Origin of the sequence: Neoroseomonas eburnea, assembly GCF_018129005.1 — a bacterium.
In the GTDB taxonomy this organism is placed as follows: Bacteria; Pseudomonadota; Alphaproteobacteria; order Acetobacterales; family Acetobacteraceae; genus Neoroseomonas; species Neoroseomonas eburnea.
In genome coordinates, this window is sequence record NZ_JAAEDL010000002.1 from 221,053 (window position 1) to 324,018 (window position 102,966).

Below are 102,966 nucleotides of genomic sequence, written 5' to 3' on the forward strand. Positions count from 1 at the left end.
AAGGCGGCATCGCCGCCGCCGATCTGCGCCATCAGCGCATCCACCGTGTCCCCGGGGGCAAATTGCAGCAGCAGGAACACGCCAACCAGGATCAGCAGCAGCGTCGGCAGCGAGGCGGCAAGCCGCCGCCCCGCGAGGCGCAGGACCCTCAAGACGCCAGCCAGGTGTCGTGCCAGGTCGAGGACGCCCAGCGCAGGTTGTTGCCGGCGTTGCGGATGCGCCTGTTGAACACCGAGACGAAGATCTGCTCGATCGGCATCCAGAGCGGCAGCTCGGTCTGCACCGCCTGGACGAAATCGGCATAGAGCCCCTTGCGCTTCACGGGATCGACCTCGGTCGCCGCGGCGTCGATGATCCCGTCGATCCGGTCGTCCTTCCAGCCCCACTGGTTGGTCCAGGGCGCGCCGACCGGGCTGCCGGAGCGATACCAGACCGTCGTGCTGACCGCCGGATCGGACCGGTACTGGTGCCAGCCGGTCGCGAGGTCGAAGGCGTGGTCGCGATAGACGCTGCGCAGGAAGCCGGCGGCGTCGTTGCGCACGATCTCGACACGGATGCCGACCTGCTGCAGCGACTGCTGGATGAAGGTGGACCACAGGGCGATGTCCTCGCCCCAGGGCGCGGGCAGCAGGCGGAGGCCGAAGCGCACGCCACCGGCGCCGCGGCGCTGCCCGGCCTCGTCCAGCAGGCGGTTCGCCGCCGCCACGTCGTAGCCATACTGCGGCATCGGCGCCGTCGGGTAGTAGTCGGTCGAGACGGACGGGATCGGCCCCGTGCCGGGCTTGGCGAAGGGGCCGAGGAAGTTCTCGATGAAGAAGGGCACGTTGATCGCGTGCGCGATCGCGCGGCGCACGCGGATGTCGGCGAGCACCGGATTGCGGAAGTTGAATTCCAGCGTGTTGGTGCGGACATTGCCCTCATTGCCGCGCGTCGTCGCCTCGAAGCGCGGGTCGCGGCCGAGCCGCTGCATGTCGGCGATGGTCAGCGAGGAATACGGGCTGAACAGGATCTGCCCCGCTTCCATCTGCGCGGCGGCGGCCGCGCGGTCGCTCACCACCCGCCAGACCACGCGGTCGAGATAGGGCATGTTGTTGCGCCAGTAGTCGGGGTTGCGCTCGGCGATGATGTGCTGCCCGCGCTCGTACTGGACGAACTTGAAGGGGCCCGTGCCGACCGGCGCCGTGTTGGCCGGGTTCTGGCGGATGTCGCCAGTCTCGAAGACGTGCTTCGGCGAGATGTAGCCGAGATCCGGCAGCGCGCGCAGCAGCAGCCCCTGGGGCATCGGCCGCTCGTACTTGAAGATGGCGGTGTGCGGATCGGGCGTCTGAACCTCGGTCAGGAACTGCTGCAGCGTGGTCCCGTAGTTGAGGATCTTCTTCCACATCTCCATGGCGGTGAACTGCACGTCGGCCGAGGTGAAGGGCTTGCCGTCATGCCAGGTCACGCCGCGGCGCAGACGGAAGACATGGGTCTTGCCGTCCGGCGCGCTTTCCCAGGATTCCGCGAGCACGCCGACCGGATTGCCCTGCGCGTCGAGGTCGAGCAGCGCCTCCTGGATCTTGCCGCCGACGATGTAGACGCCGGTCGAGGCCTGCAGGGACGGGTTGAGGATGCGCTGCTCGGTGGCGAAATGCACCGTCAGCACGCCACCACGGCGCGGCGCCTCCTGCGCGATCGCGCTGGCCGGGATCAGGGCGGCGGCACCGAGGAGGAAGGTCTCGCGGCGCGTGGGTCCGTTCATCGTATCGTCTCCTGCCGATCGGATCAGGGGGCTTCGAAGATCACGGCGACGCCGGTGGCGAAGCCGGTGGGACGGGGCTTGGGGGTGCCGAGGACCATGGCCGCGCCGCCTTCCCGCGGCAGCGCATCCTCGGCGCAGCCGGCCAGGCGGGCGATCGCCGCGCGCGGCGCGAAAGCGATCTCGCCGCGCCCGGCACCGGTCGCGACGATGCGGAACTCGCCTTCCTGCCGCACGGCGGCCTCGATCGCGGCGGCCAGGCCGGCGGCGGAGCCCTCCGGATCATCGCTCGCCACCAGCAGGCGCTTGATGCGCGTCACGCCATTGGCATGCGCCTGCAGCGAGGGCACCCACACCGCATCCCGCGTGTGGTGCTGGCAGGCGAAGATGCCGAGCCCGCCCACCCGCGCGGAGGTCGGCCAGCGGAAGACGGTGAAGCGCGCCTCGGTCTCGGTGCCGTCCGGCAGCGCCACGGGGCGGCCGAAATCGACCGGGCCGACGGCGTCCACGCCGCGCGCACGCAACGCCTCCGCGCCCGCCGCGGCGTCCGTGGTGGTGAAGGCGGCGCGGTCGAGCCCTTCGCGCATCGCCACGAAGTCACGCAGCGCCTGGTTGTGCGGCGTCGGCGTCACGACACCGAGGAGCTCGAGGTAGTCCTCACCGAACATCATCGTGTAGTTGGCGCTGCCGATATGCGCGCTGTGCAGCCCCGGCGGCGACAGCGTGAAGCCGAGCGCACCCCACGCCTCCGCCGCGGCATCGAGGTCGCGCACGGCGACAACGAGATGATCCAGTCCAACCAGCGTCGGCAGCATGCGTCACCCCTCACCAAACTGGGATACTCGCATCCCACTTGACGCACCGCAACATCGCCCGGTGCGGAAGGGGCGGCCGGGCGCCGCCCCACCCTGCGGCCTCAGGTCAGGAAGACGCCGCCGTTCACATGGATGGTCTGGCCGGTGACATAGCCGCCCTCCGGCCCCGCCAGCATGCGGACCACGGCGGCGATCTCCTCGACGCTCGCCTTGCGGCGCAGCGGGATGCCCTCCCCCCGGCCGAGGCTCGTCGGCATGGCGCCAGCGCTTGCGCCGCGTGCCGTGTCCACCGCGCCGGGCGCGACGCAGTTGGCGCGGATGCCATGCGGCGCCAGTTCCACCGCCAGCGCGCGCATCAGGCCTTCGAGCCCCGCCTTGGACGCCGAGACATGCGCCCGGTTCGGCGTGCCGACATGCGTCGAGATGCCGGACAACCCGATGATCGAGCCGCCGCCGCGCGCGATCATCAGCGGCGCCGCCGCCCGGGTCAGGATGAAGGCGCCGTCGAGCGCGACCGAGAGGATCTCCCGCCATTCCGCCAGGCTCATCTCCAGGAAGGGCGTCTGGCGCCGCAGGCCGGCATTGCTCACCAGAATGTCGAGGCCGCCGAGGCCGCCGCGGATGCCCTCCATCATGCCGGCCACCGCCTGCGGATCCGAAACATCGGCAAGCGCCGCCTGTGCCTGCCCGCCCATGGCCCGGATCTCCTGCGCCACGGCTTCGATCGCCGCGGCGTCGGAACGGCCGTTCACCACCACGGTCGCGCCGTCCCGCGCGAGGGAGAAGGCGATCGCCCGCCCGATGTTCTTCCCCGCGCCCGTCACCAGCGCGATCTTTCCTGCGAGTGTCCCACCCATCCCGTTCGTTCCTGTCACGGATTTGTGCCTGAGGCGGCCGATAGCACGCCGCGCAGGATGCCGGCAGGGGCGGACGCGCTTGACGCCGCCCGCGCGGCGCGCTGTTGACAGCCGATGACGAACAGGGGTTGCGCATGACCGAAGGCAGGACAGGACAGCGGCGGCGCATCGTCATCCTCGGGGCGGCGGGGCGCGACTTCCATGTCTTCAACACCGCCTTCCGCGACGATGCCGCGCATCAGGTCGTCGCCTTCACCGCGGCGCAGATCCCGAACATCGCCGGCCGCGCCTATCCGGCATCGCTCGCCGGCGCGCTCTACCCCGCCGGCATCCCGATCCGCGAGGAGGCGGACCTGCCCCGCCTGCTCCGTGAGGAGGCGATCGACGAGGTGGTCTTCGCGTACAGCGATGTCACGCACGCGCATGTGATGCACCTTGCCTCCATCGCCTTGGCGGGCGGCGCGGATTTCGCGCTGCTCGGACCGAAGCGCACCATGCTGGCCGCGGCGAAGCCGGTCATCGCGGTCTGCGCCGTGCGTACCGGCTGCGGCAAGTCCCAGGTGACGCGCTGGATCGCGGCGCGCCTGCGCGCGCGGGGCCTGCGCGTCGGCGTGCTGCGGCACCCGATGCCCTATGGCGACCTCGCGCGGCAGGCCGTGCAGCGCTTCGCCTCCCGCGAGGACCTCGACGCCGCCGACTGCACGATCGAGGAGCGCGAGGAATACGAGCCGCACATCGCCGCCGGCCAGGTGGTCTACGCAGGCGTCGACTACGCGGCCATCCTCGCCAGCGCGCAGGCGGAGTCCGACATCCTGCTGTGGGAGGGCGGCAACAACGACTTCCCCTTCCTGCGTCCGGATCTGCTGATCACGCTCGTCGACCCGCTGCGCCCCGGCCATGAATCCGCCTACCACCCGGGCGAGGGAGTGCTGCGCATGGCGGATGTCGTGCTCGTGGCGAAATCGAACGCGGCGCTGGAGGACGACATCGCCAGCGTCATCGCGGCGACGCGCAGGATGAACCCGGACGCCGTGCTGGTGCGCGGCGCGTCGCGTGTCACCCTCGACGATCCCGGTGCCGTGCGCGGCAAGCGCGTGCTGGTGGTCGAGGACGGGCCGACGCTGACGCATGGCGGCATGGCGACCGGCGCCGGCCACGCCGCCGCGCTCGCAGCAGGCGTCGCGGAGATCGTCGATCCGCGCCGCTCGGCCAGCCCGGCGATCGCGGCGGTCTTCGCGGCCTTCCCGCATCTCGGCCGGGTGCTGCCGGCGATGGGCTACGACGCGGCACAGCGCGCGGCGCTCGCCGAGACCATCGCGCGATCGGAAGCGGAACTGGTCGTCTCCGGTACGCCCGCCGCGCTGGAGGGGCTGACGAAGCCCGTCATCCGAGCGCGCTACGCCTATGAGGAAGCGGAGGAGCCCGGCCTTGGCGCGGTGGTGGACGGCTTCGTCGCAGCGGCGCCTGGCTGACGCGTCAGGGTCCGAGCGCCGCGAGATGCGCCTCGAGCTCCGCCACCGGAACGGGTGAGTCCGACGGGACCAGCGCAGGCCAGGTCTCGACTTCCGGCAGGCGGCCGGGATTGCGCCGGGCGAGCTCGGTCTTGATGAAGGGACAGCCGGCCGGTCCGGCGAGCACGCGCCAGAGATGCTGCGAGGGGTTGAGCGGCCTCTGCATCAGCACTTCGCGCAGCGCGGCGGGGTCATCGCCCTCGAGCAGGCCGGGCAGCGCACGGTCGAGATAGGCACGCTCGGCCGGGTCGCGCAGCGCGATCTCCACCAGCCCGGCATAGGAGAACACGGCGGCGACGCGGTTGCCGGCTTCCCGCATCGCGCGCGCGAGGCGAAGCTCGCCGCGCTGCACGATGGTCCATTTCGACCGGCTCAGCCGCATGGCGTCGAGGAAGGCGGCGAGGTCGCCCACGGCTTTCGTACCCTGCGCCAGCAGGAACCAGGACTGCATGTGCGGACCGCCCTGGATGCTCTCGAGCATGCCGTAGAAGCCCGGTCCGCCGGCCCGCATGGCGGCGAGAACGGGTTCCAGCGGCCGGATCGGGCCCATGACACTGTCATTGACCAGCAGCAGTTCGGTCATCGCCGGCCACCGCGCGCGGGCTTCCGGCACCAGATCCTTCCAGGCGCCGAAATCCAGCCCGCGATTGCGCCGGTGCACCACCAGCGCGGCGGTGCGGCGCGCCTCCTGCCAGGAGTGCTCGGGAAAGGCCGGGCTGTTGGAGACGACCACCACCGCGAAGCCAAGCTGGCGAAAGGTCGCGAGTTGCCGCCGCACCATGGCGGTGAGTGCGCCATCTCGGCTGAACTGCACATAGACCGCAACGGAGCGGGCTCCCGGCACGGGATCCTCGCCCTCCTCCATGCGCAGGATCGGGTCCGGCTGCGGCCGCCGCGCATCGAGCCGGTCCAGCACGAAGGCCTGCGCCTGGTCGACCGCCAGATCGCAGGCGCGGCGCGCGAAGCGGCCCCATCCCGCGAGCGTCGCCCCCAGCCGTCGCCCGGCCGCCATGCCATGGCGCCAGCGCGCAAGGCCGGGATCCCGGAAGTCGAGATCGGTGAGTGGCGGAACGGTCACCATCGCGGAACGCGCGGCGGCTCCGCAAGGTCCGGCCAGCCGGTAAGCAGCGAGAGATTCGGATTCCAGCACGGATCCTGGTCCAGCGCCTCGCCCCAGCGGGCGCGCATGACCGCCGTCTCGCTCCGGAAACGCGCCGCCTTCGCGCCGCGCTGGTCGTCGCCGCGCGACGCGGACTCCTTGTGATAGAGCAGCGCGAACGGCGTCCAGAGGTTGCGGTACCCCCGCGCGCGCAGGCGCAGGCAGAAATCGACATCGTTGTAGGCGACCTTCAGATCCTCCTCGTCCAGTCCGCCGACCTCCTCGTAGAGCGCGCGCCGCACGGCGAGGCAGGCGCCTGTCACCGCGGAGACGGTGCGCGTCACGGCGAGCAGGCCAAAGGGCCCCGGGTCGTCACGACGCGCATGCGGATAGCAATACCCCGCCACGCCTCCGGGCCATCCGGTGCCGAGCAGCACGCCGGCGTGCTGCACGGTATCGTCGGGGTAGAGCAGCTTTGCGCCCACCGCCCCGATCTCCGGACGCATCGCCTGGGAGACCATCTCGCGCAGCCAGCCCGGCTCGATCACCTCGATGTCGTTGTTGAGCAGCAGCAGGACCTCGCCCCGCGCCTCGGTCACGGCGAGATTGTTCAGACGCGAGTAGTTGAAGGCACCCGGCACGCCGAGGATGCGTACCCGCGGATCCTCGCGCAGCCGGTCGAGCAGCGCGAGCGTCTGCGGCTCCGTGCTTTCATTGTCGAGGATGATGACCTCGATCCGCGGGTAGTCGGTCCGGTGCAGCAGGCCGTCCAGGCACGCCCCGAGCAACTCGCCACGATCCCGCGTCGGCACGATCACGCTGACCAGGGGGGGGGGATCGGGCAGCGGGTACATGATGCGGTGGCAGACGCGGAGCAACGGATTCGGCACGACCTGCGCCGGCGATCCGGCGGCCGCGAGCGCGTCGGTGATGGCGCGCCGCGCCGCATTCGCGCAGCGCTCCACCCGGCACTCCGAGGAGGAGGAAGCGGCAGCGCCCTGGCGCCAATGGTACAGCACGCGGGGGATGTGCCGCACCGCCTTCGTTCCGGCAGCGCCCACGGCCCGCAATGCCAGGTCGTGGTCCTGGCTGCCCTCGAAACCCAGGCGGAAGCCGCCGATGCGCTCCAGCAACTCGCGCCGGTAGGCGCCGAGGTGGCCGACCATGTTCTGCACCAGCAGCAGGTCGGGGTCGAAATCCGCCTTGAAGTACGGATCCGAGCGCCGGCCGCGCTCATCGACCTTGTCCTCGTCGGAGTAGATGACCGCTGCCTCCGGGTGGCGCCGGATTTCCGCGGCGACGCGGAACAGCGCCGTTTCCGGCAGCAGGTCGTCATGGTCCATCAGAACCACCCACTCCCCCTTCGCGAGGGCAAGCGCGGTGTTGCTCGCGGCGCTGATGTTGCCGTTGACGTCCCGCCGCACCCAGCGGATGCGCGGATCGGCCGCGGCGAGTTCGGCCAGCGTACGGGCGACATGCGGTGACGGGGAGGCATCGTCGGCGATGCAGAGTTCCCAATGCGGGTAGAGCTGCGCCTGAACGGAGGCGATGGCGGCGCGCAACAGCGCATCGGCCGTATCGTAGGCAGGCATGACGACCGAAAGCAGCGGTGGTGCATCCCAGGTGGCGATCTCGGCCCGGAGGCGGGCGCGGTCGCGCTCGCTCGGCGCGTCATGCGCGGCGATCCAGTCGCCGTATCCGATCCTCGGCAATGCGCTGCCGAAGCCACGCAGCGCCGGCAGCGCCGGCCCCAGCGCCGCGCGCAGCCACGGCGCGCGCCGCAGCGCCGCCCGCGCACCCGCAGCGATGCGCCTCAGCCCGGCCACGGGCCAGCGCCACATGCGCATCACCGCATCCCGGATCCCCATGACCGGTCCGAGGCCTCAGCCCTGAACGGCTGTCGGCACGACGAAGCCGGTGCGGCCAGCGACATCGCGCAGCGCGTCGAGCAGCGTGGCGCGGAAACGCTCGGGGCTGCAATCCTCGGCGACGGCGGCCAGGCCCGCCTCGCGCAGCCGGATCCAGAGCGCGTCGTCGCGCCACAGGCGCTCGCAGGCGGCAGCGAACTCTTCCGGCGAATCGGCCGCGAGAAGCTGCGCTTCGTTGCTCCATCCAAGCTGCCCCGCAAGCAGGTTCGTCGCCACCACCGGAATGCCGACCGAGGCGGCCTCGTGAACCTTCATCGGTATGCCGGCGGCGTAGCGCGTCGGTGCGACGAACAGGCGGCATTCAGAATAGAGGCGGGTCAGGTCCTCGACGCGGCCGAGCAGTTGCACCCGCGGCGAGGCCAGCATGCGCACGCGCGCCGCGCCGCTGCGTCCGACCACCTTCAGCACCCAGTCGGTCCCGATCCGCGCGTCGAGCCGCGGCATCACCTCCTGCACGAACCATACGAGCGAATCCGTGTTGGGCGAATCATCCTCGTCGAGCGCGCCGACGAAAAGGATGTCGTGGCGGCCTTCCGGCCCGCCGTCGACGGGGTTCGGCATCAGCGCATGGCCGAGCACCCGCGAATCCGAGCGCCCGCCGGCGCGGAACTTGCGCGCCTCCGTCTCGGTCACCGCGAGCACGATCCGCGCCCCTGCGGACAACGCGATCTCCCTGGCCATGGCCCTGGAGGCCGCGCCCGCCGGCTGGCCGCCGAGCGCCGCGCGCATCGCGTCGCGGCCGGCGAAGATCGCCTCGGCGTCGTAGAGCAGCGGCGTGCGCGCGGCGAAGTCCGGCGCCTCCCGGATGGCGCGCGCATAGGCCGCCATGTTGTGGGGGCGGCTGACGAAGACGGCATCGTAACATCCCGTGCGGGCGCGCAGGAAGGACGCGAGCCCCGTGGCGCCAGCGCCCACGGCGATCTCGATGGTGGGCGGCAGCACCTCATAGGCGGCCTCGCAGGAGAAGGTCGGCACCACCATCGGATAGAGCGTGGCCGACCACCCGCCGCCGGCCATCTCGCGCAGGATGCGTGCGGCCCGCGGATAGCCGGCGCCGAGTGCCGGAAAGGGGACGCGGTCGTCGATCACGAGAACGCGGCCCGCCCCGCCGGGGCGCAGCCGCGCCGCCACCGCCGGCGCGGTCGGCGGCAGGTGCCCCGCCTCCAGCGCGGCGCGATGGCGTTGCACGAAGATGTCCCGGTGTCGCGCCTGCAGCGCCAGCGCGGTCTGCGAGGAGGCGGAGCTGCCGAATTCGACATGGGTGATGCGCGCCTTCGGCTCGTAGCCGACGCGGAAGCCCGCGGCGCGGATGCGCATGCAGAGGTCGGTCTCCTCGTAGTAAGCCGGCGCGAAGGCCTCGTCGAAGCCGCCGAGGCGCTCGAACAGCGATCGCCGCACCATGAGGAAGGCGCCGGAGCAATAGTCCACATCGCGTCGGAACTGGAATTCGGCCTCGCCGGGATCGCGCCCGCGCCCGTAGCCCATGCAGGCGCCGTCGCGGAAGATGATGCTGCCCGCTTCCTGCAGCGTGCCGTCGAGCAGCACGATCGGGCCGCCGACAGCGCCGAGGTCGGGCTCCGCATCAAGCCGTGCCACGGCGGCGGCGATGGCGCCCGGTGCGACGCGCGTGTCGTTGTTGAGCAGCAGGATGTGCTCGCCCTGCGCATCCTGGGCGGCACGGTTCACGCCGCGCAGGAAGTGCAGGTTCTCGGGGCTGCGGATGACGCGCACGCCGTCCAGCCGGTCGAGCAGTGCGCCGGTCGCGTCGGTCGAGCCATTGTCGAGGATGATGACCTCGATGCCGGCCTCCGCCTCGCGCAGCAGGGATTGCAGGCAGTGGAAGGTGAACTCCGCCTGGTTGAACAGCACCAGGATGACGCTGACGCGCGGCGCGGCCCGCGTGGGAAACACGAGGCGGGAACCGTCCACCAGGAAGGCGGAGAGATCGGCCGCGCATTGCGTGCGGAAGGCCTGCTTCAGCGCCTCCTCCTTCCCGGCCAGCGCGTCCGGGGTCGGGCGCGGCCGCCGCCCCGGCAGGAGCAGCGCGGGCATCTGGTCGGAAACCGCCCATTCGAGATCGGCCTGCGTCGCCACATGAAGGGCCCGTTCGGGCGGCGCGATCGCCTTGTCCGATCCGGCATGCACCCAGCGGAAGCCGGCCTTCTCGCAAGCGTAGAAGTACAGCCGCTCGACCGCATGGGCGAGCGTGCCGTCGGTCTGCGCCCCTTCCTCGGCGAAGTCCTCGACGGTGAGGCCGGCCTCGAGCAGTGGCGCCAGCGCCGCGCTGCGCGCCCAGAACATCGACCCCGCCGGGAAGTCGAGCGGACTGTCAGGCGCCAGCGCGATCCCCATGCGCGCCGCAAGCCTGCGCGCGGGCAGGAAGTTCACGTCCCAGCCCATGTAGGGACGTATGACGGGGAAGTTGCGCGGCGCCACCATGCCGAGCCGCGGCAGGCGCGCGAAGGCCTCCAGGATCGAGCCGACCGACGCGGTGGAGCCGAGCAGGCCATCGAGGATGAAGCCCCGCCACGGAGCAAGGCGCGGGTCATGGGTCGAGGCCTTGGTGTGCAGGTGCAGCACCAGGTCGTGTTCCGCGTGCACGTCGTGGAAGCCGACGATCTTCGGCGCGATGTCGCGGCCGCGGTTCGGCATCACCCGCACATCGAGCCGCGCCGCCGGGCCGGAGGCGAAGTGCCGCCGCAGGGCTTCCGCCTTCTCCTCGGTGTCGGTCGAGATGCAGAGCGAGAAGGGCACGGGAATGGCCCCGAGGCGCCGGCTGAACTCCTCGGCCTGGTCGAGGTGGAATGCGTGCAGCAGGACAGCGATGCGGAATTGCGGCGTCGCGATCTCCGGCTGCACGCTGAACGGCAGCAGGAGGACAGGCTCCCGTGCGCTTTCCACCTCACCGACGACGGCGGCCGCACGCGCCTGAATGGCACGGCGTTCACGCAGGCGGGCCGGCAACTGGCCGGTGGCGGTCCACCAGCCCAGGCGCGCAGCGCGGCGGAACAGGGTGCGCAGGGCCGGCACGTGCCCGATCGCACGGCGCAGCGGCGCCGTCACCCGCCAAATCGTGCTGGCCTCGATGACGCTGAGGCGGAAGGCGACCGCGTTGCGCTCCGTCAGCGCGGCGTCGCGCTCCGCCCGCGCGGCATCGCGTTCCGCCGCTGCCGCATCACGCTCCACCGCCGCGGCATCGCGCGCCGCCTCTGCCACCTCACGCTCCACTTCCGCGGCATGGAGCGCCATCACCGCCGTCTCACGCTCCGCCTCCGCGGCATCGCGCTGGGCCTGCACGGCGTCGCGCTCGGCCTGCATCCGGCGCAACTCGTCCTGCGTGCCCTCGGGCCCGGGAGCGCAGCAGCTCTGGTCGATGCCCGTGACCTTGGCCGACGCGGCCGAGGGCAGCACTTCCGTCTGATGGCCGGGCACCGGCGACGCGAAGGGCTTTGCGGGCTCCGCGCCGCCTGCGGCGTGGTCGCTGAACGCCCGGCGGTGGGGCGCCTCCTTCGAAGCCGGCAGGCGCTCGATCGCCGCGACGGAATCGTAGAAAGCGATGCGCGCGATCCCTCCGTTCATGGACCGCAGGAAGGACAGCGTGTCCGGATCCGGTGCCGCACCCGCCTCGAGGTGATCGGCATGCACCGCGTCGACCAGCCCCTTGAGCCACTCCAGCGCGGCTCCGGGCGCCCGGAGGCCTGTGCCGTAGGCACTCCGATGGCTCGCGTGGAGGTCCTCGATCAGATAGAGCCCGCCGGGCGCAACGCGGGAGAAGCAGGCGCGAAAGGTCGCGCTGATGTCGCGGGACCGATGCGAACCGTCGTCGATCACGATGTCGAACTGGCGGTCGCCAAGCAGGCGGTCGAGCTCCGCGGGGTCGGTCGCGTCGCCGGTAAGGATCTCGACATTGCCTTCGAAGGTGAGCTTCGCGCACTCAGGATCGACGTCGATGCCAAGAATGGTGGAGCCCGGCGGCAGGAACTTCGCCCAGAGCTCGAGCGAGCCGCCGTTCTGCACGCCGATCTCGACCAATCGCGCAGGCTCCTCCGCTTCGCGGAACCCGGCAAGCTCATGGTCATAGATCGACAGGTACTGCTCCCACTTGTTGGAGATGCGACCTTCGTGCGCCAGGAACAACTCAGTCAGAGTCGGTCGCAAAATGCTACTCCTCACCCGGCTCAGTCCACGCCGTCCGACGCCGGCGCCTCCCCCAAGATCTCCGCGACCGTCCCGTCCGCCGTGATGCGGCCACCCTCGAGTCGAATCGCCCTCGTGCACCATTTCCGTACGATAGCGTTATCGTGCGTCGCAATCAGCAGAATCTCGGCATCCGTCACCAGGCGCGCGAGCCTCTCCTCGGCCTTCGTCATGAATTCGGCGTCGCCGGCGAGGAACCACTCGTCCATCAGCAGGATCTCGGGCGTCATCGCCGTCGCCATGGCGAAGGCGAGGCGGACGTTCATGCCAGCCGAATAGCCGCGGATCGGCATGTCGAGGAAGTCGCCTAGCCCGGCGAAACCCGCCACCTCCTCGGCCAGGGCGCGGCCCGCGGCCTCGGTCATGCCGCGGTAGAGCGCGCGCAGGACGACGTTCTCCCGCCCCGTCAGCAGGCTGTCCATGCCAGCGGCCGGGTCGATCAGGGAGCCGATCTCCCCCGTGACGGAAAGCTGCCCGGCGACGGGCTCGTAGATTCCGGCGACGGTGCGCAGCAGGGTGGTCTTGCCGGCGCCGTTCGGGCCGACCAGCGCGACGCGCTCCCCGCTGCGGATGGTGAAGGAGAGGTCGCGCAGCGCCGCGACGACGATGCGGTTGTCCTCGTCCTTGCGCAGCCTGAGCGGCGACGAGGCGAGGATGCGCTGCTTCAGCGAGCGCGCATTGTGGTGGTAGAGCGGGAACTCGATGGCGAGGCCCGCCGCCTCGATCAGCGCCATGGCGTCAGACCCAGAATGCGATACGGCCGCGGAAGCGCACGAAGAGCGCCCAGGACACGGCGACCAGCAGTGCGGTCCAGATCACGGCCATGACCCAGACGAGCAGGCTTCCGGCCCCGCCCATCAGCGGACCGCGCACGGTCTCCATCACCGCGAAGAATGGGTTGAGCGGCATCAGCGGCGCCCATTCGCCGACCATGTCGGGCTTCCACATCACCGGGGAGACGAAAAAGGCGAGTTGCATCACCGAGCCGACGATCGGCGGGATATCGCGGAACCGCGCGCAGAGCATGCCGAGAAGGAAGGAGGAGGCGAACCCCCCCACCGCGATGATGAGCAGGCCGGGCAGCGCGAGCAGAACGCCCCAGCCCGGCGCGACGCCGTAGATCGCGAAGACCACGGCGATGAGCGGGAGATTGTGCGCCGCGATCACCGCATTGCGGAACACCACCCGCAGCGCGTGCACCGTATAAGGCAGCGGCATCTGGCGGATGACGCCCTCGACCGAGGTCAGGCAGGCCGTCGCGTCGGTGGTGACCTGCGCGATCATGCCCCAGATGATCAGGCTGGCCGCGAGCCAGGGCAGGTAGTCGCCCACCTCCATGCCGAACAGCTTGGCATAGAGGAAGCCGAGCGAGGCGAGCATCACCGCGGTCGAGATCGTCAGCCAAAGGGGCCCGAGCACGGAGCCCCGGTAGCGGTGGGTGATGTCGCCGCGCGCCAGCGCCCAGGCCAAGCGCCAGCGCGCGAATCCGGTCGCGAGGTCCTCCAGCGCGCGCTCTCGCCGGCGCGGATTGCTGGCATCGTAAGCGCGGACGGGGCTTGGGGGGTGCAGCATAGGCGCGGGCTTCTACACGCCTCCTGGCCCGGCCGGAAGGGCGCGGGGCTACTTCCCGCCGCGCGCGTCCACCGGGCCGCCGCCGTAGCCGCCGCCATAGGCGGCCCCGTAGCCGACCGGCGCGGCGCCGCCCGCGGCGCGGGACAGGCGCACGCGGTCGCCCTGGGTGATGGTCACACGGTCGCCCACCGTCAGGCCGAGTTCGTTGGTCTGGATGACCGAACGGGTGGCTCCGCTGTCGTCGCGAATGATGAATTCCATGGCATCGCCGCGCGTAACACCTTCCTCGATTGCCGCGCCGGCCACGCCGCCGGCGAGCGCGCCGATGACGCCGCCCACCGCCCGCGCACGCCAGTCGCCGCCGATCGTGCTGCCGAGGACGCCGCCCGCGACCGCGCCCGTGCCGGCGCCGATACCGCTGCGCGTGCCCTGCACCGCGACCGGCCGCATGCCGACGATGGTCCCATGGGAGACATAGCCGGAGGTGCCCAACGCATACCGGTCCACCGTGCTGTTGCCGGCCGGGGCACAGGCGGAAAGCCCCGCGCCGAGCGCAAGGACAGCGCAGATCGGCGCGAAGCGACGGACGTCGAGCATGCTACCAGTCTCCCCAGGTTCGCCCGCGGCAGAACGGGCTGTCGGCGCATCAGCGTGCCGCGCCATGGCCACAATAGGATGCGACACGGCTAGCCGTGGAGCCGGTCGCGTTGCAAGAACCCCACATGCTGTGGGCTTCGCGCAAGACTTGACCCGGCGCCTCCGCCTAGCCTACGCAACATTTCAGTTTATTGCTCGACACGCCTGTGGGTCGGGGCAGCCTGGGTGGGACGGAAGGGGATCCGGACCACCGCTTAGGGGGGCAGGCTCCGGGACGGGCCCGATGGAGACCAGGGGGAATGACCGGATCTCGCAAGGGCGGTGCCAGGGCCATCATGGCTGCCGGCTTGATGGCGCTGCTGGCGGCCTGCTCGCAGAGCGCGCAGCGCACGGCCGGCAACGGCCCCTATTACAACAGGCCGGACAGCACCTCTCCGCCAGGCCCGCCGAGCGATCCATGGGGTCCATGGATTCGCGACGCCTCCCGCCGCTTCGACATTCCGGAGCGCTGGATCCGCGAGGTGATGCGCCAGGAAAGCGGCGGGCGCGCCAATGCGACGTCGCATGCCGGAGCCATGGGCCTGATGCAGGTGATGCCCGGGACCTACCGGGAACTTCAGGCGCGCTACAATCTCGGCCCCGATCCGTACCACCCCTACGACAGCATCCAGGCCGGCGCGGCCTACCTGCGGGAGATGTACGAGCTCTACGGCTCGCCCGCCTTCCTCGCTGCCTACAATGCCGGCCCGCGCCGCCTCGAGGACTACCTCTGGGGTGGCCGCGGCCTGCCCAATGAGACGCGCAACTACGTCGCGCGCATCGGGCCGCGCATCGAGGGCACCCATCCGACCCGGCGCGCCCCGGCGGAAGTCTATGCCGCGGCGGATATCGGCACCTACATCCCGGCCGGCCCGCGCCAGATCACCGGCACCACCGCGCTCGCGCTGCGCGAACAGCGCCAGGCGCAGGCCGCCGTCCAGATCGCCTCGGCGGCCCCACCCCCGCCGCCGCCCGCCGCGCCGCGCGTCCAGGTGGCGAGCCTCGCCCCGGTCGCGATCCCGGCCCCGCCGCCGGCCGCGACCCCGGTCCACATGCAGGGCATCGAGAACCCGACCCTGACGGCGAGCGCCCGCGCCGCCCTGGCCGAGGCCGCGCGGCAATCGGAGATCGAGCGCGCCCAGCAGGAGGCCGAGGAGGCGCCGCCCAGCCGCGCGCCGGCCGTGGTCGCAAGCGCCCTCGCCGCGCCGGAACGTCGCGCCCCGTCCGCCTCGCCCTTCCGTGGCTTCGGCCTGGTCGGCACTGCGCAGGCCGGCACGCTGCCGCGCGGCATGCCGATCCCGCCGCCCCAGCCCCAGGCGGCGCCCGCCGCGGCGCCGGCTGCCGCCCCCCCAACCCAGTCGGGCGGCAATCGCTGGTCGGTGCAGGTCGGCGCCTTCGCCTCGGAAAACCTGGCCCGCACCACGGCCAACCAGGCGCGCGACACCGTTGCCTCCATGGGCACCCGCACCTCCGTGACGCCGGTACGGCAGGGCGGGACGACGCTCTACCGCGCGCGGGTGACCGGGCTGACGCGCTCGGCCGCCGAGCAGGCCTGCAATCGCCTGCGCACGCGCGGCGCCTGCACGGTGGTCGCACCAGACGCCTGAATTCGCTGATCGGTTGATTTTTCGGAGGGCCGCGGCCGCAGGGTCGCGGCCCTTCCCATGTCCGCGTGCCACGCAGGGGCCCATGTGCATTTGCGCGGGACTGCCCCTCTTGCCGGCCTGTCCTCCGGCGGCCACCCTGCGGCCCAACTTAGCGGAGGAAAGTCCATGCCCATCGATGGCAGTCCGGTACGACCATCATTGTCCGAGTCGAGATTCGCTGCCCTCGATGCCATGGTCCGGCCACGTTCCGTCGCCGTCGTCGGTGCCTCGGATGACGCGACGCGCATCGGCGGACGGCCGATCGCCTACATGATGGACCAGGGGTTCGCCGGCACGATCCTGCCGGTGAACCCGAATCGGCCGAAGGTGCAGGGGCTGCCGGCCTTCGCCTCCGTCTCCGCCCTGCCCTCGGTGCCGGACGTCGCCATCGTGGCGGTGCCGGGGGAAGCGGCGGTGCAGGCCGTGGCCGACCTCGGCGCCAAGGGCTGCCGCGCGGCGATCGTCTTCACCGCCGGCTTCGCCGAGGTGGATGAGGCCGGCGCCGCCATGCAGGACCGGCTGGTCGCCGCGGCGCGCGGGCATGGCATGCGCATCCTGGGGCCGAACTGCCTCGGCCTGTTCAACGCCGCGGTCGGCTTCTACCCGATGTTCTCGACCTCCTTCGAGCAGGGCTGGCCGATCAGGGGGAATATCGGCATCGCCTCGCAGTCTGGGGCCTATGGCACGCATGTCTTCGCGGTCTCCCGCGCGCGCGGGCTCGGCACCACGGTCTGCGTCACCACCGGCAATGAGAGCGACGTCTCGCTCGGCGAGGTCATCGGCTGGATGGCCCAGGCGCCGGAGGTCGAGGTGATCTGCGCCTATGCGGAAGGCATCCGCGAGAGCGATCGCTTCATCGCCGCGCTCGACCTGGCGCGGCGCAACCGCAAGCCGGTGGTGATGATGAAGGTCGGGCGCTCCGAGCTCGGCGGCCATGCGGCGAAGTCGCATACCGCCTCGATCGCCGGCGACGACACCATCACCCAGGCGGTGCTGGACGAGTTCGGCGTGGTGCGCGCGGGCACGACGGAACAGATGCTCGACATCGCCTATGCGGCGTCACGGCGAATCTACCCCGCGAGGAACAGCCTCGGCGTCATCACCGTCAGCGGCGGCGCGGGCGTGCTGATCTCGGATGCGGCGGAAGCCGCCGGCATCCCGATGCCGCCGATGCCGGACGATGCGCAGGCGAAGCTGAAGTCGCTGATCTCCTTCTCCGCGCCACGCAACCCGGTGGACTGCACCGCCCAGGCGGTGAACCAGACCGAGATGTTCGAGCACTTCCTCGAGACCACCGCCGAGGCCGGCGGCTACGCTTCGATGATGGTGTTCCTGACCCAGACGGGCGGGTCCACCACCATGGCGCCGAAGCTGCGGCCGTACCTGAAGAAGGCGCGCGAGAAGTTCTCCGACCGGCTCTGGGTGCTCTCCGTCATCGCCTCGGCCGACAAGGTGAAGGGCTACGAGGAGGACGGGTATCTCGTGTTCGAGGACCCGACGCGCGCCGTCGCGGCGATCGAGGCGATGGGCCGCTTCGGCGCCGCCTTCGCCGCGCCGCCGGCGGAGGAGATCCCGGTGCCGGAGGTCACGTTGCCGGCGACGACGCCGACCGAGGCCGAGGGCAAGCGCATCCTGGCGCAGGCCGGCGTGCCGGCAGTGCCGGAGAAGGCCTGCGCATCCGTCGCGGAAGCCGTCGCCGCGGCGGATTCCTTCGGCTACCCGGTGGTGGGGAAGATCCTCTCGCCCGACATCCTGCACAAGAGCGAGATCGGCGGTGTCATCCTCGACCTCGCCAATGCGGATGCGGTGCGCGAGGCGCATGCGACGCTGCTGGCGCGCGCCGCCGAACGCGCGCCCGGGGCGCGCATCGAGGGCGTGCTGATCGCGAAGCAGATCAAGGGCGCGGTGGAGATGGCGCTCGGCGTCGCGCGCGATCCGGTCTTCGGGCCGGTGGCGATGGTCGGCCTCGGCGGCGTCTTCATCGAGATCCTGAAGGACGTCTCCTTCCGCCGCTGCCCGTTCAGCGAGGCGGAGGCGGAGAAGATGGTCCGCTCGCTGAAGGGCTTCCCGCTGCTCGATGGCGCGCGCGGGCGGCCGAAGGCGGATGTGAAGGCGCTGGCGGGTGCGCTCGCCGCGCTGTCGCGCTTCGCCGCCGGTGCGGGCGACCGCCTGCTGTCGGTGGACGTGAACCCGCTGCTCGTGCTGCCGGAAGGCCAGGGCGCCTTCGCCGCCGACGCCGTGATCGAGGTGGAGGAAACGCACTGATGGCCATCAACTACGAGCACCTGCTCAACTACCCGATCCCGGAGATCCGCCAGACCATCCGCTGGCAGGACACGGCGCTGTACAATTTCTCCATCGGCCTCGGGCAGGACCCGATGGATCAGAAGCAGCTCGACTTCCTGTATGAGCCGCGGCTGAAGGCCATGCCGTCGATGGCCAATGTGCTCGGCTATCCCGGCTTCTGGCTGCGCAACCCCGACACGGGCGTGGACTGGACGCAGGTGCTGCACGGCGAGCAATCCGTCATCCTGCACAAGCCGCTGCCGGTGGACGGGGAGATCATTGGCAGGTCGCGCATCAGCGAGATCATCGATCGCGGCCCGAGCAAGGGCGCGCTGCTCTACAACGAGCGCGTCGTGCTGGACGCGAGGACGGGCGAGAAGCTCGCCACACTGGAAGGCACCACCTTCGCCCGCGGCGATGGCGGCTTCGGTGGCCCGGAAGGCCCTGTGAAGAAGCCGCACCCGGAGCCGGGCGGCACCCCCGACCTGACGGTGGACCTGCTGACGCGGCCGGAGCAGGCGATCGTCTATCGCCTGAACGGCGACCACAACCCTCTGCATATCGATCCCGAGGTCGCCGCCAAGGCCGGCTTCAAGCAGCCGATCCTGCATGGGCTGTGCACCTTCGGCGTGGTCTGCCACGCGCTGATGAAGGCGTTGTGCGGGTATGATCCCGCGCGCTTCGGACGCATGGATCTGCGCTTCTCATCCCCGGTGTTTCCCGGCGAGACGATCCGCACGGAGATCTGGCACGAGGAAGGCGGTGCGGCCTTCCGCGCGCGCGTGGTGGAGCGCGACAAGGTGGTGGTGAGCAACGGGCTGTTCCGCCATGCGGGGGTGCCATGAGCGCCGCCGAACGGGCGGCGCGCTTCGCGGCCCTGCATGAGGGCGGCTGCTTCGCGCTGCCGAATGCCTGGGATGCCGGCAGCGCGCGCATCATGGAACATGCGGGCGCGGTCGCCATCGCGACGACCTCTGCCGGCATCGCCTGGCAGTTGGGGCGCCGGGATTATGCGGTGAGCCTCGCGGAATCGCTCGACAATGCGCGGGTGCTGATCGCCGCGACGGCGTTGCCGGTCTCGGCGGACCTGGAGGACGGCTTCGGCCCGTCGCCCGAGGATTGCGCGCGGACGGTGCGCGCGGCGGGCGAGGCGGGGCTCGCCGGCTGCACCATCGAGGACACGACCCGCGACGCGTCCAACCCGATCCACGAATTCGACCATGCCGTGGCGCGCATCCGTGCCGCGGTGCAGGCGGCGCGCGCGCTCGGCCGGCCCTTCATCCTGACCGCGCGGGCGGAGAACTTCCTGAACGGCCGGCCGGACCTGGACGACACGATCCGCCGTCTGGTGGCGTTCGCCGAGGTCGGGGCGGATTGCCTCTATGCGCCCTTCCTGCCGGACATGGATGCCATCGCGAAGGCGGTGGCGGCGGTCGCGCCGAAGCCGGTGAACGTGCTGGCGGGGCCGCGTGCGGGCTTCGTGCCGATGGATGCGCTGGCTGCCATCGGCGTGCGGCGTGTCAGTGCTGGTGGGCTGCTGGCGCGCGCCGCCTATGCGCATACCATCGAGATGACGCGGGCGATGCTGGCCGGCGACCTGCCGCGCCTCGCCGCCGTGCCGCCCGGGGCTGAACTGAATGCCGCCATGCGCGGCAAGGGAGACTGAGCCACGTGATCAACAAGATCGTTCAATCCATGGCCGACGCCATGGCAGGCATCAGGGACGGCTCGACCGTGCTGATCGGCGGCTTCGGCGCCGTCGGCCAGCCGGACCAGCTGATCGAGGCGCTGATCGAGCAGGGGGCGAAGGACCTCACCTGCGTCGCCAACAACGCCGGCACGGGCCGCGTGGGCCTGGCGAAGCTGATGGAACTCGGCCGCGTCAGGAAGATCATCTGCTCCTTCCCGCGCAGCGCCGGTTCGGTGGTGTTCGAGGACCTCTACCGCGCCGGCAAGCTCGAGCTCGAGATCGTGCCGCAGGGCACCATGGCGGAGCGCATGCGCGCCGCCGGCGCCGGCGTGCCGGCCTTCTTCACCGCGACCTCGGTCGGCACGATCCTCGCGCACGGCAAGGAGGAGCGGGAGTTCAACGGCCGCCGCTACGTGATGGAGCACGCGCTGAAGGGCGACGTCGCGCTGGTCGAAGCCTGGGAAGGCGACCGCTGGGGCAACCTGACCTACCGGGCCTCCGGCCGGAACTTCAACCCGGTCATGGCCATGGCGGCGGATCTGACCATTGCGCAGGTCTCGCACCTGCGCGAGCTGGGCGAACTGGTGCCGGAGAACGTGCACACGCCGGGCATCTTCGTGCACCGCGTGATCCAGGTGGATCGCGGGCCCGACTGGGCGTAAGCGTCGAGCAAGAGGATGGGCATCCAATTGCCGGAGGATGGAGGGCTGCAGGCCCGAGCATCCGGAGGCGTGGCTCGGATGCCCGGGACACAGGAGGGACACATGCAAGGCTTCGACCGCAAGGGCATGGCCGCGCGCCTGGCGCAGGACATCCCGGAAGGCTGGTACGTCAATCTCGGCATCGGCATCCCGACCATGGTCGGCGACTACGTGCCGCTGGACCGCGAGGTGATCTTCCATTCCGAGAACGGCATCCTCGGCATGGGTCCCGCGCCGGCGAAGGACAAGATCGACCCCTGGCTGGTGAATGCCGGCAAGCAGCCGGTGACGCTGCGGCCCGGCGGGTCCTACTGCCACCATGCGGACAGCTTCGCGATGATCCGCGGCGGGCATATCGACCTCTGCGTGCTCGGCGCCTTCGAGGTCGCGCAGAACGGCGACATCGCAAACTGGGCGACAAGCGAGAACGACACCGCGCCGGCGGTGGGCGGCGCGATGGACCTCGGCGCCGGGGCGAAGCGCCTGTGGGTGATCATGGAACACACGACCAAGGACGGCCGCCCGAAGCTGGTCGAGGCCTGCGCCTATCCACTGACGACGCCGCGCGCCGTGAAGCGCGTCTACACCAATCTCGGCGTCTTCGAGATCGTGCCGGAGAAGGGCTTCGTGGTGGTGGACCTCGCGCCCGGCGTGACGCTGGAGCAGGCGCAGGCCGCCAGCGGCGCGGTGCTGCACACGCAGTGAAGGAAGGCGGGGGGCGGTCACTCCCCCGACCTTCGCGAAGTTCCGCGGCTCGCCGCAGGCGAGGCGCCCAGCCAGAAAAGGGAGGGGGTTCGGGGGAGGTTCCCCTCCCCCGACCTTGCTTGAGGAAGCGATGAGCCAAGCACTCGACGACCGATCCGAATCCATCCGCATGATCCGCGACAGCGCGGGCGCGGTCGCGCCGCGCGGCGGTGATACCAAGCGCGTGCGCGCCCTGCGCTTCACCGATCCCGGCTTCGACAAGGGCGTCTTCGCCCAGATGGGCGAGCTCGGCTGGATCGGCCTTGCGGTTGCCGAGGATGCCGGCGGCGCCGGCCTCGGCATGTCCGAGGCGGTCGCGCTGACCGAGGAGATCGGCGCCGGCCTGGCGCCCGAGCCGCTGATCCCGGCGATGCTCTCCGCGCGCCTGCTGGCGGCGGTGGAGGACAAGGCGCTGCTCGCCCCGCTGCTCGAAGGCGGGAAGGTCCTTTTGACCGCCTGGCAGGAGAAGGCGGACACGCTCGCGGTCCACGGCACCTCCGATGCGCCGCGCGTCTTCATCCCGATGGCGGCGGGGGCGGATGCCTTCCTGCTGCCGGTTCGGGAGGGCAACCGCATTGCGCTGCATGCGCTGGATGCGGCCGGCGCGGACGTCGTGCTCGAAAGGACCATGGACGGCGGCAATGTCGGCACGCTGCGCGCCGATCTGTCGCGGGCGTCCCGCGTCGCCGACGACGTCGGCGCGGTGCTTGAGCAGGCGCTGGACGAAGCCGCTCTGGCCACCGCCGGCCACATGCTGGGCCTGATGGAGAAGGCCTTCGAGATGACGCTGGCCTACCTCAAGACGCGCCAGCAGTTCGGCCGCATCATCGGCACCTTCCAGTCGCTGCAGCACCGCGCGGCGGACCTGAAGATCCATATCGCGCTGACGCGCGCGGCGGTGGAAAGCGCGGCCGCGGTGCTGGATTCCGGCGCGACCGGCGCCGTGCGCCAGGCCGCCGTCTCCAAGGCCAAGGCGCGCGCGGCCGAAAGCGGATTGCTCGTGCTGCGCCAATGCATCCAGTTGCACGGCGGCATCGGCTACACCGACGAATACGATGTCGGCATGTACCTGCGCCGCGGCATGGTGATCGCGAACCAGTACGGATCGGCGACCCTGCATCGCCGCCGCTTCATGGCCCTGGCGCCGGAGGACGTGGAATGAGCGAGGCCGCGCGTGTCCGCGAGGAGATGGACGGCAACGTCCTGATCCTCACCATCGACTATCCTCAGCGCAAGAACGCCATCGCCCTCGGCGTGCGCCAGGCGCTGGAGGATGCGATCGAGCGCGCCCATGCCGATGCCGGGGTGCGCGCCATCGTCATCACCGGCGCTGGTGGGACCTTCTGCGCCGGCGGCGACATCTCCGCCATGGATGTCGGCGATGCGCTGGCCGGCCGCGAGCGCATGCGCCGCACGCACCGGCTGGTGCGGCTGATGGCCAAGGGCGCGAAGCCACTCGTCGCCGCGGTGGAAGGCTGGGCCGCCGGCGCCGGCATGGCGGTCGCCTGCGCCTGCGACACCATCGTCGCGGCGGAGGATGCACGCTTCGTCGCAGGCTTCCACAAGATCGGGCTGATGTCCGACATGGGCCTGCCCTACTTCCTGCCGCGCCGCGTCGGCATCGGCCGGGCGCGCCGCATCCTCTTCTATCATGAGGTCATCGGCGCGGCGGACGGCGAGCGCATCGGGCTGGTCGACTTCGTCGCCCCGCCGGGCAAGGCGCTGGAGATGGCGCTCGAGAAGGCGCGCTTCCTCGCCGCCGAGGCCGCCGGCCCGATCGAGCTGACGAAGAAGATCCTGGCCGAAGGCCTCGACGAGGCGCTGGCCGACGAGCAGACCTTCCAGGGCCTGCTGTTCACCACATCCGACTTCCGGGAAGGCCGCGCGGCCTTCCTCGAGAAGCGCAAGCCGAATTTCGGAGGCTGAGTCGATGGTCAGCATCGCACCGAAGGAGACCCAGGACCTCAACCAGATGGAGGACGAGGCCTTCCGCCTGCATGTCCGCCAGTGGATCGAGGCCAACTACCCCGCCGATCTGCGCAACCCGCCCAAGCGGCTGCACTGGGACGAGAACAAGCCCTGGTACTTCAAGCTGGCGGAGAAGGGCTGGCTCTGCCCCGGCTGGCCGCGCCAGTTCGGCGGCCTCGGCCTCGCGCCGGCCAAGCAGATCATCTTCACCGAGGAGGTGGAGCGCTACGGCTGCGCGCGCACCAACGACCACGGCATCGTCATGGTCGGCCCGCTGCTGATCAACCACGGCACGCCGGAACAGCAGGAGTACTTCCTGCCGAAGATCCTCTCGGGCGAGCACATCTGGTGCCAGGGCTACTCCGAGCCGAATGCGGGCTCGGACCTCGCCGCGCTGCGCACGGAAGCGGTGCTGGATGGCGACCACTACATCGTCAACGGCCAGAAGATCTGGACCACGCTGGCGATGGACGCCAACTGGTGCTTCCTGCTGGTGCGCACCGACAAGAACGCGAAGAAGCAGGAGGGCATCTCCTTCCTGCTGGTGGACATGGCGACGCCGGGCATCACGGTGAAGCCGATCATCAACCTCGAATACCATGACGAGTTCTGCGAGGTGTTCTTCGACAACGTCCGCGTGCCGGCGAAGAACCTGGTGGGCACGCCGAACCGCGGCTGGGACATGGCGAAGGCGCTGCTGTCCTTCGAACGCATCTACCTCGGCTCGCCGCGCCTGTCGGCCTACGCCTTCACGCGGCTGCGCCAGCTCGCCGAACGCATGGGCGTGTGGGAGGATGCGGCCTTCCAGGAGACCTACGGGCGGCTGCGTCTGGATCTGGAAGACCTGAAGTCGCTCTACGGCGTCTTCGTGGACAAGCTGCGCCGCGGGGAGACGCTCGGCGCCGACGTCTCCATGCTGAAGGTCTTCCAGACGGAGCTCTTCCAGCGGATCACCGACACCATGCTGGAGATCGCCGGCGAGAACGCCGGTCTGCTGGAGCCGATGGAAGGCAACCGCAACCTCAATCCGACCGGCCTCTACATCCAGGCGCGGCCGGCGACGATCTATGGCGGGTCGAACGAGATCCAGCGCAACATCCTGTCGAAGAACGTGCTCGGCCTTCCCGGCTGAGCACGCAGACGTCACCGGCCGGCGATTGACAGCGCCGGCCGGCAGGCGTTGCTGGGGCCATGCCCCGGCTACCCCTGGAATCCATCGTCGATCCGGTCGCCGCGCCCGGCACGGCGGCCAGCCGCCTGCTCGGCACGGACGTTCCCGCCGCACCGCCGCCCTCCGGGCTGATCGCCTTCTACTGGTACTTCATCCGCCAGGCGAAGGCGCTGTTCGTGCTGCTGTTCCTGCTCGGGATGGCGGTGGCCGTCCTCGACGCGCTCATCCCGATCTTCATCGGCGCCGTCATCGGGCTGCTCAGCACGCATGGTCCCGACCGGCTGCTGGCGGAAGCCTGGCCGCAACTTCTCGGCATGGCGGCGGTGCTGCTGGTCGGCCGGCCGCTGATGATCACCGCGCAGAACCTGGTCGCGCAGCAGGGCATCAGCGCGAACGTCACCAGCCTGATCCGCTGGCAGAGCCATTTCCACGTCGTCCGCCAGGGCTGGGCCTTCTTCCAGGAGGACTTCGCCGGCCGCATCGCCACCCGCGTCATGCAGGCCGGCCCGGCGTTGCGCGAGAGCGTGGTGCAGGGCGTGACCGCCGTCTGGTACATCATCGTCTATGGCAGCACGGCGGTGATCTGGCTGGCCCAGGCGGACGTGCAGCTCGCGCTTCCCGTCCTGGTGTGGTTCGCCGCCTACATCGCCCTGCTGCGCTTCCTGGTGCCGCGCATGCGCGACCGGTCGAAGGCCGCGTCGGAAGCGCGATCCCTGCTGACGGGCCGGATCGTCGACAGCTACACCAATATCCTCACGGTGAAGCTCTTCGCCCGCGCGGAGGACGAGGATTCCTTCGTCCGCGACGGCATCGCCCGGCTGACCGCCGCCTTCCAGCGCCAGATGCGCCTGGTGACGCTGAACGGCCTGGTGCTCAGCACGCTGAACGCGCTGCTGCTGACCGCGCTCGGCACCGTCTCCATCTGGCTGTGGCAGAAGGGCGAGATCGGCATCGGCACGGTTGCCGCCGCGCTGCCGATGGGCTGGCAGATCGCCAACATCTCCGGCTGGGTCGCCTTCAACGTCACCGGCATCTTCGAGAATGTCGGCGTGGTGCAGGAAGCGACCGGCAGCATCGCCGTGCCGCCCACCGCGCCCGACCCGCCGGGTGCGAAGCCGCTGATCGTGACGCGAGGCGAGATCCGCTTCGAGGACGTGCATTTCGGCTACGGCCAGGAACGCGGCGTGCTCAACGGCTTCGACCTCGCCATCGCGCCCGGTGAGCGGGTCGGCCTGGTCGGTCATTCCGGCGCAGGCAAGACCACGGCGATGAACCTGCTGCTGCGCTTCTTCGCCCCGGAGGCAGGGCGCATCACCATCGACGGGCAGGACATCGCGACCGTCGAGCAGGAAAGCCTTCGCGCCGCGATCGGCGTCGTCACGCAGGACACGGCGCTGCTGCACCGCTCCATCCGCGACAACATCCGCTACGGCCGCCCCTCCGCCACCGAAGCCGAGATCATCGCCGCAGCCCGACGCGCCGCCGCGCACGACTTCATCGCCGAACTCGCCGACTGGCGCGGCCGCGCCGGCTACGACGCCCATGTCGGCGAGCGTGGCGTGAAGCTTTCCGGCGGCCAGCGCCAGCGCATCGCGATCGCCCGCGTGCTGCTGAAGGATGCGCCGATCCTGGTGCTGGACGAAGCCACCAGCGCGCTCGATTCCGAGGTGGAAGCGGCGATCCAGGAACAGCTCGCCGGGCTGATGGAAGGCAAGACGGTGATCGCCATCGCGCATCGCCTGTCCACGCTCGCCAGCATGGACCGGCTGGTGGTGCTGGAACACGGCCGCGTCGTCGAACAGGGCAGCCACGCCGCGCTGCTGCAGCGCGACGGCACCTATGCGCAGCTGTGGAAGCGGCAGTCAGGCGGGTTTCTCTGATACCGGCCAGCCTTTCGGCTGACCCGGCATCGGAGTCCTGGTTTCGCGCGCGGCCGCCCCTCCGCCCGTCGCGACGTTGACCGCACCGCCCCCGCGCGGGACCATCGATGCCTGTCGCACCGGAACCCGCTGATGACCGACCTCTGGCGCCTGCCCGCCACCGACCTTGCCGTCCGCATCCGCACGAAGCAGATCTCCGCCACCGAGGCCGCGAAGGATGCCCTCATCCGCCTCGATGCGGTGAATCCGCGCATCAACGCCGTGGTGGACCACCGGCCGGAGGACGTTCTCGCCCAGGCCGCCGCGGTGGACGCAGCCCTCGCGCGCGGGGAGGATCCCGGCCCGCTTGCCGGCGTGCCCGTCACCATCAAGGTCAACGCGGACCAGGCCGGCTACGCCACCACCAACGGGCTGCGCCTCCAGCAGGACCTGATGGCGACGGTGGACAATCCGGTCGTCGCGAACCTGCGCCGCGCCGGCGCGGTGCTGCTCGGGCGGACCAACACGCCGGCCTTCTCGCTGCGCTGGTTCACGCGCAATTCCCTGCACGGGCACACGAAGAATCCGCGCGATCCGTCGATCACGCCAGGCGGCTCCTCGGGCGGCGCCGCGGCGGCGGTGGCGGCGGGCATCGGTGCGATCGGTCACGGCACCGATATCGGCGGGTCCATCCGCTACCCCGCCTATGCCTGCGGCGTGCACGGGCTGCGGCCGACGCTCGGGCGCATTCCGGCCTGGAATCCCTCCGGCGCCGAACGCCATGTGGGCGGGCAGGTCATGGCTGTCTCCGGCCCGATCGCGCGCACCATCGCCGATGTCGGCCTCGCCTTCGCCGCGATGGCGGCGCGCGACATCCGCGACCCCTGGTGGGCCGGCGTGCCGCTGGAAGGCCCGCCGATGCCGAAGCGCGCCGCGCTCTGCATCCGCCCCGACGGCATGGAGGTGCAGCCCGCCATCGAGGCCGCGCTGCGCGATGCGGCGAAGCGCCTGGAGGCCGCCGGCTGGACCATCGAGGAAGCCGACACCCCGCCGCTGCGCGAGCCGGCGGCGCTGCAGGCGATGCTGTGGCTCGCGGAATCCCGCCGCGGGCTGAACGCGGCGCTGCACCGGGAAGCCGACCCCGATGCGACCTTCGTTTTCGCGCAGATGGAGGCGCTCTGCCCCGCCCCCGACCTCAACGCCTTCATGGACGGGCTGCAGAAGCGCGCCTATTTCGTGCGGCTCTGGATGGAGTTCTTCGAGCGCTTCCCCATCGCCATCACGCCGGTCTCGGGCGAGTTGCCCTTCCGCGACCAGGAGGATGTCGAAAGCCCCGAAGCCTTTCGCCGCATCATGGACGCACAGCTCACCCAGGTCGGATTGCCGCTGATGGGCCTGCCGGGGCTGGCGGTGACGACCGGGCTGGTGGGCCGCACGCCGGTCGGCGTGCAACTTCTTGCCGGGCGCTACCGCGAGGACCTGCTGCTGCAGGCCGGCGCGGTCATCGAGGCCGCCGGCGTGCCGGCGGCGCCGGTGGATCCGGCCTGACGGCACCGGCGCGGCCGCCCCTCTGAACGGCGGAGAGCAGGCGGATCCCTGCCGGTCCCGTGCACGACGCGTTCCGGGCCAAGCCCCGGCGCCCAGCGGCATGGCGGGCAGGGCCGGCGGGGCGAGCCCTCGCGGCACCAGCACTTCGATCCCTAATCACGGATGAAACGCTGGCCGGGAATCAGTCCCGCCGAACCGGCGGCACGCTGCCGCCCTGCCCCGGCCCGCCCCATTGGCCCGGAGGCGGCTGCGGCGGCTGGCCGTAACCCGGCGGCGGCTGCCCGTAGCCCGGCGGCGGCGCGCCGTACCCCTGCTGCGGCGGTGGATACCCCTGCTGCGGCGGCGGATAGCCCTGCTGGGGCGGCGGCTGCCATCCCTGCGGCGGGTAGCCGCCCTGCCCCTGCGGCGGCGTCCATTGCGGCTGCTGCCACTGTTGCGGCTGCTGCTGCCAGCCCGGGGCCGGCTGCTGCTGCCACTGCGCCATCCCCTGCCCGCCGAGCGGATCCGGCCCGAAGCGGTTCGGGCCCGCCGTGCCGCGCAGGAAGCCGGTCTCGACCAGCAGCCACAGCGCGAAGCCGAGCACCAGCAGGCCGCCCACGATGAGCGGCACGGCCATCGCCTCGGGCGAATAGGGCATGGTCGCCGCCATCACGCCGGCGACCGCCCCGACCACGATGGCCAGCAGATAGAAGGCCCCGATCCACCAGCCGGACCGGTCGCGGTCATGCAGCCGCTTGATCGTGCCCGCGAGGGACGGCCAGATCGAGAGCAGCGACACGACGGCGCTGAACGGCCCCATCGTCGCGGCATCGACCGGCATGGCATCGCCGGTGGGTGCCAGGCCGATCGCCGCATCCAGCACGGCCGCCACCAGGCTGGCGAGGAACAGCGGCAGCACGTAGCCGAGCCAGAAGACCTTGCGGCCGATCCGGCCGCGGAAGCTGAACCACTGGCCGAAGGTCATGTGTCGGATCTCCGCGTCGGAAACGGTTCAGAGCACCACGTGACGGCGGCATTCCGCAAGCCCGTGCAATCTTGCACCTGTCCCTTTCCCTCAATACCGTCGCGTTATCGAAACGCGGGCGGGCCGGGGGCGCGCCTCATGCTTCCGGGAGACCGCTCGAGATGTTCCGTCGCAAGTTGCTCGCCCTCTCTGCCCTGGCCGGCGCCACTGCTGTCGCGGCCTGCGCGCCGCAGACGGTCTACGTGCCGCAGCCGACCTATGTCGCCCCGGCGCCGGTCGCCTGCGATACGCGCTTCCAGGTGGTGAACAACTCCTCGCTGACGGTGATGCAGCTCTTCTTCAGCCATTCCAGCATCAACAACTGGGGCCCTGACCAGCTCGGCCAGAACGTGCTGCCGCCCGGCCGCGTGTGGAACTACCGGGCCGCCAATGCGGGCGCCTACGATTTCCGCGTCGTCTACGCGAACGGCCGCGCCGCGGAACTCCGCCGCGTCGACATCTGCCGCGCCAGCCGCATCATCGTGACGAATTCGGGTCTCTACGCGCAGTAGTCCGCTCGCCGCACCGGCAGCCGCGCGATAGGCTCCCCGGCGTCACCGACGTCGGGGGAGTTGCTGTCATGGCCGAGGACCGCCTGGGCATCCTGGAGCAGCGGCGCATCGAGGCCGCCTTCGCCAGGGGAATCTACGAGGAGATGAAGGCCGAACTCGGCGAGGCGCGGGCGAAGGCCATCCTTTCGCGCGCCGTGGTCAAGCTGGCGAAGCAGACTGCGGCCGAGATGGCGAAGGAAGGCCCCGGCGGCCAGCCCAGTCTCGAACACTTCATCGCCCTGCAACCGCTCTGGACCAAGGGCGACGCGCTGCGCATCGAGACCCTGCGCAAGGACGCGACGCATTACGACTTCAACGTCACCCGCTGCCGCTACGCCGAGATGTACCGGGAGATGGGCCTCGCCGAGCTTGGCGCCGTGCTCTCCTGCAACCGCGACGGCGCCTTCTGCGAAGGCTACGACCCGAAGCTCAAGCTTGAACGCACCCAGACCATCATGGGCGGCGCCACCCACTGCGACTTCCGCTACCGGATGGAAGGCTAGGCGTCGCCCATGGCGGCCTACGTCGCTACCAGCGCCGAAGCCTATGAGCGCAGCATGGGGCGCTGGAGCCGCAAGCTCGCCGACGCGGTGCTCGACGCGCTGGCGCTGCCGCGCGGCGCGGCGGTGCTGGACGCCGGTTGCGGCACCGGCGCGCTCGCCGAGGCGATCGCGGCGCGCGACCCGGCCGCACGCATCACCGGCATCGACCTCAGCGAGCCCTTCCTCGCCGAAGCCCGCCGCCGCGTGCCGGTTGCCACCTTCCGCGCCGGCGACGTCACGGCGCTTGAATTTCCGGCCGCGACCTACGACGTCGCGCTCTCCCACCTCGTGCTGCAATTCGTGCCGGACCGCGCCGCGGCGGTCGCCGAGATGGCGCGGGTGGTGAAGCCCGGCGGCCTGGTCGCCGCGGCGATGTGGGACTTCACCGGCGGCTTCCCCTTCCTGCGCGCCTTCGCCGACAGCATCGCCGCGACCGAGCCCGACGGAGAGGCATTCCGCGCCCGCTATTGGTCCGATCCGGTCGGCACGCCGGGGCGGCTCTCGGCGCTGCTCGCCGGCACGGGGCTCAACGACGTCGCCGAGCGCGACATCGCCATCCGGCAGGAATTTTCATCCTTCGCCGATTGGTGGGGCCCCTGGGCGGAAGGCGGCCAGGGCATCGCCGGCGCCTATGTGGCAACGCTGCCGGTGGAGCGCGCCCCGCGCGTCGAGGCGCTCGCCCGCCGTGCCTATCTGGCGGGCGCGCCGGACGGCCCGCGGTCCTTCGTCGCGGTGGCGCGGCTCGCCACTGGCCGCACCGGGGCGTGACGGCACCGCGCAGACGCGCGATAAGCGCGCCAACCATCGGAGGGATCCCCATGATCGTCCTTTCACGCCGCGCTGCGCTGGCGCTGCCCGTCGCCGTCCCCGCCGCGGCCCACGCCCAGGGCTGGCGCCCCGGCCAGCAGAGCCGCATCGTCGTGCCCGCCGCGCCGGGCGGCACCACCGACATCATGGCGCGCCTGCTGGCGCAGCACCTGCAGACGAAGTGGGGCACGCCGGTGGTGGTCGAGAACCGCTCCGGCGGCGGCGGCACCATCGGCACCATGGAAATCGTCCGCGCCGCCGCCGATGGCCGCCACATGCTGATGGGCAACATCGGCCCGCAGGCCATCGGCTATTCCTTGTTCCGCAACCTGCAGTACCGGCCGGACAGCCTGGCGCCCGTCGCCAACGTCATCCGCGGCCCGAACGTGTTGGTGGTGCACCCGTCGGTGCCGGCGCGGACGGTGCCCGAGTTCGTCGCCTGGCTGAAGGGCGAAGGGTCGCGCGCCTCCTACGGCACCTCGGGCATGGGGCAGTCGCCGCACCTGTCCGGCGTGTGGTTCAACCAGCTCGCCGGCACCCAGGCGGAGGCGGTGCATTTCCGCGGCGCCGGCCCGCTGCTGATCGACCTGGTCGCCGGCAATGTGCAATTCGCCTTCGACAACCTGACCACCTCGATCGACCACATCCGCTCCGGGCGGCTGCGCGGCCTCGGCGTCACCAGCGCCGACCGCAGCCCGCAGCTTCCGGACCTGCCCGCCATCCGGGAGACCATGCCCGAGCTCGCCGCCTATGACGTCTCGACCTGGTTCGGCCTGTTCATGCCGGCGGGCGCGTCGGCCGAGATCATCCGCAGCGTGAATGCCGAGGTGCAGGCGCTGCTCGCCATGCCCGACACCCAGGCGCGCTTCGCCCAGATGGGCGGCGTCCCCGCCCCCGGCAGCGCCGAGGACTTCGCGGCCTTCGTCCGTGCGGAGATCGCCAAATGGGGTGGCGTCATCCGGCGCGAGGGCCTGCAGATGGACGCCACCTGACGCATACCGCGCCCGGCACCTTTCCCGCCGGGCACCGCCGCGCCATGCTCGCCCCCGGGGAAACGATACCTGGGAGGAAATGAGATGGTCGCGTTCACGCGCCGTGCGGCAATCGCCGCGCCGCTGATTGCCGTGTCGTCGCCCGGACGGGCGCAAGCCTGGCGGCCCGCCGGGCAGGTCCGCATCATCGTCCCCGCCGCGGCGGGCGGCACGACCGACATCATGGCGCGATTGCTCGCGCAGCACCTGCAGGCGAAATGGGGCACGCCGGTCGTGGTCGAGAACCGCGCCGGCGCCGGCGGCACCATCGGCACGCTCGAGATGGTGCGCGCGCGGCCGGATGGCACGACGCTGATGCTCGGCAATATCGGGCCGCAATCCATCGCCTACTCGCTGTTCCGCAACCTGCCCTACCGCGCCGACCAGATCGCGCCCATCGCAGGCACCATCCGCGGGCCGAACGTGCTGGTGGTGAACCCCTCCGTGCCGGCGCGCACAGTGGCGGAACTCGCGGCGCTGCTGCGCGCCCAGCCGGGGCGCATCCCCTATGCCTCGACCGGCGTCGGGCAGTCGACGCACCTCTCGCCGGTGCTGATGCTGCAGATGCTGGGGGCGGAGGCGATCCACGTGCCGCTGCGCGGGTCCGCCCCGGCGCAGATCGAGATCCTGGCCGGCAATGTCGCCTTCCTGATCGACAACCTGACCGGCATCATCGGCCACATCCAGGCCGGTCGCGTGCGGGCGCTCGCGGTCACCAGCGCGGAGCGCCACGCGCTGCTGCCCGAGGTGCCGGCGATGCGGGAGACCATGCCCGAACTCGCGGCCTACGACGTCAACACCTGGTTCGGCCTGTTCGGCCCGGCCGCGCTGCCGTCCGAGATCGTGAACAGCCTGAACGCCGAGGTGATGGCCCTGCTCGCCCTGCCCGACACCCGGCGCCGCTTCGCCGAACTCGGCGGCGTCGGCATGCCCGGCAATCCGGACGCCTTCGCCGTCTTCGTGCGCAGCGAGATCGCGAAGTGGGGGGAGGTCATCCGCAAGGAAGGCCTGCAGCTCGACGCCGGTTGAGGGCACGGCGGCGCGATCCCGATGCGCGCGCGCGGCGTCCTCTCCAACGAGGACGCCGCGACGCGCAGGAACGCGATCCACGGCAGCGGGGCCATGCCCGCGCAATCCGGCATGGCAGCCATGACCGCACAGGACCCTGGCGAGGGCCGCACCTGCCGTTGATGCCGGCGCGGCTTCGGGCCACGCTGCGGCGCCTCCGGAGGAGCCCGCCATGCACAACCGCCGCACCCTGATCGCGGCCGCGGCCGCCGCTTGCGCCATGCGACCCGCCTTCGCGCAGGCGCCCTGGCCAACGCGACCGGTGCGCCTCATCCTTCCCGACGCCGCCGGCGCCGGGAACGACACCACGGCGCGGCTGATCGCACCGCTGCTCGAAGCCAGCCTCGGCCAGCCCTTCGTCGTCGACAACCGCGCCGGCGCCGGCGGGCGCATCGGCGTGGAAGCAGCATTCCGTTCGGCGCCGGACGGCACCACCTTCCTGCTCGGCAATGCCGGCTCCAACGGCATCAACGCGGCGATCTACCGCGACCTGCCCTACGACCTCGCCACCGCCTTCGATCCCATCGCGCTGCTGGTGGTCGGGCCGAATGCGCTGATCGTGAATCCGCGCGCGCTGCCGGTGACAAGCGTGGCGGAGCTGATCGCCGCAGCGCGCGCACGGCCCGGCGGGCTGAACTACGCCTCGGCCGGCGTCGGCTCCTCCGCGCACATGAACATGGAGCTGTTCAAGAACCAGGCGGGGCTCGACATCATCCACGTGCCCTATCGCGGCGCCTCGGCCCTGGTGCAGGCGGTGGTCGCGGGGGAAGCGCCGCTCGCCTTCGCCAATCTGGTGAACGTCATGCCGCAGGTCCGCAGCGGGGAGGTGAAGCTGCTGGCCGTGAGCTCGCTGACCCGCATGGCGGAGCTGCCCGAGACACCGACCGTGCATGAGAGCGGGTTGCCGAACTTCGAGACCGTCGCCTGGAATGGGCTGTTGGCGCCCAAGGGCACGCCGGCGCCGATCCTCGACCGGCTGCATGCGGAGCTGGTGAAGCTGCGCGACAACACCGCGCTGCGGGACCGCATCCGGCTGATCGGCGGCACGCTGGTCGTCTCCTCCCCGGCCGAATTCCAGAGCCGCATCGAGCGCGACATCGCGCAGTGGAAGCGCCTGGCCCAGGCCGCGAACATCACGGCGCAGTAGATGAAGATCGCATCGGTCGAATTCCTTGGCGTCAACGTCACGCCCAAGACCAACTGGTCCTTCCTGCTGGTGCGCACGGAGTGCGGCCGCACCGGCACGGGCGAGTGCACGCTCGCCAACCAGGAAGCGTTGCTGGAAGCGGAGGCGGCGCGGCTCGCCGCGAACCTCGTCGGCGAGGATGCCCGCCTGCGCAACCGGATCGCGCGGCTGATCCCGCATGCGCCGGGCGGGCTGGTCGCACACGCGGTGCTCTCGGCCTTCGAACAGGCGCTGTGGGACCTGGCGGGGCAGGAGGCCGGGCGGCCGGTCCATGCGCTGCTCGGCGGCGCGCTGCGCGATGCGGTGCCGCTCTACGCCAACATCAACCGCGGCGCGAACCCGCGCACGCCGGAAGGCTTCGCCGCCGCGGCGCAACGCGCGGTGGCGGAGGGCTTCCGCGCCGTGAAGCTCGCGCCCTTCGAGCCCTTCGTGTGGGAGGACGCCGCCGATGCTGCCCTGCGCGCCGCCTATGCCGAAGGCCTCGCCCGCATCGCCGCGGTGCGCGACGCGGTCGGGCGCGACATCGACATCATGGTCGATGCGCATTGGCGCTTCTCCCCCGGCGGTGCCGCGCGGCTGGTGCAGGACGTCGCACCGCTCGCGCTGTTCTGGCTGGAATGCCCGGTCAGCGAGGCCAACCACGCCGGGATCCGTCGCCTGCGCTCCATGGCCAATGACCGCGGCATGCGGCTGGCGGGCGCGGAGACGCTTGCCGGCCTCGGCGCCTACCGCAGCATCATCGAGGCAGGCTGCTACGACGTGCTGATGCCCGACATCAAATACGCCGGCGGGCATGAGGAGATCCGCCGCATCGCCGCCCTCGCCCAGACCGCCGGGGTGGAGATCGCGCCGCACAACCCGACGGGCCCGGTCTGCCACGCACATTCCGTGCATCTCTGCGCGACCATCCCGAACCTGCTGCCGCTCGAGGTGCAGTTCGGCGAGACCGACCGCTTCTTCACCCTGGTCACCGGCCACGACCTGCGCTTCGCGCGCGGCAGGGCGACGCTGACGGCGGCGCCCGGCCTCGGCAACGCGCTGGAGGAAGCCGCCGCGCGGCTGACGCCCTGGCAGCCCATGCCGCAGCCCTGGCTCGACCCGAGGCTTGGCTGATGCCGATCTGGGTCGGGGCGACTCTCCTCGCCGGACTGTTCCAGACCTGGCGCACGGCGCTGCAGCAGAAGCTGCGCGGGCAGCTTTCGGTCAATGCGGCCGCGGTGGTGCGCTACCTCTACGGCGTGCCGGTCGGCATGCTGCTGGTCACGCTCTATCTGACACTGTTCGGCGGGGCGCTGTCCTCGCCATCCTGGATCTATGCGCTCTACTGCGCGCTCGGCGGCTTCGGGCAGATCATCGGCACCAACCTGCTGATCATGTCCTTCGGCCATCGCGGCTTCGCGGTCGGCACCGCCTATTCCAAGACGGAGGCGGTGCAGGCGGCGTTCATCGCGCTGATCTTCCTGGGCGAATCCTTCGCGCCGCTCGCCTGGCTCGGCATCGCCGTGTCGGTGGGCGGGACGCTGTATCTCTCGCTGGCCGGGCGCGTGTCGTCCTTCCGCGAGGTGCTCGCCGCCACGGTACAGCCGGCGGCGATCTACGGCCTCGGCGCGGGCCTTGCGTTCGCGCTCTGCGCGCTCGCGATCCGTGCGGCGACGCAGACGCTGGACGGGCCGGATGCGACGCTGCGCGCGCTGGAAACCCTCGTCGTCATCAACCTGATGCAGACTGCGATGCAGGGTGGCTGGCTGCTGGCGACGGAGCGGTCCTCGATCCCCGCCCTGTTCCGTACCTGGCGGTCCTCGGCACAGGTCGGCGCGCTCTCAGCGATGGGATCGGCCTGCTGGTTCACCGGCTTCGCCTACGCGCCGGTCGCGCTGGTGCGCGCGGTGGGGCAGGTCGAGATCCTGTTCACGCTGCTGTTCAGCCGCTTCTTCCTGAAGGAGAGGATGAGGCGCAGCGACGTGATCGGGGCGCTGGCGGTGGTGGCCGGGGTCGTGCTGGTGCTGGTCGGAAGGTGAAGGTCGGGGGAGGAGTTCCCTTCTCCCCCCGCCTTTCACCTCTTCAACGCCGCAAAGAACGGCGCCGGCTTCACGATGCGGTTCTCCATCTTGATGAGGATCCCCCGCTTCGCGACTTCCGCCAGGTACGCGCCCCAGCCCGGGTCCGCGGCCATCGCGGCGCGGCGCCGCTCACGGTCCGCCTGGTCCTCGTAGCCCCACATGTGGACGATGGTGTTCAGCGAGCCCTCGATGGTGGTGTACCAGCCGACGCAGTTGCCGAGGTGCTTCTGCTGCAAAGGCCAGCCCATCTTCTCGTAGAGCTCGACGAATTCCGCCACGCGGTTCGGCAGGCAGGTGTAGATGCGCAGGTCGACGATCATCGGCGGTGTCTCCTCTGAGGATGTGCGGAGGATGTCCCGCTCTGCACCTCAGGGGAAGGAGGCCGATCCCACCTCACCCATCTGCACATGCGGCCCGCGGCACAGCCTCGGGCCGGGGGCGCGACGCGCGACCGCGTACTCCGCGCGGGCGCACCGACCGATGGCGCCTATGCCAGGCGCCCGGATGCGTGCGCCGGCGCCAAGGGCCTACTGAAGATTCACCGGCACCAGGTCCTGGAACCAGGACTGCACCGAGGTGAAGCCGGTCACCCGCCGGCTCATCGCGCGCGGGTTCAGGTCGTGCACGATGAAGAGCCAGGGCGGGTTGTCCACCACGCGCGCATGCGCCTCGGCGTAGGCGGCTGCCGCCTCGGCCGGGGTGCGCGCGACCTCGAGCCTCGAGAAGGCCGCCTCGAAGGCGTCGTCGCTGAAGCCCGCCCAGTTGAAGCCGTTGGGCGGGGCGAAGGCGCGCAGGAAGTACCGCGCCATCACCGAAGGGTCGGAGGACGGCGAGGACGGATTCAGCGACTGCACATTCGCCACCACCGGCGAATTAGCCGCGCTGCGCGTCGCCACCAGCAGGTTCGACCAGTCCGTCACTTCGAAATCGACCTGCACGCCGCAGGCCTCCCGGAGGTTCTGCTGAAGATACTCGTTCATCGGCAGCGGCAGCATCTGGCCGGAGCCGGAGGTCGAGATCATCACCCGGAAGCGCAGCGGCCGCTGCGCATTGAATCCGGCCTCGGCCAGCAGGGCGCGTCCGCGCGCCGCGTCGAAGCCGTAGCGGTTCTGCGGGCTGCCGAAGGCCGGATCGGTGGGCTTCAGCCAACCGACCGAAGGTTCCGCCGTGCCGTTCAGCAACTGCACCAACCCGTCGCGATCGACGCAATAGTTCAGCCCCTGCCGCACGCGCACGTCGCGGAAGGGCGTGTTCTCCCCGTTCATCTGGAAGAACCATGGCCAGACATGCGGGTAGGAGCCGGTGGTCACGTTGAAGCCTGCCGCGCGCAGGGAGGGGATGGCATCGGGCGGCGGCACCTCGATCCAGTCCACCTGGCCCGAGCGCAGCGCGGCGAGGCGCGTATTCGCCTCCGGCATCGGCAGCAGCAGGATGCGGTCGAGCCGCGCGCGGCGGCCCGTGTCCCAATAGCCGTCATGGCGGGACAGCTCCGCCGATTGCCTCGGCACGAAGCGGGACAGCCGGAACGGCCCGGTGCCGGCCGGCGGCAGCGCGGCGACGCGCCCCCAGTCCCGGCCCGCCGTCTCCCAGGACTGCGGCGAGGTCATCAGCAGATAGACGACCATGTAGGGGAAGTAGGAGGCGACGCGCGTCGTCGTCATCTCCACCGTCATGTCGTCGATCTTGCGGTAGGCGCCGAGGATGGTGACGCGCGCGCGGGAGATGCCGCTGCCGCCCGGCTCGAACTGCGGTGCCTCGTTGCGGAAGTAGCGATCGAGGTTCCAGATGACCGCATCCGCGTTGAACGGCGTGCCGTCGTGGAAGGTCACGCCGCGGCGGAGGTGGAACCGCCAGACCTTCGGGTCGCTGGGGTCCTGTTCCCAGCGTTCGGCGAGCCCCGGCCGCAAGCCCGCGGGCTTCGAGGCATCCGAGAGGTCCCAGAGCGTCAGCGCCTCGAAGATCGGATAGCCGAGGAAGCGCATGCCTTCGAAGCCGTTGTTCGGCATGCCCGTGGTGGTGGGCACGTCCGAGGCGGTCATGGCGATGCGCAAGGTACGCGGCTGCTGCGCCAGCGCGGTGCTGGAGGCGGCCATCATCGCCGCGCCCAGCAGATAGGCGGAAAGCCGCCGGAAGCTGCTCATTTCTCGATCTCCCCGTGACGGGGGCGGGCCTCGCACGGCCGCCCTCGCCACGGGGCGAGCAAGAACCGCGCCGGGCCTACTGCACCTCGACCGTCGTCAGGTCCTGGAACCAGGACTGGGCGGAGGTGAAGCCGCGCACCCGCCGGCTCATCGCTCGCGGGTTGAGGTCATGCACGATCCACAGCCAGGGCGCGCCATCCACCAGCCGCTCATGCGCCGTACGCGTGAGTTGCAGGATGCGCGCCGGGTCGGTCGCGGTCTCGAGCTCGGTCATCGCCGCGTCGAACTGCGCATCGCGCCAATGGCCGGAATTCGACCCGCGCGGGGAGAAGTTCGATGACAGGAACCACCGCGCCATCTGCGACGGGTCCGAGGAGACCAGCGAGACATTCGCCGCATCCGCGCCCAGCCATTGCGGCTGGTCCGGCGCGACGCGCTGGGACCCGAGCAGCGTGTTCCACTCCACCACCTCGAAGGAGACGTCGACGCCGCAATTCTCCTTCATCGACTGCTGGAGGAACTCGTTCATCGGCAACGGCAGCATCTGGCCGGAACCGGAGGGCGAGATGGCGATCTTGACGCGCAGCGGATTCTGCGCGGTGAAGCCCGCCTCGGCCAGCAGGGCGCGGCCGCGCGCCGGGTCCAGGCGATAGCGGTTCTGCGGGCTGCCGAAGCGCGGATCATTCGCATTGAAGAAGCCGACGGAAGGTTCCGCCGTGCCGTTCAGCATCGCGACCATGCCGTCACGGTCGAAGCAATAGTTGAGCCCCTGCCGCACGCGCGCATCGGCAACCGGGCTCGAGGCGCGGCCCACGGCGAAGACCCACGGCCAGACATGCGGGTAGGAATTCGTCACCACGTTGAAGCCGGCCTGGCGCAGCGACTGAATCGCATCGGGCGGCGGCACCTCGATCCAGTCCACCTGGCCGGAACGCAGCGCGGCGAGGCGCGTCGTCGCCTCCGGCATCGGCAGCAGCACCACGCGATCGAGGCGCGGCCGGCGCGATTCCTGCCAGTACTCGGCATTGCGCCCGAGCTCGGCCGATTGCCGCGGCACGAAGCGCGTCAGCCGGAACGGCCCGGTGCCCGCCGGCGGCAACGCCGCGACGCGCGGCCATTCGCGCCCGCCCTGCTCGAAGGAGTTGGGCGAGGTCATCAGGACCAGCGTCATCAGATATGGCCAGTAGGACACCGGCCGCGTCGTCTCGATCTCGACGGTGAATTCGTCGATCTTCCGGTAGGCCGCCAGCACCGGGATGCGGCCGCGCGTGATGGCGCTGCCGGTCGGGTCGAATTGCGGGCTGTCGTTGCGGAAGAAGCGGTCGAAGTTCCAGATCACCGCATCGGCGTTGAACGCGGTGCCGTCATGGAACTTCACGCCGCGGCGCAGGTGGAAGCGCCACAGCTTCGGGTTGGCGGAATCCTGCTCCCAGCGTTCGGCGAGGCCGTCGCGGATATCCGCCGGACGATCGGCGCGCGAGAGATCCCACTGCACCAGCGGCTCGAAGATCGGGTAGCCGAGGAAGCGCATGCCCTCGTAGCCGTTGTTCGGCATGCCGGACGTGGTGGGCACATCGGCGGCGGTCATGGCGATGCGCAGCGTGCGCGGCTGCTGCGCCTGCGCGGCGGCGGACGCGGCGAACAGCGCCGCGCCCAGGGCATAGGCGGAAAGCCGCCCGAACCTGCTCATTTCGCAGTCTCCCAGATACGCAGGGCGGCAGGACGCCGCCCGTCACGATCGGAAACTGCAAGAGGCGGGCCACCGCCGCGCTCACTCCGGCCGGATGTTCTGCTCGCGGATGAGTCGGCCCCACATCTCGGTCTCCTCCGCCAGCATGCGGCGCAGCGCCTCCGCATCGCCGGGAGTGAGCGCCACGCCCTGTTCCGCCATGCGCGCGACAAGCACGGGATCGGTGGTCGCGTCACGCAACGCGGCGCCGGCGCGCGCGACGATCGCCGCCGGCAGGCCCGCGGGGCCGAACAACCCCTGCCAGAACACACCGTCGAAATCCGGCAGCGCGGCAGCGACCGGCGGCAGTTCCGGCAGCACCGTCATGCGGTCCTTCGACGACACCGCGAGTCCGCGGGTCGCACCTTCGCGCAGCGCCGGCAGTGCTTCCTGCGCCGCGCTGAACATCGCCTGGATGCGGTTGGTGCGCAGGTCGATCAGCGCCGCCGCACCGCCGCGATAGGGCACGTGCACCGCATCGATCCCCGCGCGGGCGCGGAACAGCTCGAAGCACAGGTGGTTCACCGCGCCCGTGCCGGATGAACCGAAATTCAGCTTGCCGGGATTCGCCTTGGCATAGGCGATCAGCTCCGCCGTGCTGCGCACCGGCAGGGAGGGATGCACATGCAGCACGAAGGCGGTGCGGAACACGGTGCCGATCGGCGTCAGCTCGCTGCGCGGATCCTTCGGCGTCAGGTTCGGCTGCAGCGCCGGGTTGATGGCGAGCGTGGAGGTGCCCATCAGCAGCGTGTAGCCATCCGGGCGCGCCTGCGCGGCCGCGCTGTTCGCCACCGCGGTCGCGGCGCCGGGGCGGTTCTCCACCACCAGGCTCTGGCCGAGCGTGCGGCCCATGCGCTCGCACACCGCGCGGGCGCCGAAATCGGTCACCCCGCCAGGCGGGTAGCCGAGCAGCACGGTGACGGCGCGGTTCGGCCAGGTGTCCTGCGCGGCGGCGCCGCGCGCCAGGGCGGGCAGCGCGAAAGGGGCCGCAAGCAGCGGGCGACGAGCGATCACGGTCGTTCCTCCAAAGGTTTCTTGCCGGCCATGGTGCCGCCTGCCCCGCCCTACGACAACCGGCGCCGCAACCGTCCTGTCATGCGTGTGTCATCGGGGAGTCACGCCCCGCTGCTACTGCGCCGCAGCACGGAGAGGCCCTGGAACCATGCTGGAAATCGAAGGTCTGACGCGCCGCTTCGGCGCCAAGACAGCCGTGGACGGCGTGAGCCTGCGCGTTCCCGCCGGCCAGATGGTCGGCGTCATCGGCCGCTCCGGCGCCGGCAAGTCCACCATGCTGCGCATGCTGAACCGGCTGACCGACCCTTCCGAGGGCCGCATCCGCTTCGAGGGCACCGACGTCACCGCGCTGCGCGGCCGGGCGCTGCGCGACTGGCGCATGCGCTGCGCGATGATCTTCCAGCAGTTCAACCTGGTGCAGCGGCTCGACGTGCTGACCAACGTGCTGGTCGGGCGGCTGAACCGGCGGCCGATGATCACCTCCCTGCTGCGCATGTTCACGGCGGAGGAGCGCGCCATGGCGCTCGCCGCGCTCGACCGCTTCGACCTGGCGGAGACCGCGCTGCAGCGTGCCGACACGCTCTCCGGCGGGCAGCAGCAGCGCGTCGCCATCGCGCGTGCGCTGTTGCAGGAACCGCGCATCATCCTGGCCGACGAGCCGATCGCCAGCCTCGACCCGCGCAATTCCCGCATCGTCATGGACGCGCTGCGCGGCGTGAACCGCGAGGGCATCACCGTGCTGGTCAACCTGCACGACCTCGCCACCGCGCGCGACTACTGCGACCGCATCGTCGCGCTGAACGCGGGCCGGCTGGTGTTCGATGGCCCGCCCGAGGAACTGACCGCCAAGCGCATCCGCGAAGTCTACGGCGTGAGCGAGGAAGAGTTCGCCGAGCAGGCCGCCGAGGCCGTCGGCGCCACGGCCCGCCACGTCGCCGTTCCCGCCTGATCACCCAGGAGAACCGCCCATGATCACCCGCCGTACCCTCGCCGGCGTCGCCGCCGGCGTGCTGCTCGCGCCCGGCTTCGCCATCGCGCAGCAGCAGATGCGCCGCACCCTCGACGCGAACACCGCCATGCCGGAAGCCGGCCGCCGCCCGTGGGCGGAGCAGGTGCCGCAGCTCCGCGTCGGCCTGCTCGGCGGCGAGAACGAGGCCGATCGCCTCGGCCGCTTCGGCGCCTATCGCGAGCTGCTCGAGCGCACCTTCGGCGTGCCGACGCGGCTCTTCCCCGCCTCCGACTACGCGGGCGTGCTGCAGGCCTTCTCCGCCGGGCAGATCGAGATCGCCAGCATGGGCGCCTCCGGCTATGCCGGCGCCTGGCTCGACACCAATGGCGGCGTCGAGCCGCTGGTGGTCGCCGAGGAGAATGACGGCTCCATCGCCTATGTCGCCGTGCTCGTCGTGCGCGCGGATAGCGGCATCACGAACCTCGAGCAGATGCGCGGCAAGTCGCTTGCCTGGGCCGACCCGAACTCCACCTCCGGCTACCTGATCCCGCGCTTCGCGCTGCGCCGCGCCGGCATCGGTGTGGAGAGCGGCCAGTACTTCTCCCGCACCGGCTTCGCCGGCGGGCATGAGCAGGGCGTCGTTGCCGTGCTGCAGCGCCAGTACGACGGCGCGGTGACCTGGGCCTCGGGCCAGGGCGACGTCGCGCAGGGCTATTCGCGCGGCAACCTGCGCGCGATGGTCGACAAGGGCATGCTGAACATGGCCGACCTCCGCGTGATCTGGACCTCCGACCCGATCCCGAACGGCCCGCTCACCACCCGCACCGCGCTGCCGGCGGCGTTCAAGGAGGACATCAAGCGCTTCCACCTGGCGCTGCCGAAGGCGCATCCGGCGATCTACCGCGAGATCGAGCGCGGCGGCGGCACCGGCTACCGCGAGGTCACGCACCAGACCTTCGACCTGATCGTCGAGCTGCGGCGCGAGGAAGCCGCCGCGCGCCGCCGGCGTTCGTGAGCGCGGCCTACTCCACCGGCCTCCCCGCGGTGATCCGCGGGGAGGAAGCCTACCGCGCCGCGCAGCGCCAGAAGCGTGTGCAGGCGGCGCTCGGCGCCGCGATCCTGCTCGCCTGCCTGCTCGCCGCCGCCTGGGTCAGCGAGGCGCATCCCGCCACCCTCTGGGCCGGGCTGCCGCGCATCGGCGAGTATTTTTCCCGCATCCTGCCCGACCTGCGCTGGGCTTCGCTGTTCGCGGATGCCGAGACCGAGGGCTCCATCGCCTTCTGGCTCTACCGCCTGCCCGAATGGGCCTGGCTGATCTTCGAGACCGCCAACATGGCGGCGCTGGCGACGCTGATGGGCTCGGCGGCCGCGCTGCTGCTGTCCTTTCCGGCGGCGCGCAACATCGCGCCCTCGCCACTGGCCTTCCATCTTGCACGCCGCACGCTGGAGGCGCTGCGCACCGTCCCCGAGATCGTCTACGCGCTGATCTTCGTCTGGGCCTTCGGCGTCGGGCCGCTCGCCGGCATCCTCGCCATCGCGCTGCACAGCGCCGGCGCCAACGGCAAGCTGTTCGCCGAAGCCATCGAGAACGCCGACCTCAAGCCATGGGAGGCAGTGCGCGCCGCCGGCGGGTCCTGGGGGCATGGCTGCCGCTTCGCCGTGCTGCCGCAGGTGCTGCCGAACTTCCTCTCCTACCTGCTGCTGCGCTTCGAGGTGAACATCCGCTCCGCCAGCGTCATCGGCTTCGTCGGCGCGGGCGGCATCGGGGAGGAGCTCTACAAGGTGATCTCCTTCAACTACTATGAGGAGATCAGCGCCATCGTCCTGCTGGTCATCCTCACCGTCGCCTGCGTCGACCTGCTCTCGGAACGCCTGCGCCACGCCGCCATCGGGCGACTGGAGGCGGCACGATGACCGGGCGCGCGAATGTCGCGATGTGGCGCGAACGCATGCCCGCGGCCTTCGGGGACAGCCCTGTGCGGCGCGCGCTCCGCGCGACAGGCTGGGCGCTGTTCCTCGCCTGGCTGCTCGGCGCGCTATGGTGGTTCGGCTTCACGCCGCAGCGGCTGTGGAACGGGCTGTCGGGCCTCGGCACCATCATCGTGCTGATGATCCCGCCCTCGCCGGGCGAGCTGTGGGTGGAGATCCTGAAGGGCATGGCGGAGAGCGTCGCCATGGCCTTCCTCGGCACCTGCATGGCGGCGATCGTCGCGGTGCCGCTCGGCTTCCTCGGCGCCCGCAACATCGTCACCAGCCTGCTGTTCCGCTTCTCGCTGCGCCGCCTGCTGGACGGGTTCCGCGGCGTGGACCAGCTCATCTGGGCGCTCGCCTATGTGCGCGCGGTCGGCCTCGGGCCGCTGGCGGGCGTGCTGGCGATCTTCACCGCGGACATCGCCGTGCTGGCGAAGCTCTACGCCGAAGCGATCGAGAATGCGGAGAAGAAGCAGGCCGAAGGCGTGGTCGCTGCCGGCGGCGGGCGGCTTTCCGCCATCCGCTTCGGCATCCTGCCGCAGGTCGCGCCGGTGATGCTGGCGCAGGCGCTGTACTTCTTCGAGAGCAACACGCGCTCGGCCGCCATCCTCGGCGTTGTCGGCGCGGGCGGGATCGGGCTGCAGATCGCGGAACGCATCCGCGTGCGGCATTGGGACGAGGTGGCGTTCATCATCCTGCTGATGATCGCGACGGTCGCGGCGATCGACTTCGTGTCGGGACGCATCCGGCGGCGGCTGATCGGGGAGCGAGGGTAGCGACCGGGGAGGGCTCTGCCCTCCCCGAACCCCTCCCGCCGAGGGCTTAAGGCCCTCGGAACCCTCAAGTCTTCCGGGAACTCCGGGCAAGCCTGGCGCGCCATGCCCCTCCCGCACTCCCCGACCAAGTCCTGGTTTCCAAAGGCCTTTCGGCCTTTGGCGGGGTGAGGTCCAGAGAGGGGCGGCGCCCCTCTCCGGTGCATCCTCACCCACCCATGCCGATCGGCGTGAGGTCCTGGAACCACGACTGCGCCTGCACGAACCCCTGCACGCGCCGGTGCATCGCGCGCGGGTTCATGTCGTGCGCCACGAACAGGAACAGCGCGTCGTCCAGCACCTTGTCATGGAGCTGCTTCAGCAGCGCGTCCTGCGCCGCCGGGTCGAAGGTTTCGTACACCTGGTTGATGATCGCGTCGTAGGACGGATCGTTCAGGTAGCCCCAATTGTTCGCGGCCGGCGGCGTGAGGTCCGACTTCAGCAGCCGCACCATGGCCGTGAAGGGATCGAGCGCCGTGTAGGAGACGTTGATCGCATCGCAGCCGCGCACCGATGCCGCGCCCGCGCCTTCGCGCCAGGTGCCGAGCAGCGAGTTCCAGTCGAACACCTCGAAGGTGATCTCGATGCCGACTTCCTTGAGCTGCTGCTGCAGCGCCTCGTTCATCGCCAGCACCTGCATCTGGCCGGAGCCGGAAGAGGAGATGGCGACCTTGGTGCGCAGCGGCGTGCGCGGCGTGATGCCCGCTTCCGCCAGCAGGCGCCCCGCGCCGGCCTGGTCGTAGGTCAGGCGCGGGCTGCGCACCGGATTCCATGGCCCGCCGACCGGCACCAGGCCGCCGCCTTCCAGCATGGTGCCCGCCAGCATCTCCTTCATGCCGGTGCGGTCGATGGCGAGGTTGGCGCCCCGGCGCACACGCACGTCGCGCCAGGGCGAGCCCTCGCGCAGCGAGAGGTGCCAGGTCCAGTTGTGGCCGTACTGGTTGGTGACGATGTTGAACCCCGCCTGGCGCAGGGAGGGGATGGCATCGGGCGGCGGCGCCTCGATGAAGTCCACCTGGTTGGAGCGCAGCGCGGCGACGCGGGTATTCGCCTCCGGCAGCGGCAGCAGCGTCAGGCGCGCGACCTTGGGGATGCGCCGCTCCTCCCAGTAGTCGGGGTTGCGCACCAGGATGGCGCGCTCACGGATGCTGAAGGTCTCGAGCTTGAACGGCCCGGTGCCGACCGGCTGCTGCAGGAACTTGTCGTTGTCGCGCCCGGCGGCTTCCCAGGCGGCGCGGTGGGTGATGCCGGTCCAGGTCGCGCCATAGGGGACCAGGCTGTCCACCGTGCGCGTCTCGATGATGAAGGTGTTGGGCCCTTCGGCGTACCAGTTCACCAGGGTCGGCATGCGGCCGCGCACCTGGGCGGACCCGCGCGGGTCGAATTCCGGGGCGTCGTTCTTGAAGGCGCGGTTGTAGGAGAAGACCACGTCCTCGGCCGTCATGACCTTGCCGTCGTGGAACTTCACGCCCTCCCGCAGGGTGAAGATCCAGCGCTTCGGATTGTTCGGATCCACCCGCCAGGACGTGGCGAGGCCGGGGCGCAGCGGCGCCGGCCGGTCGCTCATGGACAGGTCCCACTGCACGAGCTGGTCGTAGATGGTGATGCCCATGAAGCGGTGCCCTTCGGCGCCCTGGTCGGGCATGCCGTTGGACAGCGGCACGGCAGAGGCGGTCATGCCGATGCGCAGATTGCCGCCCGGCGCCTGTGCCATGGCAAGGTCGTAGGGAAGTGCCGTGGCGAGGCCGAGGGCTGCGCCACCGCCAAGGAGGCGCCTGCGGCTGAGAGGGGGATTCATCGAGGACTCCGCTGACGGAAACACCGTCGCGGACCCTAGGACCGCCTGCACGGATTGTGTGCTCCGCGGCATGAATTGACGCGCAGTCGGGCGAAGATTTTCCATTTTGCACAGAAACCCTGCAGGTCCGGGACGGCAGGGCACGAAAAAGGCCGCCGGGCGTGAGCCGGGCGGCCTTGCCTGCCTCGCCGTCGGCGGTGCCGGCTATTCCTCGCGGTCGCGCTGCGCCGCCTGGGACTGCGCGGCCAGGGCGCGTGCCATCTGGCTCAACGCCTCCTGGTGCTTGTCGTTGTCGATCAGCGCGAAGTTGCGGGCGAGTTCAAGGAACATGCGCTGGCGCGGAGAAACCGGCTGAGCCTCCGCGCCCGGCTGGAGACCTTCGAAGAAGTAGGCAACCGGCACGTCGAGCACCTGCGCAATCTCGAACAGCCGTCCGGCGGAGATGCGGTTGAGCCCCCGCTCATACTTGTGCGCCTGCTGATAGGTCACACCGATCATCTTCGCGAGCTGCTGCTGCGACAGACCAAGCATGGTCCGCCGTTCTCGGATACGCGCCCCGACATGATGGTCGACCAAGCTCGCCCTTTGGGTCGATGCTTCGTCTTCACCGGCCGGATCGGCGCCGTGCGTGTGGGGGGTCGGGGACAGGATCATGGCGTCACCACCTAGACTACCGCGTCCGCGTGCACCAGCAAATCGGATTCTCTACCACCACGCGCATCACGACTGCGTTATGAAATCCTACGCCTTCGATGCCCCCCCGCGCAACTTCGTAAGTTCCTCCCGAAGCGAATCTATCTCCGCGCGAAGCGCCTCGACTTCCGCGCCCCCGGGGGCGACGCTGCCGTCCTCCCGCCGCCCAAAGGGCGCGAAGAGGCTCATGGCCCGCTCCATCATCGCGACATTCTGCTTGCCGAGTTCCTCGAGGTTCCCGAAGCCGGGCGGGAAGGGCATGAATCCGCCCATGGTCTGCTCCATGGTGCGACGCATCTGTTCCTGCTGCCGGCCGAAGGATGCCATGGCGAATTCGAGGTAGCGCGGGACCAGCCCCTGCAGATTGTCCCCGTAATAGCCGATGAGCTGGCGGAGAAAGGCGGTGGGCAGCAGGTTCTGGCCGCCCTTGCTTTCTTCCTCGACGATGATCTGCGTCAGGACGGAGCGCGTGATGTCGTCCCCCGTCTTGGCGTCGTAGACGACGAAATCCCGTCCCTCGCGCACCATCTTCGCGAGGTCGTCGAGCGTGACGTAGGATGACGCTTCTGTGTTGTAGAGTCGGCGGTTGGCGTATTTCTTCACCACCACGGGCGGCATCGCCGCCTCGTCGCCCTGCCCCGCCCCTGCGGCCTTGCTTCCTGTCATCGACATCCCGCCCTGCCCCGATCCCATTTTGATGATGCTAACACGCGCAATGCCGCACTGCGAAAGACGCAATCCGCACCGTTCCGTCCACGGCGCGCCGGGGCTATGGTCCGCCCCGGCGAGGAGCCCCGATGGAACACCCTGAGGATCTCGACAGCCTTGCGGAGGATTGGATCGCCCTGTGGCAGAGCGAGATCGCCGGACTGGCGGCCGATCCCGAACTCGCGGAGCAGTGGGCCGCCTGGGCTGCGCTTGGCGCTGCCTGGATGCGTGCGGCCACGGCCATGACGCCGCGCTACCGGGCCGATTCCCATGACCGCGCCGCTGCGCCGCCGGGGCCCCCGGCCCCTCCCCCTCCACCTGGGCCTGGCGGGCATGCGGGCTCTCGCCGCGACGAGCAGCCTGCCCGGGACGCCATGGCAGAGCGCCTTGCCGAGCTCGAACGCCGGCTGGCCGATCTCGAAGGCGGGCCGGAAGGAAAGGGAGAGAATCCTCGCCGCCCTCGCCGCCGCGGGCCACGGGCCTGACGTTTTCGGCGCCGCCGTCCTGACGCGGCTGGCCCGGGCGGACCGGGCGATGATCGCAGGACTCGCCGCCTATCGCCGGCATCCCTGGCAGCGCCAGGCGCCCGACCCGCCGGCGATCTGGGCCGAAGGCGGATCCCGCCTGCTCGACTTCGGCGGCGAGGGGCCGACGGTGCTGTTCGTGCCGTCCCTCGTGAACCGCGCCTATGTGCTGGATCTGACGCCGGCGCGCTCCTTCATGCGCTGGCTGCCGGGCCAGGGCTTCCGCACCCTCCTGCTCGACTGGGGCTGGCCGGCGGAGGCCGAGCGCGGCTTCACCCTGACCGACTACGTCGCCGGACGGCTGGAACGCGCGCTCGCGGCCGCGCCAGGGCCGGTCGTGCTCTCCGGCTACTGCATGGGGGGGCTGCTCGCGCTCGCCGCGGCGCTGCGCCGGCCCGACCGCGTGCGGGCGCTGGCGCTGCTCGCGACGCCCTGGGACTTCCACGCCGGGCCGGACGGGCCGCGGCGCGCCCGGACCGCCGCCGCCCTGCTGCCGGGCCTCGAAACCATGATGGAACCGACCGGCGCCCTGCCGGTGGACGCCATCCAGTCGCTGTTCGCGCTGCTCGACCCCTTCGGCATCGCGCAGAAGTTCCGCGCCTTCGCACGGCTCGACCCGGGCTCGGAACGCGCGGAACTGTTCGTCGCGCTGGAGGACTGGCTGAACGACGGCATCCCCCTGCCCGCCCCCGTCGCCCGGCAATGCCTCGCCGGTTGGTACGGGCGGAACGAGCCCGGCCGCCTGGCCTGGCGAGTCGCCGGCCAGGTGGTGGACCCGGCAGCCTGGGAGGGCCCCGCCTTCGCCGGCATCCCGGAACGCGACCGCATCGTGCCGCCGGCCTCAGCCCACGCCGCCGCCACCCGGCTGCGGCAGGGGGCCACGCATGTCGCGGCCGGGGGGCATATCGGCATGGTCGCCGGGACCGGGGCGGAAAGGGCGCTCTGGCAACCCTTCGCCGCATGGCTCCGGCGCTTGTAGCCACCCCCCGCCCGGGCGCATGCTGCGCCGCAATGCCCCCGAGGGAGAACAACCAGTCATGACCGAAATCGTCATCGCCTCCGCCGCCCGCACGCCGGTCGGTTCCTTCAACGGGGCCTTTGCCTCGCTGCCGGCCCATGCGCTCGGCACCGTCGCGATCAAGGCCGCGCTGGAGCGCGCCAAGGTCGAGGGCGGCGAGGTGGACGAGGTGATCCTCGGCCAGATCCTGGCCGCCGGCTCCGGACAGAACCCGGCGCGTCAGGCGTCGGTGAATGCCGGCATCCCGGTCGAGCACACCGCCTTCGGCATCAACCAGCTCTGCGGTTCCGGCCTGCGCGCCGTGGCCCTCGCGGCCCAGCAGATCGCCGCGGGCGACGCGAAGATCATGGTCGCCGGCGGGCAGGAGAGCATGACCCAGGCGCCGCACGCCCAGCAGCTCCGCGCCGGGCAGAAGATGGGCGACCTGCAGCTCATCGACACCATGCTGCGCGACGGGCTGATGGATGCCTTCCACGGCTACCACATGGGCAACACCGCCGAGAACGTGGCGCAGAAGTTCCAGATCACCCGCGAGCAGCAGGACGAGTTCGCCTTCAACAGCCAGCGCAAGGCGGGCGAGGCGATGAAGGCCAACCGCTTCGCGGACGAGATCGCGCCGGTGACGGTGAAGGGCCGCAAGGGCGACACCGTCGTCTCGAGCGACGAATACCCGAAGCCCGAGACGACGATGGAAGTGCTGCAGAAGCTGCGCGCGGCCTTCGCCAAGGACGGCACGGTGACGGCGGGCAACGCCTCCGGCATCAACGACGGCGCCGCGGCGGTGGTGGTGATGACGGCGGCGGAAGCGGCCAAGCGCGGCATCACGCCGATGGCGCGCATCGTCTCCTGGGCCACCGCCGGCGTCGATCCCTCCATCATGGGCACCGGGCCGATCCCGGCCTCGCGCAAGGCGCTGGCCAAGGCGGGCTGGAAGATCGACGACCTCGACCTGATCGAGGCGAACGAGGCCTTCGCTGCGCAGGCGCTGGCGGTGAACAAGGATCTCGGCTGGGATACTTCCAAGGTCAACGTGAACGGCGGTGCGATCGCGCTGGGGCACCCGATCGGCGCCTCCGGCGCACGCGTGCTGACGACGCTGCTGTTCGAGATGCAGAAGCGGGGCGCGAAGAAGGGCCTCGCGACGCTGTGCATCGGCGGCGGCATGGGCGTCGCCATGTGCCTCGAGCGGTGAGCTGAGGCGCGAGGGCCGGAGGGGCCTTGCCCCTCCGGGCCACCCCACCAAAGGCCGAAAGGCCTTTGGAAACCATCACTTGGCGTTGGGCAGGGCTGGAACTCCGCGGCGACGAAGGACGAGCCGCGCCGGAAGCCCGGGATTCCTCCCCGGGCGTCGTGCCCGTCGCGCGCTTCTCCGTGCCGGCGTGGCAGTCATGCCCAACACCAGGTATCGGCGGTCCAGGGTGCCCAGCACCCTGGCGGGGCTAGGCTCGGAGAGGGGCAGCGCCCCTCTCCGATCACCAGCGCCAAGACTTCGCGCGCACGGAGGCAGAGCCTCCTACGCGGCGGCCAGAAGCGCCCGCACCCGGTCATCATAATTGGCGGCCAGGCCCCGAAGCGCCGCCGCGCCGTCACCCGCGAAGGCCGGGCCGTGCATCAGCGCCAGGGTCCGCGGCGAGATCTCCGCTAGGCGGCGGATCGTCGCGCCCATGGACGGGTGCAGGCTGGAGAACCTGAACATGTCCTCCGCGGCGATGGCCGGCCCGACGATGTCGGACCCGGTCAGCGCGGGGCCATCCCCGACCTGTGTGAACAGATCCCCGCACATCAGCGTTCCCGACGCCTCCTCGTAGAGAACGCCCGCGTCCCAGCCATGGGGGATGTGCGGCGTGTCGATGTAGCGGACCCGCTTCCCACGGCCGAGGTCGATCACCTCCCCGTCCCGCAGCACCCGCGGCGCGCGGTCGGCCATGTCGTTCAGCGAGACCATGCAGCCGGTCTGCCCGTGCGCCACCTCGGCAAGTGGCGCCACGGCGAGCCATTCGTTCATCGCCCCGCACTCATCGGCCTCGTAGTGGCCGAAGGTGATCCAGCGCAGCTTCTCCACCGGCATCAGCCGGCCGAGCGCCTCGCGCAGCAGCGGGAACATGCGCCGCAGCCCGGTGTGGAAGAGCAGCGGCTCATCGCCGAGCACCAGGAAGTGGTTGAAGGTGAAGCCCGCCGGCGGGGCGATCGCGTCCACACGGACCGATAGCCGGTAGATGCCGTCGGCGATCTCATCGATGCGCGGTTCCATGGAGTTCTCTCCTTGACGGGTGCGAGCCTGGGGTAGTGGACCTCGGCATTTTTTGAGCGCACACATTGGTGCATTCAAATCGATTCCGTGTCAATAATGACGATACATCTTTGTGCAGTGAAAACAGGATGACACGCCCCTATACCCTCAGGCGCCGCGCCGAACGGCAGGCAGAGACCCGTCAGCGCATCGTCGAGGCGGCCATCGCGCTCCACGGCAGCGTCGGGCCGGCGCTGACCTCGATCAGCATGGTGGCGGCGCGCGCGAAGGTTCAGCGCCACACCCTCTATGCCCACTTCCCCGATGAACGGAGCCTGTACCTCGCCTGTTCCGGCCTCTCGCTGGAACGCGACCCGCTGCCGGACCCTGGGCCATGGCGGAGCGCCGCGTCGCGGGAAGCGCGGCTGCGGGCCGGCCTGGGCGCGATCTACGGCTGGTACGAACGCAACGCGGATCTCGCCGGATGCGTCCTGCGGGATGCCGAGCACCATGCCCTCACGCGGGAGGTCGTCGGCCTGCGGATCGCTCCCTGGATGCAGGCCTGTCGCGAGGTTCTGGCCGAGGCGCTCAGCGAGGGGCAGCGGGCGGTGCTGCACCTCGCGCTGGGCTACTTCACCTGGCGCGCCCTGACCCGCGAGGCGGGGCTGGCGCAGGAGGAGGCCGTGGCGGCGATGGTCCGGGCGATCCTCGGCCAGCCATGAACAGCGGCGCGCGTCTTGCCGGCGGGCGCCCGGCAGTGTCGTGGCAGGGTGTCACGCCGTGAGCAGCACCACCGATTCCTCGCGCCCGGCGGCTGGTGCGCCCGGCGCGTCGGCCCTCATGCGCTCGATCCGCACGGCAGCGAAGCCGGCGGAGCGCGCGTGCCGCTCCCAGGCGGCGTCGTCCCAGACGCGCAGGAAGAAGGCAGGGCTCTGGAGCGGCTCCTCCCCGGGGAAGGCCACCCAGGAGAGGCAGACCAGGCCACCCCGTTCCGCGACGAAGACCTGGCGCACCAGGAACAGGACGTCGTCGCCGAGGGGCACCTTCATGTGCTGCACCCAGCGGCCTTCGAGCGCGGCGCGCCTATCGAGGTCGCCATGCACCAGCGCCAGGCCGCCCGGGCGCAGCACGCGGCGGAATTCCTCCAGGGTTGCGACTTCGTCGCGCTCGTCGAGGAAATAGCCGAGGGAATTCCACATGTTCACGAGCAGGTCGAAGGCCCCGGTCGCCACCGGCAGCCGGCGCATGTCCGCGGCCGCGTAGAGCGCCGCCCCGCCCGCCTTCGCCGCGCGGAGATAGCCTTCCTGCAACTCCATCCCGACCACGTCGAAGCCGCGGCGGGCGAGTTCCTCCGCGTGCCGCCCGTAGCCGCAGGGAATGTCGAGGATGCGCGGAGTCAACGCCCCGAAATGCTCGCGTGCGACGGCACAGATGCGGTCCACCTCCCGCCGCGTGCGGTCCTGTTCCGTCGTGGCGGCATCCTGCCCCGGGAAGCGTTCGGCGATGGCGCGGTAGGCCTGACCGAAATAGGCGTCCGGCCCGGCATCCCACCAGGTGTCGCGCGGCTGCGCCGCGGCCGCGAACTCCGCCTCCGGGCAGGTCCAGAGGTGCTGCGCCGCCTGCGCCGGCACGCGCCTGAACCCCTGCCCCAGCGCCTTCTTCAACCTGATGGGCGCGCCGCTCGTCATCCGGCGCCAATCCGATGGTTTCCAAAGGCCTTTCGGCCTTTGGCGGGGTGGTCCGGAGGGGCGGCGCCCCTCCGGCGCGCCATCAGAACAGCAGACCCTTCTTCAGCATCCCGTGCACCCCTTTCTCCCCGTTCACCGTCTGGGTGACACGGAAATCCACCGCGAGCGAGCAGAACTGATAGGCATCGGCATCGGACAGGTTGGTGCGCGAGCAGATGAACGCGATCATCTCCCTCAGCGCCTGCTTCATCGCGAGGTCGAGGTCCTCGTTCATCCCCATGGTGATGTAGTGGGTCTTCGTCTCGGCGCGCGGGAACTTCAGCACCGGATCCTTCGCGCCGCCACCCTTGACCAGCGACAGGCGGAAATGCCCGGTCAGGCAGATTTCCAGCGCGTTGATGCAGACCTCGCCATCGCCCTGCACGCCGTGGCCGTCGCCGGCGGAGAACAGCGCTCCCTCGTTGAACACCGGCAGGTAGAGCGTCGTGCCCTCGGTCAGTTCCTTGTTGTCCAGGTTGCCGCCAATGGCGCGCGGTTCCTTGGTGTTGATCATCCCCCAGTCGCGCGGCGGGGCGACGCCCATCACCCCGAAGAAGGGCGCGAGCGGCAGGTCCATCCCGCCTTCCTTCGGTCCGAAGGGCAGGCGGCAGGTCATCGCCGCCTTGTCCACAGGAATGTGCAGGGTGCGGCGATAGGGAAAATCCTCCGGCAGCGTGCCGAAGAGCGGGCGGAAGCCGCAGAAGCCCCAATCGGCGCCGAGTTCGATCTTCTCGATGTCGATGCGCAGCGCGTCGCCCGGTTCGGCGCCGCGAACCTCGACCGGCCCGGTGATGACATGGGCGCCGAGGCGCGGCAGCTTCGCGTGGATCTCCCGCAGCACCGGGGAGACCGCCATCATCTTCTCCTGCGGTGGCATCTGCTCCGGCCCACCGGAGAGGCATTCGAGGATGACGACCTCCCCCGGATCGACCGAGGCGACCGGCGGGAAGGAGGCATCGAAGGCGCCCCAGCGGCAGTTGGTCAGGGATGCGGCGACGCGGGTCGGTTCGGTCATGCGCGGGTCCTTGCAGGTCAGGCGGTTGGCGTCATTCGAACCGCTGGCGGCGAGTGCGACAACAGGAAAGCTGCGCTCCGCGGCAGGATCGCTACAGCCAGCCCTTGCGGCGGAAATACAGCACCGGAAGGATGGCGCTGACGACCATCAGGATCAGCGCGATGGGGTAGCCCTCCACCAGCTTGAGCTCGGGCATGTGCTCGAAGTTCATGCCGTAGATGCTCGCGATCAGGGTGGGCGGCATGAGCGCCACCGAGGCCACCGTGAAGGTCTTGATGATGTTGTTCTGCTCCACGTTGATCACGCCGAGCACCGCGTCGAGCAGGAACTGGGCCTTCTGGTTGAGGAAGGTCGCGTGCTCGACGAGGGAGCGGACGTCGCGCACCAGCGTCTTGATCAGGGACTGGTTCTCCTTGCGCACGGCGGAGGCCTTCTCCGCACCCACGAAGGTGAGGATGCGGTTGAGGCCGAGCAGCGTCTCGGAGGTTCGCGTCGTGACGTCGCCGACCTGGCCGAGGGTGATCAGCGTCTCCTTGAGCTGGTCGTCGCGGCGGTTCGCCTTGATGTTGGCGCGCGCGGCGCGGAAGGTGCGCTGCGATGCCCGGTCCATGTCGGCGCCGACGCGTTCCAGCACGTCGGCGAGCCGGTCCACGATCTGCTCGAACAGATGCAGCATCACCGCGTCCGGTGAGGAGAGCAGCGCCGCCGGCTGGCGTTGCGCCCGCGTGCCGAACACCGTGAAGGCCTTGGGGGTCGCGTAGCGCACCGTCACCAGCGTCGTATTGGTCAGCACGAAGGTGATGGCGGTGGAACTGTATTCCCCGCTGTCCACACCGTAGAGGAAGTTGGCGGTCAGGAAGAGCGAGTCCTCCTCCCGGTAGAGACGGGAGGAACTCTCGATCTCCTGCATCTCCTCCCGCGTCGGGATCTCGACGCGGAGCGCGGTCTGGACCGCCTTCTCCTCGGCGACGGTGGGGTTGAGCAGGTCGATCCAGACCGCGTGGCGCAGGCTCTCGGGCTCGGCGACGGCGGCCGCGGCCTCGCGCACCTCGTTGGGCAGCACCGCGGTGATGTCGGACATGGCGCCTTCGCGCACGCGACAGCGGCCGTTCTCGACCGTCCAGGTCGTCAGCATGCCGGGGCACCTCCGCGCAGAGCGTTCATCGGCTTCTAGACGCCTGCCGCGGCATGCGCCAACCCGGCCGGAAGGGGATGGCATGCCAGCACGGCGACGGGCCGGAAACGGACAAGGTCGAGACAATCCGCGCGGGCCGGGACAACCCCCGGCCAGAGCGGAGCGAGGCAGTCGAACGCGCGGCCCATCCACCCCGGATCGCCTGCCGCGCCACCCTTGGCGAGGGTGACATGCGGCACCCAGGCCCCGGGCCGGTAATGCGGGTCGCAGGGCAGGTCGGCCAGGGCCCCGGACAGGCTCCGATGATGCGCCAGCAGCGTCTCGGTCACCACTGGTGCCAGCCACAGCACCGGTTCGGGCGCGACGAAGGTGCCGAGGCCCGAAAAGCGCAGCGGCACCGCCGCCCAGGCCGCCGCCAGGCGGGCAACGTCACGCCGCAGCGCCTGCGTGTCCACCCCGTCCGGATGGATGGTGAGGGTGACGTGCGGCGGGTAGCCGAGGCGCAGCGCATCCTCATGCAGCCCGGCCTCGGCAAGGGCACGCCACATCGCCTCGATCGGCCGCGCCGCAGCGGCGTCGAGACGCAGCGTGACCGCGTAGGGCATGTTCAGCCGGTCGCGGCCGGCAGGCCGTGGAGGCGCGCAACGCCGAGGAAGTCGGTGGCCTCGGCATGTCGCCCGCACGCCCGCATACCATCCTCCGCGCGGACGAGCTGGCAGGTGCGCAGCCCGGCCGCAGCGGCGGCGTCCAGCTCCTCCGCCACGTCGGAGAGAAAGAGCACCTCGGCCGGCGGCAGGTACAGCCCGGCGGCGATGGTGGCGTAGGACGCCGCCTCCCGCTTGCCGCCGACCCTGGTGTCGAAGAAGCCGGCGAAGAGCGGCGTGAGGTCGCCGGCGACGGAATGCCCGAAGAGCAGCCGCTGCGCCTCGACCGAGCCCGAGGAATAGACCGCGAGCCGCAGCCCCGCCCGCGCCCAGGCCCGCAGGCAGGGGGCGACGTCCGGCCAGAGATGGCCCTTGAGCCGGCCGTCGAGATACCCCGCGCGCCAGATCAGCCCCTGCAGCGTCTTCAGCGGCGTGACCTTGGCATCCTGCTGCATCCAGCGGCGCAGCACGGCGCGCGGATCCTCACCCGGCGCGGCGGCGCGCACCTCGGCGAGGATCGCCGCGACCTCGGGATCGTCTGCGCGGGCATCGAGGAAGGCGTCGAGCTCCGCCTGCGCGAAGGGGAACAGCGTCTCCTTCACGAAGGCGATGGCGCTCGTCGTGCCTTCGATGTCCGTCAGGACGCAGCTCGGCGGAACCGGCAAGGCCGTGTCAGCCCACCGTCACGGGGATGCGCACGGCGATGTCGCTGCCGGTGTAGTGCGGCGTCCAGCCGGTGGTGTCGGTGAAGACGCGCAGCGCCGTGACGTGCGGCACCTCGCCGGCGTCGAACCAGTGCCTGGTGTTTGCTGGCACGGAGATCAGGTCGCCCCGCGTGCAGTGCGCGTCGTAGATCTTCCCATCCACATGCATCACGAAATTGCCCGCGCCCTCGTGGAAGAAGCGGACCTCGTCCTCGGTGTGGATGTGTTCGGACAGGAACTTCGCGCGGATGGCGTCCTTCTGCGGATGGTCCGCCGTCAGGCGGATGACGTCGGCCGTGCCGGCCTTGGTCTCCTTGAGGAAGGCGTCGAGGTGCGGACGGTAGGCCGCGAGCACGGCGTCGGCCTCCGCGCCTGCGGGCAGGTCGGCGACCGGCCAGCGCTCGAAACGCACGCCGATGGCGGCGAGCGCCGTCGCCATCGCCTGCGGGTCGTCGGTCCTGAGCGTCTCGGCGCCGGTGGCGGCGTCACGGATGGTGAGAAGGCTCATCGCGCGGTCCTCCCTTCCTCGAGGTGACAGAGAAGCATGAATTCGAGCGCTTCCAGCCGGGCCATCGCCTGCGGCATGTCCGCGCCCCACACATAGACGCCGTGGCCGCGGATCAGGTAGCCCGGCGGAGCCTCCGGCGTTCGGTCCCACAGCGCGTCCAGCGCCCGCTGCAGGCGCGGAATGTCCTGGTCGTTGTCGAGCACCGGGACGGCGACCTCGGTCTCATGCGTCGGGCCGCCGGGGAAGGCCTTGAGCAGCTCGTAGCCGGCCAGCCGGATCTCGGCGCCGGCCCGCCGGGACAGTACGGTATTGGCGACCGAATGCCCGTGCACCACCGCCCCGGCGTCGGGGAAGCGGCGGTAGATGCCGCAATGGAGCAGCGTCTCGTAGGACGGCCTGGCGCCGGGTTCGAGCGAGGCGCCTTCCGCATCCACCCGCATGACCCCGGAGGGCGACAAGGCGCCCTTGTGGCAGCCCGAACGGGTGATGGCGATCCGGCCCGAACCTTCGCGGACCGAAAGGTTGCCGGCGGTCGCCGGCACCCAGCCCAGCGTGTCCATCCGCCGCCCCGCCGCCGCGATCGCCGCGGCGGCATCGTCGAACTTCATGTTGTCGCTTCCTCAGGAACCACGAAGCCCCGCCGCGCAGGGGCGCGACGGGGCCTTTGCGGAAAGCCGAAGGCGTGGCGTCAGGCCGCGGGGCGGTTGCCCGACTGCGGCTGCGCCTGGGTGGCGCTGGCCTGGCCCTGGGCCGGGCCGGCGATGTTGCCGGCCGGCGGCGTGGTGGCCTGCGCCTCCATGGAGGCGTCCTTCTCGTCCTCCTTGATGTTCGCCTTGAAGGACTTGATGCCCTTGGCCAGGTCGCCCATCAGCCCGCTGATCTTGCCGCTGCCGAACAGCAGCAGAATGACGAGCAGCACGACCAGCCAGTGCCAGATGCTGAACGAACCCATGGCGACGCCTCGATCCCGTTGTGGCCGTGCCCCGGGGGGAGCACGGCCATAGCCGTATGAACGGGGCGCAACCTAGTGGCCCGGCGGCGCCCGTGCAAACCCACATGGGCCATCCGGCGCGCCGCCGCAACCGGTCTTGACGCGCACCGCGCCGGAAACCATCTCAGCGCCTGATCCGGGCCCCTCTGGCGGCCGCCCGTCCCGTGTGGCGAGGCGTCCGTGATGTCGGATCGCGTGGGAAATCGCGCGATCCGGGCCCTCCCTGCGCCCGTTTTCGCGCCAGAGAGGAGAGACATGGGGGATGGATTTCTTTTCGGCGGAATGGCTCGGCAAGCCCCTCTGGATGTGGAAGGGCTTCCTGGCGGTGGTGCTGGTGCTGCTCGCCTTCGACCTCGGCGTGCTGAACCGGCGCGACAAGGAGATGGGGATTGCCCGGAGCCTGTGGCTCTCGGCCTTCTACATCGGCTTCGCCATGCTCTACGGCGCCGGCATCTGGTGGGCCCACGAGGCCGGGGAGCTGACGACCTCCGACGGCACGCATGCGGGTGTCGCCTTCTTCACCGGCTTCTTCATCGAGAAGGCGCTGTCGATCGACAACGTCTTCGTCATCAGCCTGATCTTCGGCTTCTTCGCCATTCCGCGGCAGTACCAGTACCGCGCCCTGGTCTGGGGCATCATCGGCGTGATCGTGCTGCGCGGGTTGATGATCGGCCTCGGCGCGGCGCTCGTGCAGCAATATGCGTGGGTGCTCTACATCTTCGGCGCCTTCCTGATCGTCACCGGCATCAAGATGCTGGTGGTGCCGGAAGGCGAGCAGGACATCTCGCGGAACCCGGCCGTGCGCTTCCTGCGCCGGTACATGCGGGTGACGGAGGATCTGCACGACCAGAAGTTCTTCGTGAGGCAGGCCGATGCGAAGACGGGGCGGATGGTGCGCGTCGCCACGCCGCTGTTCCTGGCGCTGGTGGTGATCAACATCGCCGACCTGGTCTTCGCGGTGGACAGCGTGCCGGCGATCTTCGCCATCACCACCGACACCTTCATCGTCTACACGGCGAACATCATGGCGATCCTCGGCCTGCGCGCGCTCTACTTCGCGCTCGCCGCCATGGTGCACCGGTTCCACTATCTGAAATACGCGCTCGCCCTGGTGCTGGTGTTCATCGGCGCGAAGATCTTCTGGAACCAGATCGTCGGGAAGGTGGATCCGGCGATCTCGCTCGGCGTGACGCTGGCGATGATCGCCGGCGGCGTCCTGTGGTCGCTGTGGAAGACCCGCAAGGACACCCCGGTGGCGGCGGGATGACGCCGCCGGGCGGGAGGGGGAAACCCCCTCCCGCCCGCGCCATACATTGGTATTTCGCCCCGTGCCGGCCGGTCCGCCGGCCCGGCCCTCCCCCTTCCCCGCGGAGATGAAGTTGCGGGCGGTCCAGGTGATCCAGCCACCTGGCGGCGGGTGCCGAGGGCAGAACCCGGGCCGCAGCTTGAGGCCAAGCCGCGCTTCCCGCCCGCCGTTTCCGTCTGGACCGGTTTCCGTTCGCCTTGGCTCGCCGCAACCGCTCCTGCCCCTTGTCCGTGCGGGCATCTTCACCCGATCAGGCAATTCCACCTGACCGGGACGTGCTCTACCCGCCCGACAGGGCAGCGACCCGCAGCAGCACGGCCTTCGGCGCGCCCTCGCCGACCACCGCATGGCCGAAGCCGTCGCGGAACCAGACCGCCGCGCGCAGCGGCGCCTCGCGGTCCATCACCTCCGGCGCCGCCGGCCCGGCACGGCGGGACCGCCGGACAAAGAGCGACAGGCGCTCGCCGCCCGCGCCCTCATACAGCACGAAGGCCGCGAGCCCGTCCTCGGTCGGCAGCACGCGCGCGCCGAGCGGCCGCAGCCCGAGGGCCGAGAGATCCGGCACCGGCACCTGCCAGCCGACCGCGGCCGCGACGCGCTCGGCCAGCACGCCCTCTGCCGCCGCGATCTCCACCGCCCCGCTGCCGCGCCCCGCATAGACGCGGTGCGCGGCGAGCGCATCGGCCATGGGCGGGCCCACGGCGGCATCCTCCTGCCGCGCCACCCACCAGCCGGAGGCGGCACCGATCGCAAGCAGCATCACCGAGGCCGCGATGCGCCGCGCCGCGACCGGCGCCCATCGGCGCCGCGCCGCCGCCAGGCCCGCGACCCGCAGGCGGGCAGGCAGAGGCTCCTCGGCCACCGGCGCCAGGGCGGCGCGCAGCATCGCCGCATCCTCCTGCCAGCCGCGGAGCCGCGCCGCGTCGGCCGGGTGGCGCTCAAGCCAGGCCGCCACCGCCGCCCGGCGCGCGGGATCGAGCCGCCCGTCGACGAAGGCGTGCAGGTCGTCCTCGCCCACCGGAGGCATTGCCGGGCCGGTCATTTCACCCTCCGCAGCGCCGGCGGCGCGGCCTCGGCGCCGGAGAGGCCGCGCAGCCTTTCCCGCCCGCGCGACAGCCGCGACATCACCGTGCCCACCGGAATGCCGAGCACCGCCGCCGCCTCGGCATAGTCGAGACCCTCCACCGCCACCAGCACCAGCACCGCGCGCTGCTCCTCCGGCAGGCGCGCCAGCAGGGCGACGACGCGCGCCGCCTCCAGCGCCTGGTCCGGTGCTGCCAGCGGAAGGGGCGGCAGGGCCTCGGCGCTGGCCTCGGCGTGGCGGCGGGCAACGGCCTCGGACCGCTTCCCGTCGATGAATCGACGCCACAGGATGGCATAGAGCCAAGCCCGCAGGCTGGCGCCGGGCCGGCGCAGCCACCAGCGGTCGAGCGCCCGCAGCAGCGTCTCCTGCACCAGGTCGTCGGCCAGCATGGCATCGCCGCCGGCGAGCGCGCGGGCGAAGCGCCGGAGACCCGGCACCTGCGCCTCGATCGCCGCGTCGCGCTGCCGGCTCATGCCTCTCCCTCCGCTCAGCCCGGCCCGCGCGTGCCGCCCGGGTTCGGGAAGTCGTCTGCCGTCCCGCCGCGCGCCAGCACGGCGAGCCGCGCCTGCATGGCGGCGATCTCGACCGCCTGGCCGGCGATGATGCCCTCGGCAAGCTGGCGCACCAACGGGTCGCGGCCATGGCGCAGCACCAGCTCGGCCATGTCCACCGCACCCTGGTGGTGCGGGATCATCATGGCGAGGAAGTCGCGGTCCGGGTCGCCGAGGGGCGTACCGGCATGCATGTCCTGCATCATGCGGTCCATGGCGGCGGCCATCGCGGCGTCGAAGGCGCTGGCCGGGCGCGGGGCGGGCGCCTGTGCCGGCGCGTGCTGGTGGTGCCGATGCCCGCTCATGCCGTCGCGCTCCGCGCCCCGGGGCGCACATAGACCAGGTTGATCGACTTCTTGCTGCGCAGGCGCCCCGAAGGCAACGCCAGGTCGCCGAGCGGGATGCGCGCGAGAAGCCGCGGCTGCACCGGGTCGCTGACGTCGAAGGCGGAGCACACCGTCTGACCGGCATGGGGCGTGTTCGGCAACTCATCCTGTTCATGCGCGACGTAGAGCCGGGTGCCGGTCGGGTCGGTCCACAAGCCATGCGCCTCCCGCCCGCCGCTGTGGAAGTCGGCGACCACCCGGCGCCGGCCGGCCGGCGCGCTGCGGTCGATCACGCCGATCCGGCTGCTGGCGATGCCGTCCGGCCCGTCATCGTCGACGCGGGCATAGGAGACATAGACGAAGCGGCCGCGCGCGTTCTCGACGAACTCGACATGGTTCGGGCGGGCGAGGTCCGGGAGCTGGATGGTCTCAGCGACGCGCACCTCGCCCTGCATGGCAAGGACCGAGACGCGGTCCGCCAGCTTGTGAGTCGTCCAGATCTCGCCCCCGTCCGGGCTCAGCTTCAGGAAGGGGCTGAAGCCGAAGGGGTCGCGCTCGGCGATCTCGATGCGGCGGCGGCCGGCGATGCGGCTCAAACCCTCCGCATCGTAGTCCACCGACAGAAGGTCGATGACGGCCGCCTTCTGGCTGACCACCACGGCGAGGCGGCCATCGGCGGAGAACCAGGCATGCGCCGGGCCGGGCATGGTGGGGATGAAGCCGCGCAGGGCGTGGCCGGGGCGACCGCCGGCGCTTTCCTCCCGCGCCCTCGCCACGTCGAGCACGGCGATCCGGTCCTCGCCGCGCACGGTCACCCACAGCTCGCGGCCGTTGCGGGTGAAGGTGGGCTCGTGCGGCTCGCGGCCGAGGAAGATGCCGCTGGTCAGCCGCTCCGGGTTCGTCGTGTCGCGCGCCTGGGTGTTCGGGCGGTTGCCGACGACGCGGCGGGTCTCGGTCTCGATCAGGTAGACATTGGAGCTGCCGCGGCCGGTGGTCGCGATCAGCCGCGAATCCGGGCTCGGGCAGGAGCCGTGGATCGAGATCGCGCCGTGATAGAGCGGCTTCTGCACCATAGCGCCGTGCGGCGGGATGACGCCGCCCGTCACGAAGCGGAAGGGAGGGCGGGGGTCTTCGTCGAAGCTGGTCAGGTTGACGGTGGCGGCGACGACGTTCCGCACCGGGTCGACGACCGTCAGTGTGTTGGAATCCTCGTTGCAGAGCCAGACGCCGTCGCCGGCCTGCGGCCCGGCGGGCTGGGCCTGCGCCTCGGCCGGGCCTGCGGCGCCGGCGGCACCGAGGCCGGCCATGGCGAGGCCGGAGAGGAGTTCACGGCGGGTAGGCTCTGGCATGGGTGGCATCGCTCCTGAAACTGCCGATGGGCAGATGCAGGACAGACGCGCAGGCCCCGGGCCCTATTCCCGGCTCGCGATGAGAATTTCCGAAGGAGCCCCCACGCCCGGACGTGGCCGGGAGGCCGAAGCGGCGCGTTGGCGGTCCGGGCCTCAGCTCTCCGGCCGCAGTTCGAGCCGCCGGATGATGGCACCCCAGCGCTGGATGTCGCTCGCCAGCAATGCCCGGAAGGTGTCCGGATCGCTGCCGACCACGGTGAAGCCCGCCGTCTCCAGGGCGCGCCGCTGCTCCGGCACCGCCAGGGCGCGACCGGCCTCCGCCGCCACGCGCGCGACGCGATCCGCCGGCATGCCGGTGGGTGCGAAGAGCCCGATCCAGGCCACGGCGGGTTCGCTGTCCACGCCGGATTCCCGCATGGTCGGCACCTCGGGGATGGCGGGGAAGCGCTCCGCGCTGGTCACCGCCAGCGCGCGCACCGTGCCTTCCCGGACCTGCGCCAGCACGCCGCCGGTCGCCGCGAAGAAGGCCTGGATGCGGCCCGCCACCAGGTCGAGCACCGCCTGGCCCACGGCGCGGTAGGGCACATGCACCGCCTGGAAGCCCTGGGTTGCCGCGAGATCCTCCATCGCCAGGTGCGACAGCGTCCCCGGCCCGGTCGAGGCATAGGAGATCCTGCCGGGATTGGCCCGCGCATAGGCGACGAACTCGGCCGCCGTGCGTGCCGGCACCGAGGGATGCACCACCAGGACGAAGGGCAGGCGCGCCAGCAGGGAGATCGGCACGAGGTCCGTCGCCGGATCGTAGCCGAGCGCCGGATTGAGGATCTTCGCCGTGCTGCCCGGCCCGCCGATCGTCACGCCGAGCGTGTGCCCGTCGGTCGCGCGGGCGATCGCCTCGGTGCCGATGTGCCCGCCGCCGCCGGCGCGGTTGTCCACCACCACGGGCTGGCCGAAAGCCTGCTGGAAATGCGGCGCCACCGCGCGGGCGGCGAGATCGGGCGTCGAGCCGCCGGGGAAGGCGACGATGACGCGCAGCGGGCGGTCGGGCCAGGTGCCCTGCGCCTGCGCATGACCGCCGGCCAGGGCAAGGGCAGGCAGCGCGGCAAGGCCGCGGCGGGTCAGGGTCATGGCGCTTCCTCCGACAGGCAACAGGCGCATCGTCCGGCCTAGCCGGGCGAGCGCGGTCTGCCTGCCGCTTCCAGCATGGGAACGGGTCCGCCGCAAGCGGCGCGCGAGGCCATGCAGGACCGCATTCACCTTTCCATCAGGATGTGCAACTCAATCTTGACGCGTTCTCTCGAACAGGAGCGCAACCCATGACTGCATCCCTGCGTGCGATCCTTCTCTGCGGCGCGGCGCTTTCCCTGCCCGGCTGTGCCACGGCGGCGCTCAATGCGGCGCTGCGCGCGGCCAATCCGGGGCCGGCCTGGAACGGCGATGTCGTCGTGGCCTCGGAACCGCCTGGCGCCCACTGCACGATCAACCGCGACGAGCGCGTGATGGCCGAGGTGCCCGCCACGCCCGGCACGGTGCAGCTTTCGCGGTCCCACAGCACGCTCGAGGTGCGCTGCCGGACGGATGGCTATCTTCAGACGGCCGAGATCCTCCGCCCGCGGGATGACCCGGCGGTGTTCCGCATGGCGCCGAACGGCATCATCGGCGCGACGGCCACGGTCTTCAGCCTCGCCTCCGCGCGGACCATGCGCTACCCGGGCGAGGTGACGGTGGCGCTGGCGCCCGCGGTCTTCCCCTCCGAATCGGCGCGGGAAGCCTGGTTCGCCCAGCGTCGGCAGGCGATCATCGCCCGCCGCGCCACGGAGATCGCGCTCGCCGAGGAACGCTGCCGCGCCAGCGCCGAGAGCACCTGCGACCCGGGGCTGATGGTCATGCAGCGGGAACAGGCGGACGAGCTGGGCCGCCTCGACGGCCTGATGGCGCAGGCGACCGTGGCAGCGCAGGTCGCCGCTGCGGATTGATGCCGGCCGGTCTTTCGGCGGACCCGGTATCGGAGCGCTGGCTTCGCGCGCGGCTGCTCCACCGGCCTGCGCGCATGCAGCCGAGCCCATGACCCCATCGGCAAGGCGCGGCGGCATGATCGGCCCGCCCTACCGAGCCTCGGCCACCAGCGTCCCGCCATGGACGAAGCCGAACGTCGGGTAGGTACTCTGGCCGAAATCATTCACCGGCGGGTACCAGACACGGACCAGCGACCAGTCGTTGTTGGGCGAGACATCGATCACCGGCTGGTCGCGCGCGATGCGGCCACGGTTGCGGCCCGACGCCCAGTTGGCGTGGTCCACCCGGATCTCCCGCGGCGACACCACGCGCGTCACGACCGAGAGATGGCCCGTGCGGTTGCGGTAGGTGCGCATGAACACCAGCACCGACCCGGTCCTTGGGCGACGGGAGCGGTCGTAGCGGCCGGAACGGGCCGCGGCGTCCCACCATTCCCAGGCATCGCCCTGCAGATCGATGCCCGAGCGAGTCCTGGCGTAGGGCACGCAGGAGATGTCGCCCCCCGCGTAGCCAGGCACGCCTGTGCGCGGCGTGCCGCGCGAACTGCCGCAGGCCGCGAGGCCAAGTACGGCCAGCATCAAGATCATGCGAAGCACGACCCCGAACCCCCTGATTCCCCTGGATTCAGTATAGGCGACTCGGGGCGGGAGGGGAACGGTCTCAAGAAAAAGCTACGGGGGAGGAGAACCTCCCCCGAACCCCCTCCCTTCTTTGTCTCTTGGGAACCGACAGCGAAAGTCAGTTCCCAGGTGCCAAAGAAGGTTGAGGGGGGTGCGGGGGGAGAAGTTCCCTTCTCCCCCCGCCCTGCGTCACGCCGGCGTAAACATCGGCACGGGCGCGCCGCCTTCCTCGGTCGGCTTGAGCACGACCTTCACCTTCTGCCCGATCTTCAGCGCGTCGAGATCGCAATCCACGATGTTCGTGAAGATGCGCGGCCCTTCGTCGAGTTCGACATAGGCGAGCGCATGCGGCTCCTTCGAGCGCATGACGGTGAAGGTGTAGATGGTCCCCGTCCCCTTCGCCTCGACCAGCTCGACATTGTTCGACAGGGTGAAGGGCGAGCAGCCGCGCGGATACCAGAAGTGCTTGCCGGTATCCTTGCACTTGCCGATCAGGAACTTGCCGGCGCGTGCCGCGTCCCAGAACGGCTTGGTGGTGGGGTCTTCCTTCGGCGCCGGGATGGCGCGGTTGGCGGACATCGTCCCCATGATGATCACTCCCGCTCCATGATGAGGGTGGCGGCACCGTGCCGGTGGCCGAGCAGGCCACCGATGCCGTTGGCCAGCGCGAGCTTGCAGCCCGGCACCTGGACCTTCGCATGCGCCTCGCCGCGAAGCTGGCGCACCGCCTCGATCACCTTGGTCATGCCGCCGCGGTTGGCCGGGTGGTTGTTGCACAGCCCGCCGCCATCGGTGTTGAAGGGCAGCTTGCCGACGCCGCTGATGAGGTTGCCGTCGGCGACGAACTTGCCGCCCTGGCCCTTCTCGCAGAAGCCCAGGTCCTCGAGCTGCATCAGCACCGTGATGGTGAAGCTGTCGTAGATCGAGGCGTACTGGATGTCGGCGGGCTTCACCTTCGCTTCCGCGAAGGCGGCCGCACCGGTGGCGCGCGCCGCGGAGTAGCTGAGGTCCACCTGGCCGCCGCCCTGGTTCTTGGTGGCTTCGGCGCAGCCGAGCACCTTCACCAGCGGACGCTTCAGCGACTTCGCGATCTCCGGCCGCGCGACGATCAGCGCGCCGCCGCCATCGGAGATGACGCAGCAGTCGAGCCGGTGCAGCGGGTCGGCGACCATCGGCGAGTTCACCACGTCCTCGACCGTCACCACCTTCGGCAGCATGGCGTGCGGGTTGTACTGGGCGTGGGTGGAGGCCGCGACCTTGATCCAGGCGAGTTGCTCGGAGGTCGTGCCGTATTCATGCATGTGGCGCGCGGCGACCATCGCGTAGGAGGTCACGACGGTGCGCGCCATCGGGATCTCGAACGGATCGTCCGGGATGTTCGGCGCCCAGGACCGCGGCACCGTGCCCGTCGCCATGCCTTCCGCGCGCGGGCGCCCGGCGAGGGTGATCAGCGCGACGTTGCAGCGGCCTTCCTTGATGGCCTGCGCGGCATGGCCGACATGCATGACGTAGGAGCAGCCGCCCATGTCGGTGGAGTCGACATGGCGGAGCTTCGTCAGCCCCATGTAGTCCGCCTGGTTGATCGGGCCGAGGCCCGGCGCCGCGGCGGTGCAGAAGAAGCCGTCCACGTCGTCCTTGGAAAGGCCCGCATCCTGGAGAGCGCCGTAGGCGACCTCCGCATGCAGCTGTGCGACCGATTGGCCCTCGGCCTTGCGCGTCGGGTGCTCGAAGGCCCCGACGATATAGGCTGCGCCGTTGATGCTCATGGCGGGGGCGTATCCTCCTGTGTTGCGTAGCGGGCGCAGGGAAGCAGCGGTCGCCGCCGCTGTCGAGGGGGCCGCCCCCGCCCTTCCCCGCCTGGCGCCCGGAGTCCGTTCGAGAATGCCGGCACCGGCCGCGAGAATGCGCCGAATGGCGCATTCTCAAACGGGCGTTCAGCGGAAGGGCAGGCCGTAGTGCAGCCCGCCGCGCGAAACCACGTTGTTCTGCCCGCGATGCAGGTTGATCGGCGTTTCCGGGCCGAAATTGCGATCGTAGATCTCGCCGTAGTTGCCGACCGCCTCGATGACCCGCACCACCCAGTCGCGCGGCAGGCCGAGCATGCCGCCGAGATTGTCCTCGGTGCCCAGCAGGCGCTTCAGCGCGGGATCCGTGGCGGTGCGGGCCTGGTCGCGCGCATTGGCCCGGGTGACGCCGCGCTCCTCGGCCTCGACCAGCGCGGCGAGCGTCCAGCGGGCGATCGAGAACCACTCCATGTCGCCGCGCGCGACCGAGGGACCGTAGGGGTCCCGGCTCAGCACCTCGGGCAGCACGAGGAAGTCCTGCGGATTGGGCACCTGGACCGAGACCGCCGCGGCGAGGTCCGCCGCGCCCGCCGTCACCGCGTCGCAGCGGCCGGCGAAGAAAGCCTCCAGCACGATGGCGAAGCGGTCGAAGGTCAGCGGCGTGAAGGGCTTGTTCCGCGCGCGCAGAAAGTCGCCCACCTCCGGCAGGTTGGAGCCGCCCTGGCTCGCGCAGATGGTGGCGCCGTCGAGCTGTTCCATGCGCGTGACGCCGGAGGCGCGCCGCACCATCACGCCGGTGCCGGTGTAGAAGTTCACCCCGACGAAGACGATGCCGAGATTCACGTCGCGGGAGAAGGTCATGACGGTGTCGCGTGCGAGCACGTCCACCTCGCCCGAGGACAGCGCGGTGAAGCGCGTCTGCAGCGTGACGGGCACGAAGGTCACGCGGCGCGGATCGCCGAGCACCGCCGCGGCGAGCGCGCGGCAGTAGTCCACGTCGAGCCCGCGCCATTCGCCGCGGCTGTCCGGCAGCGAGAAGCCGGCGAGCGAGCCGCCCACGCCGCAGCGCAGCGTGTTGTTCGCACGGATGCGGTCGAGCACCGGCCCCGCCTCCGCGGCCGGCGCCGCGACGGCCAGGCCGATGGCCGCAGCCACCAGGGTGAAGAAGCGCCTCATCGCCATCCCTCCGTTGCCATGCAGGCTTCGACCAGCCGGTCCGCGATCAGCGCCACCTCCTCCTCCGTCATCGGGGTGGAGAGGGCGCCGGAGCAATTGGGCGTCAGCAGCACGCCGGCGGCGAGCATGGCCGCGTGGATGCGCGGCAGCGCAGCCGCTTCCGCAACCGTGGGCCGCGCGCTGCGGTAGTCCGTGACCGGCCGCGTGCCGAGATGCAGTCGGAAGAGCGAACCCATGCCGTCAAGCCGTGCCGGCGCGCCGGCCGCGGCGAAGCCCGCATCGGCGCGTGCGCGCAGCATGTCGCCCAGCGCATTCAGCCGCGCCACCGCCGCCGCGTCGTAGTGCGCCAACGAGGCGAGGCCCGCCGCCATGGTCAGCGGATTGGCGCTGAAGGTGCCGCCGAGCGCGACGCGCGGCTTGCCTGCCGCGTGGTCGAACACCGCCATGCGCCCGGCCGCGCCGGAGACGGCGCCGACCGGCAGGCCGCCGCCGATGATCTTGCCGAGCGTCACGAAATCGGGCGCGAGGCCGAAGAGCGGCGAGACGCCCGCGAAGCCGAGGCGGAAATTCACCACCTCGTCCACGATCAGCAGGATGCCGTCGCGCGCGCAGGCCTCCCGCACCGCGGCGATGACCTCGGCCGGCATCGCCACCATGCCGGCCTTCGAGGCATGCGGATCGAGCACGATGGCGGCGAGGCCCGGCCCGTGGCGCCGCAGGATGGCGGCGCAACGGTCGGCGTCGGCGTAAGGGAGCACGACGGTGTCGGCCAGCACCGCCGGCGGCGTGCCCTTGGCGTAGGGAACGGAGGCCGGATTGCCCTCGGCGTCGTCCCAGTTGGCCGGCGTGCTGTCGAGGCTGACCTCCATGTGGTCGTAGGAGCCGTGGTAGCAGCCTTCGAACTTCGCGATGCGGTGGCGGCCGGTGATCCCGCGCGCGCCCTTCACCGCGGCGAGCAGCGCCTCGGTGCCCGAATTGCAGAAGCGGGTCTGTTCCAGCGCCGGATTGCGGGCGGCAAGCGCCTCGGCGAGCGCGATCTCGCCTTCCGTCGGCAGGCCGAAGGCCGTGCCTCGGCCGATCGCCTCGGTCAGTGCCGCGACGATCGGCGGGAAGGCATGGCCGTGCACCAGCGAGAAGAAGTTGTTCGCGCAGTCGAGAATGCGGCGGCCGTCGATGTCGAGGATCCAGCAGCCCTGCCCGCGCGCCGCGTAGGGCGGATGGGGCGCGAACCAGGAGGCGTGGCGCATGGACCCGCCGGGGACGACGCGCTGCTCCCTGAGGAACGCCGCGGCGGAGCGCGACAGCGGCGGATCGAGCCCGACCTCGTTGGTGCGGCGTGGCGCGGCTTCGTTCATCGCGGGCCTCTCTGCTGACCGGCTGACTGAACCATATGATCCATTTCCTGCGCAACTGAATCATTTGGTCCTTCTGTGCGGCATGCGATGATCCGGCCCATGGACTCGGACGAAACCGCCGCCGCGCTGACCGCCCTGCTGCCGGAGGTCGGAGCGCAGATGGCCGGCGCGGCGCGCCACATCCTGGCGCATCCGCAGGATGTGGCGGTGTTCTCGATGCGCGAGCTGGCGCGGCGCGCGGGCGTGCCGCCGGTGACGCTGGTGCGCCTCGCGCAGCGCCTCGGCCTGCCGGGCTATGCCGCGCTGCGCCGGCGCTACGTGGAGGGCGTGCGTGCCGGCCGCGTCTTCGGCGCGGCGGCGACGCGCAACACGGAAGCCGCCCGCGGCATCGCCGCCGCCGCGGCACGCAGCGGGGATGCCGGCGGCTTCGCGGCCGAGTTCTTCGCCGCCGAGCACGACATCCTGCGCGCGGCGGAATCCGGCCTGAACGCAGCGGCACTCGATGAGGCGGTGGAGTTGCTGGCCGGGGCGCGGCGGGTCTTCGTCGCGGCGCGGCGCACCCCCTTCCCTGCCGCCTTCGCGCTGGCCTATGCGCTGCGCAAGGCGCGGCCCGACGTGCTGATGCTGGACGACATCGCCGGCGCGCCGGAGGCGCCGCTCGAGGACCTGGAGCGCGGCGACGTGATCGTCGCCATCACCTTCGCCCCGTACAGCCGCCTGGTGCTCGGCCTGGTGGAACGGGCGGCGCGGGCGGGGGCGCGGGTGATCGGGCTGTCGGATTCCGGCGCGACGCCGCTCGCGCGGCTGGCGGGGCGGCTGCTGTTCGTGGCGCCGACGGCCTCGCGCGCCTTTCCGGAATCGGCGCTGGGCGCGCTGGCGCTGGCGAACCTGCTGGTGGCCATGACGGTGGCGCGGCTCGGTGCGCCGGCGCAGCGGCGCATCCGGGCGAACGAGCAGCGGATCGTGGCCTCGGGGGAATACCTCGAGGCCGGCACCGCGATGCGCCGGCGGTAGCGCGCATCCCTATCCGGCGGAACCGCCCGGTCGGGCGAGGATGCTCGCCACATCGACAGGCCGGGACGGTTGCCGTGCGGCGGAGGGGGCGGCAACCGCCGCAGGGCGGGTGCTACGCCCGCTCCCCGATGTCCCACCACAACCCGGCCATCAGCCCGAGACCCTCGCGCAGCAGGGGCGCCAGGGCGTGCTCGTCTGGCCCATGCTGGTTGCAGCCGGGATAGGAATTCGGGATCCAGATCGCAGGCACGCCGAGGATCTGGCGGAACAGCTCGGTCGGCGAGGAACCGGAGGAATTCGGCAGCAGGTTCGGCTTGCGGTTGCTGCTGCGCGCCAGGCTTTCGACGACGCGCTTCACCCAGGGATCGTCCGGCGGCGTGCGGGACGCCGCGAACATGGCGCGGTTCATCACCTCCTGCACCTTCACCATGCCGAAGCCCTTGGCTTCGAGGTGACGGCGGAGCGCCGGAACGATTGTCTCGGCCGGCACGTCCACGGTGTGGCGCACCTGCAGGCGCGCCCGCGCGCGGCCCTGCACGGCATTGGTCGGGGCATCCGGATGGCCGCAGGTGAAGGCGAGCACGATGACGCTGGTCCAGCCGTAGATCCTGCGCGGCCGGGACAGGCCCGGCTCGCCCCAGTCGGGGCTCGCCTGGGGCATGCCGGGCATGTCCTCGATCGTCAGCGCGTCGATCGCGTCGTTGACGGAGGCCGGGACGCTCTTCGGCAGCCAGTCCTCCACCAGGATCTTCCCGCGCGGCGTGACGATGGTGGACAGCGCATGCGCCAGCACGAAGCCGGCATCGTCCAGCACGCCGCCGAAATGCCCGGAATGATGCTCGGTGGCGCGGAAATCCACGATCAGGTCGAAGGCGACGGCGCCACGTGCGCCGAGCGACAGCTCCGGCAGGAAGGTGGTCTGCCGCGGGCCGTCGAGGGCGATGAACACATCCGCCGCGCAGCGGTCCTTGTGGCGTTCGAGGAATTCGGCGAGGCCGGGGGAGCCGACCTCCTCCCCAGTCTCGACCAGCAGCTTCACGTTGAAGCCGAGCGCGCCGCGTTCGGCGAGCGTCGCGCGCAGCGCCTCGATGGCGATCAGGTGCTGGCCCTTGTTGTCCGCCGTGCCGCGGCCGTACCAGCGGTCGCCCTCGACGGTGACGGCCCAGGGGTCGCGGCCGTTGGACCATTGCGGCGCCAGGCCGCGCACCACGTCGCCATGGCCATAGAGCAGCACGGTGGGGCGGGACGCATCTTCGATGCGCGTCGCCAGCAGCACCGGGCCGCAGCCGGCTTCGGGGTTCTCCAGCACCTCGTGCGTGAAGCCCATCCCGGCGAGCAACGGCGGCAGCGCGCTGTCGCAGTAGCGGCGCAGGTCCGGCAGGCGTTCCGGCAACTGGCTTTCGGTCGGCACGGCGACGAGGTCGCGCAGATGCGCGAGATAGGCGCCGCTGTCGAAGCATTCATGGGCACGGGCGACGGCGCCGCTGCGGGTTCCGGGCATGCGATGGCTCCTCTTCGGGAGGATCATCGCGCAGGAGGCGCGTGGCGCAAATCGCGCAGGAGGGGCGTGGCGCAAATCGCGCGGAATGCGCCTGGCGCAAATCGTGCGGACCAGCGGCCGAAGCAAAGGCGCGGGCGCACCCTCACGAAACGACGTGGCGGCCGAGGCGTCGGCCTCGGGCCTGGAGCGCACAGCGCGACTGCGCGTGGCAAGACCTTGTCGCCGGCTCGCCACGGTCCTGCGAGGGCGAGGCGGGCGGATGCCCGCGGCCCGCCGTCTCAGGGGAAGGAAGCGGTTCCCGCCGGGCCCGTGCGGGATTGCACGGCGCCCGGCGGGGGTTCACTGCCGGCTGGGGGGCAAGTCAGCGCGGCAGGAACTCGGCGAAGTATTCGTAGCTGTCGGCGTTCATCTGCGCGGCAGCGGGGTCGTCCTTGGCCAGCGCCTCGGCACCGCGGGGCTGGTAGGCGTGGTCGCGCGTGCCGAGCGCCAGGTGGCTCATCTCATGCAGGACGATGCCGCCCTGGCTGTCCTGGCCGCTGCGCGCGGCGCGGAAATAGGCGGGGCAGAGGCCCATCGTCTCGCGCGCATTCCCGCCCCAGCGGACATAGGCGAAGGTCGAGCCGCGGCAGGCATCGGCGCGGTTGCATTCGTAGGCGATCCGCCCTTCGCGCTCGTCGAGGCCGGCGGCGATGGCGCGGAAGTTCTTGGCGATGGCACCCGCCGGGTTGGAGCCGAAGAAGCGCGCCAGGTGCGGCCTGGTCGCCTCGATGTCCAGGGTGAGCGCGGCGATGGCGCGGTTGGTCATCTGGCGGGCATCGGCGAAGCCGCGGCGGACGACGACCATCTGTTCGGCGGTGCAGGTGCCGTTGCGCGTCAGCTCCGGGGCCTGGCCCTGCTGACCCTTCGTGCCCTGCGCGGCGGCCGGCAGCGGCGCCAGCGCGATGGCGGCGAGAGCGGCGGCGGTTGCGAAGGTCTTGCGCATCTTTCGGTTTGCCTCGGGTTCGAGTGGCAGACGAAAGATGCGTCAGCGCGACGGATCCGGCGCTGAAACGGTTCAGGCGCGCTGCCGCGGTTCCGCCATGATTCGCGGAGCGGTGGTTCACCCCTTCGGCGCGACGGCCGGGTCGTGAAGGCCGGAGGGGCAGCGCCCCTCCAACCCCGCGCCCCTCAGGCGGCCGAAGCCGCCGGCGCCGCGCCGCGCTTCTCCTTCGCGTTCCGCAGCAGCGCGAGCCCGCGGTACACGCCGTGCACCATCTTCGAGTACGGCATCACCACGAAGAAGGCGAAGACCAGCCCGAGGTGGATGGCCAGCATCACCCCCATCGCCCCGGTGTGGCGCACGGCCAGCAGCAGCAGCCCCGTCGCGGCGATGAGGAACAGCAGCGCCAGCATGGCGAACTCCCCGCCTGCCAGCTTCCTCGCGACGGGCACGGGATCGGTGATGATCTTCACATGGGCGAGGCCGGCGGCCCCGATCATCATCAGCACACCGCCCCAGGTGCCGAACTGGACCGGCAGCGAGAAGAAGGCATGCGGCGACTTCCAGCCGAAGACGTAGTGGTAGATCGTGCCCGTGCAGGTGGCGGCGAAGCAGAGCATGAAGCCGCCGAACAGCGCCTGGTGCAGCCACCGGCGGCGCATCGAGAAGCCTTCGTCGAGGTCGTTGCAGCCATGCCCGCCGCCGCCGAGGTTGCGCATGGTGACGATGTCCACCGCGGCCTCCGCGGTCGGCGCGGGGGCGAAGGCGCCGGCCGGGCTGCCCGTCGCGCGCCAATAGCTCCTCGCGCCCATCGCCATGGCGAAAAGCGCATAGCCGAAGGTCAGCACGCCGAGCGAGATCATCAGCCAGTGCGGAATGACGCGGAAGAAGGCGCCGGCGCCGCGCTGCGCGGACCACAGCACCGCCGGATCCTGCAGCGCCACCGTCAGGACCAGCACCAGCGCGACGCCGAGCGCCGCGAGCAGCGAGACGACCGTGCCATTGCGCGCGAACAGCGCGCCCATCGGCGCCGGCCAGGCATGCTGCGCGTAGGTCTCGTTGCGCAGCTCGGCGAAGGTGACGGGGATATTGATGCCGAAGGGATGCGGCGGCGCGTACTGGCAGGCGTGGTAACAGCCCTTGCAGCCGTGGCAGAGATTGGCGAGGTGCGTGAGGTCGCCTTCGGTGAAGGCGCGGCGCATCGTCATCGCCGGGAAGACGGCGCAATAGCCTTCGCAGTAGCGGCAGGCGTTGCAGATCTCCATCTGCCGCCGGGCTTCGGCGACGGTCTCGCTTTCGGTCGCCATCTTCTCAGTTCCTCACCAGCTTGGCGGCTTCCTCGCCGGCGATGCGGCCGAAGACCGTGCCGATCGCCATGCCGAACCCCGCCAGGTATCCCTGGCCGAGGATGTTGCCGGACATGATCTCCCCGCTCGCGAACATGTTCGCCGAGGGCGAGCCGTCGGCCATCATCACGCGGGCACGCTCGTTCACCTTCACGGAGAGGAAGGTGAAGGTGATGCCCGGGCGCAGGGGGTGGCAGTAGTAGGGCGGCGTGTCGATCCGCCGGGCCCAGTGGGATTTCGGCGGCGCCAGCCCCTCGGTGCGGCAGTCGTCGAGGGTCTGCGCGCTGAAGGTGCCGGGCTGCACCGCGGCGTTGTAGTCGGCGACGACCTTTTCCAGCTTCACCGCATCAAGACCGATCTGAGCCGCGAGTTCCGCGATGCTGTCCGCGCGGTAGGGCGCGAAGACCGGCGGCAGGTAGTCGAGCTGCGCCTGGCTGTCGTTGATGGCGAAGGCGACCTGCCCCGGCTGCTGCGCGATCAGCCGGCCCCAGATGGCGTAGCGCTTCGGCCAGACATCCTCGCCCTCGTCGTAGAAGCGTTCGACGTCGCGGTTCACGACGACGGAGAAGGGCACGCAGTCAAGCCGCATGGCGAGGCCGCCATCCTCCATCGGCGCGCGGGCGTCGTTGGCGACGGCGTGGAACTGCGTCGGGTCGCCCACCTCCTGCACGCCCTGCCCCAGCAGGTCCTTCAGGATGCGCCCCTGGGCATAGGGCGTGCCGCGGATCTGGAAATTGTCGGCGGCATCGCCCCAGTACTTGCGCAGCCATTCGCGATTGGCCTGGAAGCCGCCGGCCGAGGCGACGAAGGCCTTGAACCTGATCTTCGCCGGGAAGCCGCGGTGGGAGACGACGGCCTCGGTCGCGAAGCCGTCCTTCATCTCGATGTGCTGCACCTCGGTGTCGTAGAGGATGACGATTCCGAGGGCTTCCGCCGTGCGGTACAGCGCATTCACCAGCGCCTTGCCGCCACCGAGGAAGAAGGCGTTGGTGCGGGACAGCGAGAGCGTCCCCGACAGGGATGGCTGGAACACCACCCCGCAAGATTCGAGGAAGCCCGGCGCATGCTCGCTGGCGCGGATGCACATGCGCGCCAGCGCTTCGTTGGTCTTGCCGGCGGTGACGCGCTTCAGGTCGTCCCAGTATTCCTCCTCAAGATAGGAGTCGGTCAGTACGCCGGTCGGGCCATGGTGCAGGGCGCGCACGTTGCGCGTATGGCGTGAATTTCCGCCGCGCATCGCCTTGGGCGCGTGCTCGGCCAGCAGCACCGTCGCCCCCGCCCGGCGCGCGGTGATTGCGGCGCAGAGCGCGGCATTGCCGCCGCCGGCGACGAGGACGTCGAAGGTCTCTGTCAGGTCCACCACGAGGCAGCCCCCTTACGGCGAATGCGGTTATGTATCCAGATGAATCCATTCATATACGACCGGCTACGGATGGCAAGCCGCGCGGCCGAAAGCCAAGCCTGGCCTGCGGAAGGGTGATCCCTGCGGAAAATTTCGTTTCGTATTCATACGTAATTGGTGACACTCGGCGCGCCACGACATCCGTGTTTCGGGGAGAGGCGCATGGGCGTCCTTAAAGTCACGCTGTTCCACGTCAGCCCGGTAGCCGGCTGGGCGAGCGGCGTCTTCCACAAGCAGATCGCGAAGGGAAACGCCTTCCTGCGAACGCGCGGGCTCCAGTTCGACCCCTATCCGAAGGTCGGCAGCATGGAACTGGAATGGAGCGCACCGCTGTCGGAGAACGGGCGCATCGGGGAGGGCCTCGCCCAGCGGCTCGCGCTGCGCGCCCTGGCGCATGCGCGCTATGCCAGCCTCGACAATCGCCTGCCGGTGATCCTGTGCCAGATCGGCGGCGGCGGCGGCGAGGCGCCGGGCTCGATCCACCAGAAGCTCGACTGGCTGCCCTGGGTCATCATGGACGCCTTCACCCTGAACGAGGACGGGCTGACGCTGACCCATGAGGCGGGCCACTGCGCCGGCCTGAAGCACCCGGGGGACGAGCCATTCGGCGAACCGCGCCTCATGCAGAACGGCCAGGCGGTGACGGACAACCTGATGGCCTACGGGACCTTCGATATCGAGGCGCAGAAACACGGTCCGCGAACTATGGTGGAGGACTGGCAGATCGATGCCCTCCGGAGCGCCTACTTCCATTCTTCCTGAAGCAGCGTCACAGGGCTTTCCTTCCGCGCTCCACGCGCCATCGGCTATAGGTCCGCCATGGATGGTGCTCCGATCTCCTCGCGCGACCTCGGGCAGGAAGCCTATGCCCGGATCCGGGCCGCGATCCGGGCCGGCGCACTCGCGCCCGGCGAGCGGCTGACCGAAACCGACCTCGCCACGCGCTTCGGCGTCTCCCGCACGCCGGTCCGCCAGGCGATCGCACGGCTGGAAGCGGAGGGGCTGCTGACCCACGAGGCCCGACGGGGCCTCGCGGTCACGCGGCCGGATCACCAGCAGGTGGTCGAGCTCTATGTCATGCGCGAGGTGCTGGAAGGCGCCGCCGCGCGGCTCGCCGCCCAGCATGCGAGCGAGACCGAGATCTCCGCCATGGTCGAGCTCGTGGAGCGCGAACCGGAAGCCTTCGGGGACGCCGCCGCGCTCGCCGCGGTGAACCAGCGCCTGCACGGGCTGCTCTACCTCGCCGCACACAACCGGTACCTGCTCAGGAGCCTCGAACAGCTTGCCGCCACCATGTCCCTGCTGCCGACGCTGCTGACGCACGGCGGACGCGCGGAGCAGGCACATGCGGAACACCGCGCCGTCATCGAGGCCATCGTGAAGCGCGATGGGGAGGCGGCGGAGGCGGCGGCGCGGCACCACGCCCGCACGGCACAGAAGCACCGGCTCGCCTGGATGGTCGGGACGCTGGGCGTGCCGCTCGCGGCACCCGGGGCTGCACCGGCGGATTGACGCCTCGCCGGGCGCACTGGTGGCACTTTGAGAGGGGCGCTGCCCCTCTCAAACTCTCCCCGCCAAAGGCCAAAAGGCCTTGGGAAACCAATCCTCAAGGTATCGCGGGTGCAGGGACCGTGTCCGTTGCCGGGGGAGCTTGAGGGGGCGCCGCCCCCTCAATCCCGGCCTGCCTTGTTCCGTGCGCCCTACCCGAGTTCCTGCCGCACCAGCCCGACCCAGAACGCCACCCCGCATGGCAGCGCCGCATCGTTGAAGTCGTAGAGCGGCGTGTGAAGCGCATGGACGTTGCCGTCCGGCGCGCTGCCATTGCCGATGAAGATGAGGCCCCCCGGCTTCGCCTCCAGCATGAAGGCGAAATCCTCCCCGCCGGTCACGGGCGGCACGGCGGCATCGACCCCGGCCGTGCCGGCCAGGGCGGTCGCCGCGGCGACCATGGCCTCCGTCTCCCGCTCATGGTTGATCAGCGGGACGGTGCCCCAGAACAGCGTCGTCTCCGCCTTTGCCCCCTGCGTCGCGGCGGCGAGGTCCGCGAGTTCGCGGATGCGCCGCTCCAGCAGATCCTGCATGGGCCGGGTGAAGGCGCGCATCGTGCCGCCGATCAGCAGTTCGGAGGGCATCACGTTCAGCGCCTCCCGCGTGCCGGCGGCGATGTGGCCGACGCTGATCACGACGCTTTCCAGCGCCGGCACGTCGCGGCTGACGATGCCCTGCAGCGCCTGCACGAAGATCGCCTGCACCAGGGCAAGGTCGTTCGCGAGATGCGGCGAATTCCCGCCATGCCCGCCCGAACCGCGGAAGGTCACGATCCAGCGGCCGGAGGCAGCCATCAGCGGGCCCTTGCGCAGGCTGAACCGGCCGATCGGGATCCCCGGCATGTTGTGCATGCCGTAGACCGCATCGCAGGGGAAACGCTCGAACAGCCCGTCGTCGAGCATCGCCTTCGCGCCGCCGCGGCCTTCCTCGGCCGGCTGGAAGATGAAGTGCACCGTGCCGGCGAAGTCGGGGTCCTCCGCCAGCACGCGGGCGGCGCCGAGCAGCATGGTCGTGTGCCCGTCATGGCCGCAGGCATGCATGCGGCCCGGCACGGTGGAGGCATGGGGCAGGCCCGTGCGCTCGGTCATCGCCAGCGCGTCCATGTCGGCGCGCAGGCCGATGGCGCCCTGCCCCGGCCGCTTGCCCTTGAGCGTGCCGACCACGCCGAACCGGCCGACGCCTTCCGTGGTCTCGATCCCGAGGGCCCGCAGTTCGTGCGCGACGAGGGCGGCGGTGCGTTCCTCCTCCATGCCCAGTTCGGGGTGGGCGTGGATGTCGCGCCGCAGCGCGGTGAGCTCGGGGAGGTGGCGTTCGATGCGGGCTAGCGTGCCGGCGGTGTCCATGTCGTCTCCGTTCGCATGCTTGGCTGCGGCCTGCCTACTTCACCGCCGAGAAGGCGGTCGGCTGCAGGATGGCGTTGGTGATGTTCGCGACGATCGCGCCGTCCTTCTCGGTCTCGGCGCGCTTCGCGATCCATTCCGGGTCGCTCTGGAAGGCGGCCCATTTCGCCTCGCGTTCCGCCAGCGAGGACCATTCGAGCAGGTAGTACAGATCCTGGTTGGAGTCCCCGATCACCGTCGTCCAGAAGCCTGCCTGGCGGATGCCGTGCTTCTCCCACAGCTTCAGGGTGATGGTGTCGAACCGCCTGAGCAGCGCCGGCAGGCGGCCGGGCACGCAGCGGTAGATGCGGAGCTCATGGATCATGGCGGACGTCGTTCCTTCCCGTTGTCGTGGTCCAGGCCTCAGGCGCGGCGCACGCCCCAGAACAGCGCGGGGCCGCCCTTCACCACGCCGGTGATGGACCGGCGATAGGCCTGCGGCGGCATCACCAGGCCGAGCGGGACGAAGGGCACTTCCTGCCAGACGGTGCGCTGGATCTCGGCCGCGATGCGCTTCTCCGCGTCGAGGTCGGGGGCTTCGAACCACGCCTCGCGCAGTTCCTCGAGGCGCGGGATGGTCGGCCAGCCGGCCCAGGCGCCGGTGCCGTTGCCGCGGATGGGCTGGTGGCTGCCAGGCACCGACACATCGAGCCCTTCCCAGGTGGTGCAGAAGGCGCTCCAGCCGCCCTGGTCCACCGGGCCGCGATTGGTGCGGCGCTGGATATGCGTGCCCCAGTCCATCGCCACGAGATCGACGTTGAAGCCGACGCGCCGCATCGTGTCGGCGGCGACCTCGGCGAGGTTCTGCAGCACCGGCAGGTCGGTGGCGGAGAGCATGACCACGCGTTCGTTGCGGTAGCCGGCATCGCGCAGCGCGCGCTGCGCCGCCTCGATGCTGCGCGGTCCGGAGAGCACCTCCAGCCCGGCATCGTTCGCGAGCGGCGTGCCCGGCGTGAAGACGCCCGCCGGCACGGCGGACAGCGAGGAATCCGTGCCGATCGCCGCATCCATGAAGGCGCGCTGGTCGATCGCCGGCAGCAGGGCCCGCCGCACCGCCGGGTTGTCGAACGGGGGATGCAGGAAGTTGAAGCGCAGCACGCCGAGATTGCCGGCGCTGTTGATGCGGTCCACCACGATGTCGCGGTGGCGCCGCAGCAGCGGCAGCAGGTCCGCGAGCGGCGTCTCCCACCAATCGGCCTCGTTGTTCTGCAGCGCTGCGGCGGCGGTCGCGGGGTCGGGCATGATCCGCCACTCGACGCGATCGAAATGCACCGGCTTGCCGCCGGCCAGGAAGTCCGAAGGTTCCTGCCGCGTCTCGTAGCGCTCGAAACGCTCGTAGACGGCGATGTCGCCGGGGCGGAACAGGTCCTGGCGGAAACGGAAGGGGCCGGAGCCGGTGTAGTCGCGGATCTGCTGGAAGGGATCGGTCTGCGCCACGCGCTCGGGCATGATGGCGCAGATGTTGGCAGACGGCTTGCCGAGCGCCCAGGCCAGGCCCGCCCAGGGCTTCTTCAGGCGGATCTCGAACTTCGAATCGTCGATCGCGCGCATGCCGTCGAGCAGCCCGCCCAGCCTCTGGCCGAGCACGTCCCGCTTCGACCAGCGCGCGATGGAGGCGATGCAGTCGCCGGCGCGCACCGGCTCGCCGTCGTGGAACCGCAGGCCGGGCCGCAGCGTGATGGTCCAGGTCAGGCCGTTGCCGGTGATCTCGTGGCCCTGGGCCATCTGCGGCCGCGGGCGGAAATCGGCGCCGAGGCCATAGAGCGTGTCGTAGATCATCAGCCCGTGGTTGCGGACGACCACGGCCGTGCTCCAGACCGGGTCGATGTTGGACAGGTTGCTCTGCGGCATGAAGCGGAGCGTGCGCGCGGCAGCCTGGCCGAAGGCGATGTTCGGCGAGGCGAGGCCGGCGGCAGTGACGGCGAGGACGGCACGGCGCGTGGGCATGTCGGTGTCCCTGGGTGACGGCGGGGGTCGCGGAGCGGCCCGCGGGCAAGCATGGATCGTGCCTGCCGGGCGGTCCAGGCCGGCGGGCGCGCCATGCCGCCAGGACAAGGATGCCTCCCACCGCCCGGGCAGCGCGGGGCGCTGACACGGCGCCGCGTCCGTCGCAGTCTGCGCATCATCGAAGAACCGAGGAACCGACCATGGACCTGCCGCAGTACGAGACCCTCGCGCTGGAGACGCCCGAGCCGCACATCCTGGTCGTGCGGCTGAACCGGCCCCACGTCTCGAATGCGCTCAACACGCAGATGGGGCGGGACCTGCATGCCGAATGGTCGCGCCTGATCGCCGAGCCCGGCGACATCCGCTGCGTCGTCTTCGCCGCGGCGGGCGAGAAGGCCTTCTGCGGCGGCGGCGACCTCAAGGAGCGCAATGGCATGACCGACGCGCAGTGGCGCCACCAGCACGAGATCTTCGAACGCGCCTTCTGGACGCAGATGGATTGCCCGATCCCGATCATCGCCGCGGTGTCGGGCCACGCCTATGCCGGCGGGCTCGAGATGGTGCTGGCCTCGGACTTCGCCTATGGCGTGGACACGGCGCGCTTCGCGCTGACGGAAGTGACGATCGGCATCATGCCGGGTGCCGGCGGTACGCAGAACCTGCCGCGCGTGGTGGGGGAACGCCGCGCGAAGGAGATCATCCTCACCGGCCGCCCCTTCACCGCCGCGCAGGCGCTGGAATGGGGCATCCTCAACCGCATGTGCCCGGCCGAGGAACTGATGCCGGCGGTGCTGGACACGGCGCGCACCATCGCGGGAAATGCGCCGCTGTCGGTGCGCCAGGCGAAGAAGTCGATGCATTTCGGCCTGCAGATGGATATCCGCACGGCGCTGCGCTTCGAGATCGAGGCCTACAACCAGCTCGTCAACACCGAGGACCGCATCGAAGGCATCCGCTCCTTCAACGAGAAGCGGAAGCCGGTGTTCAAGGGGCGCTGACCGCCCCCGCCCTCAAGCCCTCCGCGCAAAGGTTCCAGCCTGGCGCGGAGGGCATTGCGCGCCGCTTCGCAGGGCGGCCACGCGGCGGAGGAAGACCGCGGATGGCGGGTGCGCGAACCGGCATCCGTCCCGTGCCCGGTCCCCGTCGGCTGCGACGCCGAGGACGGGCGCCGCCGGCGCGATCCTCACGGGTTGGCGGCGATGAAGGCGCGCGCGGCCACGACCTCCGTCACACCCGGATCGGCGCGGGCCGCGATCACGAGCAACTGCGCATAGTGCCGGCGCGCCGCATCCCGCTGGCCGCCGAGTTCCGCCGCGCGGCCCGCGCCGTACACGGCGCGGAAGCGCCGCGGCTCGGTCTGCTCCACCGCCTCGAACTCCCGCTGCGCCTCGGCATGGCGGCCCATGAGCAGCAGCATCTCGCCGCGCTGCTCGCGCGCGGGGAACAGCGGCCCCGGCGTGACGGGGTGCTTGTCGGTGCGGTCTTCGCGCGTCGCCGCCTCGGCCATGATCTCCAGGGCGCGGTCGCGCTCGCCACGCGCGAAGGCCACCCAGGCCTCGGCCGAAAGCCGCAGGATCTCCGTCTGCTCCGCCCAATAGGCGTCGTTCGCGGCGCGGAGCGCGGCCGCTGCGGCCTTCAGCGCCTCGACATCCGCCATGGCCGCGTCGGGGCGCCCTGCGCGTGCGGCACCGATCGCGCGGGCGAAGTGGGTGTTGGCGACGACGAGCGGCGCGGTCTGCCGCCCCGGCGTCAGCGCCGCGGCGTCCTCCCACCGGCCGCGCTCCAGCGCCACCCGCGCCGGCATCACGGTCAGCGCCCAGGCGAAGATCGGTGCCGGGGCGTTCCACTGCGCGAAGCGGCCAAGATCAGCGACGACGCGTCGCGCAGCCTCGATCTGGCCGGTCTGCAAATAGCCATAGACCATGTAGTCGAGCGCATGGACCTCGTCGAAGATGGCCTCCCGCGCACGCGCCGTTTCGGCGGAGCGCTGATTGGTCGTGATGGAATCCTCCCAGCGCCCCACGCGGGTGAAGATGTGGGAGGGCATGTGCAGCGCATGCGGCGCATCCGCGGCGATCGCCGCGTACCGCTCCGCCGCCGGCACGCCCCGCGCGGCGAGCGCCGGCGTGTCGAAGGTATGGATAAGGTAGTGCGCGACGCCCGGGTGCTGCGGCTGGCGCGCCCATTCGCGTTCGAGGATCTCGGCCGCCCGGATCTGGCGTGCATAGGTCTTGTCGGTCGGCGGCGCGACCATGACGAGGGCGAGCGCATAGTGGATGCCGACCTCGGGATCGTCCGGGAAGCGCTGATGGAGCTGCGCCATCGCCTGCTCGTAGCGCTCGAGCCGGGCGCGGTGCGTCGTCGGGTCCTCATTGCCGTAGAGTTCCGACAGCGCGGCGATGAAGCCGGCCTCGCGCTCGCTCCGCGCGCCGATGCGCTGCGCCTCGGCCAGCAGGGCACGGCCGGCGCGCAGATTGGCAACGGTCGTCACGGTGAAGGGATTGACCAGCAGCGCCAGCGCCTCCCCCCAATAGGCCATGACGCAGTTCGGGTCGCGCTGGCGGACGCGCTGGAACGCCTCGGCCGCTGCCTGGTACCAGAAGGAGTGCTGCAGCTTCATCGCCTCGTCGAAGGCGGCCTGCGCCTCCGGCGTACAGGTGACGGGGAAATGCACCTGCCCGAGCGTCGCGGCGGACGGTGGCGCGCCGCCATGCGCGTGGCCCTGCTGTTGCGATCCTGCGGGGGACGCGCAGAGCGAAACGCCCAGGGCGACCGCCCAGGGGACAATCAGCTTCGGCATCTCTTCCTCCCTAGCCGGGAGGCCCGTCCGGGCGTCCCGGCGCGGCGGAGACTATGCCTTCCGGGCGGCCGCCTACAACAGCGATGGCGCCGACAATCCGCCCGGATATCAGTTGGCCGTCGCCCCTGCCGCCGCGATGATCGGGCGCCACTTCTCGGTCTCGGCGCGGATGAAGCCGGTGAGTTCCTCGGGCGTGCTCGGCGCGGCTTCCAGCCCGTGACGGGCCAGGCCGGCGATGATCTCGGGGTCGCGCAGCGCCTCGTTCAGCGCGGCGTTGACGCGCTCGACGATCGGCCGTGGCAGGCCGCGCGGGCCCATCATCGCGTACCAGTTCGCCACTTCGTAGCCGGGCAGGCTGGCGGCCTCGGCGACGGTCGGCACCTCGGGCAGTAGCGGCGAGCGGCGCGGCGTCGGCACGGCGAGGGCGCGCAGGCGGCCCGCCTCGATGTGCGGCAGCACGGTCGCGGCGGTGGCGATGGAGAAATCCACCTTGCCGGAGAGGATGTCGGTGATGAGCTGCCCGCCGCCGCGATAGGGCACGTGGATGGTGCGGATCCCGGCCATGCTGTCGAGCAGCGCCCCGCCGAGATGCCCCGCCCCGCCGACACCCGAGGAGCCATAGGACAACGTGTCCGGCCGCGCCCGCGCCGCGGCGATCAGGTCCGGCAGGCTGCGCCAGGGCCGGTCCGGTGGCACGACCAGGATGTTCGTGACCTCGACCGACCGCCCGATCGCCGTGAGATCCGTCAGCACGTCGAAGGGCAGCCGCGTCATGATCGGGTTCATCACCAGGGAGGCGATGGTCCCCATCATCAGGGTGGTGCCGTCGGCGGCGGCGTTGGCCGTGGCCTCGCTCGCCAGGTTGCCGCCGGCGCCCGGCCGGTTCTCCACCACGATGGGCTGGCCGAGCAGCGTCTGCAGCTTGGCGCTGATGGTCCGGGTCGTGATGTCCGTCCCACCGCCGGGCGCGAAGCCCACCAGGATGCGGATCGGCCGCGTGGGCTGCCATTGCGCCCGTGCCGGCACGGCAATGACGGCGAGTGCCGCCGCCCCGAAGGTGCGTCGCGAGATCATGTCCATTCCCTCCGCCCGCATCGGGGCTTTTGGGGAATGCTATCCCCGCTCCCCGGCCAGCACCAAAAAGCCAAAGAAAGGAGGGGGCGCGGGGGAGTTCACTCCCCCGCCCTTCCGCGGACCTCCGCCGCCGTCGCGCCCGCCGCCCGCATCTCCCGGATCGTCGCCGCCCGGTCCCGCTTCGCCAGGCGCTTCCCTGTCTCGTCGGTCAGCAGCCCGTGATGCGCATAGGTCGGCTCGGGCCATCCCATCAGGTGCTGCAGCAGGCGGTGCAGGTCGGTCGCGGGCTTCAGATCCTCCCCGCGCGTCACCAGCGTCACGCCCTGCAGCGCGTCGTCGTGGGTGACGCAGAGGTGGTAGGAGGCGGGGACATCCTTCCTCGCCAGCACCGCGTCGCCGAAGCGGGCGGGGTCGCAGCGCAGGCGGCCTTCGCGTTCCTCGTGAAACGTCAGCGGCTCGCGCATCGTCGCCAGCGCCGCCGCCATGTCGAGGCGCAGTGCGTGCGGCTCGCCGCGGGCGATGCGGGCGGCGCGCTCATCGGCCGGGAGCCGCCGGCAGGTGCCTGGGTAGAGCGGCCCGTCCGGCCCGTGCGGCGCGGCCGCGCTCGCCGCGATCTCCCGCGCGATGTCGGCGCGGGTGCAGAAGCAGGGGTAGAGCAGGCCGCGCGCCGACAGCGCATCCAGCGTCGCGCCGTATTCGGGCAGGTGGGCCGACTGCACGCGCACCTCGCCGTCCCAATCCAGGCCGAGCCAGGCCAGGTCCTCCAGGATCGCGTCGGTGAACTCCGGCCGGCAGCGCACGGGGTCGATGTCCTCGATGCGCAGCAGGAAGCGGCCGCCGGCCTCGCGCGCCCGTCGCCAGGCGAACAGCGCCGAATGCGCGTGGCCGAGATGGAGATGCCCGGTGGGGCTCGGCGCGAAGCGGGTGACGATGGTGGTTGCGCCCATGCTCCGCGCCCGGTAGCGGGCGGGGGTGCCGCATCGCAAGGGGGATCGCGCATGGACATGCAGGACGCGCCGCGCTTCGGCCCCGCCGCCGGCGAGGCGCCCGACGCGCTGGTGGTGCTGGTGCACGGATTCGGCGCCGACGGGAACGACCTGATCGACCTGGCGGCACTATGGGCGGAGGCGGTGCCCGGCGCGCTCTTCGTCGCACCGCATGCGCCGGAAGCCTGCGACGGCATCCCCTTCGGCCGGCAGTGGTTCCCGCTGTGGGACAGGTCCCAGGCGCAGCTCGCGGTCGGGGTCGGGAGTGCCGCCGCCGCGCTTGGCCGGTTCGTGGCGGCGGAGGCGTCGCGGCTCGGCCTCGCGCCGGATCGCGTCGCGCTGATGGGCTTCAGCCAGGGGGCGATGACCGTGCTCGAGGCCGGGCTCTGCGGCGCGGTGCCGGCGCCGGCCTGCGTGCTGGCCTATTCCGGCGGGCTGATCGGGGCGGAGTCGCTGCCGGCGCGGATCGCCGCCCGCCCGCCCGTGCTGCTGGTGCATGGGGAGGCGGATGAGGTGGTGCCCGCCGCCGCCTCCCGCGCCGCGGAATCGGCGCTGGCCGCATCCGGCGTGCCGGTGCGCGCGATCTTCCGCCCGGATCTCGGCCACGGGCTCGACGAGGTCGGGCTTGCGGCAGGGGCGGAGGTCCTGCGGGGCGTGCTGAACGCCGCGTGACAAGGCGTTGAAACCTCGCGCCCCCGTGCGGCGCGAGGGTTGCGGGCGCGTTTCACGCGTGCCAATGATGCGCAGCACACGCGGCGGCGCCACTGTATCTGGGGCCTTTCCGCCGGGTCAGGCCCCAAGGTCTTGATGGCGCTCCGCTGGAAGGAGCGGCGCTTGCCAGACGGCAGTCAGTTCACCGGCGGCCAGTCCTACCCAGCCCTCGTCCTGAACGCGGACTTTCGTCCGCTGTCCTATTTTCCGCTCTCGGTCTGGTCCTGGCAGGATGCGGTGAAGGCGGTCTTCCTCGACCGCGTCTCGGTGCTCAGCGAATACGAGGTGGAGGTGCATTCCCCTTCCCTCGCGCTGCGGCTGCCGTCGGTCATCGCGCTCAAGGAATTCATCCCGGCGGCGCGCCGCCCGGCCTTCACGCGGTTCAACGTCTTCCTGCGCGACCATTTCGAGTGCCAGTACTGCGGCGAAGGCCGCCCGACACACGAGCTGACCTTCGACCACGTGATCCCCCGTTCCCGCGGCGGCCGCACGAGCTGGGAGAACGTCGTCACCGCCTGCGGCCCGTGCAACCTGCGCAAGGGCAGCCACCTGCCGCGCGAATGCCGCATGCTGCCGCGGCAGGAACCGCGCCAGCCGACCTCCTGGGAATTGCAGGAGAACGGGCGCGGCTTCCCGCCCAACTACCTGCATGTGAGCTGGCGCGACTACCTCTACTGGGACAGCGAGCTGGAAGGCTGATCCCGCCTATGCCGTCCCCGGTGCCGGCTTCGGGCCGGCCCGGTAGGCGCCGATGCCCTCGCCCAGGCTGGCGTTGTTCGCCTCCCGCTGCCGCGCCGCCGCCTCGTCGTAGAGGAAGGGCAGGAAGGCATAGCGCCGCCCGGCGGTGACCGGCAGCGCCTGGTGCAGCAGGGAACAGGAGAACACCACCGCACCCCCGGTCGGCGCGCGCCAGGACCGCCGGCCGTATTCCGGGAAACGCAGCTCGCCGCCCTCGAATGCCTCGGCGTTGAGGTTGATGGTGACGGCGAAGCGGCGATGCGCGGTGCCGGCGGTGGTGTTGTCGCGGTGCGCGGCGAAGTGGCCCTGCTCCTCGGCGTCGTAGCAGGCGACGATGTAGCGCTCCATGCGCGTGGCGTTGAAATGGTGGACCTTCGCCAGTTCCGGCACGACGCGGCGCAGGATGCGCGCGCGCACCGCGCCGCGCAGGGCCTCGTCCTCGATGCTGCAGTCCTTGCGCCGCTTCATCGCCGGATCGAAGACGCCGACCGTCTTGCCGTCCACCTCCCGCATGAAGCCGGAGGGCTCGCCGCCGCGCGCATCGTAGTAGGCGATCAGCGCGCGGCAGAGCTCGGGCTCGAAGATGCGCGGCAGCACCAGGACCGGGGGCGGGATCTCGGTGCCGGCATGCGCCTCGGGCGGCGGCAGGGCGCGCAGGCGGGCGAGGATGGCCTCGGCCTCGCGCAGCGGACGCGTCTCGATCACGCGCAGCATCGGGTCGAGCAGCACCCAGGCGGGGGTGAAGACCTCCGGCCCCTCCGGCACGGCGCGGTCCTTGCCGATGACGCCGACCTGCCGCCCCACGGCACCGCCGATGTCGAAGAGGAAGCGGATGCCCGGCAGGCTCGCCTGCACCCGCCCCTGGTCGCGGTCGGCCAGGTCCAGGCTGATGCCGAAGAAGCAGGCCCGCTCATCGTCGAACAACCCGCGCGCGGCGGCGACGGCGGCGAGCATGGCCTGCGCCTCCGGCCGCGCGGCGGAACTCAGGAAGCCGAGCAGCACGTAGCGCCCGGCCACCGAATGAAGGGCGTAGTTCGGGTTGTCCGTGGACGACAGACGGAACCAGGGGATCGGATCGCCGGGCTGGAGCAACATGGTCGTCGCAGGCTAGGTCAGGGGGTCTCGCATCCTCAAGCCGCGTGCCTCGACCCTTCACCGCACCGGCGGTGAAGCCGGCGCCGATGCGCCCCTGGAACACCGGCACGTGCAGCGCCAGCGGCACCGTCGCGATCACCGTCGCCGCCATGATCGGCTCGCAGGGCGGCGCGAAGCTGCTCGCGCCGCAAGGATTGCCACGTGCGGATCGTGCCCGGGAGGCGCCGGCCCGGTCAGATCCTTTCGCTGAGGCGGATGGCGACCCTGCAGCCGGCCTTGATCGCGGCGCTGAGCAGGCGGTAGGCGGGGGCCTGCTCGGCCTCGTTCGCGAGGCCGGTGTCGCGGTGCTCCAGTTCCTCGGCGCGGAAGGTCGCGATATGCGTCCTGAGCTCCGCCTCGTCCTCGCCGAGCGCTTCCTGCTGCGCCCGGTAGTGCTCGTCGATCGCCTCCTCGACCGCGACGGTGCAGGCCATGGCGCCGCGATGGCCGAGCAGCGCCGTCGCCGCGCCCAGGGCGAAGCCCGCCACGTGCCAGACCGGCAGCAGCGCCGTCGGGCGCACCCGGCGCTGCCCGATCAGGCGGGAGAAAGTGTCGAGATGGACCTGCTCCTGGTCCTTCATGTGCTCGATCGTCGGGCGCCAGCGGGTGCGGCCGAGCACCGCGAGCTGGCCCTCATAGATGCGCTTCGCGCCGTATTCGCCGGCATGGTCGACGCGGATGGCGCGTTCCACCGTCTCGCGGGGGGTGGGGTCGCCGGGCAGGCGGTCCTCGCCGGTCGTGCGGATCATGTGCGTGCTCCTCGCCGGGCCAGCAGCAGCGCCAGCGCGCCGAGGCCCAGCCCATAGATGAGGTTCAGCGCCGCCATGGACAGCGGCAGGCCCGGGATCAGGTAGGTGGCAGCATCGCAGGGCTTGGTCGGCGTCGCGGCCAGACCGCGCATCATGTCGTCGATCGAGCCGGCACCGCCGGCGGTGGGTGCCGCGCAGCCCGGCAACGGGGACGGCCACCACCCCTGCTCCACCCCCACATGGAAGCCGCCGATCGCGGCGGAGACGAATACGCCGACCCCGGCCAGCGCCAGCAGCGCCCAACGCGCGCGCCCCGGCAGCACCACCGCGAGCCCCGCAAGCCCCGCCGCCGCCCAATAGGGCCAGCGCTGCCAGAGGCAGAGCTCGCATGGGGCGAGGCCCCACCAGGTCTCGCTCCCCATGGCGAAGAGCGGCGCGGCGGCGGCGAGCGCCAGGATCAGGACAGCGAATGCCATGGCCGTCATGTCGCGCGCCGCCCGGCCCGGCGCAACCGGTCCCGCGCACGGCACTTCCCCGCGGGCGGTTCCACCCCCGGGGAAAGCACTCTAGCCTCCCGGCGGAACCGCGGGAGGGACGCGATGCGCAAGCTCTGGGGCCGTGCGAGCTCGAGCAACGTGATGAAGGTGCTGTGGACGCTCGACGAGCTGGGCCTGCCCTATGAGCGCATCGACGCCGGCGGCGCCTTCGGCAAGACGAAGGAGCCCGGATACCGCGCCATGAACCCCATGGGCCTCGTCCCCACCCTGCAGGAGGAGGATGGCTGGGCGCTGTGGGAGAGCAATTCCATCGCCCGCTACCTGTGCAACGCGCACGCGCCGGACAGCCCGCTGTATCCCAGGGCTCCGCGCGCCCGCGCGGCGGTCGAGACCTGGATGGACTGGACGCTCGGCCACGTCACCTCGCCGATGGTGACCATCTTCTTCACCCATGTCCGCCTGCCGGAGCCGCAACGCGATTGGGCGGCCGAGAAGAAGGCACGGGAAGATGCCGGCCGGCTGTGGAAGATCGTGGACGCGAAGGTGACCGGGCAGCGCTTCCTGTGCGGCGATGACCTGACCCTCGCCGACATCGCGCTGGGGTGCTGGGTGCATCGGTGGTTCGCACTGCCGATCGAGCGGCCGGACCTGCCGAAGCTGGCGGCCTACTACGAGGCGCTGAAGACCCGGCCGGGCTTCGTCACGCATGTCGCGTTGCCGCTGGAGTAAGGTCGGGGGAGGGTGAACCTCCCCCGAACCCCCTCCCTTTTCTGGCACCTGGGGACTGACCTCCGAGGTCAGTTCCCAGGAGACAAAGAAGGGAGGGGGATGCGGGGGAGGTTCCCCTCCCCCGCGACCTTTTTTGACCGATGGAGGAAACGATGGCCGGAACGACCACGAACCACGCCCAGGGCGCCCACTACGAACGCGGCCTGCGCGCCTTCTTCGAATACCGCGACCTCGGCATCAGGGACGCCACCGGCGGGGCCTTCGGCGCGCATGTCATCCGCGCGATCCCGGGCGAGCACGCCACCGGCCAGTGGCACACCCACGACCTGAAGTTCCAGATGTTCTTCGTGCTCAAGGGCTGGGTGCGCTTCGAATACGAGGATGTCGGCGTGAAGGAGTTCCGCGCCGGCGATTCCTGCTACCAGCCGCCGCTGGTCCGCCACCGGGAGGTCGAGCATTCCGACGACCTGGAACTGCTGGAGATCGTCGGTCCGGCGGAATTCGCGACCAAGGATGTCCCCGCCCCGGCCGCCGCGGCGGAATAGCCTCCGGCCGGGGCTGTGAAATCGGAAAAGGCGCGCTATTAGCACTCACGGGCAGCGTGTCGGCCGCCCGATGCGGGTGTGGCGGAACGGTAGACGCGACGGACTCAAAAAGCGTCTTGTTTTCCCGGGCAGCCAGCTCGCGGCGAATTGAAAATAGCGTGTAGGGACAGTAGGTTGCCGCGATGGCTGGAGTAGTTCTGCACCGGCTGAAAAAGGGGTTAGGTGCAGTATAGGTGTCGCCGGCGCGGAAGCGCAGGGCGGCAATTTCGCGGGCGTGGCGGAATTGGCAGACGCGCCGGATTCAAAATCCGGTTCTGGCAACAGAGTGTCGGTTCGACCCCGACCGCCCGCACCAAGTCCTACCGTTTCCGGGCGGAACCTCTGGCGAGAGTGTCGTTCCTTGGCAGTCGCTCCTCGAAAGTCGCCACGGGTGAGGCTGGGCACCAAACCCGGCCTGGACGGGGCTTTGCTTGGCGCCCGTACATCGCTGACGGGCAGCGTCACTACGCCTGAGCGTTCGTTGATGATGTCCCGCATTCGGGCGAAGGATACGGCTCCCGAGCTTGCCGTGCGACGCTTGGTGCACGCCTGGGGACTGCGGTTCCGTCTACACCGGCGGGATCTGCCGGGCTGTCCCGATGTGGTTTTTCCGCGCCTTCGGAAGGCGATCCTGATCCATGGGTGCTTCTGGCACCACCACAATGATCCGACTTGCCGGAATGCTGTGCTGCCGAAAACCCGTGCCGAGTGGTGGCGCGCGAAGCTGCTGAGGAACGTCAAACGGGACGAGCGAAACCTGCGCGAGCTTCAGGACCTGGGCTGGGATGTGCTCGTGCTTTGGGAGTGCGAGATCCGAGCCCGGCGCTTCACGCCGAAGCTTGCGTCGTTTCTCTACGTGGCGCTGCCCGCCCCTGAACTTGTCGCAGATCCGTCCGTGGAGAGGGCGCCAAGCCCTGGCGACCGGTGAGCGATCTGACGATCGCCTCCATGACGGGCGGCGCGACGCCGTTGCCCAGCAGACGGATGCGGTCCCTGCGTGAGCCAATGCCCTGGAGGGTGTAATCGTTGTCGAAGCCCATGGCGCGTGCAAGCTCGGGAACCTGGAGCATGCGCAGGCGAGGCTCCGGCCCCTCCCATGTCACGAGGCCAAACCGGTCGATCGTTGTGATGGTCCTGAGCGGCCGATCGAGTGTCTGCCAGCCGCCGCTCGCATCGGACCCGTAGTAGACGATCAGGAAGGGAACTCCCTTACCGAGAGCAGCGATCGCGCGCTCGGCACGCTCAAGCGTCGGCGCTGCCCGGCCGGGGCGGTGCAGAGGCTTTGTCGGCCAAGTGCCGGGAGGATCAAGGATCTCGGCGACGGTCGGTGCTCGCATGCCCGCCGAGGGCTGGGGAATGACCGGGCGCTCCTCCCGATCACAGAGGACGAACAGCCTCCTGCGTTGCTGAGGAACGCCGAAGTCGCGGGCGTCGAGAGTCAGTGCCTCAGTTGCATATCCGAGGCCCTTCAGGCGGGTCAGCAACTCATCGTAGCCATTCCACGCGCGCATCTGGATGACGTTCTCGATGATGATCCAGCGGGGCTTCAGATCCGCAGCGAAGTTGAGGACGAACCTGGCAGTGTTCCTGCTGTGGTGGTTGATGGGCCGGTTGCCTCGAGCCATCGTATGGTTCGTGCACTCCGGCGATGCCAGCAGAATGTCGATGTGTCCCAGATCGCCGAGGGCACCCGCACCCGTATTGCGCGTCATCTTCATTCGGACAGCGTGCGCCTTGGGGAAGTTGAGGGCATATGCCTCACGCGCGCACGGATCGGCATCCACGCCGCACACGATCTGCGCGCCCGCACGGTAGGCGCCCCAGCTGCTGCCGCCGCCGCCACAGAAAAGATCGAGAACACGATGCCTCATGGACGCGGACATACCAGGTTCCCCGACCTGCGCCAGGCCAAATCCGTCAGCTGACACCAGAAAGCGCAGCAGGCGGTCAGCGGGAAGCCGGGAAACCGGCCTCCTCGCAACGCTGCCTCACCTTCAGAAGCCTCTCGGCCTGCCAATCCGCCGGGATCTTCCGCGGGATCGCGCAGGCGATCTTCAAGGCCGTCTCGTCGTCAGGACTCGCAAGCCGATTCGCACGGGCGAAGTCACGCAACGCGACCCAGAAGGGGCCGCCCGCCTCGATGACCTGCGTGACGGCATGCATGCCGTCCGTGACCCGCTGCTTCTCCTGGTCGTCGCGCTTCGCCGCCTTCACCTCATCCCTGCCAATGAGCAATGCGTCGAACCCGTCCTCGACGGGCACGTCCGCCTCCAGCGCGGTCTTCCGGCACGCCTGCTGCTTGGCCCATTCCGAGATGTTCTGGCCGGCAAGAGGCGGTGAACGGAGGACGCGCATCATGATCTCTGCGATCGAGAGAAGCTGACGTTCAAGCGCGGGACCGGCTCCCTGCGTCGCCCAGATCTTCAGGAAGTCGAGGCGGCCAGCCGCCATGCAGGAACATGTTGGTCAGGAATGCGCTCCACCCCCCTGGCGACGCCGCGGGCAAGGCGCCGGAGAAGCGCGCCGGCACCAGGGCGTGGCGGTAGAGAAAGGCCTCCAGTTCGCGCGGCGGCAGTGACATCTGATGGAGGAATCCGAGGACGCAGGCCCCTATCAGGGACCACACGACGAAGGGCGGGAACCGGGATGCAACTGTGTCCTGCAAGGGCAGCATCGAAGGATCCCGCACAAGGAGAAGCCGCCCGCCGCCTCACCTCCGCGCGCCGCTAGGAGGCCTTGGGCGGGTGGCGCGCATCGCGATCATGGCATCAGCGGAGCCTCAGCGGAATGCCCCGGCTGGCGCTGCAGCCGCTCCCCCAAGCGCCGGTCCGCATCACCTTGCGCCGTCGCTCCGACACGCACGGCTTTGCCGAGGTCGGCCGGCGCGGTGGCGGAAGCTGGCCGAGGCGGGTATCGTCCGAACGGTCCTGCCCCCAAGCCTCCCCCAGAGCCGCATGCGCCTTCTTCCCCTGCCGAGCTTCGGCCGCCGCCGCTTCGCCAGCCTCTCGGCGCAGGAGATCCTGGCCCTCGCCATCGCCTCCGAGGAGGAGGACGCGCGCATCTACGCGCTCTATGCCAAGCGGCTGCGCGACTCCTATCCCGCGACCGCCCGCATCTTCGATGCCATGGCCGCCGAGGAGGACGAGCACCGGCGCCGGCTGATCGACCTCTACCGCGCCCGCTACGGCGACCTCATCCTGCCCATCCGTCGCGAGCATGTCGCGGACTTCTACGCCCGCCGGCCTGTGTGGCTGGTCGAGAATCTCGGCCTCGACCGCATTCGCGCCGAGGCGATGGCCATGGAGCGGGAGGCCGAGGCCTTCTACCGCGCCGCCGCCGAGCGCACGACGGATGCCGAGACCCGCCGGCTGCTCGGCGACCTCGCGGCCGAGGAGGCGCGGCACGAGAGCGACGTCGAGGCGATGGCGGCCGAGCTCGCGCGCCGCGGGGCGGCGAGCGAGGAAAGCCTCGCCGCCCGCCGGCAATTCGTGCTGACCTGGGTGCAGCCGGGGCTGGCCGGGCTGATGGACGGCTCGGTTTCGACCCTCGCGCCCATCTTCGCCACCGCCTTCGCCACCCAGGATCCCTGGACGACCTTCCTGGTCGGGCTCTCGGCCTCGGTGGGGGCGGGCATCTCCATGGGCTTCACCGAGGCCGCACATGATGACGGCAGGCTCTCCGGCCGCGGCGCGCCCTGGAAGCGGGGCCTCGCCTCGGGGGTGATGACCGCGCTTGGCGGCCTGGGGCACGCGCTGCCCTACCTCATCCCGCATTTCTGGACGGCGACCGCGATCGCCATCGCGGTGGTCTTCATCGAGTTGTGGGCGATCGCCTGGATCCAGAACCGCTACATGGAAACGCCTATCCGGCGGGCGGTGTTCCAGGTGGTCCTCGGCGGCAGCCTGGTGCTGGCCGCCGGCATCCTGATCGGCAGCGGTTGATGGGCAGATGCCCACCCCCGCCCGGCCGCTTCAGCGAAAAGGGCGCGGCTGAAGAACGGGGCTTCGCATGATCGGGCGGCAGGGGCACCCTGCGTCCCGGAGGCTCAGCTGGCAGGAGAGTTCCGCGTTGGACAATGGTCGATTCATGTTCCGGACCATGCTGCTGATGTTGGCGGCGCTCGTCCTCATCGCCGCCTGGCAGAGCTTCCCGCTGCTGCAGGCCGAACTTCTCGCCGGCCGGGCGGAGCCGCGCGTCGTCACGCCGCGCGGCGACCTTGCGGAGGACGAGCGTTCGACCATCGCCCTCTTCGAGCAGGCGCGCGGATCGGTGGTGTTCATCGCCACCACCGAACGCGTGCTGAACCCCTGGACGCGCAACGCGCTGCAGGTGCCGCGGGGGACCGGTTCGGGCTTCGTCTGGGACCATCTCGGCCATGTGGTGACGAACGACCATGTGATCGCCGGCGCCTCCGGCGCGGTGGTCCGCCTGGCCGATGGCCGCGCCTACAACGCCGTGCTGGTGGGCACGAGCCCGGCCCATGACCTCGCGGTGCTGCGCATCGGCGTCGGCACGGGCCGGCCGGAGCCGCTGCCGATCGGCACCAGCCACGACCTGCGCGTCGGCCAGAAGGTCTTCGCCATCGGCAATCCCTTCGGCCTGGACTGGACGCTGACCACCGGCATCATCTCGGCGCTGAACCGCGAACTGCCGAGCGAGACGGGGGCGGTGATCGAGCGGCTGATCCAGACCGACGCCGCGATCAACCCGGGCAATTCCGGCGGCCCGCTGCTCGATTCCGCCGGCCGGCTGATCGGCGTGAACACCGCGATCTACAGCCCCTCTGGCGCCTCGGCGGGCATCGGCTTCGCGGTGCCGGTGGACACCGTGAACCGCGTGGTGCCGCGGCTGATCGCTGCCGGGCGCTACATCCGGCCCTCGCTCGGCGTCCGGGCGGAGGAGCAGATCAACGCCGCGCTCTCGGCGCGGCTCGGCATCGAGGGCGTCTTCGTTCTGGAGGTCGAGCCCGCCTCGGCCGCGGAGCGCGCCGGGATCCGCCCCGCGCGCCTCGGGCGCGATGCCGGCTTCCAGACCGGGGACGTCATCCTGGAAATGGAGGGGCGGCCGCTGCGCCACGTGGCGGAACTGCTCGCGGCACTTGACCGGCACGCGCCGGGCGACGCCGTCACGCTGACGATCCTGCGCGACGGCGCGCGCCTCGGGATCACCGTCACATTGGATGCGGGGCGATGAGCGAAACGAAACCGCGGACCGGCAGCCTCGTGCTCTGGCGGTCGCTGACCTTCTACGAGAAGTTCGAGCAGGTCGTGGTCTTCGTGCTGACAGTGCTGATCGCGCTGATCGTGCTGGCCGCGCTGTGGAACCTGCTCAAGCTGGTCGCCACCTCGCTGCTTCTGGTGGACCTCCTCGACCCCACCGAGCCGGCGGTGTTCCAGACCATCTTCGGCGCGATCTTCACCGTCGTCATCGCGCTGGAGTTCAAGCGCTCCCTGCTGGTCGTGGTGGAGCGGCGCTTCGGCGTCGTCCAGGTGCGCGCGGTGGTGATGATCGCCATCCTCGCGGTCGTGCGGAAGTTCATCATCCTCGATCTCACCCAGACCGAGGCGATGAAGCTGCTCGCGCTCGGCGCGGCGATCCTCGCGCTCGGAATCGTCTATTGGCTGGTGCGCGACCAGGACCGGCGCGAGGGGGAGGCCGCGGCCCTCGACAGCGCCGAGACGGGGCCGCCATGATCGCCCGCTTCCTTCCCTTGCGGCCGCCGGGCCGTTCGCGCTCCACTCCTTCCCGCCCGAGCGGCCGGAGCCCTCAGTGAACAAGCAGCAGCAGTTCAATATCTGGTACTGGATCGGGGCCTTCCTGCTGCTCCTGCTCTTTCAGGGCTGGTGGCAGGGCGCGTCGGTGACCGAGCGCATCCCCTATTCGCGCTTCCTCGAACTGCTGCAGCAGGACCGCATCGCCGAGGTGCAGGTGCGCCCCGAGAGCATCGTCGGCCGCTACCGCGAGCCGATCGACGGGCGGACGCATTTCCTGACCACCATCGTGCCTGAGGATCTGACGCGCCGCCTGGAGCAGTCGAGCGCGCGCTACGACGGCACCATCACCAACACCTTCCTGACGAACCTGCTCTCCTGGGTGGTGCCGGCGGTCGTCTTCTTCGGGCTGTGGATGTTCGTCTTCCGCCGCGTGGCGGAGAAGCAGGGCTTCGGCGGGCTGATGTCGGTCGGCAAGTCCAAGGCCAAGGTCTATGTCGAGAAGGACACCGGCGTCACCTTCGACGACGTCGCCGGCGTGGACGAGGCCAAGGCCGAACTGCGCGAGATCGTCGATTTCCTGAAGCAGCCCGAGAAGTACGGCCGGCTCGGCGCGCGCATCCCGAAGGGCATCCTGCTGGTCGGCCCGCCGGGCACGGGCAAGACGCTGGTCGCGCGCGCGGTTGCCGGCGAGGCGGGGGTGCCCTTCTTCTCCATCTCCGGCTCCGAATTCGTCGAGATGTTCGTGGGCGTGGGCGCGGCGCGCGTGCGCGACCTCTTCGAGCAGGCCCGCAAGGCCGCCCCCTGCATCATCTTCATCGACGAGCTGGATGCGCTCGGCAAGAAGCGCGGCGTGGGGGCCTTCGGCGGCGGCCACGACGAGAAGGAACAGACGCTCAACCAGCTGCTGACCGAACTCGACGGCTTCGACCCGCGCGAGGGGATCGTGCTGCTCGCCGCCACCAACCGGTCCGAGATCCTCGACCCCGCGCTGCTGCGCGCCGGCCGCTTCGACCGCCAGGTGGTGGTGGACCGGCCCGACAAGTCCGGCCGCGCCGCCATCCTGCGCGTGCATCTGAAGAAGGTGAAGCACGAGGGGCTGGATGTCGAGCAGATCGCCGCGCTGACGCCGGGCTTCTCGGGCGCGGAACTCGCCAACCTGGTGAACGAGGCGGCGATCCAGGCGACCCGTCGCGGCGCCGAGGCAGTGAGCATGGCCGATGTCACCGCCGCGATCGAGCGCATCGTCGCCGGCCTCGAACGCAAGGGGCGCGTGCTGAATCAGAAGGAGCGCGAGGCGATCGCGATCCACGAGATGGGCCATGCGCTCGCCGCCGCCTCCCTGCCCGGGGCGGATCCCGTGCACAAGGTCTCGATCATCCCGCGCTCCATCGGCGCGCTCGGCTACACCATGACGCGGCCAACCGAGGACCGCTTCCTGATCACCCGCCGCGACCTCGAGAACCGCATGGTCGTGCTGCTGGCCGGCCGCGCGGCGGAGGACCTCGTGCTCGGCGAGATCTCGACCGGCGCGGCGGACGACCTCGCGCGCGTGACCGACATCGCTCGCCAGATCGTCACCCGCTTCGGCATGCATCCCTCGCTCGGCCAGGCGGTGCTGGAGGCCGAGCGGCAGAGCTTCCTCGGCGATGGCGTGCCGGGCTTCACGCCGCGCGACTATTCCGAGGCCACGGCGCGCGAGGTGGATGTCGCGGTGCGCGGGCTGATCGACGAGGCCTATGCGCGGGCCAGGGCGCTGCTCGCCGAACGCCGCGCCGATCTTGATGCCGGCACGCGGCTGCTGCTGGCGCGCGAAACCATCACCCCGGACGACTTCCCGGCGCTGCGGCAAGCGGCGGCGGCCGGGCAACAGGGCATCACCAGATCCACCGCCACCGTGGATCATGCGGAGGAGCAACGCTGATGAACGGCAAATGCGATGTCTGTGGGCGGGCGGCGACGGTGCGCGTCCGCGCTTCGGTGAACGGGCGGCGGCAGGATCTTGAGCTCTGCGACGAGCACTACCGCGACACGCTCCGCCGCCAGGGGCGGACCGCCTCGCCTCTTGAGGCCCTGTTCGGCAGCCATGGCAGCCTGTTCGAGGAGTTCTTCGGCGACCGCCCCTTCGGCAGCCTGATCGGTGGCCTCGGGCGCGACCTGCCCGCCGCAGAGGAGGATGAGCAGGTGGTGGATGCCACCTTTGGCGACGCCGCCGCCTCGGATTCGCCGCGTCGCAGCCAGCGGCGCGGTTCGGCACGCCGGCCGGGCGGCGGCCTTGCCGCGCGCATCAGCGACCAGGCCGAACGGCTGTTGCAGGAGGCAGCCCGCCATGCGGCCGAACGGGGCAGGCCGGAGGTGGACACGGAACACCTGCTGCTGGCGCTGCTCGGCTCGGAAGTCGTCAAGACGGTCCTCGGCCAGTTCAAGATCTCGGCCGACCAGCTGCGCACGCAGATCGAGCAGGAGGCCAAGCGCGGCGAAAAGCCGCATGAGGGCGAGATCGGCGTCGCGCCCCGCGTCAAGGATGCACTCAGCCGCGCCTTCACCGCCTCGACCGACATGGGCCACTCCTATGTCGGGCCGGAGCATCTGCTGATCGGCCTCGCCGAGGAGGGCGAGGGCCTGGCGGCCAACATCCTGCGCAAGCTGGGCCTCACGCCGCAGGCCCTGCGCCAGCAGGTGGCGCGTGTGGTCGGCAAGCAGGGGGCAGAGGAGGGCCGCGCCGAAGCACCGACTAACACGCCCGAACTCGACAAATATTCGCGCGACCTCACGAAGATGGCGCGCGACGGCAAGCTCGACCCGGTGATCGGCCGCGCGCAGGAGATCGAGACGACGATCGAGATCCTCGCCCGGCGCAAGAAGAATAACCCGGTGCTGATCGGCGAGCCGGGCGTCGGCAAGACCGCGATCGTCGAGGGCCTCGCGCAGCGCATCGTGGACGACGAAGTGCCCGAGGCGCTGCGCGGCAAGCGGCTGGTGGAGCTCAACATCAACTCGATGGTCGCTGGCTCGAAGTACCGCGGCGAGTTCGAGGAACGGGTGCAGAAGATCCTCAAGGAGGTGACCGAGCACCAGGGCGAGATGATCCTCTTCATCGACGAGATCCACACCATCGTCGGCGCCGGCCAGGGCGGCGGCGAGGGCGGGCTCGACATCGCCAATGTGTTCAAGCCGATGCTCGCGCGCGGCGAGCTGAACCTGATCGGCGCCACCACGCTCAACGAGTACCAGAAGCACATCGAGAAGGACGCCGCGCTGGAGCGGCGCTTCCAGCCGGTGATGGTGGCGGAGCCGACCGTCGCGCAGGCGATCATGATCCTGCGCGGCCTGCGAGACACCTTCGAGGCGCACCACAAGGTGACGATCACCGACGAGGCGATCCTGGCCGCCGCCGAGCTCTCCGACCGCTTCATCCAGGGCCGCTTCCTGCCCGACAAGGCGATCGACCTGATCGACCAGGCGGCGGCGCGAGTGAAGCTCTCGGCCACTGCGCGGCCGGTCGAAGTACAGGAGATCGAGGCGGAACTGCACCAGATCAAGCGCGAGCAGGACTATGCCGCCTCGCGCAAGCAGTTCGAGAAGGCCGCCGACCTCGGCAAGCAGATCGCGGCGAAGGAGGCGCGCCTCAAGGAGCTGACGGAGGCCTGGGAGAAGGAGCGCGCCACCGGCTCGGCCGAGGTGCAGGCGAGCCATGTCGCGCAGATCGTCTCCAAGCTCACCGGCATCCCGGTCAGCGAGCTGACGGAGGCCGAACGAGAGAAGCTGCTGAAGATGGAGGAGCGCCTGCACGAGCGGGTGATCGGCCAGGAGCAGGCGATCAAGGCGGTCTCGGACGCGGTGCGGCTGGCGCGTGCCGGGCTGCGCGAGGGCTCGAAGCCGGTCGCGACCTTCCTCTTCCTCGGGCCCACGGGGGTGGGAAAGACCGAGCTCGCGAAGGCGCTGGCCGAGGTGGTCTATGGCGACGAGGGCGCACTGCTGCGCATCGACATGTCGGAGTACATGGAGCGCCATGCGGTCGCTCGCTTGGTGGGCGCGCCGCCGGGCTATGTCGGCTATGACGAGGGCGGCCAGCTCACCGAGAAGGTGCGCCGCAAGCCCTATTCCGTGATCCTGCTCGACGAGATCGAGAAGGCGCACGCCGACGTCTACAACGTGCTGCTGCAGGTCTTCGACGACGGGCGCCTCACGGACGGCAAGGGGCGGGTGGTGGATTTCACCAACACGATCATCATCGCCACCTCGAACCTGGGCTCGGATCGCATCCAGAAGCGGTTGCACCTGCGCGGCACGGTGGCCGAGCAGCCCGAGAAGCTGAAGGCCGAGCTGATGGAGGTGCTGCGCGGCCATTTCCGCCCCGAGTTCCTCAACCGAATCGACGAGATCATCGTCTTCCATGCGCTCTCGAAGGAGGAGATCCGGCAGATCGTGCTGCTGCAGCTCGACCGGGTGAAGCGCACCGCGGCGAGCCAGGGTGTGACGCTGGAGTTCGACGAAAGCCTCACGGCGATGCTGGCCGCCGAGGGCTACCGGCCCGAATACGGCGCGCGCGAGCTCAAGCGGCAGATCCGCAGCCTGGTCGAAACCCGCCTTGCGCGCGCCATGCTGGGCGGCGAGGTCGCCAAGGGCGACACCGTGACGCTGCGCTGGGATGCGGCCGCGGAGCAGGTGGTCCTCGAGCCGCGGCCCGGAACGGCGCCGCCCAAGCCCGCGGTGGAGGGCGCGCCCGAAGCGGCGGACTAGACGCTGCCGCAATGGCCTCACGCCCACCTTCAGTCCTTCCGGCCTCTCTTCCGACTTGGGGCGAGGCAGTGGCGCCAGCTACCGGAGCGGGGAGCGGGACCGGCCCGGAAAAATCGGTGCCGCTCCTGCCGGGCGGCGCTTCATCGGCCGGCCGATGGCGGCTCCCGCTCGTGCGCATCCATCAGCCGGGTCGTTCCGTCACGCAATCCGCGCCAGGACGGCAGCGCTGGGTCCTGGAGTTCGTGCCATCGTCGCCGCCGCCGATCGACCCGCTCACCGGATGGATCGGCAGCACGGATCCGCTCGCGCTCGTGCGACTTGAGTTCCCGGACAGGCAGAGCGCGGAAGCCTTCGCCGAGCGGCACGGATGGCGCTACGAGGTCGCGGAGCCACCCCCGCGTCGCGTGCGCTACAGAAGCTACGCGGAGCAGCTGCGGAGCGACATGAGCGACGCGATCAGCCGCGTTCGGCCTTGGCTCCTTGCTGCCCATGCCGAGGATGAGCCGAGACAGGATCCGGTCGAGGAGGCCAGTCTAGAGTCCTTTCCGGCAAGCGATCCTCCCGCCTGGACCGGGGTGAGGATCGCGTGAGGCGGTCGCGGTGCCGTCGGGCGGTTTCGGTGCGCAGCAGGACAATTCGGCTGCCCCGCCGGTGGCTCGCGCCGGCGGTATGGCTGGCCGACGCGCGACGCATAATGCACGTCTTGAATCTCGGTCGTGGGCGACCTTGATCGTCGTCGGAACGCCCAATCGGGGTTCGCAGGTTGACGGGTCTGGCCATCACGGCAGGCCACCAGGGTTCCGCCGCGAAGCGGGGAGAAGACTGGTGCCGTCGGCTTCAGGGGCACGCCACGCGCCCCATGGCATGGCTTCCGTCACGGCGGGCCGCGAGGGCCGCGAAAGGAGGAAGTCATGCTCAATCCAATGACACTCTACCCCGCTGATCCCTTCGCGCTGCTGCGGCGCGTCAGCGAGGCGCTGGACCGTGCCGCCTTCAGCACGGCGGCGCCGGTCTTTCCGGCCGTCAATGTGTGGCAGAACGACGAGGCGGCAGCGATCATCGCAGAAGTGCCGGGCGTCGAGCCGCAGGATATCGACATCTCCGTCAAGGATGACGTCCTGACCATCGCCGGGGAGCGCCGCGCGCCCGACCTGCCGGAGGGCGCGTCCTGGCAGCGCCGCGAGCGTGCCTTCGGGCGCTTCTCCCGCGCTATCCGCCTGCCCTTTCGCGTCGATTCCGACCTGGTCGAGGCGCGCTTCGCCGACGGCGTGCTGCGCATCGCCGTCCGTCGCCCCGAGGCCG

General features: G+C 70.7%; 97 protein-coding genes and 1 tRNA gene (1 of these 98 only partly in view). 46 read left to right on the forward strand and 52 right to left on the reverse strand.

Features of this window, described 5'->3' with window-relative positions:
• The 4 genes from GXW74_RS03415 to GXW74_RS03430 form a co-directional block, all read right to left on the reverse strand.
• A protein-coding gene (locus tag GXW74_RS03415) for an ABC transporter permease (RefSeq protein ID WP_211844871.1) crosses the window boundary here: on the reverse strand, window positions 1-152 show its 5' end (the start). It extends 826 nt beyond the left edge of the window; 152 of the gene's 978 nt are visible here — the first part of the coding sequence; its start codon is at window positions 150-152; its stop codon lies beyond the left edge, outside the window.
• Window positions 149-1,741 (reverse strand): ABC transporter substrate-binding protein, encoded by a 1,593-nt coding sequence (locus GXW74_RS03420; protein WP_211844872.1) that lies wholly within the window; start codon window positions 1,739-1,741, stop codon window positions 149-151. The genes GXW74_RS03415 and GXW74_RS03420 overlap by 4 nt, the downstream gene beginning before the upstream one ends.
• A 23-nt stretch (window positions 1,742-1,764) precedes the next feature.
• Entirely contained in the window at window positions 1,765-2,553 is a 789-nt protein-coding gene (locus tag GXW74_RS03425) for a VOC family protein (protein WP_211844873.1), read from the reverse strand.
• A 101-nt stretch (window positions 2,554-2,654) separates the two neighbouring features.
• Window positions 2,655-3,410, reverse strand: coding sequence for an SDR family NAD(P)-dependent oxidoreductase (locus GXW74_RS03430; protein ID WP_211844874.1), 756 nt, complete (start codon window positions 3,408-3,410; stop codon window positions 2,655-2,657).
• Window positions 3,411-3,544: 134 nt separating this feature from the next.
• On the opposite strand from GXW74_RS03430, the gene GXW74_RS03435 reads away from it, so the two are divergent.
• Window positions 3,545-4,882 (forward strand): cyclic 2,3-diphosphoglycerate synthase, encoded by a 1,338-nt coding sequence (locus GXW74_RS03435; protein ID WP_211844875.1) that lies wholly within the window; start codon window positions 3,545-3,547, stop codon window positions 4,880-4,882.
• Window positions 4,883-4,886: 4 nt separating this feature from the next.
• Here the strand turns inward: GXW74_RS03435 and GXW74_RS03440 are convergent, their stop codons facing one another.
• The 6 genes from GXW74_RS03440 to GXW74_RS03465 are packed head-to-tail and all read right to left on the reverse strand — an operon-like array spanning window position 4,887 to window position 14,314.
• Window positions 4,887-5,999, reverse strand: a complete 1,113-nt coding sequence (locus tag GXW74_RS03440; RefSeq protein ID WP_211844876.1) for a rhamnan synthesis F family protein — start codon at window positions 5,997-5,999, stop codon at window positions 4,887-4,889.
• A complete protein-coding gene (locus GXW74_RS03445) occupies window positions 5,996-7,861 on the reverse strand; it encodes a glycosyltransferase family 2 protein (protein ID WP_211844877.1) in 1,866 nt (621 codons plus the stop codon). The genes GXW74_RS03440 and GXW74_RS03445 overlap by 4 nt, the downstream gene beginning before the upstream one ends.
• A 42-nt stretch (window positions 7,862-7,903) precedes the next feature.
• Entirely contained in the window at window positions 7,904-12,106 is a 4,203-nt protein-coding gene (locus tag GXW74_RS03450) for a rhamnan synthesis F family protein (protein ID WP_211844878.1), read from the reverse strand.
• Window positions 12,107-12,126: 20 nt separating this feature from the next.
• A complete protein-coding gene (locus GXW74_RS03455; protein WP_211844879.1) occupies window positions 12,127-12,879 on the reverse strand; it encodes an ABC transporter ATP-binding protein in 753 nt (250 codons plus the stop codon).
• Window positions 12,880-12,883: 4 nt separating this feature from the next.
• Window positions 12,884-13,717 carry an ABC transporter permease gene (locus tag GXW74_RS03460; RefSeq protein ID WP_211844880.1) on the reverse strand — a complete coding sequence of 278 codons (834 nt, stop codon included), beginning with the start codon at window positions 13,715-13,717 and terminating at the stop codon, window positions 12,884-12,886.
• A 48-nt stretch (window positions 13,718-13,765) separates the two neighbouring features.
• Window positions 13,766-14,314: an outer membrane lipoprotein gene (locus GXW74_RS03465; protein WP_211844881.1), complete on the reverse strand. Its 549-nt coding sequence runs from the start codon at window positions 14,312-14,314 to the stop codon at window positions 13,766-13,768.
• Between the two features lie 299 nt (window positions 14,315-14,613).
• Here GXW74_RS03465 and GXW74_RS03470 point away from each other — a divergent pair, with 299 nt between their 5' ends.
• The 11 genes from GXW74_RS03470 to GXW74_RS03520 all read left to right on the forward strand — a co-directional run bounded on the left by GXW74_RS03470 (window position 14,614) and on the right by GXW74_RS03520 (window position 27,966).
• The gene (locus GXW74_RS03470; RefSeq protein WP_211844882.1) at window positions 14,614-15,960 is read left to right on the forward strand and encodes a lytic transglycosylase domain-containing protein; all 1,347 of its coding nucleotides are present in this window, start codon (window positions 14,614-14,616) and stop codon (window positions 15,958-15,960) included.
• 231 nt (window positions 15,961-16,191) lie between these two features.
• Window positions 16,192-18,264 carry an acetate--CoA ligase family protein gene (locus GXW74_RS03475; protein WP_246522807.1) on the forward strand — a complete coding sequence of 691 codons (2,073 nt, stop codon included), beginning with the start codon at window positions 16,192-16,194 and terminating at the stop codon, window positions 18,262-18,264.
• The gene (locus GXW74_RS03480) at window positions 18,264-19,130 is read left to right on the forward strand and encodes a MaoC family dehydratase (RefSeq protein WP_211844884.1); all 867 of its coding nucleotides are present in this window, start codon (window positions 18,264-18,266) and stop codon (window positions 19,128-19,130) included. Before GXW74_RS03475 ends, GXW74_RS03480 begins: the two co-directional genes overlap by 1 nt.
• Window positions 19,127-19,951, forward strand: a complete 825-nt coding sequence (locus tag GXW74_RS03485) for an isocitrate lyase/PEP mutase family protein (protein ID WP_211844885.1) — start codon at window positions 19,127-19,129, stop codon at window positions 19,949-19,951. The genes GXW74_RS03480 and GXW74_RS03485 overlap by 4 nt, the downstream gene beginning before the upstream one ends.
• A gap of 5 nt (window positions 19,952-19,956) precedes the next feature.
• Window positions 19,957-20,637: a 3-oxoacid CoA-transferase subunit A gene (locus tag GXW74_RS03490; protein WP_211844886.1), complete on the forward strand. Its 681-nt coding sequence runs from the start codon at window positions 19,957-19,959 to the stop codon at window positions 20,635-20,637.
• 102 nt (window positions 20,638-20,739) lie between these two features.
• Window positions 20,740-21,381 (forward strand): 3-oxoacid CoA-transferase subunit B, encoded by a 642-nt coding sequence (locus GXW74_RS03495; RefSeq protein WP_211844887.1) that lies wholly within the window; start codon window positions 20,740-20,742, stop codon window positions 21,379-21,381.
• Window positions 21,382-21,511: 130 nt separating this feature from the next.
• On the forward strand, window positions 21,512-22,582 hold the full coding sequence (locus GXW74_RS03500; RefSeq protein ID WP_211844888.1) for an acyl-CoA dehydrogenase family protein: 1,071 nt from the start codon (window positions 21,512-21,514) through the stop codon (window positions 22,580-22,582).
• A complete protein-coding gene (locus tag GXW74_RS03505) occupies window positions 22,579-23,346 on the forward strand; it encodes an enoyl-CoA hydratase/isomerase family protein (protein ID WP_211844889.1) in 768 nt (255 codons plus the stop codon). The genes GXW74_RS03500 and GXW74_RS03505 overlap by 4 nt, the downstream gene beginning before the upstream one ends.
• Window positions 23,347-23,350: 4 nt before the next feature.
• Complete coding sequence (locus tag GXW74_RS03510; RefSeq protein ID WP_211844890.1) at window positions 23,351-24,520, forward strand: acyl-CoA dehydrogenase family protein; 1,170 nt, start codon at window positions 23,351-23,353, stop codon at window positions 24,518-24,520.
• A gap of 59 nt (window positions 24,521-24,579) precedes the next feature.
• Window positions 24,580-26,439, forward strand: coding sequence for an ABC transporter ATP-binding protein (locus GXW74_RS03515; RefSeq protein ID WP_211844891.1), 1,860 nt, complete (start codon window positions 24,580-24,582; stop codon window positions 26,437-26,439).
• Between the two features lie 132 nt (window positions 26,440-26,571).
• Window positions 26,572-27,966 carry an amidase family protein gene (locus GXW74_RS03520; RefSeq protein WP_211844892.1) on the forward strand — a complete coding sequence of 465 codons (1,395 nt, stop codon included), beginning with the start codon at window positions 26,572-26,574 and terminating at the stop codon, window positions 27,964-27,966.
• 181 nt (window positions 27,967-28,147) lie between these two features.
• Here the strand turns inward: GXW74_RS03520 and GXW74_RS03525 are convergent, their stop codons facing one another.
• A complete protein-coding gene (locus tag GXW74_RS03525; RefSeq protein ID WP_211844893.1) occupies window positions 28,148-28,930 on the reverse strand; it encodes a DUF805 domain-containing protein in 783 nt (260 codons plus the stop codon).
• A 161-nt stretch (window positions 28,931-29,091) separates the two neighbouring features.
• Here GXW74_RS03525 and GXW74_RS03530 point away from each other — a divergent pair, with 161 nt between their 5' ends.
• The 8 genes from GXW74_RS03530 (at window position 29,092) to GXW74_RS03565 (ending at window position 36,172) form a co-directional block, all read left to right on the forward strand.
• Window positions 29,092-29,481 carry a hypothetical protein gene (locus GXW74_RS03530; RefSeq protein WP_211844894.1) on the forward strand — a complete coding sequence of 130 codons (390 nt, stop codon included), beginning with the start codon at window positions 29,092-29,094 and terminating at the stop codon, window positions 29,479-29,481.
• A 68-nt stretch (window positions 29,482-29,549) separates the two neighbouring features.
• A complete protein-coding gene (locus tag GXW74_RS03535; RefSeq protein ID WP_211844895.1) occupies window positions 29,550-30,023 on the forward strand; it encodes an L-2-amino-thiazoline-4-carboxylic acid hydrolase in 474 nt (157 codons plus the stop codon).
• A gap of 9 nt (window positions 30,024-30,032) precedes the next feature.
• Entirely contained in the window at window positions 30,033-30,830 is a 798-nt protein-coding gene (locus GXW74_RS03540) for a class I SAM-dependent methyltransferase (RefSeq protein ID WP_211844896.1), read from the forward strand.
• 50 nt (window positions 30,831-30,880) lie between these two features.
• Window positions 30,881-31,861 carry a Bug family tripartite tricarboxylate transporter substrate binding protein gene (locus GXW74_RS03545; RefSeq protein ID WP_211844897.1) on the forward strand — a complete coding sequence of 327 codons (981 nt, stop codon included), beginning with the start codon at window positions 30,881-30,883 and terminating at the stop codon, window positions 31,859-31,861.
• Between the two features lie 84 nt (window positions 31,862-31,945).
• Window positions 31,946-32,929 (forward strand): Bug family tripartite tricarboxylate transporter substrate binding protein, encoded by a 984-nt coding sequence (locus GXW74_RS03550; RefSeq protein WP_211844898.1) that lies wholly within the window; start codon window positions 31,946-31,948, stop codon window positions 32,927-32,929.
• 211 nt (window positions 32,930-33,140) lie between these two features.
• Window positions 33,141-34,115, forward strand: coding sequence for a Bug family tripartite tricarboxylate transporter substrate binding protein (locus tag GXW74_RS03555; protein ID WP_211844899.1), 975 nt, complete (start codon window positions 33,141-33,143; stop codon window positions 34,113-34,115).
• Window positions 34,116-35,267: a mandelate racemase/muconate lactonizing enzyme family protein gene (locus tag GXW74_RS03560; protein WP_211844900.1), complete on the forward strand. Its 1,152-nt coding sequence runs from the start codon at window positions 34,116-34,118 to the stop codon at window positions 35,265-35,267.
• On the forward strand, window positions 35,267-36,172 hold the full coding sequence (locus GXW74_RS03565) for an EamA family transporter (RefSeq protein ID WP_211844901.1): 906 nt from the start codon (window positions 35,267-35,269) through the stop codon (window positions 36,170-36,172). The genes GXW74_RS03560 and GXW74_RS03565 overlap by 1 nt, the downstream gene beginning before the upstream one ends.
• Before the next feature lie 35 nt (window positions 36,173-36,207).
• On the opposite strand, the gene GXW74_RS03570 is transcribed toward GXW74_RS03565, so the two are convergent.
• From GXW74_RS03570 to GXW74_RS03585, 4 genes are all read right to left on the reverse strand, one after another.
• The gene (locus GXW74_RS03570) at window positions 36,208-36,534 is read right to left on the reverse strand and encodes an NIPSNAP family protein (protein ID WP_211844902.1); all 327 of its coding nucleotides are present in this window, start codon (window positions 36,532-36,534) and stop codon (window positions 36,208-36,210) included.
• Between the two features lie 207 nt (window positions 36,535-36,741).
• Window positions 36,742-38,355: an ABC transporter substrate-binding protein gene (locus GXW74_RS03575; protein ID WP_211844903.1), complete on the reverse strand. Its 1,614-nt coding sequence runs from the start codon at window positions 38,353-38,355 to the stop codon at window positions 36,742-36,744.
• Between the two features lie 76 nt (window positions 38,356-38,431).
• The gene (locus GXW74_RS03580) at window positions 38,432-40,045 is read right to left on the reverse strand and encodes an ABC transporter substrate-binding protein (RefSeq protein WP_211844904.1); all 1,614 of its coding nucleotides are present in this window, start codon (window positions 40,043-40,045) and stop codon (window positions 38,432-38,434) included.
• 81 nt (window positions 40,046-40,126) lie between these two features.
• Window positions 40,127-41,098, reverse strand: a complete 972-nt coding sequence (locus GXW74_RS03585; RefSeq protein WP_338148123.1) for a Bug family tripartite tricarboxylate transporter substrate binding protein — start codon at window positions 41,096-41,098, stop codon at window positions 40,127-40,129.
• Window positions 41,099-41,246: 148 nt separating this feature from the next.
• Here GXW74_RS03585 and phnC point away from each other — a divergent pair, with 148 nt between their 5' ends.
• Genes phnC through phnE (GXW74_RS03605) form a run of 4 tightly spaced genes read left to right on the forward strand, consistent with a single transcriptional unit; the run spans window position 41,247 to window position 44,794 of the window.
• Entirely contained in the window at window positions 41,247-42,047 is an 801-nt protein-coding gene (phnC, locus tag GXW74_RS03590) for a phosphonate ABC transporter ATP-binding protein (protein WP_211844905.1), read from the forward strand.
• A gap of 19 nt (window positions 42,048-42,066) precedes the next feature.
• Window positions 42,067-43,062, forward strand: a complete 996-nt coding sequence (gene phnD / locus GXW74_RS03595; protein WP_211844906.1) for a phosphate/phosphite/phosphonate ABC transporter substrate-binding protein — start codon at window positions 42,067-42,069, stop codon at window positions 43,060-43,062.
• Window positions 43,059-43,961 carry a phosphonate ABC transporter, permease protein PhnE gene (gene phnE / locus GXW74_RS03600; protein ID WP_211844907.1) on the forward strand — a complete coding sequence of 301 codons (903 nt, stop codon included), beginning with the start codon at window positions 43,059-43,061 and terminating at the stop codon, window positions 43,959-43,961. The genes phnD and phnE (GXW74_RS03600) overlap by 4 nt, the downstream gene beginning before the upstream one ends.
• Window positions 43,958-44,794 carry a phosphonate ABC transporter, permease protein PhnE gene (gene phnE, locus GXW74_RS03605; protein ID WP_211844908.1) on the forward strand — a complete coding sequence of 279 codons (837 nt, stop codon included), beginning with the start codon at window positions 43,958-43,960 and terminating at the stop codon, window positions 44,792-44,794. Before phnE (GXW74_RS03600) ends, phnE (GXW74_RS03605) begins: the two co-directional genes overlap by 4 nt.
• 205 nt (window positions 44,795-44,999) lie before the next feature.
• Here phnE (GXW74_RS03605) and GXW74_RS03610 read toward each other — a convergent pair whose 3' ends face one another.
• The 3 genes from GXW74_RS03610 to phaR form a co-directional block, all read right to left on the reverse strand.
• Window positions 45,000-46,628, reverse strand: coding sequence for an ABC transporter substrate-binding protein (locus GXW74_RS03610; protein ID WP_211844909.1), 1,629 nt, complete (start codon window positions 46,626-46,628; stop codon window positions 45,000-45,002).
• Window positions 46,629-46,832: 204 nt separating this feature from the next.
• Complete coding sequence (locus tag GXW74_RS03615) at window positions 46,833-47,282, reverse strand: helix-turn-helix domain-containing protein (RefSeq protein WP_211844910.1); 450 nt, start codon at window positions 47,280-47,282, stop codon at window positions 46,833-46,835.
• Between the two features lie 87 nt (window positions 47,283-47,369).
• Entirely contained in the window at window positions 47,370-47,987 is a 618-nt protein-coding gene (phaR, locus tag GXW74_RS03620; RefSeq protein ID WP_456306956.1) for a polyhydroxyalkanoate synthesis repressor PhaR, read from the reverse strand.
• A gap of 576 nt (window positions 47,988-48,563) precedes the next feature.
• Here phaR and GXW74_RS03625 point away from each other — a divergent pair.
• The gene (locus tag GXW74_RS03625) at window positions 48,564-49,532 is read left to right on the forward strand and encodes an alpha/beta fold hydrolase (protein WP_338148124.1); all 969 of its coding nucleotides are present in this window, start codon (window positions 48,564-48,566) and stop codon (window positions 49,530-49,532) included.
• Between the two features lie 58 nt (window positions 49,533-49,590).
• Complete coding sequence (locus GXW74_RS03630) at window positions 49,591-50,763, forward strand: acetyl-CoA C-acetyltransferase (RefSeq protein ID WP_211844913.1); 1,173 nt, start codon at window positions 49,591-49,593, stop codon at window positions 50,761-50,763.
• A gap of 321 nt (window positions 50,764-51,084) precedes the next feature.
• Here GXW74_RS03630 and GXW74_RS03635 read toward each other — a convergent pair whose 3' ends face one another.
• On the reverse strand, window positions 51,085-51,822 hold the full coding sequence (locus GXW74_RS03635; protein ID WP_211844914.1) for an oxygen-binding di-iron domain-containing protein: 738 nt from the start codon (window positions 51,820-51,822) through the stop codon (window positions 51,085-51,087).
• Between the two features lie 128 nt (window positions 51,823-51,950).
• Here GXW74_RS03635 and GXW74_RS03640 point away from each other — a divergent pair, with 128 nt between their 5' ends.
• Window positions 51,951-52,523, forward strand: coding sequence for a TetR/AcrR family transcriptional regulator (locus GXW74_RS03640; RefSeq protein WP_211844915.1), 573 nt, complete (start codon window positions 51,951-51,953; stop codon window positions 52,521-52,523).
• Window positions 52,524-52,574: 51 nt separating this feature from the next.
• On the opposite strand, the gene GXW74_RS03645 is transcribed toward GXW74_RS03640, so the two are convergent.
• The 8 genes from GXW74_RS03645 to GXW74_RS03680 all read right to left on the reverse strand — a co-directional run bounded on the left by GXW74_RS03645 (window position 52,575) and on the right by GXW74_RS03680 (window position 58,486).
• On the reverse strand, window positions 52,575-53,489 hold the full coding sequence (locus tag GXW74_RS03645) for a class I SAM-dependent methyltransferase (RefSeq protein WP_211844916.1): 915 nt from the start codon (window positions 53,487-53,489) through the stop codon (window positions 52,575-52,577).
• Between the two features lie 82 nt (window positions 53,490-53,571).
• Window positions 53,572-54,543 carry an acetamidase/formamidase family protein gene (locus GXW74_RS03650; RefSeq protein ID WP_211844917.1) on the reverse strand — a complete coding sequence of 324 codons (972 nt, stop codon included), beginning with the start codon at window positions 54,541-54,543 and terminating at the stop codon, window positions 53,572-53,574.
• Window positions 54,544-54,634: 91 nt separating this feature from the next.
• Window positions 54,635-55,678, reverse strand: coding sequence for a magnesium/cobalt transporter CorA (gene corA / locus GXW74_RS03655; RefSeq protein ID WP_211844918.1), 1,044 nt, complete (start codon window positions 55,676-55,678; stop codon window positions 54,635-54,637).
• A gap of 35 nt (window positions 55,679-55,713) precedes the next feature.
• The gene (locus GXW74_RS03660) at window positions 55,714-56,283 is read right to left on the reverse strand and encodes a 2'-5' RNA ligase family protein (RefSeq protein ID WP_211844919.1); all 570 of its coding nucleotides are present in this window, start codon (window positions 56,281-56,283) and stop codon (window positions 55,714-55,716) included.
• A gap of 2 nt (window positions 56,284-56,285) precedes the next feature.
• Window positions 56,286-56,987, reverse strand: a complete 702-nt coding sequence (gene mtnC / locus GXW74_RS03665; protein ID WP_211844920.1) for an acireductone synthase — start codon at window positions 56,985-56,987, stop codon at window positions 56,286-56,288.
• Between the two features lie 7 nt (window positions 56,988-56,994).
• Window positions 56,995-57,534 (reverse strand): 1,2-dihydroxy-3-keto-5-methylthiopentene dioxygenase, encoded by a 540-nt coding sequence (locus GXW74_RS03670; protein ID WP_211844921.1) that lies wholly within the window; start codon window positions 57,532-57,534, stop codon window positions 56,995-56,997.
• A complete protein-coding gene (locus tag GXW74_RS03675; protein ID WP_211844922.1) occupies window positions 57,531-58,142 on the reverse strand; it encodes a methylthioribulose 1-phosphate dehydratase in 612 nt (203 codons plus the stop codon). Before GXW74_RS03675 ends, GXW74_RS03670 begins: the two co-directional genes overlap by 4 nt.
• Before the next feature lie 80 nt (window positions 58,143-58,222).
• Window positions 58,223-58,486, reverse strand: a complete 264-nt coding sequence (locus GXW74_RS03680) for a twin-arginine translocase TatA/TatE family subunit (protein ID WP_211844923.1) — start codon at window positions 58,484-58,486, stop codon at window positions 58,223-58,225.
• 301 nt (window positions 58,487-58,787) lie between these two features.
• Here GXW74_RS03680 and GXW74_RS03685 point away from each other — a divergent pair, with 301 nt between their 5' ends.
• On the forward strand, window positions 58,788-59,792 hold the full coding sequence (locus GXW74_RS03685) for a TerC family protein (RefSeq protein WP_211844924.1): 1,005 nt from the start codon (window positions 58,788-58,790) through the stop codon (window positions 59,790-59,792).
• Between the two features lie 319 nt (window positions 59,793-60,111).
• On the opposite strand, the gene GXW74_RS03690 is transcribed toward GXW74_RS03685, so the two are convergent.
• The 5 genes from GXW74_RS03690 to GXW74_RS03710 form a co-directional block, all read right to left on the reverse strand.
• The gene (locus tag GXW74_RS03690; protein ID WP_211844925.1) at window positions 60,112-60,873 is read right to left on the reverse strand and encodes an anti-sigma factor; all 762 of its coding nucleotides are present in this window, start codon (window positions 60,871-60,873) and stop codon (window positions 60,112-60,114) included.
• The gene (locus GXW74_RS03695) at window positions 60,870-61,388 is read right to left on the reverse strand and encodes a sigma-70 family RNA polymerase sigma factor (RefSeq protein WP_211844926.1); all 519 of its coding nucleotides are present in this window, start codon (window positions 61,386-61,388) and stop codon (window positions 60,870-60,872) included. Before GXW74_RS03695 ends, GXW74_RS03690 begins: the two co-directional genes overlap by 4 nt.
• 14 nt (window positions 61,389-61,402) lie before the next feature.
• Window positions 61,403-61,771, reverse strand: coding sequence for a CopM family metallochaperone (gene copM / locus GXW74_RS03700; protein ID WP_211844927.1), 369 nt, complete (start codon window positions 61,769-61,771; stop codon window positions 61,403-61,405).
• Window positions 61,768-63,141, reverse strand: coding sequence for a beta-propeller fold lactonase family protein (locus GXW74_RS03705; RefSeq protein ID WP_211844928.1), 1,374 nt, complete (start codon window positions 63,139-63,141; stop codon window positions 61,768-61,770). Before GXW74_RS03705 ends, copM begins: the two co-directional genes overlap by 4 nt.
• 153 nt (window positions 63,142-63,294) lie before the next feature.
• The gene (locus tag GXW74_RS03710) at window positions 63,295-64,269 is read right to left on the reverse strand and encodes a Bug family tripartite tricarboxylate transporter substrate binding protein (RefSeq protein WP_211844929.1); all 975 of its coding nucleotides are present in this window, start codon (window positions 64,267-64,269) and stop codon (window positions 63,295-63,297) included.
• A gap of 188 nt (window positions 64,270-64,457) precedes the next feature.
• Here GXW74_RS03710 and GXW74_RS03715 point away from each other — a divergent pair, with 188 nt between their 5' ends.
• Window positions 64,458-65,117 carry a hypothetical protein gene (locus tag GXW74_RS03715; RefSeq protein WP_211844930.1) on the forward strand — a complete coding sequence of 220 codons (660 nt, stop codon included), beginning with the start codon at window positions 64,458-64,460 and terminating at the stop codon, window positions 65,115-65,117.
• Between the two features lie 129 nt (window positions 65,118-65,246).
• On the opposite strand, the gene GXW74_RS03720 is transcribed toward GXW74_RS03715, so the two are convergent.
• From GXW74_RS03720 to GXW74_RS03740, 5 genes are all read right to left on the reverse strand, one after another.
• Window positions 65,247-65,744, reverse strand: a complete 498-nt coding sequence (locus GXW74_RS03720; protein ID WP_211844931.1) for a CHAP domain-containing protein — start codon at window positions 65,742-65,744, stop codon at window positions 65,247-65,249.
• A gap of 222 nt (window positions 65,745-65,966) precedes the next feature.
• The gene (locus GXW74_RS03725) at window positions 65,967-66,365 is read right to left on the reverse strand and encodes a Zn-ribbon domain-containing OB-fold protein (RefSeq protein ID WP_211844932.1); all 399 of its coding nucleotides are present in this window, start codon (window positions 66,363-66,365) and stop codon (window positions 65,967-65,969) included.
• A gap of 5 nt (window positions 66,366-66,370) precedes the next feature.
• Complete coding sequence (locus tag GXW74_RS03730; protein ID WP_211844933.1) at window positions 66,371-67,543, reverse strand: thiolase domain-containing protein; 1,173 nt, start codon at window positions 67,541-67,543, stop codon at window positions 66,371-66,373.
• A gap of 168 nt (window positions 67,544-67,711) precedes the next feature.
• Window positions 67,712-68,737 carry an amino acid ABC transporter substrate-binding protein gene (locus GXW74_RS03735; RefSeq protein ID WP_211844934.1) on the reverse strand — a complete coding sequence of 342 codons (1,026 nt, stop codon included), beginning with the start codon at window positions 68,735-68,737 and terminating at the stop codon, window positions 67,712-67,714.
• Window positions 68,734-70,092 (reverse strand): aspartate aminotransferase family protein, encoded by a 1,359-nt coding sequence (locus tag GXW74_RS03740; protein WP_211844935.1) that lies wholly within the window; start codon window positions 70,090-70,092, stop codon window positions 68,734-68,736. Before GXW74_RS03740 ends, GXW74_RS03735 begins: the two co-directional genes overlap by 4 nt.
• 99 nt (window positions 70,093-70,191) lie before the next feature.
• Here GXW74_RS03740 and GXW74_RS03745 point away from each other — a divergent pair, with 99 nt between their 5' ends.
• Window positions 70,192-71,106, forward strand: coding sequence for a MurR/RpiR family transcriptional regulator (locus GXW74_RS03745; protein ID WP_211844936.1), 915 nt, complete (start codon window positions 70,192-70,194; stop codon window positions 71,104-71,106).
• A gap of 112 nt (window positions 71,107-71,218) precedes the next feature.
• Here GXW74_RS03745 and GXW74_RS03750 read toward each other — a convergent pair whose 3' ends face one another.
• The 4 genes from GXW74_RS03750 to tcuA form a co-directional block, all read right to left on the reverse strand.
• A complete protein-coding gene (locus GXW74_RS03750; RefSeq protein WP_211844937.1) occupies window positions 71,219-72,607 on the reverse strand; it encodes a M20/M25/M40 family metallo-hydrolase in 1,389 nt (462 codons plus the stop codon).
• A gap of 361 nt (window positions 72,608-72,968) precedes the next feature.
• Complete coding sequence (locus GXW74_RS03755) at window positions 72,969-73,589, reverse strand: M35 family metallopeptidase (RefSeq protein ID WP_211844938.1); 621 nt, start codon at window positions 73,587-73,589, stop codon at window positions 72,969-72,971.
• A 185-nt stretch (window positions 73,590-73,774) separates the two neighbouring features.
• Window positions 73,775-74,893 carry a tricarballylate utilization 4Fe-4S protein TcuB gene (tcuB, locus tag GXW74_RS03760; RefSeq protein WP_211844939.1) on the reverse strand — a complete coding sequence of 373 codons (1,119 nt, stop codon included), beginning with the start codon at window positions 74,891-74,893 and terminating at the stop codon, window positions 73,775-73,777.
• A 4-nt stretch (window positions 74,894-74,897) separates the two neighbouring features.
• Window positions 74,898-76,295, reverse strand: coding sequence for an FAD-dependent tricarballylate dehydrogenase TcuA (gene tcuA / locus GXW74_RS03765; RefSeq protein WP_211844940.1), 1,398 nt, complete (start codon window positions 76,293-76,295; stop codon window positions 74,898-74,900).
• Between the two features lie 201 nt (window positions 76,296-76,496).
• Between tcuA and GXW74_RS03770 the strand changes: the two genes are divergently transcribed.
• On the forward strand, window positions 76,497-77,096 hold the full coding sequence (locus GXW74_RS03770) for a zinc metalloprotease (RefSeq protein ID WP_211844941.1): 600 nt from the start codon (window positions 76,497-76,499) through the stop codon (window positions 77,094-77,096).
• Window positions 77,097-77,153: 57 nt separating this feature from the next.
• Window positions 77,154-77,846 (forward strand): GntR family transcriptional regulator, encoded by a 693-nt coding sequence (locus GXW74_RS03775; protein ID WP_211844942.1) that lies wholly within the window; start codon window positions 77,154-77,156, stop codon window positions 77,844-77,846.
• Between the two features lie 188 nt (window positions 77,847-78,034).
• Here GXW74_RS03775 and GXW74_RS03780 read toward each other — a convergent pair whose 3' ends face one another.
• Genes GXW74_RS03780 through GXW74_RS03790 form a run of 3 tightly spaced genes read right to left on the reverse strand, consistent with a single transcriptional unit; the run spans window position 78,035 to window position 81,208 of the window.
• The gene (locus GXW74_RS03780) at window positions 78,035-79,225 is read right to left on the reverse strand and encodes a M20 aminoacylase family protein (RefSeq protein ID WP_211844943.1); all 1,191 of its coding nucleotides are present in this window, start codon (window positions 79,223-79,225) and stop codon (window positions 78,035-78,037) included.
• 34 nt (window positions 79,226-79,259) lie between these two features.
• Window positions 79,260-79,586 carry an NIPSNAP family protein gene (locus GXW74_RS03785; protein WP_211844944.1) on the reverse strand — a complete coding sequence of 109 codons (327 nt, stop codon included), beginning with the start codon at window positions 79,584-79,586 and terminating at the stop codon, window positions 79,260-79,262.
• Between the two features lie 38 nt (window positions 79,587-79,624).
• Entirely contained in the window at window positions 79,625-81,208 is a 1,584-nt protein-coding gene (locus tag GXW74_RS03790; protein WP_211844945.1) for an ABC transporter substrate-binding protein, read from the reverse strand.
• A 200-nt stretch (window positions 81,209-81,408) separates the two neighbouring features.
• Here GXW74_RS03790 and GXW74_RS03795 point away from each other — a divergent pair, with 200 nt between their 5' ends.
• The gene (locus tag GXW74_RS03795; protein WP_211844946.1) at window positions 81,409-82,206 is read left to right on the forward strand and encodes an enoyl-CoA hydratase/isomerase family protein; all 798 of its coding nucleotides are present in this window, start codon (window positions 81,409-81,411) and stop codon (window positions 82,204-82,206) included.
• 185 nt (window positions 82,207-82,391) lie between these two features.
• Here the strand turns inward: GXW74_RS03795 and GXW74_RS03800 are convergent, their stop codons facing one another.
• From GXW74_RS03800 to gluQRS, 3 genes are all read right to left on the reverse strand, one after another.
• Complete coding sequence (locus GXW74_RS03800) at window positions 82,392-84,008, reverse strand: tetratricopeptide repeat protein (protein ID WP_211844947.1); 1,617 nt, start codon at window positions 84,006-84,008, stop codon at window positions 82,392-82,394.
• A 108-nt stretch (window positions 84,009-84,116) separates the two neighbouring features.
• On the reverse strand, window positions 84,117-85,082 hold the full coding sequence (locus GXW74_RS03805; protein ID WP_211844948.1) for a Bug family tripartite tricarboxylate transporter substrate binding protein: 966 nt from the start codon (window positions 85,080-85,082) through the stop codon (window positions 84,117-84,119).
• A 98-nt stretch (window positions 85,083-85,180) separates the two neighbouring features.
• Window positions 85,181-86,029 (reverse strand): tRNA glutamyl-Q(34) synthetase GluQRS, encoded by an 849-nt coding sequence (gene gluQRS, locus GXW74_RS03810; protein ID WP_211844949.1) that lies wholly within the window; start codon window positions 86,027-86,029, stop codon window positions 85,181-85,183.
• Between the two features lie 51 nt (window positions 86,030-86,080).
• Between gluQRS and GXW74_RS03815 the strand changes: the two genes are divergently transcribed.
• Both GXW74_RS03815 and GXW74_RS03820 read left to right on the forward strand, forming a co-directional pair.
• A complete protein-coding gene (locus GXW74_RS03815) occupies window positions 86,081-86,740 on the forward strand; it encodes an alpha/beta hydrolase (RefSeq protein WP_211844950.1) in 660 nt (219 codons plus the stop codon).
• Between the two features lie 162 nt (window positions 86,741-86,902).
• Window positions 86,903-87,478 carry an HNH endonuclease gene (locus GXW74_RS03820; RefSeq protein ID WP_246522808.1) on the forward strand — a complete coding sequence of 192 codons (576 nt, stop codon included), beginning with the start codon at window positions 86,903-86,905 and terminating at the stop codon, window positions 87,476-87,478.
• 6 nt (window positions 87,479-87,484) lie between these two features.
• Here GXW74_RS03820 and GXW74_RS03825 read toward each other — a convergent pair whose 3' ends face one another.
• The 3 genes from GXW74_RS03825 to GXW74_RS03835 form a co-directional block, all read right to left on the reverse strand.
• Complete coding sequence (locus GXW74_RS03825) at window positions 87,485-88,612, reverse strand: 2OG-Fe(II) oxygenase family protein (RefSeq protein WP_211844952.1); 1,128 nt, start codon at window positions 88,610-88,612, stop codon at window positions 87,485-87,487.
• Between the two features lie 233 nt (window positions 88,613-88,845).
• On the reverse strand, window positions 88,846-89,400 hold the full coding sequence (locus GXW74_RS03830) for a demethoxyubiquinone hydroxylase family protein (protein WP_211844953.1): 555 nt from the start codon (window positions 89,398-89,400) through the stop codon (window positions 88,846-88,848).
• The gene (locus tag GXW74_RS03835) at window positions 89,397-89,876 is read right to left on the reverse strand and encodes a disulfide bond formation protein B (RefSeq protein ID WP_211844954.1); all 480 of its coding nucleotides are present in this window, start codon (window positions 89,874-89,876) and stop codon (window positions 89,397-89,399) included. The genes GXW74_RS03830 and GXW74_RS03835 overlap by 4 nt, the downstream gene beginning before the upstream one ends.
• A 123-nt stretch (window positions 89,877-89,999) precedes the next feature.
• On the opposite strand from GXW74_RS03835, the gene GXW74_RS03840 reads away from it, so the two are divergent.
• The 4 genes from GXW74_RS03840 (at window position 90,000) to GXW74_RS28750 (ending at window position 92,138) form a co-directional block, all read left to right on the forward strand.
• Window positions 90,000-90,626 carry a glutathione S-transferase family protein gene (locus GXW74_RS03840; protein ID WP_211844955.1) on the forward strand — a complete coding sequence of 209 codons (627 nt, stop codon included), beginning with the start codon at window positions 90,000-90,002 and terminating at the stop codon, window positions 90,624-90,626.
• Between the two features lie 152 nt (window positions 90,627-90,778).
• Window positions 90,779-91,171: a cupin domain-containing protein gene (locus GXW74_RS03845; protein WP_246522809.1), complete on the forward strand. Its 393-nt coding sequence runs from the start codon at window positions 90,779-90,781 to the stop codon at window positions 91,169-91,171.
• A gap of 268 nt (window positions 91,172-91,439) precedes the next feature.
• A tRNA-Leu gene (locus GXW74_RS03850) sits at window positions 91,440-91,526 on the forward strand.
• A gap of 75 nt (window positions 91,527-91,601) precedes the next feature.
• Window positions 91,602-92,138, forward strand: a complete 537-nt coding sequence (locus GXW74_RS28750; protein ID WP_408903855.1) for a very short patch repair endonuclease — start codon at window positions 91,602-91,604, stop codon at window positions 92,136-92,138.
• Here the strand turns inward: GXW74_RS28750 and GXW74_RS03860 are convergent.
• Together GXW74_RS03860 and GXW74_RS03865 are read right to left on the reverse strand one after the other, a co-directional pair.
• Window positions 92,038-93,093: a DNA cytosine methyltransferase gene (locus GXW74_RS03860; RefSeq protein WP_246522810.1), complete on the reverse strand. Its 1,056-nt coding sequence runs from the start codon at window positions 93,091-93,093 to the stop codon at window positions 92,038-92,040. The genes GXW74_RS28750 and GXW74_RS03860 overlap by 101 nt on opposite strands.
• Before the next feature lie 64 nt (window positions 93,094-93,157).
• Window positions 93,158-93,661 carry a hypothetical protein gene (locus tag GXW74_RS03865; RefSeq protein ID WP_211844958.1) on the reverse strand — a complete coding sequence of 168 codons (504 nt, stop codon included), beginning with the start codon at window positions 93,659-93,661 and terminating at the stop codon, window positions 93,158-93,160.
• A 503-nt stretch (window positions 93,662-94,164) separates the two neighbouring features.
• Between GXW74_RS03865 and mbfA the strand changes: the two genes are divergently transcribed.
• From mbfA to GXW74_RS03900, 7 genes are all read left to right on the forward strand, one after another.
• Complete coding sequence (gene mbfA / locus GXW74_RS03870) at window positions 94,165-95,151, forward strand: iron exporter MbfA (protein ID WP_211844959.1); 987 nt, start codon at window positions 94,165-94,167, stop codon at window positions 95,149-95,151.
• Between the two features lie 145 nt (window positions 95,152-95,296).
• Complete coding sequence (locus GXW74_RS03875; protein WP_211844960.1) at window positions 95,297-96,403, forward strand: S1C family serine protease; 1,107 nt, start codon at window positions 95,297-95,299, stop codon at window positions 96,401-96,403.
• Window positions 96,400-96,903, forward strand: a complete 504-nt coding sequence (locus tag GXW74_RS03880; RefSeq protein ID WP_211844961.1) for a phosphate-starvation-inducible PsiE family protein — start codon at window positions 96,400-96,402, stop codon at window positions 96,901-96,903. Before GXW74_RS03875 ends, GXW74_RS03880 begins: the two co-directional genes overlap by 4 nt.
• A 76-nt stretch (window positions 96,904-96,979) precedes the next feature.
• Window positions 96,980-98,845, forward strand: a complete 1,866-nt coding sequence (gene ftsH, locus GXW74_RS03885; protein ID WP_211844962.1) for an ATP-dependent zinc metalloprotease FtsH — start codon at window positions 96,980-96,982, stop codon at window positions 98,843-98,845.
• Window positions 98,845-101,664: an ATP-dependent Clp protease ATP-binding subunit gene (locus GXW74_RS03890; RefSeq protein WP_272877221.1), complete on the forward strand. Its 2,820-nt coding sequence runs from the start codon at window positions 98,845-98,847 to the stop codon at window positions 101,662-101,664. Before ftsH ends, GXW74_RS03890 begins: the two co-directional genes overlap by 1 nt.
• 116 nt (window positions 101,665-101,780) lie before the next feature.
• Window positions 101,781-102,254 carry an NADH dehydrogenase ubiquinone Fe-S protein 4 gene (locus GXW74_RS03895; protein WP_207802990.1) on the forward strand — a complete coding sequence of 158 codons (474 nt, stop codon included), beginning with the start codon at window positions 101,781-101,783 and terminating at the stop codon, window positions 102,252-102,254.
• A gap of 321 nt (window positions 102,255-102,575) precedes the next feature.
• A partial coding sequence (locus GXW74_RS03900) for an Hsp20/alpha crystallin family protein (protein WP_211844963.1) occupies window positions 102,576-102,966 on the forward strand: 391 nt, incomplete at its 3' end.

Bases quoted from the DNA above. Each gene is read 5' to 3' on its own strand.
- GXW74_RS03880 (WP_211844961.1), top strand. From the start codon at position 96,400: ATGAGCGAAACGAAACCGCGGACCGGCAGCCTCGTGCTCTGGCGGTCG.
- GXW74_RS03710 (WP_211844929.1), bottom strand. From the start codon at position 64,269: ATGACCCTGACCCGCCGCGGCCTTGCCGCGCTGCCTGCCCTTGCCCTG.
- GXW74_RS03745 (WP_211844936.1), top strand. From the start codon at position 70,192: ATGGACTCGGACGAAACCGCCGCCGCGCTGACCGCCCTGCTGCCGGAG.
- GXW74_RS03550 (WP_211844898.1), top strand. From the start codon at position 31,946: ATGGTCGCGTTCACGCGCCGTGCGGCAATCGCCGCGCCGCTGATTGCC.
- GXW74_RS03610 (WP_211844909.1), bottom strand. From the start codon at position 46,628: ATGAATCCCCCTCTCAGCCGCAGGCGCCTCCTTGGCGGTGGCGCAGCC.
- GXW74_RS03740 (WP_211844935.1), bottom strand. From the start codon at position 70,092: ATGAACGAAGCCGCGCCACGCCGCACCAACGAGGTCGGGCTCGATCCG.
- mbfA (WP_211844959.1), top strand. From the start codon at position 94,165: ATGCGCCTTCTTCCCCTGCCGAGCTTCGGCCGCCGCCGCTTCGCCAGC.
- GXW74_RS03495 (WP_211844887.1), top strand. From the start codon at position 20,740: ATGCAAGGCTTCGACCGCAAGGGCATGGCCGCGCGCCTGGCGCAGGAC.
- GXW74_RS03805 (WP_211844948.1), bottom strand. From the start codon at position 85,082: ATGATCTCGCGACGCACCTTCGGGGCGGCGGCACTCGCCGTCATTGCC.
- GXW74_RS03670 (WP_211844921.1), bottom strand. From the start codon at position 57,534: ATGAGCCTTCTCACCATCCGTGACGCCGCCACCGGCGCCGAGACGCTC.
- GXW74_RS03715 (WP_211844930.1), top strand. From the start codon at position 64,458: ATGACTGCATCCCTGCGTGCGATCCTTCTCTGCGGCGCGGCGCTTTCC.
- GXW74_RS03500 (WP_211844888.1), top strand. From the start codon at position 21,512: ATGAGCCAAGCACTCGACGACCGATCCGAATCCATCCGCATGATCCGC.
- GXW74_RS03720 (WP_211844931.1), bottom strand. From the start codon at position 65,744: ATGATCTTGATGCTGGCCGTACTTGGCCTCGCGGCCTGCGGCAGTTCG.
- GXW74_RS03425 (WP_211844873.1), bottom strand. From the start codon at position 2,553: ATGCTGCCGACGCTGGTTGGACTGGATCATCTCGTTGTCGCCGTGCGC.
- GXW74_RS03755 (WP_211844938.1), bottom strand. From the start codon at position 73,589: ATGCGCAAGACCTTCGCAACCGCCGCCGCTCTCGCCGCCATCGCGCTG.
- GXW74_RS03675 (WP_211844922.1), bottom strand. From the start codon at position 58,142: ATGAAGTTCGACGATGCCGCCGCGGCGATCGCGGCGGCGGGGCGGCGG.
- GXW74_RS03535 (WP_211844895.1), top strand. From the start codon at position 29,550: ATGGCCGAGGACCGCCTGGGCATCCTGGAGCAGCGGCGCATCGAGGCC.
- GXW74_RS03470 (WP_211844882.1), top strand. From the start codon at position 14,614: ATGACCGGATCTCGCAAGGGCGGTGCCAGGGCCATCATGGCTGCCGGC.
- corA (WP_211844918.1), bottom strand. From the start codon at position 55,678: ATGCTGACGACCTGGACGGTCGAGAACGGCCGCTGTCGCGTGCGCGAA.
- copM (WP_211844927.1), bottom strand. From the start codon at position 61,771: ATGAGCGGGCATCGGCACCACCAGCACGCGCCGGCACAGGCGCCCGCC.
- GXW74_RS03705 (WP_211844928.1), bottom strand. From the start codon at position 63,141: ATGCCAGAGCCTACCCGCCGTGAACTCCTCTCCGGCCTCGCCATGGCC.
- GXW74_RS03680 (WP_211844923.1), bottom strand. From the start codon at position 58,486: ATGGGTTCGTTCAGCATCTGGCACTGGCTGGTCGTGCTGCTCGTCATT.
- GXW74_RS03650 (WP_211844917.1), bottom strand. From the start codon at position 54,543: ATGACCGAACCGACCCGCGTCGCCGCATCCCTGACCAACTGCCGCTGG.
- GXW74_RS03420 (WP_211844872.1), bottom strand. From the start codon at position 1,741: ATGAACGGACCCACGCGCCGCGAGACCTTCCTCCTCGGTGCCGCCGCC.
- GXW74_RS03795 (WP_211844946.1), top strand. From the start codon at position 81,409: ATGGACCTGCCGCAGTACGAGACCCTCGCGCTGGAGACGCCCGAGCCG.
- gluQRS (WP_211844949.1), bottom strand. From the start codon at position 86,029: ATGGGCGCAACCACCATCGTCACCCGCTTCGCGCCGAGCCCCACCGGG.
- GXW74_RS03555 (WP_211844899.1), top strand. From the start codon at position 33,141: ATGCACAACCGCCGCACCCTGATCGCGGCCGCGGCCGCCGCTTGCGCC.
- GXW74_RS03860 (WP_246522810.1), bottom strand. From the start codon at position 93,093: ATGTCCGCGTCCATGAGGCATCGTGTTCTCGATCTTTTCTGTGGCGGC.
- GXW74_RS03570 (WP_211844902.1), bottom strand. From the start codon at position 36,534: ATGATCGTCGACCTGCGCATCTACACCTGCCTGCCGAACCGCGTGGCG.
- GXW74_RS03835 (WP_211844954.1), bottom strand. From the start codon at position 89,876: ATGGCATTCGCTGTCCTGATCCTGGCGCTCGCCGCCGCCGCGCCGCTC.
- phaR (WP_456306956.1), bottom strand. From the start codon at position 47,987: ATGACAGGAAGCAAGGCCGCAGGGGCGGGGCAGGGCGACGAGGCGGCG.
- GXW74_RS03525 (WP_211844893.1), bottom strand. From the start codon at position 28,930: ATGACCTTCGGCCAGTGGTTCAGCTTCCGCGGCCGGATCGGCCGCAAG.
- GXW74_RS03625 (WP_338148124.1), top strand. From the start codon at position 48,564: ATGATCGCAGGACTCGCCGCCTATCGCCGGCATCCCTGGCAGCGCCAG.
- GXW74_RS03630 (WP_211844913.1), top strand. From the start codon at position 49,591: ATGACCGAAATCGTCATCGCCTCCGCCGCCCGCACGCCGGTCGGTTCC.
- GXW74_RS03825 (WP_211844952.1), bottom strand. From the start codon at position 88,612: ATGTTGCTCCAGCCCGGCGATCCGATCCCCTGGTTCCGTCTGTCGTCC.
- GXW74_RS03790 (WP_211844945.1), bottom strand. From the start codon at position 81,208: ATGCCCACGCGCCGTGCCGTCCTCGCCGTCACTGCCGCCGGCCTCGCC.
- GXW74_RS03435 (WP_211844875.1), top strand. From the start codon at position 3,545: ATGACCGAAGGCAGGACAGGACAGCGGCGGCGCATCGTCATCCTCGGG.
- GXW74_RS03540 (WP_211844896.1), top strand. From the start codon at position 30,033: ATGGCGGCCTACGTCGCTACCAGCGCCGAAGCCTATGAGCGCAGCATG.
- GXW74_RS03730 (WP_211844933.1), bottom strand. From the start codon at position 67,543: ATGAGCATCAACGGCGCAGCCTATATCGTCGGGGCCTTCGAGCACCCG.
- GXW74_RS03635 (WP_211844914.1), bottom strand. From the start codon at position 51,822: ATGGAACCGCGCATCGATGAGATCGCCGACGGCATCTACCGGCTATCG.
- GXW74_RS03445 (WP_211844877.1), bottom strand. From the start codon at position 7,861: ATGTGGCGCTGGCCCGTGGCCGGGCTGAGGCGCATCGCTGCGGGTGCG.
- GXW74_RS03530 (WP_211844894.1), top strand. From the start codon at position 29,092: ATGTTCCGTCGCAAGTTGCTCGCCCTCTCTGCCCTGGCCGGCGCCACT.
- GXW74_RS03510 (WP_211844890.1), top strand. From the start codon at position 23,351: ATGGTCAGCATCGCACCGAAGGAGACCCAGGACCTCAACCAGATGGAG.
- GXW74_RS03840 (WP_211844955.1), top strand. From the start codon at position 90,000: ATGCGCAAGCTCTGGGGCCGTGCGAGCTCGAGCAACGTGATGAAGGTG.
- GXW74_RS03735 (WP_211844934.1), bottom strand. From the start codon at position 68,737: ATGAGGCGCTTCTTCACCCTGGTGGCTGCGGCCATCGGCCTGGCCGTC.
- GXW74_RS03685 (WP_211844924.1), top strand. From the start codon at position 58,788: ATGGATTTCTTTTCGGCGGAATGGCTCGGCAAGCCCCTCTGGATGTGG.
- GXW74_RS03815 (WP_211844950.1), top strand. From the start codon at position 86,081: ATGGACATGCAGGACGCGCCGCGCTTCGGCCCCGCCGCCGGCGAGGCG.
- GXW74_RS03430 (WP_211844874.1), bottom strand. From the start codon at position 3,410: ATGGGTGGGACACTCGCAGGAAAGATCGCGCTGGTGACGGGCGCGGGG.
- GXW74_RS03520 (WP_211844892.1), top strand. From the start codon at position 26,572: ATGACCGACCTCTGGCGCCTGCCCGCCACCGACCTTGCCGTCCGCATC.
- GXW74_RS03780 (WP_211844943.1), bottom strand. From the start codon at position 79,225: ATGGACACCGCCGGCACGCTAGCCCGCATCGAACGCCACCTCCCCGAG.
- phnC (WP_211844905.1), top strand. From the start codon at position 41,247: ATGCTGGAAATCGAAGGTCTGACGCGCCGCTTCGGCGCCAAGACAGCC.
- GXW74_RS03770 (WP_211844941.1), top strand. From the start codon at position 76,497: ATGGGCGTCCTTAAAGTCACGCTGTTCCACGTCAGCCCGGTAGCCGGC.
- GXW74_RS03475 (WP_246522807.1), top strand. From the start codon at position 16,192: ATGGTCCGGCCACGTTCCGTCGCCGTCGTCGGTGCCTCGGATGACGCG.
- GXW74_RS03750 (WP_211844937.1), bottom strand. From the start codon at position 72,607: ATGCCCGGAACCCGCAGCGGCGCCGTCGCCCGTGCCCATGAATGCTTC.
- GXW74_RS03800 (WP_211844947.1), bottom strand. From the start codon at position 84,008: ATGCCGAAGCTGATTGTCCCCTGGGCGGTCGCCCTGGGCGTTTCGCTC.
- GXW74_RS03830 (WP_211844953.1), bottom strand. From the start codon at position 89,400: ATGATCCGCACGACCGGCGAGGACCGCCTGCCCGGCGACCCCACCCCC.
- GXW74_RS03580 (WP_211844904.1), bottom strand. From the start codon at position 40,045: ATGAGCAGGTTCGGGCGGCTTTCCGCCTATGCCCTGGGCGCGGCGCTG.
- tcuB (WP_211844939.1), bottom strand. From the start codon at position 74,893: ATGGCGACCGAAAGCGAGACCGTCGCCGAAGCCCGGCGGCAGATGGAG.
- GXW74_RS03890 (WP_272877221.1), top strand. From the start codon at position 98,845: ATGAACGGCAAATGCGATGTCTGTGGGCGGGCGGCGACGGTGCGCGTC.
- GXW74_RS03875 (WP_211844960.1), top strand. From the start codon at position 95,297: ATGTTCCGGACCATGCTGCTGATGTTGGCGGCGCTCGTCCTCATCGCC.
- GXW74_RS03480 (WP_211844884.1), top strand. From the start codon at position 18,264: ATGGCCATCAACTACGAGCACCTGCTCAACTACCCGATCCCGGAGATC.
- GXW74_RS03460 (WP_211844880.1), bottom strand. From the start codon at position 13,717: ATGCTGCACCCCCCAAGCCCCGTCCGCGCTTACGATGCCAGCAATCCG.
- GXW74_RS03485 (WP_211844885.1), top strand. From the start codon at position 19,127: ATGAGCGCCGCCGAACGGGCGGCGCGCTTCGCGGCCCTGCATGAGGGC.
- GXW74_RS03465 (WP_211844881.1), bottom strand. From the start codon at position 14,314: ATGCTCGACGTCCGTCGCTTCGCGCCGATCTGCGCTGTCCTTGCGCTC.
- GXW74_RS03660 (WP_211844919.1), bottom strand. From the start codon at position 56,283: ATGCCCTACGCGGTCACGCTGCGTCTCGACGCCGCTGCGGCGCGGCCG.
- GXW74_RS03865 (WP_211844958.1), bottom strand. From the start codon at position 93,661: ATGGCGGCTGGCCGCCTCGACTTCCTGAAGATCTGGGCGACGCAGGGA.
- GXW74_RS03455 (WP_211844879.1), bottom strand. From the start codon at position 12,879: ATGGCGCTGATCGAGGCGGCGGGCCTCGCCATCGAGTTCCCGCTCTAC.
- GXW74_RS03505 (WP_211844889.1), top strand. From the start codon at position 22,579: ATGAGCGAGGCCGCGCGTGTCCGCGAGGAGATGGACGGCAACGTCCTG.
- GXW74_RS03560 (WP_211844900.1), top strand. From the start codon at position 34,116: ATGAAGATCGCATCGGTCGAATTCCTTGGCGTCAACGTCACGCCCAAG.
- GXW74_RS03645 (WP_211844916.1), bottom strand. From the start codon at position 53,489: ATGACGAGCGGCGCGCCCATCAGGTTGAAGAAGGCGCTGGGGCAGGGG.
- GXW74_RS03515 (WP_211844891.1), top strand. From the start codon at position 24,580: ATGCCCCGGCTACCCCTGGAATCCATCGTCGATCCGGTCGCCGCGCCC.
- GXW74_RS03695 (WP_211844926.1), bottom strand. From the start codon at position 61,388: ATGAGCCGGCAGCGCGACGCGGCGATCGAGGCGCAGGTGCCGGGTCTC.
- GXW74_RS03845 (WP_246522809.1), top strand. From the start codon at position 90,779: ATGGCCGGAACGACCACGAACCACGCCCAGGGCGCCCACTACGAACGC.
- GXW74_RS03775 (WP_211844942.1), top strand. From the start codon at position 77,154: ATGGATGGTGCTCCGATCTCCTCGCGCGACCTCGGGCAGGAAGCCTAT.
- GXW74_RS03785 (WP_211844944.1), bottom strand. From the start codon at position 79,586: ATGATCCATGAGCTCCGCATCTACCGCTGCGTGCCCGGCCGCCTGCCG.
- GXW74_RS03615 (WP_211844910.1), bottom strand. From the start codon at position 47,282: ATGATCCTGTCCCCGACCCCCCACACGCACGGCGCCGATCCGGCCGGT.
- phnD (WP_211844906.1), top strand. From the start codon at position 42,067: ATGATCACCCGCCGTACCCTCGCCGGCGTCGCCGCCGGCGTGCTGCTC.
- GXW74_RS03565 (WP_211844901.1), top strand. From the start codon at position 35,267: ATGCCGATCTGGGTCGGGGCGACTCTCCTCGCCGGACTGTTCCAGACC.
- GXW74_RS03690 (WP_211844925.1), bottom strand. From the start codon at position 60,873: ATGACCGGCCCGGCAATGCCTCCGGTGGGCGAGGACGACCTGCACGCC.
- GXW74_RS03575 (WP_211844903.1), bottom strand. From the start codon at position 38,355: ATGAGCAGCTTCCGGCGGCTTTCCGCCTATCTGCTGGGCGCGGCGATG.
- GXW74_RS03725 (WP_211844932.1), bottom strand. From the start codon at position 66,365: ATGGGGACGATGTCCGCCAACCGCGCCATCCCGGCGCCGAAGGAAGAC.
- GXW74_RS03545 (WP_211844897.1), top strand. From the start codon at position 30,881: ATGATCGTCCTTTCACGCCGCGCTGCGCTGGCGCTGCCCGTCGCCGTC.
- GXW74_RS03640 (WP_211844915.1), top strand. From the start codon at position 51,951: ATGACACGCCCCTATACCCTCAGGCGCCGCGCCGAACGGCAGGCAGAG.
- phnE (WP_211844908.1), top strand. From the start codon at position 43,958: ATGACCGGGCGCGCGAATGTCGCGATGTGGCGCGAACGCATGCCCGCG.